The organism is Neisseria animaloris (assembly GCF_900637855.1).
GTDB classification, from domain to species: domain Bacteria; phylum Pseudomonadota; class Gammaproteobacteria; order Burkholderiales; family Neisseriaceae; genus Neisseria; species Neisseria animaloris.
Genome location: NZ_LR134440.1, coordinates 685,535 through 800,877, shown reverse-complemented (window position 1 = coordinate 800,877; position 115,343 = coordinate 685,535). Strand labels below are relative to the sequence as shown.

General features: G+C 50.2%; 85 protein-coding genes, 5 tRNA genes and 3 rRNA genes (1 of these 93 cut by a window edge). 56 read left to right on the top strand and 37 right to left on the bottom strand.

Annotation, left to right across the window (positions count from 1 at the left end):
- Positions 1 to 97 carry the 3' end of an azurin gene (gene azu, locus EL216_RS03790; protein WP_085389512.1) on the top strand. Its footprint begins 482 nt before the window's first position, so 97 of the gene's 579 nt are visible here — the last part of the coding sequence; the start codon falls outside the window, past its left edge; its stop codon occupies positions 95 to 97.
- Between the two features lie 104 nt (positions 98 to 201).
- Here the strand turns inward: azu and EL216_RS03785 are convergent, their stop codons facing one another.
- A complete protein-coding gene (locus tag EL216_RS03785) occupies positions 202 to 540 on the bottom strand; it encodes a hypothetical protein (RefSeq protein ID WP_085389513.1) in 339 nt (112 codons plus the stop codon).
- Positions 541 to 937: 397 nt separating this feature from the next.
- Here EL216_RS03785 and EL216_RS03780 point away from each other — a divergent pair, with 397 nt between their 5' ends.
- The 9 genes from EL216_RS03780 (at position 938) to EL216_RS03740 (ending at position 9,107) form a co-directional block, all read left to right on the top strand.
- A complete protein-coding gene (locus EL216_RS03780) occupies positions 938 to 1,843 on the top strand; it encodes a lysine exporter LysO family protein (protein WP_085389514.1) in 906 nt (301 codons plus the stop codon).
- A gap of 78 nt (positions 1,844 to 1,921) precedes the next feature.
- The gene (locus EL216_RS03775) at positions 1,922 to 2,704 is read left to right on the top strand and encodes a DeoR/GlpR family DNA-binding transcription regulator (protein ID WP_085389515.1); all 783 of its coding nucleotides are present in this window, start codon (positions 1,922 to 1,924) and stop codon (positions 2,702 to 2,704) included.
- A 228-nt stretch (positions 2,705 to 2,932) separates the two neighbouring features.
- The gene (locus tag EL216_RS03770) at positions 2,933 to 3,556 is read left to right on the top strand and encodes a glutathione S-transferase (protein ID WP_232005264.1); all 624 of its coding nucleotides are present in this window, start codon (positions 2,933 to 2,935) and stop codon (positions 3,554 to 3,556) included.
- A gap of 168 nt (positions 3,557 to 3,724) precedes the next feature.
- On the top strand, positions 3,725 to 5,410 hold the full coding sequence (locus EL216_RS03765) for a glutamine--tRNA ligase/YqeY domain fusion protein (RefSeq protein ID WP_085389516.1): 1,686 nt from the start codon (positions 3,725 to 3,727) through the stop codon (positions 5,408 to 5,410).
- 282 nt (positions 5,411 to 5,692) lie between these two features.
- Positions 5,693 to 6,952 carry a transcription termination factor Rho gene (gene rho, locus EL216_RS03760; protein WP_085389517.1) on the top strand — a complete coding sequence of 420 codons (1,260 nt, stop codon included), beginning with the start codon at positions 5,693 to 5,695 and terminating at the stop codon, positions 6,950 to 6,952.
- A 75-nt stretch (positions 6,953 to 7,027) separates the two neighbouring features.
- Entirely contained in the window at positions 7,028 to 7,336 is a 309-nt protein-coding gene (locus EL216_RS03755; RefSeq protein WP_126300835.1) for a hypothetical protein, read from the top strand.
- 56 nt (positions 7,337 to 7,392) lie between these two features.
- Positions 7,393 to 8,742, top strand: a complete 1,350-nt coding sequence (locus tag EL216_RS03750) for a deoxyguanosinetriphosphate triphosphohydrolase (RefSeq protein ID WP_085389601.1) — start codon at positions 7,393 to 7,395, stop codon at positions 8,740 to 8,742.
- Positions 8,743 to 8,941: 199 nt separating this feature from the next.
- Positions 8,942 to 9,018: transfer RNA gene (locus EL216_RS03745), tRNA-Arg, on the top strand.
- A gap of 14 nt (positions 9,019 to 9,032) precedes the next feature.
- Positions 9,033 to 9,107 (top strand) — tRNA-Glu (locus EL216_RS03740).
- 99 nt (positions 9,108 to 9,206) lie between these two features.
- Here the strand turns inward: EL216_RS03740 and EL216_RS03735 are convergent.
- Together EL216_RS03735 and ahr are read right to left on the bottom strand one after the other, a co-directional pair.
- Entirely contained in the window at positions 9,207 to 9,905 is a 699-nt protein-coding gene (locus EL216_RS03735) for a VIT1/CCC1 transporter family protein (protein WP_085389519.1), read from the bottom strand.
- 308 nt (positions 9,906 to 10,213) lie between these two features.
- A complete protein-coding gene (gene ahr / locus EL216_RS03730) occupies positions 10,214 to 11,233 on the bottom strand; it encodes an NADPH-dependent aldehyde reductase Ahr (protein ID WP_085389520.1) in 1,020 nt (339 codons plus the stop codon).
- Between the two features lie 607 nt (positions 11,234 to 11,840).
- Here ahr and EL216_RS03725 point away from each other — a divergent pair.
- The 3 genes from EL216_RS03725 to EL216_RS03715 all read left to right on the top strand — a co-directional run bounded on the left by EL216_RS03725 (position 11,841) and on the right by EL216_RS03715 (position 16,622).
- The gene (locus tag EL216_RS03725; protein WP_085389602.1) at positions 11,841 to 13,106 is read left to right on the top strand and encodes a TolC family protein; all 1,266 of its coding nucleotides are present in this window, start codon (positions 11,841 to 11,843) and stop codon (positions 13,104 to 13,106) included.
- 42 nt (positions 13,107 to 13,148) lie between these two features.
- Entirely contained in the window at positions 13,149 to 15,329 is a 2,181-nt protein-coding gene (locus EL216_RS03720) for a type I secretion system permease/ATPase (RefSeq protein ID WP_085389521.1), read from the top strand.
- Positions 15,330 to 15,392: 63 nt separating this feature from the next.
- A complete protein-coding gene (locus tag EL216_RS03715) occupies positions 15,393 to 16,622 on the top strand; it encodes an HlyD family type I secretion periplasmic adaptor subunit (RefSeq protein ID WP_085389522.1) in 1,230 nt (409 codons plus the stop codon).
- 132 nt (positions 16,623 to 16,754) lie between these two features.
- Here the strand turns inward: EL216_RS03715 and EL216_RS03710 are convergent, their stop codons facing one another.
- Positions 16,755 to 17,498, bottom strand: a complete 744-nt coding sequence (locus EL216_RS03710) for a pseudouridine synthase (protein ID WP_085389523.1) — start codon at positions 17,496 to 17,498, stop codon at positions 16,755 to 16,757.
- A 319-nt stretch (positions 17,499 to 17,817) separates the two neighbouring features.
- Here EL216_RS03710 and EL216_RS03705 point away from each other — a divergent pair, with 319 nt between their 5' ends.
- Positions 17,818 to 18,615, top strand: a complete 798-nt coding sequence (locus EL216_RS03705) for a phosphatidylserine decarboxylase (protein WP_085389525.1) — start codon at positions 17,818 to 17,820, stop codon at positions 18,613 to 18,615.
- Between the two features lie 94 nt (positions 18,616 to 18,709).
- On the opposite strand, the gene gloA is transcribed toward EL216_RS03705, so the two are convergent.
- Positions 18,710 to 19,117, bottom strand: a complete 408-nt coding sequence (gloA, locus tag EL216_RS03700) for a lactoylglutathione lyase (RefSeq protein ID WP_085389526.1) — start codon at positions 19,115 to 19,117, stop codon at positions 18,710 to 18,712.
- Between the two features lie 267 nt (positions 19,118 to 19,384).
- Here gloA and EL216_RS03695 point away from each other — a divergent pair, with 267 nt between their 5' ends.
- The 3 genes from EL216_RS03695 to pntB are packed head-to-tail and all read left to right on the top strand — an operon-like array spanning position 19,385 to position 22,716.
- Positions 19,385 to 20,920 (top strand): Re/Si-specific NAD(P)(+) transhydrogenase subunit alpha, encoded by a 1,536-nt coding sequence (locus EL216_RS03695; protein WP_085389527.1) that lies wholly within the window; start codon positions 19,385 to 19,387, stop codon positions 20,918 to 20,920.
- 39 nt (positions 20,921 to 20,959) lie between these two features.
- A complete protein-coding gene (locus EL216_RS03690) occupies positions 20,960 to 21,328 on the top strand; it encodes an antibiotic biosynthesis monooxygenase family protein (protein ID WP_231718071.1) in 369 nt (122 codons plus the stop codon).
- Positions 21,328 to 22,716, top strand: coding sequence for a Re/Si-specific NAD(P)(+) transhydrogenase subunit beta (gene pntB, locus EL216_RS03685; protein WP_085389528.1), 1,389 nt, complete (start codon positions 21,328 to 21,330; stop codon positions 22,714 to 22,716). Before EL216_RS03690 ends, pntB begins: the two co-directional genes overlap by 1 nt.
- A 95-nt stretch (positions 22,717 to 22,811) precedes the next feature.
- On the opposite strand, the gene EL216_RS03680 is transcribed toward pntB, so the two are convergent.
- Positions 22,812 to 24,116: an aminotransferase class I/II-fold pyridoxal phosphate-dependent enzyme gene (locus tag EL216_RS03680; RefSeq protein WP_085389529.1), complete on the bottom strand. Its 1,305-nt coding sequence runs from the start codon at positions 24,114 to 24,116 to the stop codon at positions 22,812 to 22,814.
- 153 nt (positions 24,117 to 24,269) lie between these two features.
- Here EL216_RS03680 and ccoG point away from each other — a divergent pair, with 153 nt between their 5' ends.
- Both ccoG and EL216_RS03670 read left to right on the top strand, forming a co-directional pair.
- Positions 24,270 to 25,709 carry a cytochrome c oxidase accessory protein CcoG gene (gene ccoG, locus EL216_RS03675; RefSeq protein WP_085389530.1) on the top strand — a complete coding sequence of 480 codons (1,440 nt, stop codon included), beginning with the start codon at positions 24,270 to 24,272 and terminating at the stop codon, positions 25,707 to 25,709.
- A gap of 59 nt (positions 25,710 to 25,768) precedes the next feature.
- Positions 25,769 to 26,269 carry a FixH family protein gene (locus EL216_RS03670; protein ID WP_232005277.1) on the top strand — a complete coding sequence of 167 codons (501 nt, stop codon included), beginning with the start codon at positions 25,769 to 25,771 and terminating at the stop codon, positions 26,267 to 26,269.
- An 83-nt stretch (positions 26,270 to 26,352) separates the two neighbouring features.
- On the opposite strand, the gene smc is transcribed toward EL216_RS03670, so the two are convergent.
- Positions 26,353 to 29,847: a chromosome segregation protein SMC gene (gene smc, locus EL216_RS03665; protein WP_085389531.1), complete on the bottom strand. Its 3,495-nt coding sequence runs from the start codon at positions 29,845 to 29,847 to the stop codon at positions 26,353 to 26,355.
- Positions 29,848 to 30,328: 481 nt separating this feature from the next.
- On the opposite strand from smc, the gene EL216_RS03660 reads away from it, so the two are divergent.
- The 3 genes from EL216_RS03660 (at position 30,329) to ettA (ending at position 38,481) form a co-directional block, all read left to right on the top strand.
- Complete coding sequence (locus EL216_RS03660; protein WP_085389532.1) at positions 30,329 to 31,225, top strand: OmpA family protein; 897 nt, start codon at positions 30,329 to 30,331, stop codon at positions 31,223 to 31,225.
- 28 nt (positions 31,226 to 31,253) lie between these two features.
- Positions 31,254 to 36,383: an Ig-like domain-containing protein gene (locus tag EL216_RS03655; RefSeq protein WP_085389533.1), complete on the top strand. Its 5,130-nt coding sequence runs from the start codon at positions 31,254 to 31,256 to the stop codon at positions 36,381 to 36,383.
- Positions 36,384 to 36,804: 421 nt separating this feature from the next.
- A complete protein-coding gene (ettA, locus tag EL216_RS03650; protein WP_126300833.1) occupies positions 36,805 to 38,481 on the top strand; it encodes an energy-dependent translational throttle protein EttA in 1,677 nt (558 codons plus the stop codon).
- A 73-nt stretch (positions 38,482 to 38,554) separates the two neighbouring features.
- Here ettA and EL216_RS03645 read toward each other — a convergent pair whose 3' ends face one another.
- Entirely contained in the window at positions 38,555 to 43,000 is a 4,446-nt protein-coding gene (locus tag EL216_RS03645) for an Ig-like domain-containing protein (RefSeq protein ID WP_158087721.1), read from the bottom strand.
- A 1,183-nt stretch (positions 43,001 to 44,183) separates the two neighbouring features.
- On the opposite strand from EL216_RS03645, the gene EL216_RS03640 reads away from it, so the two are divergent.
- Complete coding sequence (locus tag EL216_RS03640) at positions 44,184 to 44,810, top strand: tellurite resistance TerB family protein (protein WP_085389537.1); 627 nt, start codon at positions 44,184 to 44,186, stop codon at positions 44,808 to 44,810.
- 115 nt (positions 44,811 to 44,925) lie between these two features.
- Here the strand turns inward: EL216_RS03640 and galU are convergent, their stop codons facing one another.
- The 4 genes from galU to ampD all read right to left on the bottom strand — a co-directional run bounded on the left by galU (position 44,926) and on the right by ampD (position 50,709).
- Positions 44,926 to 45,798, bottom strand: a complete 873-nt coding sequence (galU, locus tag EL216_RS03635) for a UTP--glucose-1-phosphate uridylyltransferase GalU (RefSeq protein WP_085389538.1) — start codon at positions 45,796 to 45,798, stop codon at positions 44,926 to 44,928.
- 119 nt (positions 45,799 to 45,917) lie between these two features.
- Complete coding sequence (gene ligA / locus EL216_RS03630) at positions 45,918 to 48,371, bottom strand: NAD-dependent DNA ligase LigA (RefSeq protein WP_085389539.1); 2,454 nt, start codon at positions 48,369 to 48,371, stop codon at positions 45,918 to 45,920.
- Positions 48,372 to 48,697: 326 nt separating this feature from the next.
- Positions 48,698 to 49,984 (bottom strand): cell division protein ZipA C-terminal FtsZ-binding domain-containing protein, encoded by a 1,287-nt coding sequence (locus EL216_RS03625; protein WP_085389540.1) that lies wholly within the window; start codon positions 49,982 to 49,984, stop codon positions 48,698 to 48,700.
- A gap of 164 nt (positions 49,985 to 50,148) precedes the next feature.
- Entirely contained in the window at positions 50,149 to 50,709 is a 561-nt protein-coding gene (ampD, locus tag EL216_RS03620) for a 1,6-anhydro-N-acetylmuramyl-L-alanine amidase AmpD (RefSeq protein ID WP_085389541.1), read from the bottom strand.
- A 211-nt stretch (positions 50,710 to 50,920) separates the two neighbouring features.
- On the opposite strand from ampD, the gene mltG reads away from it, so the two are divergent.
- The 3 genes from mltG (at position 50,921) to EL216_RS03605 (ending at position 54,038) form a co-directional block, all read left to right on the top strand.
- Complete coding sequence (mltG, locus tag EL216_RS03615) at positions 50,921 to 51,916, top strand: endolytic transglycosylase MltG (protein ID WP_085389542.1); 996 nt, start codon at positions 50,921 to 50,923, stop codon at positions 51,914 to 51,916.
- Positions 51,917 to 52,124: 208 nt separating this feature from the next.
- Positions 52,125 to 52,751, top strand: a complete 627-nt coding sequence (gene tmk, locus EL216_RS03610; RefSeq protein ID WP_085389604.1) for a dTMP kinase — start codon at positions 52,125 to 52,127, stop codon at positions 52,749 to 52,751.
- Between the two features lie 39 nt (positions 52,752 to 52,790).
- A complete protein-coding gene (locus tag EL216_RS03605) occupies positions 52,791 to 54,038 on the top strand; it encodes a DUF2254 domain-containing protein (RefSeq protein WP_232005262.1) in 1,248 nt (415 codons plus the stop codon).
- A 127-nt stretch (positions 54,039 to 54,165) separates the two neighbouring features.
- Here the strand turns inward: EL216_RS03605 and EL216_RS03600 are convergent, their stop codons facing one another.
- From EL216_RS03600 to EL216_RS03585, 4 genes are all read right to left on the bottom strand, one after another.
- A complete protein-coding gene (locus EL216_RS03600) occupies positions 54,166 to 55,293 on the bottom strand; it encodes an aminotransferase class V-fold PLP-dependent enzyme (protein ID WP_085389543.1) in 1,128 nt (375 codons plus the stop codon).
- A 109-nt stretch (positions 55,294 to 55,402) separates the two neighbouring features.
- Positions 55,403 to 57,091 (bottom strand): choline/carnitine O-acyltransferase, encoded by a 1,689-nt coding sequence (locus EL216_RS03595; protein WP_085389544.1) that lies wholly within the window; start codon positions 57,089 to 57,091, stop codon positions 55,403 to 55,405.
- Positions 57,092 to 57,214: 123 nt separating this feature from the next.
- The gene (locus EL216_RS03590) at positions 57,215 to 57,811 is read right to left on the bottom strand and encodes a tyrosine-protein phosphatase (protein ID WP_085389545.1); all 597 of its coding nucleotides are present in this window, start codon (positions 57,809 to 57,811) and stop codon (positions 57,215 to 57,217) included.
- 158 nt (positions 57,812 to 57,969) lie between these two features.
- Positions 57,970 to 59,118 carry an FAD-dependent monooxygenase gene (locus tag EL216_RS03585; protein WP_126300832.1) on the bottom strand — a complete coding sequence of 383 codons (1,149 nt, stop codon included), beginning with the start codon at positions 59,116 to 59,118 and terminating at the stop codon, positions 57,970 to 57,972.
- Positions 59,119 to 59,377: 259 nt separating this feature from the next.
- On the opposite strand from EL216_RS03585, the gene surE reads away from it, so the two are divergent.
- From surE to EL216_RS03550, 7 genes are all read left to right on the top strand, one after another.
- Positions 59,378 to 60,130: a 5'/3'-nucleotidase SurE gene (gene surE, locus EL216_RS03580; RefSeq protein WP_085389547.1), complete on the top strand. Its 753-nt coding sequence runs from the start codon at positions 59,378 to 59,380 to the stop codon at positions 60,128 to 60,130.
- A complete protein-coding gene (locus EL216_RS03575; protein ID WP_054600523.1) occupies positions 60,130 to 60,789 on the top strand; it encodes a protein-L-isoaspartate(D-aspartate) O-methyltransferase in 660 nt (219 codons plus the stop codon). Before surE ends, EL216_RS03575 begins: the two co-directional genes overlap by 1 nt.
- An 84-nt stretch (positions 60,790 to 60,873) precedes the next feature.
- Entirely contained in the window at positions 60,874 to 61,809 is a 936-nt protein-coding gene (locus EL216_RS03570; RefSeq protein ID WP_085389548.1) for a peptidoglycan DD-metalloendopeptidase family protein, read from the top strand.
- A 290-nt stretch (positions 61,810 to 62,099) separates the two neighbouring features.
- Positions 62,100 to 63,875 (top strand): Na/Pi cotransporter family protein, encoded by a 1,776-nt coding sequence (locus EL216_RS03565; RefSeq protein ID WP_085389549.1) that lies wholly within the window; start codon positions 62,100 to 62,102, stop codon positions 63,873 to 63,875.
- 82 nt (positions 63,876 to 63,957) lie between these two features.
- A complete protein-coding gene (tilS, locus tag EL216_RS03560; protein ID WP_085389550.1) occupies positions 63,958 to 65,325 on the top strand; it encodes a tRNA lysidine(34) synthetase TilS in 1,368 nt (455 codons plus the stop codon).
- A 70-nt stretch (positions 65,326 to 65,395) separates the two neighbouring features.
- A complete protein-coding gene (gene rpoE / locus EL216_RS03555; RefSeq protein ID WP_085389551.1) occupies positions 65,396 to 65,995 on the top strand; it encodes an RNA polymerase sigma factor RpoE in 600 nt (199 codons plus the stop codon).
- 4 nt (positions 65,996 to 65,999) lie between these two features.
- The gene (locus EL216_RS03550; protein ID WP_085389552.1) at positions 66,000 to 66,590 is read left to right on the top strand and encodes an RseA family anti-sigma factor; all 591 of its coding nucleotides are present in this window, start codon (positions 66,000 to 66,002) and stop codon (positions 66,588 to 66,590) included.
- A 172-nt stretch (positions 66,591 to 66,762) separates the two neighbouring features.
- Here the strand turns inward: EL216_RS03550 and hemB are convergent, their stop codons facing one another.
- Entirely contained in the window at positions 66,763 to 67,767 is a 1,005-nt protein-coding gene (gene hemB / locus EL216_RS03545; protein WP_085389553.1) for a porphobilinogen synthase, read from the bottom strand.
- A 427-nt stretch (positions 67,768 to 68,194) separates the two neighbouring features.
- Here hemB and EL216_RS03540 point away from each other — a divergent pair.
- The 11 genes from EL216_RS03540 (at position 68,195) to greA (ending at position 81,510) form a co-directional block, all read left to right on the top strand.
- Positions 68,195 to 69,735, top strand: a 16S ribosomal RNA gene (locus tag EL216_RS03540).
- Between the two features lie 101 nt (positions 69,736 to 69,836).
- Positions 69,837 to 69,913: transfer RNA gene (locus tag EL216_RS03535), tRNA-Ile, on the top strand.
- An 8-nt stretch (positions 69,914 to 69,921) separates the two neighbouring features.
- Positions 69,922 to 69,997, top strand: a tRNA-Ala gene (locus EL216_RS03530).
- Positions 69,998 to 70,372: 375 nt separating this feature from the next.
- Positions 70,373 to 73,258 (top strand): 23S ribosomal RNA (locus EL216_RS03525).
- A 152-nt stretch (positions 73,259 to 73,410) separates the two neighbouring features.
- Positions 73,411 to 73,523: ribosomal RNA gene (gene rrf / locus EL216_RS03520) — 5S ribosomal RNA — on the top strand.
- The 16S, 23S and 5S rRNA genes sit together here with 2 tRNA genes alongside, the layout of an rRNA operon.
- Before the next feature lie 249 nt (positions 73,524 to 73,772).
- Positions 73,773 to 74,066 carry a ComEA family DNA-binding protein gene (locus EL216_RS03515; RefSeq protein ID WP_085390361.1) on the top strand — a complete coding sequence of 98 codons (294 nt, stop codon included), beginning with the start codon at positions 73,773 to 73,775 and terminating at the stop codon, positions 74,064 to 74,066.
- A gap of 400 nt (positions 74,067 to 74,466) precedes the next feature.
- Positions 74,467 to 77,661 (top strand): DNA translocase FtsK, encoded by a 3,195-nt coding sequence (locus EL216_RS03510; protein ID WP_126300831.1) that lies wholly within the window; start codon positions 74,467 to 74,469, stop codon positions 77,659 to 77,661.
- 133 nt (positions 77,662 to 77,794) lie between these two features.
- Entirely contained in the window at positions 77,795 to 78,424 is a 630-nt protein-coding gene (locus tag EL216_RS03505; RefSeq protein ID WP_085390363.1) for a lytic transglycosylase domain-containing protein, read from the top strand.
- Positions 78,425 to 78,748: 324 nt separating this feature from the next.
- The gene (locus EL216_RS03500; RefSeq protein ID WP_085390364.1) at positions 78,749 to 80,134 is read left to right on the top strand and encodes an MFS transporter; all 1,386 of its coding nucleotides are present in this window, start codon (positions 78,749 to 78,751) and stop codon (positions 80,132 to 80,134) included.
- A complete protein-coding gene (locus EL216_RS03495; protein WP_085390365.1) occupies positions 80,134 to 80,655 on the top strand; it encodes a single-stranded DNA-binding protein in 522 nt (173 codons plus the stop codon). The genes EL216_RS03500 and EL216_RS03495 overlap by 1 nt, the downstream gene beginning before the upstream one ends.
- A gap of 378 nt (positions 80,656 to 81,033) precedes the next feature.
- Positions 81,034 to 81,510: a transcription elongation factor GreA gene (greA, locus tag EL216_RS03490; RefSeq protein ID WP_085390518.1), complete on the top strand. Its 477-nt coding sequence runs from the start codon at positions 81,034 to 81,036 to the stop codon at positions 81,508 to 81,510.
- Positions 81,511 to 81,591: 81 nt separating this feature from the next.
- Here greA and tadA read toward each other — a convergent pair whose 3' ends face one another.
- Both tadA and nadE read right to left on the bottom strand, forming a co-directional pair.
- Positions 81,592 to 82,308, bottom strand: coding sequence for a tRNA adenosine(34) deaminase TadA (tadA, locus tag EL216_RS03485; RefSeq protein WP_085390366.1), 717 nt, complete (start codon positions 82,306 to 82,308; stop codon positions 81,592 to 81,594).
- Positions 82,309 to 82,407: 99 nt separating this feature from the next.
- A complete protein-coding gene (gene nadE, locus EL216_RS03480) occupies positions 82,408 to 83,199 on the bottom strand; it encodes an NAD(+) synthase (RefSeq protein WP_085390367.1) in 792 nt (263 codons plus the stop codon).
- Between the two features lie 374 nt (positions 83,200 to 83,573).
- Here nadE and EL216_RS03475 point away from each other — a divergent pair, with 374 nt between their 5' ends.
- The 3 genes from EL216_RS03475 to EL216_RS03465 all read left to right on the top strand — a co-directional run bounded on the left by EL216_RS03475 (position 83,574) and on the right by EL216_RS03465 (position 87,629).
- The gene (locus EL216_RS03475; protein ID WP_085390368.1) at positions 83,574 to 85,115 is read left to right on the top strand and encodes an L-lactate MFS transporter; all 1,542 of its coding nucleotides are present in this window, start codon (positions 83,574 to 83,576) and stop codon (positions 85,113 to 85,115) included.
- A 79-nt stretch (positions 85,116 to 85,194) separates the two neighbouring features.
- A complete protein-coding gene (gene recD, locus EL216_RS03470; protein ID WP_085390369.1) occupies positions 85,195 to 86,964 on the top strand; it encodes an exodeoxyribonuclease V subunit alpha in 1,770 nt (589 codons plus the stop codon).
- Between the two features lie 26 nt (positions 86,965 to 86,990).
- Positions 86,991 to 87,629 (top strand): LysE/ArgO family amino acid transporter, encoded by a 639-nt coding sequence (locus tag EL216_RS03465; RefSeq protein WP_085390370.1) that lies wholly within the window; start codon positions 86,991 to 86,993, stop codon positions 87,627 to 87,629.
- A 94-nt stretch (positions 87,630 to 87,723) separates the two neighbouring features.
- Here the strand turns inward: EL216_RS03465 and purF are convergent, their stop codons facing one another.
- The 8 genes from purF to EL216_RS03425 form a co-directional block, all read right to left on the bottom strand.
- Positions 87,724 to 89,268: an amidophosphoribosyltransferase gene (gene purF, locus EL216_RS03460; RefSeq protein ID WP_085390371.1), complete on the bottom strand. Its 1,545-nt coding sequence runs from the start codon at positions 89,266 to 89,268 to the stop codon at positions 87,724 to 87,726.
- A 20-nt stretch (positions 89,269 to 89,288) separates the two neighbouring features.
- Entirely contained in the window at positions 89,289 to 89,786 is a 498-nt protein-coding gene (locus EL216_RS03455; protein ID WP_085390372.1) for a CvpA family protein, read from the bottom strand.
- Between the two features lie 2 nt (positions 89,787 to 89,788).
- Positions 89,789 to 90,964, bottom strand: coding sequence for an SPOR domain-containing protein (locus EL216_RS03450; protein ID WP_085390373.1), 1,176 nt, complete (start codon positions 90,962 to 90,964; stop codon positions 89,789 to 89,791).
- 12 nt (positions 90,965 to 90,976) lie between these two features.
- On the bottom strand, positions 90,977 to 92,263 hold the full coding sequence (gene folC / locus EL216_RS03445; protein ID WP_085390374.1) for a bifunctional tetrahydrofolate synthase/dihydrofolate synthase: 1,287 nt from the start codon (positions 92,261 to 92,263) through the stop codon (positions 90,977 to 90,979).
- A gap of 64 nt (positions 92,264 to 92,327) precedes the next feature.
- On the bottom strand, positions 92,328 to 92,750 hold the full coding sequence (locus EL216_RS03440) for a protein YgfX (protein WP_085390375.1): 423 nt from the start codon (positions 92,748 to 92,750) through the stop codon (positions 92,328 to 92,330).
- Positions 92,751 to 92,753: 3 nt separating this feature from the next.
- A complete protein-coding gene (locus EL216_RS03435) occupies positions 92,754 to 93,113 on the bottom strand; it encodes a hypothetical protein (RefSeq protein WP_085358822.1) in 360 nt (119 codons plus the stop codon).
- Positions 93,114 to 93,217: 104 nt separating this feature from the next.
- Positions 93,218 to 94,894, bottom strand: coding sequence for a cation acetate symporter (locus tag EL216_RS03430; RefSeq protein ID WP_085390376.1), 1,677 nt, complete (start codon positions 94,892 to 94,894; stop codon positions 93,218 to 93,220).
- A 4-nt stretch (positions 94,895 to 94,898) separates the two neighbouring features.
- Positions 94,899 to 95,213 (bottom strand): DUF485 domain-containing protein, encoded by a 315-nt coding sequence (locus tag EL216_RS03425; RefSeq protein ID WP_085390377.1) that lies wholly within the window; start codon positions 95,211 to 95,213, stop codon positions 94,899 to 94,901.
- A 327-nt stretch (positions 95,214 to 95,540) separates the two neighbouring features.
- On the opposite strand from EL216_RS03425, the gene EL216_RS03420 reads away from it, so the two are divergent.
- The 3 genes from EL216_RS03420 to EL216_RS03410 all read left to right on the top strand — a co-directional run bounded on the left by EL216_RS03420 (position 95,541) and on the right by EL216_RS03410 (position 98,047).
- Entirely contained in the window at positions 95,541 to 96,425 is an 885-nt protein-coding gene (locus EL216_RS03420; protein WP_085390378.1) for a LysR family transcriptional regulator, read from the top strand.
- Complete coding sequence (locus EL216_RS03415; RefSeq protein ID WP_232005261.1) at positions 96,410 to 97,093, top strand: 4'-phosphopantetheinyl transferase family protein; 684 nt, start codon at positions 96,410 to 96,412, stop codon at positions 97,091 to 97,093. Before EL216_RS03420 ends, EL216_RS03415 begins: the two co-directional genes overlap by 16 nt.
- 180 nt (positions 97,094 to 97,273) lie before the next feature.
- The gene (locus EL216_RS03410) at positions 97,274 to 98,047 is read left to right on the top strand and encodes an FKBP-type peptidyl-prolyl cis-trans isomerase (RefSeq protein WP_085390379.1); all 774 of its coding nucleotides are present in this window, start codon (positions 97,274 to 97,276) and stop codon (positions 98,045 to 98,047) included.
- 60 nt (positions 98,048 to 98,107) lie between these two features.
- Here EL216_RS03410 and panC read toward each other — a convergent pair whose 3' ends face one another.
- The 3 genes from panC to EL216_RS03395 form a co-directional block, all read right to left on the bottom strand.
- A complete protein-coding gene (gene panC, locus EL216_RS03405) occupies positions 98,108 to 98,941 on the bottom strand; it encodes a pantoate--beta-alanine ligase (protein ID WP_085390380.1) in 834 nt (277 codons plus the stop codon).
- A 65-nt stretch (positions 98,942 to 99,006) separates the two neighbouring features.
- A complete protein-coding gene (panB, locus tag EL216_RS03400) occupies positions 99,007 to 99,795 on the bottom strand; it encodes a 3-methyl-2-oxobutanoate hydroxymethyltransferase (protein WP_085390381.1) in 789 nt (262 codons plus the stop codon).
- A 118-nt stretch (positions 99,796 to 99,913) separates the two neighbouring features.
- A tRNA-Thr gene (locus tag EL216_RS03395) sits at positions 99,914 to 99,989 on the bottom strand.
- Positions 99,990 to 100,221: 232 nt separating this feature from the next.
- Here EL216_RS03395 and EL216_RS03390 point away from each other — a divergent pair.
- A complete protein-coding gene (locus EL216_RS03390) occupies positions 100,222 to 101,250 on the top strand; it encodes a hypothetical protein (protein WP_085390382.1) in 1,029 nt (342 codons plus the stop codon).
- A 38-nt stretch (positions 101,251 to 101,288) separates the two neighbouring features.
- Here the strand turns inward: EL216_RS03390 and EL216_RS03385 are convergent, their stop codons facing one another.
- Both EL216_RS03385 and EL216_RS03380 read right to left on the bottom strand, forming a co-directional pair.
- On the bottom strand, positions 101,289 to 103,460 hold the full coding sequence (locus EL216_RS03385; protein WP_085390383.1) for a heavy metal translocating P-type ATPase: 2,172 nt from the start codon (positions 103,458 to 103,460) through the stop codon (positions 101,289 to 101,291).
- A gap of 34 nt (positions 103,461 to 103,494) precedes the next feature.
- On the bottom strand, positions 103,495 to 103,704 hold the full coding sequence (locus EL216_RS03380; protein ID WP_085390384.1) for a heavy-metal-associated domain-containing protein: 210 nt from the start codon (positions 103,702 to 103,704) through the stop codon (positions 103,495 to 103,497).
- 229 nt (positions 103,705 to 103,933) lie between these two features.
- Here EL216_RS03380 and EL216_RS03375 point away from each other — a divergent pair, with 229 nt between their 5' ends.
- From EL216_RS03375 to EL216_RS03360, 4 genes are all read left to right on the top strand, one after another.
- Complete coding sequence (locus EL216_RS03375) at positions 103,934 to 106,288, top strand: MMPL family transporter (RefSeq protein ID WP_085390385.1); 2,355 nt, start codon at positions 103,934 to 103,936, stop codon at positions 106,286 to 106,288.
- 69 nt (positions 106,289 to 106,357) lie between these two features.
- Positions 106,358 to 107,419 (top strand): lytic murein transglycosylase B, encoded by a 1,062-nt coding sequence (gene mltB / locus EL216_RS03370; protein WP_085390521.1) that lies wholly within the window; start codon positions 106,358 to 106,360, stop codon positions 107,417 to 107,419.
- Positions 107,420 to 107,632: 213 nt separating this feature from the next.
- Positions 107,633 to 109,957 carry a DNA polymerase III subunit gamma/tau gene (dnaX, locus tag EL216_RS03365; protein ID WP_085390386.1) on the top strand — a complete coding sequence of 775 codons (2,325 nt, stop codon included), beginning with the start codon at positions 107,633 to 107,635 and terminating at the stop codon, positions 109,955 to 109,957.
- Positions 109,958 to 110,175: 218 nt separating this feature from the next.
- The gene (locus EL216_RS03360; RefSeq protein ID WP_004284292.1) at positions 110,176 to 110,511 is read left to right on the top strand and encodes a YbaB/EbfC family nucleoid-associated protein; all 336 of its coding nucleotides are present in this window, start codon (positions 110,176 to 110,178) and stop codon (positions 110,509 to 110,511) included.
- A gap of 78 nt (positions 110,512 to 110,589) precedes the next feature.
- On the opposite strand, the gene metW is transcribed toward EL216_RS03360, so the two are convergent.
- Both metW and metX read right to left on the bottom strand, forming a co-directional pair.
- Positions 110,590 to 111,174, bottom strand: coding sequence for a methionine biosynthesis protein MetW (gene metW, locus EL216_RS03355; protein ID WP_085390387.1), 585 nt, complete (start codon positions 111,172 to 111,174; stop codon positions 110,590 to 110,592).
- Positions 111,167 to 112,312: a homoserine O-succinyltransferase MetX gene (gene metX / locus EL216_RS03350; RefSeq protein WP_085390388.1), complete on the bottom strand. Its 1,146-nt coding sequence runs from the start codon at positions 112,310 to 112,312 to the stop codon at positions 111,167 to 111,169. The genes metW and metX overlap by 8 nt, the downstream gene beginning before the upstream one ends.
- A gap of 150 nt (positions 112,313 to 112,462) precedes the next feature.
- Here metX and EL216_RS11045 point away from each other — a divergent pair, with 150 nt between their 5' ends.
- Positions 112,463 to 112,639 carry a protein MIGRI gene (locus tag EL216_RS11045; protein WP_164713853.1) on the top strand — a complete coding sequence of 59 codons (177 nt, stop codon included), beginning with the start codon at positions 112,463 to 112,465 and terminating at the stop codon, positions 112,637 to 112,639.
- Positions 112,640 to 112,711: 72 nt separating this feature from the next.
- On the opposite strand, the gene glyA is transcribed toward EL216_RS11045, so the two are convergent.
- The 3 genes from glyA to EL216_RS03335 all read right to left on the bottom strand — a co-directional run bounded on the left by glyA (position 112,712) and on the right by EL216_RS03335 (position 115,281).
- Positions 112,712 to 113,962, bottom strand: coding sequence for a serine hydroxymethyltransferase (gene glyA / locus EL216_RS03345; RefSeq protein ID WP_085390389.1), 1,251 nt, complete (start codon positions 113,960 to 113,962; stop codon positions 112,712 to 112,714).
- Between the two features lie 196 nt (positions 113,963 to 114,158).
- Positions 114,159 to 114,515 (bottom strand): hypothetical protein, encoded by a 357-nt coding sequence (locus EL216_RS03340; RefSeq protein ID WP_085390390.1) that lies wholly within the window; start codon positions 114,513 to 114,515, stop codon positions 114,159 to 114,161.
- A gap of 16 nt (positions 114,516 to 114,531) precedes the next feature.
- Positions 114,532 to 115,281, bottom strand: coding sequence for a nitroreductase family protein (locus EL216_RS03335; RefSeq protein ID WP_085390391.1), 750 nt, complete (start codon positions 115,279 to 115,281; stop codon positions 114,532 to 114,534).
- Positions 115,282 to 115,343: the final 62 nt, after the last annotated feature.

Below are 115,343 nucleotides of genomic sequence, written 5' to 3'. Positions count from 1 at the left end.
TGTCAGCAAATTTGCTGCGGGTAACAAATATGAATTCTTCTGCTCGTTCCCCGGCCATATCTCTTTAATGCGCGGTACTATAAATTTGGTTGAGTAAGTACCGATAAGAAAACAGCTTGTTTTCCATCGGAACAGGTTGAAATGGTAAACAGGCCGTCTGAAATTTCAGACGGCCTGTTTATTTTTAAATAAAGCAACCGATTATTTGACGACTTCAACCGGGCCGTGGTCGTCACAATGGTCGCCATGTTGATGGTGCAGGCGGCCGTTTACGATGTAGTCTACATGATCGCCATGCGGTACGGCTTCGTGGCCGCAGCCGGGACCGTGTACATGGTTTGCACAGTCGTGTAAGGGATGGCAGCCGTCAGGATTGGTTTCGTTTACTTCCAAACAGTGTTCGTCATAGTGGCCGTTATGTTCGTGATGCAGGTGGCCGTCGTGCAGATAGTCGACATGATCGCCGTGTTTGATGGCCGTATGCCCACAGTTAGGGCCGTGTACGTGATCGTGATTGGGGTGGGTGGTGCATTGGCTCATTTTTTACTCCTTGTTATCGCTTAGGAGTAAATATCATACGTCTGCTGTTGTTTGTTGTAAATAACTTATTGTTTATTTTGTGTTTTATTTTGATATAGCATAACATTTTCCAATGGTGTGCATTTTTAAAAGTAGAAAAAAAGATGGTTTTATGCTTATCTGGTTTTACTGCCAAATCAGTTATAATCTGTAATGGTTTCTTTACTTTTCCAATTATTTAAACAGTTGATAAGCTCGAATAATTTTTATGGCGGATAACTTCGACAACTGCTGAGTTTTTGCCGGCGTTGTCGCATGCTGTTGGCTGTTCGATATGATTATTCGGTTTATCGTTTATATTAAGTCTTTCAGACGGCCTTCTTGTAGGGTGAGGCCGTCTGAAAACCATTATTTTTTTATGAACAGCCTGATTACTTTACTTTCGGTATTGATTCCGCTTTTTCTCGGTTTTTTCATCCGCATCCCCAAAGCCTATTTACCTGCAGTGGATAAAATTTTGGGCTGGCTGGTGTATATCATTTTGATTTTAATCGGGGTGTCGTTGGCTAGGGTAGAAAACTTGGGCGCACAAATCGACATGATTCTCAGCGCTGCAGTATTGTTGTTCGTGTGCGTTATCGGCATGAATTTGTGGGTGTTGCTGTGGTTTGACCGCCGCCATCCATGGCAGGTCGAAGGCAGCGGTAAAAAAGCCCACATCAGCATTGCAGGCAGTGTCAGGCAGTTGGGCTGTGTGGTGTTGGGCTTTGTGCTTGGTAAAGTAATGCATGCTTATTGGCTGCCGCCCGAACATACCGGCACATACTGTTTGATGTTGATGGTGCTGTTGGTCGGCATCCAGTTGAGCAGCGGCGGGATTACTTTGCGGCAGGTTTTGATTAATAAGCGCGGGGTGCAGACTTCATTGCTGATTACATTGTCTTCGTTAGCCGGCGGGCTGCTGTTTGCGGCGATGATGCCTCAAGTGTCTTGGAGCAAGGGATTGGCGCTGGCTTCGGGATTCGGCTGGTATTCGCTTTCCGGTATTGTGATGACCGAAGCCTACGGGCCGGTATGGGGCAGTGTGGCGTTGTTGAACGATTTGTCCCGCGAGTTTTTCGCTTTGGTATTCATTCCTATTCTGATGCGCCGCCATCCGAGTGCGGCGGTGGGAGCGGGCGGTGCGACCAGTTTGGATTTCACGCTGCCGGTTATTCAGAGTTCCGGCGGTTTGCAGGTAGTGCCGCTGGCCATCAGTTTCGGTTTCATCATCAACGTGATTGCCCCGTTCCTGATGGTGGTTTTTTCTGCTTTGAATTTTTAAATACAGTAACTTGCATGAAAAATGCCAATTTGGCAAAATTCAAACGCATAACCATCGCCAACAGAAGAAGAAAATATCATGCCACGCATCCTACGACACGAAAAAATCATTGCATTGGTACGAGAACATAACTTCATGCCGATTGAGAAATTGGCACGAGAATTAGATGTTACGCCGCAAACCATCCGCCGCGATATCAACCAGCTTTGCGAAGAAAACATTTTGCGCCGTTATCATGGCGGGGCGGCACTGGGTGACAGTTCGGAAGACGACGATTTTCAAAGCCAAAAAGCTAAATTGCAAATAGAAAAAGCACATATTGCCGATTTGGTTGCTGCCAATATTCCCGATAATGCGTCGCTGTTTATGAGTATCGGCACCACCATCGAAGCCGTAGCAATGGCTTTGGTGAAAAGCCATAAAAACTTGCGCGTTATTACCAATAATATTCATGTTGCCGCCATTATGTCGGGCCGTAGCGACTGCACGGTTATCATTACCTCTGGAGTCGTGCGTCCGGTCGACGGCGGTGTTACCGGTGTGGCAACCGTTGATTTTATCAATCAGTTTAAAGTCGATTATGCCGTCTTAAGCGCATCCGGTGTCGAGCAAGACGGTTCGCTGCTGGATTTTGACTATAAAGAAGTCAGTGTGATGAGGGCCATGATGCAGAATGCCCGCTTGCGTTATTTGGCTTTCGACCACAGTAAATTCGGCCGCAATGCTTTGGTGCGGATGGGTGATATTACGGAGTTCGATTCGGTGTTTACCGACAGCGTGCCCGACGAAGCCATGTGCAACCGCCTTGAAGCGGCGGGCGTAGAATGGTTTGTAGCAGAACGCGATACCGATGATGAATAAACAATAAATGATGAATAAACAATAAAAAGGCCGTCTGAAAAATTTCAAACGGCCTTTTTATTGTTAGAAAATGCTGCATTAAACGTCTAAAGTGATAGTCAAAAAACGTAGCCGCCAAACGTTAAGTTTCATAGTCGTAATGATTGCTCCCAAAGCTGCAAACCTCAGTAATACGGTGGCAGCTACGTTTTTTGACAATAAATCAATCGGTGTAAACGGAAAGGAAATATGATGAAACTTTGGTATTCCACCACCAGCCCTTATGTACGCAAAGTCCGTGCAGTTGCCGCATATCACGGTTTGGAGGGCAAGATCGAATTGATGCAGGTAACTTCTTCGTTCGACATCAATTCCCCACATAATCAAGACAATCCCCTCGGCCGTATACCGGCTTTGCAGGCAGACGACGGAGAATGGTTCTACAACAGTAACGTTATTGCCGAATATCTCGATTCGATCGGTCAGAACGGCAGCCTGTACCCGCAAAATGAAGAGCGTTGGAAAGTATTGAACATTCATGCTCTGGCGGAAGGCATCATGGAAAACACGTTGCCGATGATTGCTGAGAAAATGCGCCGTCCCGAAAACGAATGGTGGACCGAGCGGCACCAACAGATCAAAGACCGCAATGCTAAAACTCTGGCTGTTTTAGCAGAGCAGCTGAAGCCGTTCGGCACGCAGCTCAATATCGGAACATTGAATGCGGCTTGCGTGATTGAATTTGTCTTGTTCTTAAACCACATCACCGAAGTAGCAAGCCTGCCGTGTATAGCCGGTTTGAAAGAGTGGCAGGAAGAAATGAACCGCCTGTATCCCTGCTTGTCTGAAACTAAACCCTATATTTCCAATTAAATATAGATTCTACTCTCCGAGGCCGTCTGAAAAGGGCGGCCTTTGTGTTTGAAACGCAAGCGGCAATTTAATGTACAATACGCAGCACCTTTCAAACTTTTTCAGACGGCCTTTGAGAACATTCAGGCCGTCTGAAAACAAACCACATAACGAAACGAATCTATCCCTATGATGAACAAAGACCAATTTGCCGATAACCACTTTATCCGCACCATCATCGATGAAGACCTCAAAAGCGGCAAACATAGTGCCATCCAAACCCGTTTCCCGCCCGAGCCGAACGGCTATCTGCACATCGGCCACGCCAAATCCATTTGCTTGAACTTCGGTTTGGCTTATGTTTACGACGGCCTGTGCAACCTGCGTTTCGACGACACCAACCCTGAAAAAGAAAATCAGGAATACGTTGATTCGATTAAAGAAGACGTAGAATGGCTGGGCTTCAAATGGGCGGGCGAGCCGCGTTATGCTTCCGACTATTTCGACCAACTGTTCGATTACGCCGTCGGCCTGATTAAAGACGGCAAAGCCTATGTGGACGACCTAACCGCCGAAGAAATGCGCGAATACCGCGGCACGCTTACCGAACCGGGCAAAAACAGCCCCTACCGCGACCGCAGCGTCGAAGAAAACCTCGATTTGTTCATGCGCATGAAAAACGGCGAATTCCCCGACGGCAGCAAAACCCTGCGCCTGAAAATCGACATGGCCGCGGGCAACGTAAACCTCCGCGATCCGGTAATTTACCGCATCCGCCGCGCGCATCACCACAACACCGGCGACAAGTGGTGCATTTACCCCATGTATGACTACACCCACGCCATTTCCGATGCCATCGAAAAAATCACCCATTCGCTGTGTACGCTCGAATTTGAAGCCCACCGCCCGCTGTATGACTGGGTGCTCGACAATATCCCTATCGACAACCACCCGCGCCAATACGAGTTTTCACGCTTGGAGCTGCTGTATTCCATCACATCCAAACGCAAACTGAACCAGCTCGTTTCAGACGGCCACGTTGCAGGCTGGAACGACCCGCGTATGCCCACCATCTCCGGCATGCGCCGCCGCGGTTACACGCCTGAAGGCTTGCGTCTGTTTGCCAAGCGCGTCGGCATTTCCAAATCTGAAAACGTGGTCGACATGAGCGTACTCGAAGGTGCAATTCGCGAAGAACTGGAAAATTCCGCACCGCGTTTGATGGCCGTGTTAAACCCGATTAAGGTAACGCTCACCAATTTTGAAGCCGGCAAAACCCAAAGCCGCAGCGCACCTTACCATCCGCACCACGAAGAAATGGGCGAGCGCGAAGTGCCCATCAGCCAAACCCTGTATATCGAAGCCGACGATTTCAGCGAAAATCCGCCTAAAGGCTGGCAGCGTTTGACTTTAGGCGGCGAAGTGCGCCTGCGTTACAGCTATGTGATTAAGTGCGACGAAGTGGTGAAAGACGAAAACGGCAACGTCATCGAACTCAAATGCAGTATCGACCACGATACTTTGGGTAAAAAGCCTGAAGGCCGCAAAGTAAAAGGCGTGATCCACTGGCTTTCTGCCGAACATGCCGTGCCGGTGCAAGTGCGCCTGTACGACCGCCTGTTTACCGAGCCGCGCCCCGATGCCGTTCGCGGCGGAGACGGCGAATACCTGCCGTTTACCGATTTCCTGAACCCCGAATCTATGAAAGAAATCACCGCTTACGCCGAGCCGGTGGTCAACACCCTGGATCATGAAAGCCGCTGGCAATTTGAACGCTTAGGTTACTTCGTTACCGACCGCTACGACCACAGCAAAGAAAAGCCGGTATTCAACCGCACGGTTACTTTGAAGGATACTTGGCAGGCTAAAGCGTAAGCATTTGTTATTGTGAACGTTTCAAGGCCGTCTGAAAAAACGGAAATATTTTTCAGGCGGTCTCTGTAAACAGTTAGGAGCGGTTTGACACCTTTTATCGAATACATTTGACACTATTTGTACGACTCCATACAATTCCTTTCCGACAAGCACCTTGTCGTTCAAACTGCCATCCGGCAAAACCATTTCCAATATCCGTTATCTTTTACTTTCAGGATATTTTCAGACGGCCTTTACCGCCGTGATCCAAATCAACCACCACATATCAATTTATTATCTATCATGCATGTTTCTGAACTACAAACCCAGCACATTTCCAAACTTTTGGAAATGGCAGAACAACATGGCATTGAAAATGCCAACCGTCTGCGCAAACAAGACCTAGTATTTGCCATTGTGCGCCAACTGATGAAGCAGGGCGAATCCTTCACTTGCTCCGGCACATTGGAAATTTTGCCCGACGGCTTCGGTTTCTTACGCAGTGCCGATACTTCTTATCTGGCCGGTCCTGACGATATTTATGTTTCACCCAGCCAAATCCGCCGCTTCAACCTGCACACCGGCGACACCATCGAAGGCAGCGTGCGCGTACCCAAGGACAACGAACGCTATTTTGCTCTCGTGCGTTTGGACAGCATCAACGGTGATAATCCGGAAGTTTGCAAACACAAAATCCTCTTTGAAAACCTCACTCCGCTTTTCCCCACCAAACAACTCAAACTCGAGCGCGACATCAAAGCCGAAGAAAACATCACCAGCCGCGCCATTGATTTAGTTTCCCCCATCGGCCGCGGTCAGCGCGCTTTGCTTGTCGCTCCGCCGAAAACGGGTAAAACCGTGATGCTGCAAAACATCGCTCATGCCGTTACCGCCAACTATCCCGAAGTCGAACTGATTGTTTTGCTGATTGACGAACGTCCCGAAGAAGTAACTGAAATGTCGCGCAGCGTGCGTGGTGAAGTGGTATCGTCCACATTTGACGAACCGGCCACCCGCCATGTGCAGGTTGCTGAAATGGTGTTGGAAAAAGCCAAACGCATGGTTGAGCATAAAAAAGACGTGGTGATTCTGCTCGATTCGATTACCCGTTTGGCGCGCGCTTACAATACCGTGGTGCCGGCTTCCGGCAAAATCCTGACCGGCGGTGTCGATGCCAATGCGCTGCACCGTCCGAAACGATTTTTCGGTGCTGCACGGAATGTGGAAGAGGGTGGTTCGCTTACCATTATCGCCACTGCTTTGGTAGAAACCGGCAGCCGTATGGACGATGTGATTTACGAAGAATTTAAAGGCACCGGCAATATGGAACTGCACCTCGACCGCCGCATGGCCGAAAAACGCCTGTTCCCCGCCATCAACATCAACAAATCCGGCACGCGCCGCGAAGAGTTGCTGGTGCCGAACGACCAGCTCCAACGCATGTGGCTGCTGCGTAAATTCCTGCATCCGATGGACGAAATCGAAGCCACCGAGTTTTTGGTGGGCAAGCTCAAAGATTCCAAAGACAACAACGATTTCTTTGAGTTGATGCGCGGTAAATAACAAACAGTAGAAGGCCGTCTGAAAAGTTTTCAGACGGCCTCTGGCTTAAAAACAACCATGTTGGCGAAATAAATAATGATGATGAAAAAAATGGCTTTGATATTCGCTACCTCTTCTTTTCTTGCCGCTTGCGCACAAATGTTTCTGGCGCGTTCAGAGCATTTAGGAGGAAACCGCTATCAATTGGAGTCTTCAGGAAACATATTTGCCAGTAAGCAAACATTGAAAAACTTGATCGATAAAAAAGCCAAGAAGCTATGTCCCAACGGCTATCAGTATGAAGCAGATGATGAATTAAAATATCAAAAAGAAACGTTCTATCATAACAATCAGCCATTACCTTCCGATTATTTGGTAATGAAACAAATTGTAAAATGCAATTGATTCCTCAGTATACAAATGGCTTCCGCCGAATAAAGGCATAATGGTTTATGAATAAAATGAATTGGCAGCAATTGCTTTCCACTCAACGCTTCCGCATGAAAGACGGTGGAATCGTACCGACGGTTACGCCGTCCACCCAAGAAGGCGCAGATGCCCTGCGCACCGATTTCCATATCGATTACGACCGTGTAGTATTTTCTGGCGCATTCCGCCGTTTGGGGCGTAAAACGCAGGTTCACCCGTTTGCCGAGCATGACCATACCCACAACCGCTTGACCCACAGTGTAGAAGTGGCTAGCGTAGGACGCAGCGTGGGCAACCGTGTCGGCGTGATGATGCAGGCAGGCGGTTTTCTGCCGCAAGGCAACACGCCGAGCGACATTGGTGCGGTGGTTCAGGTGGCCTGTTTGGCGCACGATTTGGGTAATCCGCCGTTCGGACACACCGGCGAAGATGCGCTGCGCGACTGGTTTCGCAATCCCGCACACAGCGTTTATTTGGAAACCTTGAGTGAAGGTGAGCGCAACGATGTGCAGACTTACGAAGGCAATGCCCACAGCCTGCGAATTCTGGCCAATCTCGAAATGTACCGCAATAAAGGCGGCATGCGTTTAACCGCCGCTACCATCGGTGCGTTGCTGAAATATCCGTGGACGACGCTTGATCCGAACGGCCGCAAAAAATTCAATATCTATCAAACCGAACTGCCGTTTATCCGCCGCATTGTCAGCGAACTGGGATTGATCGAACAAGGAACCGACCGCTGGGCGCGCCATCCTTTGTCTTATCTTATGGAAGCCGCCGACGATATTTGCTATGCCTTGCTCGATTTGGAAGACGCAGTGGAAATCGGCTTATTGGGTGATGCTGAAGTCGAAAGCATTTTGGCCGAACTCACGTTTACCGAAGCCCCCGGCGCATGGCAGGTGCAAAGCAGCCGCCAGCGCTGCGCCATGCTGCGCGGTATGGCCATCGGACGGGCGATTGAAGATGTGGCGCAAACCTTTATGACGCATCAGCAAGATTTACTCAACGGCAGCTTTCAGGGCAAAGATTTATTGGCTTTATGCAGTCCCGAGGTGCGCAATACTTTGGAAAAGGCTAAAGAGTTGGCACGAACAAGGATTTTCCGTCATCAAAGCAAACTGATTACCGAAATTGCCGCTTTTCCATGTTTGGGTTCGATATTGGATTTGTTGGTGCCGGCAGCATATTCTTTAATCGTAAACGGGCAAGTCAGCACACGGCAATCACTTGCGTTGGAGTTGCTTAATCATGACGATCCCATTACACAGGAAGACAGTCTGTATCAGGCCTATATGAAAATTCTCGATTTTGTCGGAGGGATGACGGATAATGCGGCAGCCAGAATAGCTCGGGAAGTTTCAGGCATCGGAATGGTATAAGTCAAGAATCAAACCCGAAGAAACAGATACAAACAGCATTTCAGACGGCCTTAGAAATTTCTGAAGATATGTTGAAATAAATTTTTATTAAATTCAATTGAATAAGAAATTTTATAAAAACAAAACTAGACAGCCTTGATAGATTTCTATATTATCTACATTCTTGATTCACGGCGCTAATCAAAGCGTAGTGAGAAATGCACCCGTAGCTCAGTTGGATAGAGTATCTGGCTACGAACCAGAGGGTCGGGCGTTCGAATCGCTCCGGGTGCGCCAAAAATTTTATCTCCGCGCCCATCGTCTAGCGGTTAGGACATCGCCCTTTCACGGCGGTAACCGGGGTTCGATTCCCCGTGGGCGTGCCAGTTTTTTTGAAAGCCTCTTAAGAGTTTCTTCTTAAGAGGCTTTTTTCATAAGTCATTCATTTTCCGATTACTTTGTTTCCTAAACATTCTTTTCTGAATTTAAGTTTGAACATCAAGTAAATAACCTATTAAACCGGTACTTACGAGTGCGACCGCACCCCATAGCAATACGCGTATTAATGCCGGTTTTGTGGGAGCTCCTCCTAATTTTGCAGATAAATAACCGAGTATTCCCAGTCCTGTTAGCGTGCTGGTGGCCAATATCGGCATCATGATGAAAGTAGGGCTGAGAACAGCTACCAATACCGGTAAAGCTGCTCCAATGCAAAATGCAAAGGCTGAGGCTACTGCTGCCTGTAAAGGCTTGGCTTTCATTTCTTCGATAATGCCGATTTCGTCGCGAGCATGGGCTTCTAAAGCATTGTGTGTGGTAAGTGCGTAGGCAACTTGGTAAGCGAGGGCTTTGTCCAGCCCCCGACTTTGGTAAATATCGGCTAGCTCTGCTAATTCTTTGTCGGGATTGTGGGTGAGTTCGTGGGTTTCTTTGGCAAGATCTGCTTTTTCGGTATCTGCTTGACTGGAAACGGATACATATTCTCCCGCAGCCATTGATACGGCACCTCCAACCAATGCGGCAATACCGGTAATGAGTAAAGTTGATGAATCGGGCTTGGTGGCGGCTAGCCCCATTAGCAGGCTGGCGGTGGAAATCAATCCGTCGTTAGCACCTAGTATGCTAGCCCGTAGCCAGTTATTACGTTGGCTGAAGTGTGGTTCGATATGCCAAGAACGACTCATGGTTTTGTTTCTCTGTGGATGGTAGGTTGGATAATAAGAGGCCGTCTGAAAAATACTGAATGGTAAGGAAAAGCAGTTGGCCTATAGATAATTATATTTTTGATAACAGGGCTTTGGTGTTTTTTTTATGTTGCGTTAGAGTGTGATGGTGCTGTTTAAATTCAATAAGTGTGGTTGTTGTCTAAAGGTTGATTGTTTGTTTACGAGGCCGTCTGAAACTTTTCAGACGGCCTCGTTTTTGTGTGGCGGTACATCGGTTGATACGATAATAGGCTGAAGTGTCAGATGATTACTGGAAATATTCCGAATCATGCAAAATCGTTTTTCAATACGATACGGTATCGTGCCTTGCCATCACGTAAGTGTTGTAAAGCGTCGTTAATTTTTGACATTGGAAATTCTTCTACAATTGGTTTGATATTTTTACGGGCGGCAAAATCCATCATCGTGCGTAATTGTATCGGAGAACCTGTAGAAGAGCCGGTTAAAGATCTGGCTCCGTTGATTAAGGAAAAAGCATGAATTTCAAGTGGTTCGAGTACAGCACCGACAATATGCAGCTTGCCTTCAAGTTTCAATAAATTCATGTAGGTACTCCAGTTTAACGGCACATTTACGGTGGAAACGATTAAGTCCAAACTGCCTTTTGCAGAATCAAGCGAGGCCGAATCGGTGGAATCGAGAATATGGTGTGCACCCATCGCTCTGATCTCATCGTATTTGGTAGGATTTGAGCTGAATGCGGTTACTTCGCAGCCCCAGGCATTAAAAAAAGCCAGAGCCAGATGTCCTAAACCGCCTATACCGATAACGCCGATTTTGTGTCCTGCATGGATGCCGTGTTGCAATAGCGGTTCAAACACCGTAATTCCACCGCATAGCAAAGGCCCTGCTTTGGCAATATCCATACCTTCGGGGATGGGAATGACCCATTGCCATTGGGCGCGTACTTTATCGGCAAAGCCGCCCATGTGCACTATTGTAGGCACGGCTTCATTACAATAGCCTGCATTGCCTCCGATACAGGGATTGCAATGTTGGCATGAAGCCGCCGTCCAACCCACCCCTACTGTTTGGCCTATATACAGTCCTTTGGTATTGCTGCCGAGGCGTGCGATTTTACCGATAATTTCATGGCCGGCTACCAGTGGATAGCTGCTGTAGCCCCATGCGTTATCAATCATTGAAATATCGGAATGACAAATGCCGCAGTAATGCACTTTGATTTCAACTTCATCGGCTTTTAAGTCGCCTGCGTCATAATCGTAGCGCGTTAGAGCAGAGTGAGGTGAGGTTGCTGCGTAGGCACGAATGATATTTTCTGACATGGGATATCCTTTCGTTAGATTCCGATAGGAGGCCGTCTGAAATACTTTAATTGCGTCGAGACCAGTCTTTCAGACGGCCTGTATATTTACATTGGTTAACCGTTTAAGGATTTAGGTCGTAAGTTTGATGACTTGGAACGTTTTTGTGTTCTGATTAAGATTATAGACATTTTTGAGGATGGTAAGTTGGATAGGATGATACTTCTTTAATTTCTGAATATTAAAGTATAGATTGCCGCTCAATAGTGGCAGACTGGAGCTGCGGAGGGCTTATAATAAAAAGTAAGAAAAACAACACTTGGAAAAATTTATGGGAGTGAATTTGTGTGAAGTGAATATAGTAAATATAATTTAACAATCGTAATATTAGAACAGTAAGTAAAAAATAATGTGAGCAAGATAATAAATTAGGTAGTAGTATCCTTGTTTAATTACTTTGAGTAGTCAATATTTACCTTTTATCTGAGAATAATCCAGAACTCTCAAAGAAAATGTTATGCTGATGCACCTTGCATATGGCAGTATAATTAATTTAGTAAAGCAGGCCGGATTGCCATTACTTTTAGATACATTACGAAATTACCGATCATACAAAAGCTATAAAAACATGCAAAATCTTACGCCCACGTCCCCTATCAAAGGTTGGCTGAAATATTCAGCGGCTTCCCTCCTTCTCGTTTTCAGTGTTCAACCTGCTTATGCACAGGAACTGAAAGATATCCTGCGTAGAGCATTAGTCTCTGACCCCATACTTCAAGAAGCGAAAGCCAATGAAAATGCAGCGAAGAGCATAACCAAGGCAGCTCAGGCGAGGCATTACCCTGTGCTTGCTCTAACCGGAACCCAAGTTGTTAAGCAAAAAAACAAATATACGAGCAATAACAGAGATAGTGGGTTGGGTGTTCGTGGTAGTTTGAACCTATATTCGTGGGGTGCAATTAATGCAGCTGTCAAAAGGGAAAAAAATAAAGAAATTTACCACCACTATAAATATTTCGAAACACAAGAACAGTTGGGTAGTGAGATTGGAAAGTTATATTTAACAGCTCTTCGCGCAAAAGAGTCGTTGGCCGTCAGCCAACAAAGTTTGAATAGACACAATAATCTGCTAAAAGATCTAGACATTATCGTTAAATATGATGCGGGTCGCCGTTCCGAACTGGTTGAAGCTCAAGCACGACGGTTGCAAGTGGAAACTACAATATCTCAATTAAATAGAACAATGGAATTGGCTTTAAGCCGTTTATCAAAATATACTGCCTCCCCTATATCCGCTCAAGATTTGAAAGACCCATTCCGAAATTACACAGCGTCTTTGTTGATTAAGCAATATAAAAGCAACGATAAAGGCCTTAATCCTTCTTATTTGGCACAACAAGCCGAACGGGAAAGTGTCAATGCTGATTTAGCCGTTTCTAAGGCAGAACGGTTGCCCGCTCTCAATTTGGAAGGTAGTGCAACGCAAGATAACAAAGAATTATATTTAAATTTGTCTTGGAATGTCTTGGACATGGCAGCGCGCCATAATGTAGAGAAAAATGCTCAGGCCCTTATTGCTGCCGATTCTAAGTCAGAGCAGATTTTACGTGAAGTAACAGAAAAAGCACGCACTACTGAAATTGATATGGTGCAAAGTGAACAACGCACAGAGGTTACCGCACAGCATATTGTTGCGCAAAAAGAAGTGGTTAAATCATATGAGCTGCAATTCAAAATTGCCCGCCGTACCTTAACGGATGTTTTGGGTTCATATAATGAGCTTGCTGGCATTGAGCAGGAGAATATCAATGCCCGTAACGACTTCAGAGATGCCGCACTTGAGTATTTGGTGGCCCAGTCTCAGATTGCTAACTGGTCAGGTATCAACCGCTAATATTAAAAAGAATTTATACATTATTTACGTGAAAACATTACCATGAAATCAATTATTGAACATATTGCTTTAGCAACCCGTTTGTTGGGTGCTCCGGTTTCTGAGGCGGCTCTTTCAGCAGAAGTTGTGCGGGATAAAAAGCTGAATGTTAATTTTCATTCTCTTGCTGAAGTATTGAGAAGCCACGGTTTTGAAAACACACTTTCTAAGCGGAATTTGGAAGATATCCCTTCATTAGCTGTGCCTGTCGTTATTATCTTGCATAATGAAGAAGCGGCGGTAATTACTAAGATCGAAGGTTCGGGACGAGAGCGCAAATATCATGTGCGCCAGGCGGACGGATTGGCACAAGAGTTGGGTCAAGAGCAATTATCCATCTTGTATTTAGGCTACTGTTGGTTTATCAAACCTAAAATGGTTTCTGATACACGGTCCGAGTTGCCTGAGTATCATTTGCCGAAATCATGGTTTTGGAAAGTTATCTGGCGTTTCCGCAGCTATTATTACCAAGTTATTTTGGCAACCTTTATTATCAATTTTTTGGCTTTGGTCAGCTCATTGTATGTTATGAACGTATATGACCGAGTTATTCCTAACCAAGCTTATGAAACATTATGGGTGCTAAGTATAGGGGTAATTTTAGCTATTACGTTTGAATTTGCGGCCAAAATGATACGGGGCCATTTAACCGACATCGCTGGAAAAAAAGCGGATTTGATTATCAGCTCGGCATTGTTCAGACGAGTGATGGCTTTGCGTTTGGCAGATAGACCAGCCTCATCAGGTTCTTATGCCAATAACCTGCGCGAGTTCGAAGCTGTGCGTGAATTTATGACTAGTGCCAGTTTGTTAACTTTGGTGGATTTGCCTTTCCTACTCTTGTTTATTACCGTTATCGGTATTGTGGGTGGTAAATTGGCATTGGTGCCTTTAACAATTATCCCTCTTGTTGTGATTGTCGGTTTATTGGTGCAGCGACCGTTATCACGCCACATCAACGAATCGATGAAAGAATCTTCACAGCGTTCCGGTTTGGCAGTTGAAGCAATAGAAGGTATTGAAACTTTAAAAACCAACAATGCTACAACTTGGGCTCAACAACGTTGGGATGAGTATACCGCTAAGACATCTGCTTCATCTATCAAAGTAAAAGATACCAGTAACTTTATGGTAAATTTTGCCGTCAGCATGCAGCAGTTGAATACAGTATTTTTGGTATTGTTAGGTACTTATCTGATTCATGCTGATAATCCTACTGACCGAATTACTATGGGTGCTTTGATTGCTTCTGTAATTCTTTCCGGACGTGCTTTGGCTCCATTGGCTCAGATTGCAGGTTTGGCAACCCGGTTCCAACAAGCTAAGTTAGCTTTGGAAGGGGTAAATAACATTGTAGAACGCCCGATTGAGCGGAACCCTGAACGTAAATATATTACGCTTGACCATATACAGGGCAATATTACATTTGAAAATGTATCATTCAAATACAAACAAGAAGGAAGCGCCGCAGTTAGTGATTTGCGCTTAAATATTCGTCCTGGTGAGAAAGTGGGTATTCTGGGACGGATTGGCAGCGGCAAAAGTACCATGCTCAAATTGGCAAGCGGATTGTATGATGCAGAATCAGGCAACGTTATGTTAGATGGAGTTGATATGCGTCAGCTTGATCCGAACTTTCTCCGTAATCAGGTAATGCTGTTGAGCCAATCCCCCCGTTTATTCTTGGGTACATTGCGGGAAAATTTAGACTTGGCGAGGGTTGACGGTTATTCCAGTGATCAAGATTTGTTAATTGCCTTGAAACGTTTCGGTCTTGACCGAATCATCCGCAGCCATCCACGCGGATTGGATATGCCTTTAGGTGAAGATGGCTTAGGCTTGTCCGGCGGCCAAAAACAAATTATTGCTTTAGCCCGTATGACCTTGCGTAATCCCAAAGTTGTGTTACTCGATGAGCCGACGACAGGTTTGGATCAAGCAACTGAGCGTATGGCGCTGAATGCTGTGGCTCAGTGGAGTAAAGATCGTACACTAGTTGTGGTTACCCATCGTCCGCAAGTATTACAAATCGTTAATCGCATTATCGTGATGGATAACGGCAAGGTTGTGATGGATGGTCCTCGTGATTTGGTTTTGCAGAAACTGATGCAAAATGAAAGCAACAAAGAAGAAAAACAACTTCAAGCGACCAAACAACGCGAAGCTGTAGCTGCAGTTAACTAATATCAAAATATAATAAAAAGCCTTTCAGACGGCCTATAACTATACTGAGAAAGTATCATCATTATGAGTAGTGAAAACAACATCAAATCCAAAGACTTAAATCTAGTCAATGACTTAAATGCTGCGTTGCAAAAGGAAAAGCATAGCGGTCAGTTTTGGGTCATTATCTTATTTTTCGTTTTCTTGGTCGTATTTGTTATTTGGGCATACAACAGCTCTATTGAGGAAGTTACGCGCGGGCAAGGTAATGTCATTCCTAGTAGCCGAGAACAAGTTGTACAAAGCCTTGATCCCGGAATCATTACCGAAATGTTGGTAAAAGAGGGTGATGTTGTGGAAAAAGGTCAAATTTTACTGAGACTTGATGATACACGCAGTTCAGCTATTTTGCGCGAGAGTGAAGCAAAAGTACAAAACCTTGAAGCCATGGTTGCTCGCTTGAAAGCAGAAGCTCATGGTACCGACATTCAATTTCCGGAAGGTATCAGTAATGACTTAAAACAGCGTGAACAGGCGGCATTTGTTGCCCGTCGTCGAGCAGTTACTGATGCGATTCAGAATTTGAAAATGAGCAAAGCAACTTTAGATAAAGAAATCAGTATTACGGCACCTATGGTAAAGCACGGAGTGGTATCGGAGGTGGAGCTTCTGCGTATGCAACGTGAGTCGAGTGAGCTTGCATTGCAAATTTCTGAGCGCCAAAACCGTTATATGGCTGATGCAAATAATGAGCTGGTGCAGGCAGAGTCTGAGTTGGCTCAAGCAAAAGAAAATATGGCTATGCGCGCCGATCCAGTTGAGCGTTCGCAAATCCGTTCACCGATGCGCGGTATTGTAAAAAATATTCAGATTAATACTGTTGGCGGCGTGGTAAACGTAGGTCAGGATATTTTGCAAATCGTACCGTTGGATGACAAATTATTGGTTGAAGCTTATATTCGTCCTCAAGATGTTGCCTTCATGCGCCCGGGGTTGCCTGCAGTAGTGAAAGTAAGTGCTTATGATTACGCCATTTATGGCGGATTAGATGGAAAAGTTACCTTAATCAGCCCTGATACTGTAAGCAATACTAATCAAGCACGTGCAAATGATTTGAAACTTGATCCCAACCAAGTATATTACCGGATTTTGGTACAAACAGACAGCAACAGTTTGAAAGATAAAAACGGTAAAGATATGCCGATTATTCCGGGTATGGTGGCAACAGTAGATGTGAAAACCGGCGAAAAAACAGTTTTCCAATACTTAATCAAACCGATTACCCGTATGAAACAGGCTTTGCGTGAAAGATAATTTTATTTCGCCGCATTAACGTTACCCCTTGATTTGTTATTTAAATTTATATTTAAATAACAAATCAAGGGGTTGTTATTTTCTCATGTTGTAATAACGTCAGATTTTTATCTTCTATATCTCCAAGACATTTCAAAATTTTTCGTCAGAGCGTAGGTAACGCCATTTTCCGGGGGGTAAGTGTCCCAGTTTTACCTTACCTATGCGGATGCGTTTAAGGCCGACAACGCGCAGACCAACCAATTCGCACATGCGGCGGATTTGGCGTTTTTTTCCTTGTTTCAGAATAAAACGCAGTTGATCTTCGTTTTGCCATTCTACTTTGGCAGGCTTGAGTTTTTCTCCATCCAAGCTGAGACCATGGTTAAGCAAACGCAGCCCCTCTTCATTGAGCGCGCCTTTCACACGTACAAGGTATTCTTTTTCGCTGTTGCTGTTTTCGCCGATAAGTTGTTTGGCAATGCGTCCGTCTTGCGTGAGTACCAGCAAGCCTACTGAGTCGATATCCAAGCGCCCGGCAGGAGCCAAGCCGAATCTGTGTTTTTCGCTAAATTCGATACGGCTGGTGTCGCCTTCCCAGTGGTTTTCGGGCGTAATCAGTTCGGCAGCCGATTTGTAGCCTTTTTCGGCTTGTGCACTCACATAGCCTACCGGCTTGTTGAGCAAAATCGTTACCCGTTGTGCCTGTTTTTCATGTGCCTGTTTATTCAAGTCTATGCGGTCGGCAAGCAAAACTTTTTGGCCTAGGACGGCTGTTCGACCGTTCACTTTTACCCAGCCTTGTTCGATATAACTGTCGGCTTCCCGGCGGGAGCATAAGCCCAGTTGTGCCATGCGTTTGGAAAGGCGCATGGGCTCGTTGGATTGATCTTGCATGATGAAAAGCCTTTCAGACGGCCTGAGAAGTTTAACAAAAGCATCATTTGCAGGGCATTGTCGAGGTTTACGTCGTTATGCCTTACAATACATCTTTCTATTCGGCACTTCTGGAAAAATTTCGGCCAGTATTGGAAATAGGAGGATTATATACGTTTCAGCAGAATGCAGGCCGTCTGAAAATAAGCTGATGGGCGGCGTGAAGTTTTTCAGACGGCCTCTATGTTGCAGCGACATGCTTGCAGCCGTCCACCTTTTTACGATGTTATCGGCTATAATCAGTCGATTCATTTTTACCAAATCTAGTAAGGACAGCAATATGCCTCGTTTTTATCCTCATCCGGTCATCGCCCGCGAAGGTTGGCCGTTTATTATTGCCGGATTGGTTCTAAGCATTATTGTTACAATTTGTGCGGATTGGTGGTCGCTGCCGTTTTGGGCGTTTACCATATTTGCCTTGCAGTTTTTCCGTGATCCGTCACGCTCGATTCCGCAAGACGCTGATGCTGTGCTATGCCCGGCAGATGGCCGCATCGTTGTGGTAGAGCGTGCGCTTGATCCTTACCGCGAAATAGAGGCTCTGAAAATCAGCGTATTTATGAATGTATTTAATGTGCATTCGCAACGTTCTCCTATCGACGGTACCGTTACTGCTGTTGAATACAATGCAGGTAAATTCGTAAATGCAGCACTGGATAAAGCCAGTACCGAAAACGAACGTAATGCCGTATTAGTAACCACGCGTAGCGGCCGTGAAATTACTTTTGTGCAAGTTGCCGGTTTGGTGGCGCGACGTATTCTGTGCTATGCCAAAGTGGGTGATCCGCTGGTGCGTGGCGAACGTTACGGCTTTATCCGTTTTGGTTCCCGTGTTGATGTTTACTTACCTATAGATGCGCAAGCGCAGGTATCCATTGGTGATAAGGTTAGCGCTTCCAGCACTATTCTGGCGCGTTTACCACTGACTGCACCTGAAAAAGCATCGGAAACGGCAACGGTTGAAGCGACGGAAGCTATTGATGCTGCACCTGTTCGAGACATGGCGCAAACGGAAATCGAAGCATCTGCGGAAAAGGTACGCCAAGCAGTAGAAAAGGAACTCAATAAAGATTCCTAATAACTCCGTAATGATATTGAGAGGCCGTCTGAAAAGTTTCAGACGGCCTTTTGATTTCAAGTCGGACAGAGATTAAGAGAAAGTGAAAAGCCGCTTAATATTTTACCGAGTCACTACCTGTATTTTTCTGAATGAACTCGATTTTATAGCCGTCGGGGTCTTCGACGAAAGCAATAACCGTAGTGCCGTGCTTCATTGGGCCGGCTTCGCGAACAACTTTTCCGCCTTTGGCACGTACCGCATTGCAAGCGGCATAAGCATCGTCCACTTCGATGGCAATGTGGCCGTAAGCATTGCCCAAATCGTAGCTTTCCGTATCCCAGTTGTGGGTGAGTTCAAGCACGGTGGTATCGGATTCTTCGCCGTAGCCCACAAAGGCCAAGGTAAACTTACCGTCGGGATAGTCTTTTTTTCGTAAGAGTTTCATGCCTAAAACGTCTTGATAAAATGCTAACGATTTATCGAGGTTGCCGACGCGGAGCATGGTATGTAGCATTCTCATGGTGGTTCCTTGGTATAGATGTAAACCGCAGATGCGGTGGGGTTGTTCATTTTAGCATAATCCCGTTTTCTCCAATCGGCGGCAACGGTTTGATATGTATTGAAATACTGTTTTTTCAGGCGGCCTTACAAATAAAGATGTGTTGTTGTCATAGAAATTGTTGACATTCTTTGGTTGTATTTACGCTTGAAATTCGTTATAAAGCGACTGTTAATTTATATTTAATCGTATTTTTAATGTGACTAACGTGTTTATGAGGAAAATGAGATGAGGATTGGTATTCCGAAGGAATCTCTGCCCGGTGAAACCCGTGTGGCGTGTACCCCTTCAACCGTAACCCAGTTGCAGAAACTGGGTTTCGAAGTTGTGGTGGAGCGCGGCGCAGGTTTGGCGGCAAGTTTGGATGATGCAGCATACGAAGCCGCAGGTGCGGTTGTGGCCGATGCGGCGGAAGTGTGGGCATGCCCGCTGATTTATAAAGTCAACGCACCTTCTGAAAGCGAAGCAGGCCGTCTGAACGCAGGCCAAACGCTGGTGAGCTTCTTATGGCCGGCACAAAATCCCGAGTTGGTGCAAAAGCTTACCGATAAAAAAGTGAACGTGCTGGCGATGGACATGGTGCCGCGTATTTCGCGCGCGCAGGCATTGGATGCGCTGTCGTCTATGGCCAACATCAGCGGCTACCGTGCCGTAATTGAAGCGGCGAATGCGTTCGGCCGTTTCTTTACCGGCCAGATTACCGCTGCGGGTAAAGTGCCGCCGGCGCAAGTGCTGGTGATTGGCGCGGGCGTGGCCGGTTTGGCGGCGATTGGTACGGCAAACTCGTTGGGCGCGGTGGTTAAAGCGTTCGACACCCGTTTGGAAGTGGCCGAACAAATCGAATCAATGGGCGGCCAATTCCTCAAGCTCGATTTCCCGCAAGAAGCGGGCGGCAGCGGCGACGGTTACGCCAAAGTGATGAGCGAAGAGTTTATCGCGGCGGAAATGAAACTGTTTGCCGAGCAAGCCCGACAAGTGGACATCATCATCACGACTGCGGCCATTCCGGGCAAACCTGCGCCCAAGCTGATTACCAAAGAAATGGTGGAAAGCATGAAGCCGGGTTCGGTGATTGTCGATTTGGCGGCGGCTACCGGCGGCAACTGCGAATTGACCAAACCGGGCGAGCTGTTCGTTACCGATAACGGCGTGAAAATCATCGGCTACACCGATATGGCCAACCGTTTGGCCGGCCAGTCTTCACAGCTTTACGCCACCAACCTCGTGAACTTGAGCAAGCTGTTAAGCCCGAATAAAGACGGCGAAATTGCGCTTGATTTCGAAGATGTGATTATCCGCAACATGACCGTTACACGCGACGGCGAAATCACTTTCCCGCCGCCTGCGATTCAAGTGTCCGCCGCGCCGCAACAGCAAGCGCAAGCCGCACCTGTGGCAAAACCCGAGCCGAAACCCGTTCCGACATGGAAAAAACTGGCTCCGGCGGTAATCGGTGCGGTTTTGGTATTGTGGATGGGTGCCGTAGCTCCGGCCGAATTCTTAAACCACTTTATCGTGTTCGTGCTGGCCTGCGTGATCGGCTATTATGTGGTGTGGAACGTGAGCCACTCGCTGCACACGCCGCTGATGTCGGTAACCAATGCCATTTCCGGCATTATCGTAGTGGGTGCGCTGCTGCAAATCGGGCAGGGCAATGGCGTGGTGTCGTTCCTCGCCTTTATTGCCGTGCTGATTGCCAGCATCAATATTTTCGGCGGTTTCTACGTTACCCGCCGTATGTTGAATATGTTTAGAAAAGGATAGGTTTAAAGCCTGTCTGAAAAATATTCAAGGAATTCAGGAATGATGTTTGCGCAAACACCTAATCCACCTTATTACGCTGTTGTTTTCACATCACAGCGCACCGACGGCGATAGAGGCTACGACCAAACTGCCGTGCGAATGCTTGAATTGGCGCGGCAACAGGCAGGTTTTCTTGGCGCAGAAAGCGTGCGTTCGGAAGGTTTTGGTATCACGGTTTCATATTGGGAGAGTGAAGCGTCTATTGCCGAGTGGAAAAGGCATACAGAACACAGAGCCGCTCGAGAAACCGGCAAAGCAATATGGTATGCCGATTTTGTTGTCCGCGTGTGCAAGGTGGAACGTGCTTACGGCACAATTTTCAGACAATCCGAACTGTATCAGGACCCCAAAAATTTGGAGAATTTATAATGTCTTCAGGACTTGTAACTGCGGCATATATCGTCGCCGCAATCTTATTTATTTTTTCATTGGCCGGCCTGTCGAAACAGGAAACCGCCAAAAACGGCTGCTATTACGGCATTGCCGGTATGGTAATTGCTTTATTTGCCACCGTGTTCAGCGAACAAACCGCAGGCTTGGGTTGGATTATTATCGCTATGGCCATCGGTGCGGCCATCGGTATTTACAAAGCCCAAAAAGTGGAAATGACCGAAATGCCCGAGCTGATTGCCTTGCTGCACAGCTTCGTGGGTTTGGCTGCCGTGTTGGTGGGCTTCAACAGCTTTATCGAAGCGGACAAGGTATCTTCCGATATGCACACCATTCATTTGGTGGAAGTGTTCCTCGGCATTTTCATCGGTGCCGTAACCTTTACCGGCTCGATTGTGGCGTTCGGCAAACTGAACGGCAAACTTAGCAGCGCACCTTTGCAACTGCCGCACAAGCATAAGCTGAATCTGGTTGCTTTGTTGGTGTCGTTTATCTTGCTGCTGGTGTTTGTATCGGCTGACGACGGCAGCTGGTTCGCCCTGATTCTGATGACCGCCATCGCACTCGCGTTCGGCTGGCACTTGGTGGCCTCTATCGGCGGTGCTGATATGCCGGTGGTGGTTTCCATGCTGAACTCGTATTCAGGCTGGGCGGCAGCTGCGGCGGGCTTTATGCTTGCCAACGACTTGCTGATTGTTACCGGTGCGTTGGTGGGCTCAAGCGGTGCGATTCTGTCTTACATCATGTGTAAAGCTATGAACCGCTCGTTCATTTCCGTGATTGCAGGCGGCTTCGGCACCGACGGTTCTTCCGCTGCCGCAGGCGGTGAAGAAATGGGCGAATACCGCGAAGTGAAACCTGCCGAAGTGGCCGAAATGCTCAAAGGCGCAAACTCAGTCATCATCACGCCCGGATACGGTATGGCTGTTGCCCAAGCGCAATACCCCGTTGCCGAAATTACCGATTTGCTGCGCAAACAAGGCGTGGAAGTGCGCTTCGGTATCCACCCCGTAGCAGGCCGTCTGCCCGGACACATGAACGTATTGCTGGCCGAAGCCAAAGTGCCTTACGACATCGTGTTGGAAATGGATGAAATCAACGACGATTTCCCCGAAACCGATGTGGTGCTGGTGATCGGCGCGAACGACACCGTGAACCCCGCTGCCCAAACCGACCCAAACAGCCCGATTGCCGGTATGCCGGTATTGGAAGTGTGGAAAGCCAAAGAAGTGGTGGTGTTCAAACGCTCGATGAACACGGGCTATGCCGGTGTACAAAACCCGCTGTTCTTCAATGAAAACAGCGTGATGTGCTTCGGCGATGCGAAAGCGACTGTGGATGAGATTCTGGCGGAATTGAAGAAATAAGGCCTTCTGAAAAATATAGTATTTGTTTAAGCGTTTAAACAAAGGCCGTCTGAAAATTTTCAGACGGCCTTTTACTATTTATTAATAAACATAAATCAGTAAATCGCTTTGCCGTTTACGGCCAGAGTTTCTGCAATATCGTCGGCCAAAGTTTTGCAATCTGTCATCGTCAAGTTGCCGATAGTGATACGTACGGCCGGTTGTTTGCTGAGGTTGAAGGGAGCACCGCTTTGCACGGCCCAGCCTTTGGCTGCAAGAAATTGGATGATTTGTGCCTCGTTGGGCACAGGCAGCCAGATGTGTTGGCCTTCGCCTGTGCTGCCGGGGACATGGATGCCGTGTTGTTTGAGATTCGTAATCAAACAGTCGCGCCGGGCTTGGTAGCTTTCGGCTATGGCTTTTAGGCCGTCTGAACCGAGTTGTTGCCACAGTTTGAGTGTGATGTGTTGGAGAAGTTTACTTATCCAGCGCGGGCCGAGTGAGAAGCGTTTCTTCATGGCACGCAGTGTGGAACCGTTACTGGCTGCAATGGCGATGCGGGCATCGGTACCGAGAAATTTACTGGTGGAAGTGCTGTAAATCCATTCATTAGTGAAGCCTTCCATGCCGTGGAAGGGGTGCGAACTAAGTGCCGCCCAATGGTCATCGATAATCAGGAGGGCATCATGGCGGCTGAGAAGTTGTTGCCATTGACTCCAGCGTTTTTTGCTGTAGCAGATACCGGTAGGGCTATGGGCGCGGGCGGTAAGAATGACGGCGGAAATGTTGTCGAATGATATGTTTGGCGGGATAACGGCACCTTCTTCGTCCATTACTGCGGGCACGGCTTCAAGGCGCAAGTGTGAAAGCAGGGCCAACAGGGGCAGCCAGCAGGGAGATTCCACCAATACTTTGGCACCGGGCATGCAGCGTTGGACGAGGGCGCGTTCGATGATGTCAAGGCTGCCGGAAAGCAGCATGGTTTCTGCATGTATGCCGGTGTTTCGGCTGAGCCAGTTTCGGATGAACGACATTAATTCCGGGCTGTCGCCGTGGCTGCCTACATCGGTGGATAACCGGTAGCTTTCTAAAATGTCGGGGTTAAATTCGGGTAGTAACCGGCGGTCGATATTGCCGGAGGCTAAATCGACAAGATTCGGTGGGATGGCAGTTTCCGTATGTAGGATTTCGGTTTTTTGCGGTACAAAGCTGCCACGCCTGCCGTCGGTTTCGATAATGCCGGCATCGCGTAATTGCTTGTAGGCGGCGGAAACGGTATTGGGGTTGACATTTAAGTCTTCGGCAAGAATACGCACAGTGGGCAGACGATAGCCCGCAGGCCAGGTTTTGTTGCGGATAAGTTGCTCGATGGAACGGGCGATATTGACAGCAGTATTACCTTTGGGTTTTAATTTGTTCATACAAAATCCATTTTGTACTAATACATAAAATTTAAATGGATTTTGCGCATTTGGCAAGTGTTTTCAGACGGCCTGTTGAGGTTTATCAGGCCGTCTGAAAGATTTATAATGTTCAGATAAAAAAGTTTATGAATAAATATAAGGAACACCATCATGTCAGCTGAACTACGGGAACAGTCGCCCGCTGAACCTAAAGAGCAAGTAATTCATCTGTATCAGGGCAGCAAGCGTATTCATCCGAAGTTGGCAAAAGGGCGTTTTGCTAATTTGCGTGTGTTGGCAATTTTCGCTACGCAGTTTGTGTTTTATGTGCTGCCGTGGTTTAACTGGTCAGGGCGGCAGGCGGTTTTGTTTGATATTCCTGAGCGGCATTTTTATATTTTCAGTTTGTCGCTGGGAACGGGCGATTTGATTTATCTGGCCGGTTTGCTGATGATTTCGGCATTCGGCCTGTTTTGGTGGACGACTATCGCAGGCCGCCTGTGGTGCGGTTACGCTTGCCCGCAAACGATTTATACCGAAATTATGCTGTGGATCGATCATTTGGTAGAAGGCGACCGCAATAAAAGGTTGAAGTTGGAAAAAGAGCCGTGGAATTTCCGCAAAATCCGCATTAAGGCGCTTAAATACTTATTGATTTTTGCAGTCAGTGCCTGGACGGGTATTACGTTTGCAGGATGGTTTACGCCGATTCGCGAATTGGTGCCGGGTATTTTCAACTTTACCGTTGGCGGCGGTACGCTGTTCGCTGCAGTGTTTTACGGCTTTATGACCTGGCTGATGGGCCACATGATGCGCGAGCAGGTGTGCAAATACATGTGCCCGTACGCGCGTTTCCAAAGTGCGATGTTTGATCGCGATACTTTGATTATTTCTTACGATGAAGAGCGCGGCGAACCGCGAGGTGCCCGTAAGAAAAAAGTAAGCAGAGAAGAAAGCACACTCGGCGACTGCATCAACTGTACGATGTGCGTACAAGTGTGTCCGGTAGGTATCGACATCCGCAACGGGTTGCAATACGAATGTATCGGTTGTGCGGCCTGTATTGATGCCTGCGATGAAATCATGGATAAGATGAATTATCCCCGCGGTTTGATCCGTTACACTACCGAAGCCGCGCTGGAGCATCAATACCCTGAAAATACCATTAAAAAACGCCTGCTCCGTCCGCGTGTATTGGGTTACGGCGTTGTGTTACTGTTGGTGGTTACGGCATGGATTACCGGTATTGCAACACGCGAGACGTTGGAAGTGGATATTATTAAAGACCGCGGTGTGATGGTGCGCGAAAATTCTCAGGGCTGGTTGGAAAATGCTTATAATCTGCGTGTGATTAATGCCAATGAGCGGGAGCAGATTCTCACGGCTAAGGTGAGCGGCTTTGAAGAAATCGCACTTACCGGCCTGCCTGCCGAAGGCTTGAAAGTGCCGGGCGGCGAAACCATTACTATTCCGGTGCAGGTTTCGACGATTCCCGAATATGCCGGCAAAGGCAGCCATCCGATTGAGTTTGAATTCAACTATCGCGAAGTGGACGATCCTGTCGCCGAAACACGTACCATCAGTAGTAAAGCATCATTTATTGGAGAGTAATATTGGCAATTCCGCAAAGGTCTAAAGTTTGGTACAAAGAGCCGTGGCCGTGGATTTTGATGGCCGGCCCGGCCATTGTGGTTGTGGCGGCATTCGTTACGTTCTATCTGGCGCAGAAAAACGCAGCCGATTTAGTGTCGGACGATTATTATAAGGACGGCAAACATATCGACATCCAACTGCATCGCGATGAAGAGGCTTTAAAGCGTAATATTCATGCCCAAGTGTTAATCAGTCCCGACCACAATGCGGCCAAAGTGTTCGTAAGCGGGGATTTTGACCCGAAAGAAGCGGTTAATCTGGTGTTGCTGCATCCGGCTAAAAAAGCCGGTGATCAAACAGTGAAATTACAGGTGGCACAAGGCGGGGTTACCTCGGGCGGAAAATCGGAATACAACGCCGTGTTCAAACCGCTGCCCGATACAAACCACTGGTATATCCGTGTAGAAGATGCGGCCGGCAAGTGGCGTGTGGAAGATAGATGGATTGTGAGTCAGGGTAATGCAGTTAACCTGAAGCCGATGGAAAAATTGCTTGCTCCGGCAAGTGCGGCACAATAATAAGAGTTTCGGTTGGAGAGGCCGTCTGAAAAGTTTCAGACGGCCTCTTTTTTTCTTGTCTTTAAGAAAGGTTGAGAAAGGGTTTAAGCTGGTTCGGCCATGCTTAAAGCCTGTTGGATATCCACCGCTACAATCCGCGATACGCCTTTTTCCTGCATGGTAACGCCGATAAGCTGTTCGGCCATTTCCATGGTAAGGCGGTTGTGCGAGATGTAGAGAAACTGGGTTTGCGCCGACATTTCTTTCACCAGATTGCAAAAGCGGCCGGTATTGGCATCGTCGAGCGGTGCGTCCACTTCGTCGAGCAGGCAGAAGGGGGCGGGGTTGAGGCTGAACAGGGCAAACACCAAACTCATGGCGGTAAGGGCTTTTTCTCCCCCGCTTAAAAGGTGGATGGTGCTGTTTTTCTTGCCGGGCGGACGGGCCATGATGGATACGCCGGAGGTGAGCAGGTCGTCGCCGATCATGTGCAGCTTGGCTTCGCCGCCGCCGAACAGGGTGGGGAAGAAGGTTTGGACTTTTTCGTTAACGGCATCGAAGGTTTCTTTAAACCGCGATTTGGTTTTGTTGTCGATTTGTTCGATGGCCTCTTCGAGCAGGTTGATGGCGGCCTGCACGTCTTCGCTTTGCCCGCGGTAGTAGCCATCGCGTTCGCGGGCTTCTTCCAACTCTTGCAGGGCGGCAAGGTTGACGGCACCGAGGGCTTCGATTTGTTGGGCAAGGCTGCCGATGTCGTTGCTGAGGGTTTTCAGGCTGCCGGACGCTGCGGCCAGCGATTCGAGTGCGTCGAGATCGGCTTGCCGTTCGCTGAGGTTTTGGTGGAAGCGTTTGGCGTTCAGCAGAGCTTCTTGTTGTTGCAGCAGCGCGGTTTGGGTCGCGGCTTGAAGTTGCGGCAGTTTGGCCGACAGGGTTTGCTGGCGGGCATATTGTTCGCGGCCTTTTGCTTGGGTGGCGGCGAGTTGTTCCTGCATGGCAGCGTATTGCTCGTCGAGAGTTTGTACGGATTCGGTCAGTTCGCTGAGTTTGGCATGCTGTTCGTCGTTTTGGGTTCCGGTTTCGTAGGCGAGTGCCAGTTCGGATTGGCGTTCCTGCCAATCTAAGGTTTGCTGTTCAAGCTGGGCAAGCTGCTGCTGGAAGTGCTGTTTTTGCTGTTGCAGTTTGTGTACGGCCACTTCTGCCAAACCGTATTGGCGGTTGGCTTCGAGCAGTGCAAGCTGGGCTTGTTTCAGACGGCCTTGTTGTTCTTGGCGGCTGCCGCCTGTATTTTGCTGCTGGTGTTCGAGTTCGGCTGCGGCTTCGGTAAGCGTGGCGATGTCGTCTTCGAGGCCGTCTGAAGTTTGTTCGAGAATGATTTGTTCTTCTTCGAGTTGAGCCAGTTCGCGTTCGATATGCTCGCGGCGGATTTGGCCCTGATTGGTGCGGGCGAGCAGTTCGGCGGCGCGGTTTTGTGCCGCTTGGTATTGCTGGCTGTGCTGTTTTTGCTGCTGTTGCAGGTTTTTGTAGTGCTGTTCGGCGGCATTTAAAGAGGTTTGGATTTGGGCAGATTGCTGTTCCGCTGCGGCCAGTTTGGGCGTGATTTGTTCCAGTTCGGCGGTTAATTCGTCCAAACGGGCTTTGCGCGCCATCAGGTTTTCTTGTGCGGCTTGGGCATACAGCACCACGCTGACGCGGTCGATTTGATGGCCTTCGGGGGTTAGCCAGATTTGGTTGTTTTGCAAGTCGGCTTGGTGCCGGATGGCGTAATCCAAATCGGGCGCGCATAAAACGCCGTCCAGCCAATGGTGTAAGGCCGTCTGAAAAGGAGCTTTGGCTTGGATTTGATTCAGCAGCGCCTGAGCGGGCAGGGTTTTCTTGAGGCCGCCTGAAAGGTTGTCGTGAAGCCATGCGGCACGGCCTTCGGGCAGCGGCGAAGGCAGGCTGAACGAAGGCGCTACGGCGCGGGCGTACAACCGTTCGGCCAAAATAACGCTTAAGGCGTGTTGCCAATCGGTAGGCGCGGTGATGTGTTGCCAAAGCTGGGGCGCGTCCGCCGCCGTGGTTTGCTGCCAGAAATCGGTTTGGGCGGCATCGTCTTGGGCGAGCAGATGAGCCAGCGCCTGCTGTTGTGCTTGCAGGGTGATGTGTTGCTGTTTCAGGCTTTGTTGGTGTTGTGAGGCCGTCTGAAACTGTTCGCGCAGATGATTGAGCTGTTCTTCGGCAGCGAGAATCTGTTCTTCGTAATGTTCTTGTTGGCTTTGCAGCAAGGCGGCCTGCTCTTGTGCGGCGGCGGTTTCGCTGTCATCGGGCAGGTTGAGTGCTTGGCTTTCCTGTTTCAGACGGCCTCTGCGTGCTTCATGCTGTTGCAGGGTTTGCTGCGAATGGGCGAGTTGCTGCTGTTTCAAGGCCAGCTCGCGTTTGATGCGGTTGTGTTCGTCTTGCTGGTTTTGATAGGCGGTGTTGAGTGCCGACTGTGCTTCTTCGAGTTCGGGCAGGCGTTCTTCGTATTCGGCAACCTGCATGGCCAGTTCGGCCAGTTCGGCTTGTTTGTCTTCTATATGGATGTCGGCTTCTTCAAGCTGTATACGGATTTCCTGCTGTTCTTGATGGATGCGCGAAAGCTGCACTTGTGCGGCGGCTTTGTCGCGCTCGATACGTTGGTGCAGGGTTTGCTGGTGGCGGATTTGTTCTTCCAAGCGGGCAATCTGTTCGCGCAATACGCCGCGCTGATTGCTGATGTCGTGCACGCTCTGTTGCTGCGCCTGCTCGGTGGCTTGCAGGGCGTGGATTTCTTCTGTTAGGGCCTGAACTTGTGCGGCGGTTTCGTCTTGTTGCTGCTGGAAGGTTTGATGTTGCGCGGTGGCTTTGTCGGCGGTGGCCAGCGATTGCTGCCATTGCACGTAGTCGAGCAAATCTTGCTGCTGCGAAAGCTGGCGGGTGAGCGTTTGGTAGCGCTCGGCAGTTTCGGCCTGTTTTTCCAGTTTTTCCACTTGGCGGGCGAGTTCGCTTTGCAGGTCGGTAAGGCGTTGCAGGTGCTCGCGGGTATCTTTCAGACGGCCTTCCGTTTCTTTGCGGCGTTCTTTGTATTTGGATACGCCTGCCGCTTCTTCTATATAAGCACGCAATTCTTCCGGCCGCGCTTCGATGATGCGAGAAATCATGCCTTGTTCAATCACGGCATAACCTCGCGCTCCTACGCCTGTTCCTAAAAATAAATCGGTGATGTCGCGGCGGCGCACCACTTGGTTGTTAATAAAGTAAGTGGATTCGCCTTGCCGCGTAAGCTGCCGCTTGATGCTTACCTCGGCATATTGCCCCCATGCGCCCTGCAAGCTGTGATCGCTGTTGTCGAACACCAATTCCACCGAAGCGCGCGGAGCGGGTCGGCGGGTGGCCGCGCCGTTGAAAATCACGTCCTGCATGCTCTCGCCGCGAAGCTGTTTGGCAGAAGCTTCGCCCAATACCCAGCGCACGGCATCAATCACGTTTGATTTGCCGCAGCCGTTCGGCCCGATAACGGCAACGAGCTGTCCGGGTACATGAATGGTGGTGGGGTCGGTAAACGATTTGAAGCCGGCAAGTTTGATATGGGTAAGGCGCATAGGGAAAGGGAGGAAAAGCAAAAATAAAGTATTTTAGCTTAAATCAAGAAAGAGTATCGTGTTGCTTCGGAAAACCAAGCAAATGAAGAAAATAAGCCAAGTGAATATTGTTTTGTTGTAAAAATGATAATGGGAAATAATTTAGGTATTTTTATATTATTTCAGTAACATAATGTTTTTTGAAATACTGTTTATTTACAATTATATAGATATTTTATTGTAAAAAGAGATTAATCCAAAGATAATTGTGAAGAATTGTAAAAAATATACCTGTCATCTGTTAAAAATACCGTTGGTATTGTCATGCGAAAGGCATTTGCGGATGCGTTTATCATTTAAATATCTCTATGTATTAAGCAATCAGAAGAATCTGTGTTGCCGGAAGAACAGCGTATCAAATCAATGTATTCAACCTTTAAAACAGGCCGTTCCGGATTAGTTTGTAAAGCGAGCGGCACCATTAAGTCAGGAGCTATAAATCATGTTTCAGTATCGTAAATTATTATGGGTGTTGCTTCCATTAACAGCAGTGGGATGTGCGCATCATCCTAAAGAAAGCTGGGTGGATACCAAGCAGGCTGCATACAGTACTTCTGTTCCGGATAATCGCTCCTCGGTAGTGTTTTATCGTCAGGCCAATGCTGTAGATGGGCCTACCGTGAATATTTACGTTAACGGCCAATACTCCGGTTCATTGCAACCGAACGCTTATCGTCAGGAAATCGTTTGTGCGCAAAATCAACGGTTTCATGCTGAATTTACAAAACGTGATGCAGGTTATCTCAATAAGGCCAATGCAGGCGATTACTACAATCTGCCAGATTCCGCAGTGTCGTTCTTCAAAATCATAGACGATGGTGCGGGAAACCCCACTTTGCAGGCTGTTTCTCCGGAACAGGCCGAAGTCGAGATGAAAGGTGTTAAACGCCAAAATCATACTCTGTCGCGCGTGGTAAGCAAAGAACAATGTGCCGTTATCTTGAAAAAATACAGCTTGCAAGCTTCTGCACTATTTGAATTTAACCGTTCCGATTTTGATAGCGTATTGCCCAAAGGTAAGCAGGAGTTGGCAGTAATTTCAGAAGATATCAAACAAAATCCGGATCACATCAGTGGTATTGCAGTAGTAGGTCATGCTGATCCAGAAGGCTCTTCTGAATATAACCGGAAATTGTCAATTGAACGTGCGGCTACCGTGAAAACAGCTCTTTCTGACAGTGGTTTAGACCGAAAATTGATTAGTGCAGAAGGACGTGGAGAACGAGAGTTGGTTATTAAAAACTGCCGCAAAAAATACCCGAATAACGCCAAGGCACGCCAAGAGTGTGACCAACCTAACCGTCGTGTAGAAGTGATTTTGCACGGTGAGAAAAAATAAATAAGGCTAACAGTATAAGGTGAATGAAATGTCTAAAAATATTACTTTAAATATCAATAATACAAAAGAAACTTTAGAAACCGTTAAATTTCAGACGGCATCTGGTCAGCCTTTGCGTATTCCGGCACAAGCTGAGGTTAATTATCAATTAGTTGATGAAGAAACGAATTTTGCTCCTGAAAATATTATGACCAAGCGCGTGGGCGATAACTTGGAAATTGCCTTTGAAGGTTCGGATATCAATAATCCTGATCTGATTTTGGAAGGTTATTATTCCAACGAAACCGGCGCGTCCAAAACCAGTTTGCTGATTGGTCAGCACGAAAACGGCAATGTATATCCCTACGTTCCGGAAAGCACGGAGCCTTCTGAAGCCGTAACCATGTTGGCTTCGGAAGTGGTAGCCGGCCAAGCTTTGGGTGGTGAAATTATTAGTACTTTATGGGTGCCGAACCCTCTTTGGTTGCTCGCACTGGCTCCATTGGCAGGTCTTGCCGGTTTGGGAGGTAAAGGTAAAGATGGAGATTCAGAGAAGCCTATAACCATTACTGTAGATGCACCAGATCAAACTAATGACAATACACCTGAAATTCGTGGTGTAGTGAGCAATGCTGAGCCGGGTAGCGTGGTTACGGTAGTTGTAGTTGATAGTAAAGGTGTAAGCCAAACTGTAACTGCAACAATCGGTAAAGATGGTGTTTATGTTGTAGAAGTGCCCTCTCCTATGGCAGATGGTAACTATACTGCAACCGCTACAGTTAAAACACCTTCTAATAAAACTGCAACCGCTACAGATCCGGGCAGCATCGATACAACGGCTAAAATTACGGTCGATGCCCCTGATTTAAGCAATGACAATACGCCAATCATCACCGGTAAAACTACCGATGTAGAAGAAGGTCAAACGGTTACTGTGGTGATTACCGGTTCGGACGGCCAAACGCAAACCGTTACCACTACTGTTAAAGCCGACGGCAGTTACAGTGTTGAGGTGCCGAAAGCCTTACCTGATGGCAAATATGATGTAACCGTTACTGTTAAAGATAAATTAGGTAATGAAGGCAAGGCAACTGATCCGGGATTGATTGACACTAAAGCAACCATTACTGTAGATGCGCCTGATAATAGCACGGACAATACTCCAACTATCGTTGGTAAAACTATCGATGTAGAAGAAGGTCAGATCGTTACTGTGGTGATTACCGGTTCAGACGGCCAAACGCAAACTGTAACCACTACTGTTAAAGCCGACGGCAGTTACAGCGTTGAGGTGCCGAAAGCACTGCCGGAAGGTAACTACAGTGTTACCGCAACCGTTACCGACAAAGCCGGCAATACTGCGACCGCTACCGACAAAGAAGGTAATGTGATTGATACCACCTGCCCGAGCATCAGCGTTGATGCACCGGACAACAGCAACGACAACACGCCGATCATTACCGGTAAAACCGATGCGCCGGCTGGTTCGACCGTAACCATCGTGATTACCGCCGCAGACGGTAGCAAACAAACCGTAACCGCAACCGTTCAAAACAACGGCAGCTACAGCGTTGAAGTGCCAAAAGCACTACCGGACGGCGGCTACACCGCCGAAGCCAGCGTCAAAGATAAAGCGGGTAACGAAGCGACGGCGAAAGATAACGGTTCGATCGATACCAAAGCAACCATTACTGTAGACGCACCGGCATTGACCAACGACGATACGCCGACAATCGTGGGCACCACCAAAGATGTTGAGCCGGGTCAAACCGTTACCGTGGTAATTACTGGTTCGGACGGACGAACCCAAACCGTTACCACTACCGTTAAAGCGGATGGCAGTTACAGCGTTGAGGTGCCGAAAGCGCTGCCGGATGGTAATTACAGTGTAGAAGCGACTGTTACCGACAAAGCCGGCAATACTGCGACCGCTACCGACAAAGAAGGTAATGTGATTGATACCACTTGCCCGGACATTACCGTTGATGCGCCGGACAACAGCAGCGACAACACGCCGACCATTACCGGAGATACCGATGCACCGGCCGGTTCGATCGTAACCATCGTGATTACGGCATCGGACGGCAGCAAGCAAACGGTTACCACTACTGTCAAAGCCGACGGCAGTTACAGTGTTGACGTGCCGAAAGCGTTACCGGAAGGCCGGTATACTGCGGAGGCTTCGGTGAAAGATCCGGCTGGTAACGAAGGTACGGATAAAGATGACGGTTCGATTGATACTGCTGCACCGTCAATTAGTGTTGACGCACCGGACAACAGCAGCGATAACACGCCGATCATTACCGGTAAAACCGATGCGCCGGCTGGTTCGACCGTAACCATCGTGATTACCGCCGCAGACGGTAGCAAACAAACCGTAACCGCAACCGTTCAAAACAACGGCAGCTACAGCGTTGAAGTGCCAAAAGCACTACCGGACGGCGGCTACACCGCCGAAGCCAGCGTCAAAGATAAAGCGGGTAACGAAGCGACGGCGAAAGATAACGGTTCGATCGATACCAAAGCAACCATTACTGTAGACGCACCGGCATTGACCAACGACGATACGCCGACAATCGTGGGCACCACCAAAGATGTTGAGCCGGGTCAAACCGTTACCGTGGTAATTACTGGTTCGGACGGACGAACCCAAACCGTTACCACTACCGTTAAAGCGGATGGCAGTTACAGCGTTGAGGTGCCGAAAGCGCTGCCGGATGGTAATTACAGTGTAGAAGCGACTGTTACCGACAAAGCCGGCAATACTGCGACCGCTACAGACAAAGAAGGTAATGTGATTGATACCACTTGCCCGGACATTACCGTTGATGCGCCGGACAACAGCAGCGACAACACGCCGACCATTACCGGAGATACCGATGCACCGGCCGGTTCGATCGTAACCATCGTGATTACGGCATCGGACGGCAGCAAGCAAACGGTTACCACTACTGTCAAAGCCGACGGCAGTTACAGTGTTGACGTGCCGAAAGCGTTACCGGAAGGCCGGTATACTGCGGAGGCTTCGGTGAAAGATCCGGCTGGTAACGAAGGTACGGATAAAGATGACGGTTCGATCGACATTTGTGCACCGATTGTAGAAGCTCAGGACCAACAGGTTGAAGAAGCCAGCAGCTCTCAAGTAAATGGTGTAATCAAAGTAAGTGATACATCTGGTTTGGTTGCTATTAATGTGGCAGGTAAAAATGTGATGTCTGCAACTTCTTCTAATCCGGTTGTAATCCATACTGATAAGGGCAAATTGATTATTACAGGTTATCATGCTGCTAAAGGGGAGGTTTCTTATACTTATATTGAGAATGGTGAAGAAAAAGATCACAGTAAAGGTGATAATTCTGTAACTGACAGCTTTATTGTTACGGTGAAGGACAAAGCAGGCCATACTTCTATGGATAGCTTGGATATTAAGATTACCGATACAGAGCCATCCACTGTAAATGATACTGATAGTATTGGAGAGAAAGATACTTCGGTAAGCGGTAATGTATTGGTAAATGATGAAATCGGCGCTGATTCTGTAACAGTGAAAGAAGGTGATCATAGTGGTCATTATGGTAGATTGATTATCGACCAAGACGGTAATTATACTTATCAATTGAATAATAATAATCCTGCCGTGAAAGCTTTAAAGAGCGGTCAGACACTTACAGATACATTTACTTATGAAGTAAAAGATGCTGATGGCGATGTTTCGAAAGCCGAAATAAAAATTACTATTAACGGCACTGATAACGACAGTATTAAGATTGGCACGAATGATCCTGACCCGGACCTGAAGGGAGGAGCGGGCAATGATGTGTTAATTGGTGATACAGGTGGTACTCAGACGATTATTACTAAAGGAGCCAATTACAATATTGCAATTTTGTTAGATACCTCTAACAGTATGTCTAATTTCAGAACAGAAAGTGGCTATTCTTATCTTCAGATGGCTAAAGCATCGTTGTTGAAATTAGCACATGATCTTGCAGACCACGATGGGAAAGTAAATGTTGCTTTCATGGCATTTAATAATGAGGCTCATAAAGTAATCGATATTAGAGATTTGAATGAATCGAATGTAGACAGGTTGCTGGATAGTATTTCTGCACAGAGAAGCAAAGGGGCAACAAACTACGAAGATGCATTCAAAGATGCTACCTCATGGTTTAAGGGTGTTTCAGGTAATGGCTACAATAATGTAACCTATTTCTTGACAGATGGAGAACCAACTACTTATGGCCGTCATGGAGAAAAACAGCATGGTGCATATGTAACTCAATCATCGGTAGATGCCAGCTTGAAGAGCTTCAAAGCATTGAGTGATGTATCCGATGTACATGCAATTGGCTTTGCACAAGGTGTTCAGCAAAAAACATTGAAATACTTTGATACTACCTCTAGTGAGCCTTTGTCATATACCGAAGACGTAGTTAAACACCATAACGGACATAAAACCACCAAAGTAATTTACCATGGGGAATCTGGCGAAGCATCTATCGTCAATACTCCTGATGAGCTGGATGCTGCTTTGGAAAAAGGTTCCGTTACTAAAGTTTTACACAAAGTATCTGACGATGCTCTCTTTGGTGGCGAAGGCAATGACATTCTGTTTGGTGATTCCATCAAAACCGATCATCTGGAATGGACAAATGGCCATACAGGTAAAGTTTTCAAAGCAGGAAATCATGACGGTATGGGTTCCGAGGCCTTGAACGAGTTTATCAAATGGAGTGAAAACGGCGGTGTGGCCGCAACTCAGCAGCAAAAAGTTGATTATGTTCAAAAACATTGGGATGAGTTGCTGGATAACCGTGTTGACGGTGGCAATGACCAACTGTATGGCGGTAAAGGTGACGATATTCTGTTCGGTGGTGCAGGAAATGATGTATTGTCCGGCGGAGAAGGTGCCGACAAGTTTGTATTCTTGGCCAATAGCAACAGCGGCCATGACAAGATCGTGGATTTCCAAGCCGGTACCGATAAAGTGGTGTTTGCTGATTTGGTAAGCCCTGCCCAGCTGAAAGGTGCAGTATGGAATGATCATACCCATACCTTGAGCTTTACCGGTGTAGGTCAAGACGGTGCCACTTATAAAAACAGCATCACGTTTACCAATATGTCGGCAGGTGAAACCTTAGACAGTATTTTGGAAAAACATGTTGAGTTTCTTGGTTAAGTAAACGGCTGATTGAAAAGGCTCTGCTGAAAGGCAGGGTCTTTTTGTTTTCAGACGGCCTAAACCATTAGATTGCTATATGATTTTCCTGTGGTTCGGTTAAAATAGGGAAAAATCGATGGGAAATTTAAGTTGAATCATCCGGCAGTATTTTCAGCTTTATCGTACATCAGCCTTATTTCAGATTCGTATTTTGCAGTCGGTAATCATCATTTGGTTGATCTATTGAATTAGTTTATGGTTATACGGCTTGTTGTTTCATCAGATAATCTTTTATCGAATTGAACATCAAAATCAAATGGCTATGCACATTTGATATTATTTGGGTTTACGGTATTAAAAATAAAGTCAGGATTGTTTTTCAGACGGCCTTAAAGATCATATAGGCCGTCTGAAAATATTATTTATCGTTAAAGAGAAAATTATGAGCCAATACGTTTATTCCATGCTCCGCGTCAGCAAAGTGGTGCCGCCGCAAAAGACTATTATCAAAGATATTTCCCTGTCGTTTTTCCCCGGTGCGAAAATCGGCCTGCTCGGTTTGAACGGCGCGGGCAAATCCACCGTGTTGCGCATTATGGCGGGCGTGGACAAAGAGTTTGAAGGCGAAGCCGTGCCGATGAGCGGCATCAAAATCGGCTATCTGCCGCAAGAGCCGGGACTCGACCCCGAAAAAACCGTGCGCGAAGAAGTGGAAAGCGGTTTGGGCGAAGTGGCTGCCGCACAAAAGCGTTTGGAAGAAGTGTACGCCGCCTATGCCGATCCCGATGCCGACTTTGATGCTTTGGCCGAAGAACAAGGCCGCTTGGAAGCGATTATCGCCGCAGGTTCTTCAAGCGGCGGCGGTATGGAGCATGAATTGGAAATTGCTGCCGATGCGCTGCGCTTGCCCGAATGGGATGCCAAAATTGGCAATCTTTCCGGTGGTGAAAAACGCCGCGTGGCCTTGTGCAAGCTGTTGTTGAGCAAGCCGGATATGCTGCTTTTGGACGAGCCGACCAACCACTTGGATGCCGAATCGGTGGAGTGGCTGGAGCAGTTTTTGGTGCGCTTCCCCGGCACCGTAGTGGCCGTTACCCACGACCGTTATTTCTTGGATAACGCCGCTGAATGGATTCTCGAGCTTGACCGCGGCCACGGCATTCCGTGGAAAGGCAATTACTCTTCTTGGCTGGAGCAGAAAGAAAAACGCTTGGAAAACGAAGCCAAAACCGAAGCCGCCCGCCTGAAAGCCATGAAGCAGGAGCTGGAATGGGTGCGCCAAAACGCCAAAGGCCGCCAAGCCAAATCCAAAGCGCGTTTGGCCCGCTTTGAAGAAATGTCCAACTACGAATATCAAAAACGCAATGAAACACAGGAAATCTTTATTCCCGTGGCCGAGCGTTTGGGTAACGAAGTGATCGAGTTTGTAAACGTGAGCAAATCGTTCGGCGACAAACTCTTAATCGACGATTTGAGCTTCAAAGTGCCGCCCGGTGCGATTGTCGGCATTATCGGCCCCAACGGTGCGGGTAAATCGACTCTGTTTAAAATGATTGCCGGTAAAGAGCAGCCGGACAGCGGTGAAGTGAAAATCGGCCAAACCGTGAAAATGTCGCTGATCGATCAAAGCCGCGAAGGTTTGCAAAACGACAAAACTGTGTTCGACAACATCGCCGAAGGCCGCGATATTTTACAAGTCGGCCAGTTTGAAATCCCCGCCCGCGCTTACTTGGGCCGTTTCAACTTCAAAGGCAGCGATCAAAGCAAGATTGCCGGCAACCTTTCCGGCGGCGAACGCGGCCGCCTGCATTTGGCGAAAACTTTGCTGTCGGGCGGCAATGTGCTGCTGCTGGACGAACCGTCGAACGACTTAGATGTGGAAACCCTGCGTGCACTGGAAGATGCTTTGCTGGAATTCGCCGGCAGCGTGATGGTAATTTCGCACGACCGCTGGTTCCTCGACCGTATCGCCACACATATTTTGGCAGCGGAAGGCGATTCGAAATGGGTATTCTTCGACGGAAACTATCAGGAATACGAAGCCGATAAAAAACGCCGCTTGGGCGAAGAAGGCGCGAAACCGAAACGGATTCGCTATAAACCGGTAACTCGTTGATTAAGAGCTTGAAAAGGCCGTCTGAAAAATTTCAGACGGCCTTTTTTAATAGCACGGATATTTTCAGACGGCCTTATCCGATGATAAAGCTGTTTTGGTTCAGCTCCAGATTTTTATCTAAAGTGGCAAAATGAATGGCATCTGCACCGCCGACACCGTCGCTATCGTAGCTCAGATGGCCTGTTTCGGCATTATAGGTAATGTAATTCATGAAATCGGTCATGGTTGTGTTTACATTGCCGAAAATGGCCGACGATAGTTCGATGGTATCTGTACCAACCAAAAAGTCGGTAATGGTATCAACGCTGCCATCCAACGGGGAATCGAATACAAAGGTGTCTTTTCCTCCGCCGCCGGTTAGGATGTCGCTACCGCCGCCGCCGATAATTCGGTCGTTGCCCGCCATGCCGTTTAGGATGTTGTCGGCATTGTTGCCGTGCAAGGTATTATCCAGAGCGTTGCCCGTGCCTTTGATGGTGGTGGATCCGAGCAAGGTCAGGTGTTCGACATTATCGGTTAAGGTGTAATCAATGTGGCTGTGTACATGATCGGTGCCTTCGTTTGCTTGTTCGATTACCTTGTCGTCTTGATGGTCGACAACATAAGTATCGTTACCGCTGCCGCCTTCCATGGTATCGGCTCCGGCTCCGCCGTCGATGTAATCGTTACCGGCTGCGCCTTTGATTTGGTCGTTGCCGCTGCCGCCATAGATAGCGTTATCGGCATTGTTACCGTGCAATGTATCGTTATGGGCAGAGCCTATCAGATTTTCAATTTGGGTGTCGTATCCGATAAAGGCTTGTTTATCGGTAAAGTCATTATATGTAATATTGTCGATATCACCTTGAACTTTTGCAGTTTTATCCAAACCGAAATAGCTGTATTTATCCCAGATGGTTTTGCCTTTTACTGCAAAGTGCTCGATACCGTCTTTATTTGTGGATTTTTCTCCAACATAAATCCATGAACCGGGCATCAGATTAACATTGACTGCTTTTGTTTCATTGGAGGCATCAAATGTATCTACGCCTGCACCATCCCAAATATAGATGTCTGCATCGGCAGTTTTAGAGTTAAATGCTTTGAAGGTATATATATCGTTACCGGCACGGGCATTAGGGTTGACACCGTAGCGGTAATGTAAAAAGGCCAAATCATAGAGGCGTAAATCTTTTGTACCGGCAAAATCGTTATACATTTCGTATGACATATTGGATACACCTAAGCTATCTTCATCGCGGCTCAGTACTACATTTCCTTCATGAGTGTGTTTTGCCCCTAAGGAATGCATAATTTCATGCACGGAAATGTAATAGCGGAATTTGTCTCCTGTATTTTGAAAATAATATTTGTTCCAATAAACATCTCCGCCGACGAAAGCGAAAGCCGAGTTATTAGTAAGGTGTGGAGGCATGTCACCCATGTAGAAATTGATATTTGTTTTATTATTGGTATCTACTTCGGTAAAGGTAATATCTGCATATTTACTGATGGTATCCAAAGCATTTTTTACTATGGAACGAGCATGGTCGGAGTAGGTAATCTGGTTAGTTACATTTGAACGTGTGGGAGAAGCCTGTATCTCCTCTTCCGTTGCGAAATGATAGGTAAGAGATACTCCTCCATTTCCAACAGGGTTTTTATGCATGTGCCCCCAATTTTCTTTTATGTCCAGCGCATTGATAAAATAAGGCAGCTCGTTGCTGGCGATTTTGCCGTGTTGGCTTGCGAATTCACCAGTTATTGTGTGTGCGACTGTATAAATTGAGCTGTCGGTAACAGTAATTTTATTGCCGGCATTGTCGTGTGTGATAAGCGTGGCAGTTACAGTATGGTTTGCATCTGAAGCTAACGCAGCCATCGGTATGGCTTTGCTGAATGTTTTGTCTGCTTCAACAGTAGCTTCATAGCTTTCTTTTCCGACATTAATTTGTACTTTGTCGCCTGCTTGTGCACTGCCACTTGCTATGCCTTTGATTAAAACGGTAGGTATAGTTTCGGTTTGGCCTACTGTGTAAGTACCATTGTCATTTTTAATCAAATTGCCGCCGGTTAGTTCAACATTTTCTTCTTTTAGTTCAGGCACTCTGATTTTGCTGATACGGTAAGCAGGGTTGTCATTCGAACCAGTTGTTTCTTTGAGTACGTAAATGTTTCTTTCAGTATGGAAACCGTAACTGATATTTTTGCCGTTCAAAGCCGCTAATTCTTCAGCAGAGAGGTTAAGTTCGAAAGTTTGATCGTCTTCATTTATCGGCGCATAGTAGTTTTTCTCACCGATTTTTAATGTAATGGCGTTTAAACGTTCGGGGTTGCGCCCTTGAGCGAAGTCTCCGGATAAATTGACTTTACCGCTGATACGGGTAAGTGGCTGGCTTTGGTTATAAATGAAAGTATGGCCGTTTTCGATGGCTGTAATTTTTACAGATGCTGCCGCTTCGGCATCTACTTTATACACATGGGAAGCTTCGGCATTCAGTCGATTACCTGCTTGATCTTTTCCATTTAAGGCCATCTGAACGGTATATTTGGAGTCTGCGGTTAAGTCACTACCGGCTACTTGGGCATTGAAGCTTTTATCGGCATTAATCATTGCCGTGTATTTTTTATCGTTGACAGTCAGGTTCACGGTTTGCCCAATTACCGAATCATCGCCCAAAGCGCGGCCTGAAAGAGTAATGTGTTTTTGAGCCTCACTAACATTGATCAAATTATCGTTAGTAATTTTATCTAATTGAATTTTAATATTATTTTCAGTTTTTACATTGTATGTTGTACTAACTTGGGCTTCGCCTCTATTGCCTGCTACATCATGTGCATCGACTTTGGCATGTATCGTTTGTGATTTGGTTTGAGCCAACAGCGCTCCCGAAACAGTAGTATTGAATTTGCCTTCTGCATCAACGGTAGTATGGTGCGTTTGATTGTCAACAGTCAGTGTTACGTTGTCGCCTTTTCGGAAATCACCGCTTACTTTGCCGGAAATTGTGATATCGTTTGCTGTCTCTTCTATGTTGATGAGGTTGTCTGTAGTAATGTTGTCTAAATGAATAGATGTTTCGGGCGGCGTTAAATCACTGGCGTAATCCTTGTTGGTTTTCGCTGTTGCTTGATTGCCGGCATCATCGGTAGCAGTGATTTGTGCATTAACCGTAGTAAATTCCGTTAAATCATTGCCGTTAAATTCAATGTTGAATGTGCCGTTTATTACTTTGGTATAAACTTCAATCCACATCGGATTTCCTGCACAATTGGTGCAGGAACAGGTAACCAATACTTCTTGGCCGTCTTGTACATTTTCAGCTTGGCCTGTAATGGTGATTTTTCCCTTGGATTCTTCGATATTGACGATGTTGTCTTCGGTAATATTGTTGATGGTCAAAACAGGTGTCGGTATTTCTGTGTCAACACGATAACTGTGCTTGCTGGTGCTACGGGCAATATTGCCTGCGGCATCACGTACACTGATATCAGCGGTAATAATGTTGCTTGAAGCAAGTATGCTGCCGCTGATATCGGCACGGAATGAACCGTTGCTGACCAAAGCGTTGATACTGTTACTGCCGGCGGTAAGAGTAATCAAACTGCCGTCAGGAGCGTTACTTACTTTTCCGGACAGGGTGATTAAACTTTCTGATTCGGTTTTATTGATGATATTGTCTGCAGTGACCGGATCAAATGTAATCACGGGTTCGGCTATTTGAGTATTAACTTGATAATGATGCGAACCTTTACTTACCGTAACACTGCCGGAATTGAGTGTGGCGTTGATTTCTCGATGAACGGCTAAGGTTTTACCGTCTACTTCGATAGAAAACGAACCATTTTGAACAGTACCGGGGTATTTGGCATTTCCGATGTTCAAGACGATAGTTTCTCCATCCTGTGCATTGGATACTGTACCGGAAACAGTGATGGCACGTTTGGATTCACTAAGGTTAACTACGTTGTCGGCGGTAATCGGGTTAAATGCGATGACGGGAGTAGGTTTTTGTTGGGAATTTTCGGAGTGGTTTCCGTCTTGGTTCCCTCCTTTCATGCTGTTACCGCTGCTGCCGCTGTTTTGCTCCCCTCCGTTGCTGCTTCCTCCGCTGGCAGCCAAGCCGAGTGCAGTTGCGCCCAGAAGCGCAGCTCCTATACCGATTTGAGTGCTGCTTAATGAGCTACCTATGGTGATCTCTTGTGCTTTTATTGTTTCTGTTTCGGGGAATACAATATCATTGGCAGCTGTTGCGAATGTGCTGTTCAAATGGCTCAAATATTTACTGTTCTGCACGGGAAAATTTGATTGGTAGTTTTGCAGGATCAAGTGGGGAGTTTCATCAGGATGATTGTCAAGAAATACCCATAAATCCTGATTTACCAGTGTTGTATCCGGTTTTGCAACAATGTTGCCTTGCTCGTCCACCAATTGGTATTGGGTATTGGTTTGAGTTGCCAGAGTGATGGTTTTACCGTCTTCCAAGACGATAATTTCGGTTTGTCCATTACGGATGATATTGAGAGTATAAGAAGCCATTATTTTTCCCATAAGGTAAAGTTATGTAGTTTTATGTTTTAAATATTTAGTAATTATAAAGCAAAGTTTTTATTTTGTGATATTCGGTATTTTATAAAAGATAAACGGAGCTGTAGAGAAGGTGAATGTTCCCAAGTATTGCAAAAAATCTTTTTCGCTGCCGATACTTTGAAATGGCCTTATGATTATGCAGGCTGTCTGAAAAAAGTAGTATGAATGAAAGAAAAACAGAAATAACTAAAGGGTGAAATTAAAGATAAAAATTTTCAAGCCATTGAAAAATATAATTTTTTTTCGATATAAGGCTTTTAAAAATAAAAAGCGGAGTTGATTCCGCCGTAAAAACCGCAGTAATACTAAACCGGATTTTTTGGGTACTGCTCCAAAATCTGGTTTTTTATTGAATATCCGAAAATATCTTTGGAATTGTTGTATTTTTTGCTATTTGAATTATTTATTTGGACTGCCGCAGGTGTTTATATAATGTTTGCTGCCGCAAACACAGCTATGGTATGTGCAGTAAATGTGTTTGAAACTTTAATCTGACAGTATACGGTAAGGCTGCATGCTCAACAGTATTATCTGCTCTAGCGTTTTCCTGAAAGTGGCTTTTATATTGTTTCACAGCCTTTTTACGCTCGACGTGTGCCGGAGGTCAAAAAAAGTGTGAATTTACAATGCTGGGGTGGTGGATAAGAGAATTGGAAATATATGTGCAGAAACAGACGGCACATTCGCATATATAGTACGATTGGGCGATGACCACCCCTCTCGATTTACGGTTTGGAAGGGATATCCATAGAAAAGGCTGTAAATTAGAAGGTTTTTTAGACGGCCTGATGAGGGAAGATGCGGAAACAATGCAGTTAAACGTTAACTTCCAGAAACATTTTCTTACTATACGGCGGCTTGGCTTTTTGAAGAAGCAGCCCATTTATATCAATTGAAAACTGTTGCAAACAGGATAGCAGAATAAACTTAACTATTTGCTTCCGCTTAGAAAGAATGGTTTTTTAATCCGCTGAAGCGGCAACGGTATCGGTTCCGTATTCTTGTATTATTTGCGGTTTGCTACCCCGTATCAAAAATAAGCTTATTTACTATAGGTTGGAAAATCCGTGGCAATCGTTTGATTCATCGATGAATATTCCAATAAACTCTCTTCCAATATGAAAGGAAAGGTATGAATTTCAACAATCTTTTAAATCAAGTATTAGGTACCGTGCAACAGAAAACAGGCGGAGGCAGTAACAACAAAGATACTTTGATGAAGATCGGAGGCGGTGCGGCAGCGGCAGGTTTGATATCCATGTTTTTGAAAAAGAAAAATACCAAAAAAATGGTGTCGGCAGGATCTATGGCCGCTTTGGGAGCCTTAGCCTACCATGCTTATCAAAGCTGGCAGCGCAATAACGGCAACTCTCAGGCCGTTTTGAATCAGGCTGCGTTTGAGCCCGTGGGCCATGATGCGGAAAATGCAGGGCGAATTATTCTGCGCACGATGATTGCCGCTGCTTCCGCCGACGGTTTGATTGACGAGCAAGAACAACAGTTGATTCAAAATGAAAGCGGCGGCGATCCGTCGACCCGCCAATGGCTGCTTGCCGAAACCGCCCGTCCCGCGACACCGGCCGACATCGCCCGCGAAATCGGCAACAACCCTGCTTTGGCCAGTGAAGCGTATCTGGCTGCGCGTATGGTTTGCGGCGATTTGGCACGCAAAGAAATCGTGTTTTTATCCCAGCTTTCACAAGCCTTGAATCTTGATGAAAAACTGGTGGAAACGTTGGAAAAGCAGGCCGGATTCTAAAAGCTCCGGTAAGCGGTTTGGCCGTGTGAAATGCCGGATAAGGCTAAAGGCCGTCTGAAAAGTTTTCAGACGGCCTTTGTTTTATTGACGGCAGATAATGCTGATACGGTTTGCTTTACGCTTTTTCGGCGTACTGTTTCAGCAATTCGCGGAAAGCGTCGCCGGTTTCGGGGTGCTTCAAACCGTAGGCGAGGGTGGCTTCCAGATAACCGATTTTGCTGCCGCAGTCGTAGCGGGTGCCTTCAAAAGCATGTGCCAGCACAAACTCGTGATCCAGCAGGCGGGCGATGCCGTCGGTAAGTTGGATTTCGTTACCCGCACCGCGCGGCAGGTTGGTGAGCAGGTCGAAAATGCGCGGGGTGAGAATGTAGCGTCCGACCACGGCCAGATTAGAAGGTGCTTCTTCGGGCTTGGGTTTTTCAACGATATTGGTGATGCGTTTGTAGTTTTTGAGGTTTTCGATTTCAACGATACCGTATGAGCCGGTTTGCGAGGGGTCGACAGTTTCTACGCCTAAAACGCTGTTGCCGGTTTGGTTGTAGATATCCACCATCTGCTTCAATGCGCCTTGCGGTGCGTCGATCAAGTCGTCGGCCAAAATCACGGCAAACGGGTTGTCGCCGACGGCGGCTTTGGCACACAGTACTGCGTGTCCCAACCCCAATGCTTCGGCTTGGCGGATATACAGGCAGGTAATTTCGGGCGGCAGAATGTCGCGCACATGTGCGAGCAGTTTTTCTTTGTTGCGGTGTTCCAGCTCGGTTTCCAATTCGTAGGCTTTGTCGAAGTGGTCTTCGATGCTGCGTTTGTTGCGGCCGGTAACGAACACCATTTCGGTACAACCAGCGGCTACGGCTTCTTCTACGGCATATTGGATCAGCGGTTTGTCGACAATCGGCAGCATTTCTTTCGGGCTGGCTTTGGTGGCCGGCAGAAAGCGGGTGCCCATACCGGCAACGGGGAATACGGCTTTTTTAATCGGTTTCATCATGTCTCCTTAAATGTGCTTGGCAATATGACAAGTTTCGAATAATAAAGTTTGCGATAGATTCAGGCTAACCGCTAAATTGTACTGGAAGTTTCCGAATAAAAAAACTTGAGCGGGGGCTACGGATTCAATAAAGCCGTCAACTGCGCTTCATCCAATACCGCCACTCCTAGCGCATTGGCTTTTTCCAGTTTGCTGCCCGCCGCTTCGCCTGCGACCACATAATCGGTTTTTTTCGATACGCTGCCGGAAACTTTTCCGCCAGCGGCTTCAATCATGGCTTGTGCTTCGTCGCGTTTCAGCGTCGGCAAAGTGCCGGTAAGCACGAAGGTTTTGCCGGCTACGGCTCGGTTGAGGCCGTCTGAAACGGATGCTTCGTTTTCAGACGGCATCTGTTCCAGAAACTGCCGCATAGACAGTAAAAGGGCTGCATTTTCGGGTTGGTTGCGCCATTGCTGCCAGTCGGCATTCAACGCGTTGTCGTTCAACAGGCCGTCTGTATTTTTGCCGGCCAAATCCCACAAGGCGGCGGCTTTGGTTTCGCTGATTTTGAAACCGGGCAGGCGGCTGAGCCATTTGGCCGGAGTAACATATTGGGAAAGGGGCAGGGTAACGGTTTGGTCTTGCGGAACAACGCCTACGGCAAGCAGTTCGTCTATCATGGCCTGCTGCTCCGGTTGGGCGAAAAAATGGGCGATGGAACGGGCGACGACGGTACCGATGTCGGGCAGGCAGGCCAGCACGGGTTCGGGGGCGCGGCGCACGTTTTCCAGCGTGCCGAACGCTTGAGCCAGCGATTTGGCCGTGCGCTCGCCGACGTGGCGGATGCCGAGGGCGAACAGAAAACGGGCGAGTTCGGGCTGCTTGCTGGCTTCGATACCGGCGAGGATGTTTTCCGCCCACTTGGTCGGCGACTGTTTTTTAGCCGTTGTTTTGAGGCCGTCTGAAACCGTTTCGCCGGCATCGGCAGCCTGTTCCTTATCGGCGTTTTCTTTCATCAGCTGCAAGGTCGGTACGTCCAAACGGTAAAGGTCGGCGAAATGCTGCACCAGATTTTGGACGACCAACTGCTCAATTTGCCGCTGGCCTAAGCCGTCGATATCCATCGCTTTGCGCGAAGCAAAATGAATCAGCCCTTGCGCGCGCTGGGCTTGGCACAACATGCCGCCGCTGCAACGGGCCACGGCTTCGCCTTCTTCGCGTTCGATTTCGCTGGCGCAGATCGGGCAGCGTTCGGGCAGGCGGTATTGGGGGTAAAGCGGTATTTGTTCGTTTTGTACGTTTTCAGACGGCTTAACCGGTTCGGCAAACAAATCGTTTTGCAGGCCGTCTGAAACGGTTTCGGCAATGGTTTGCATCGGGCGGCGTTCAAATACTACGCGCACCACTTCGGGAATCACGTCTCCCGCGCGGCGCACTACCACGGTATCGCCGATGCGCACGTCTTTGCGTTGCGTTTCGCCTTCGTTGTGCAGCGTGGCGTTGGTTACGGTAACACCGCCGACAAACACCGGCTGCAAGCGGGCGACGGGGGTAACGGCACCGGTGCGGCCGACCTGAACGTCAATCGCTTCGACCACGGTTAAGGCTTCTTCGGCGGGGAATTTGTGCGCGATGGCCCAGCGCGGCGCGCGGGAAACGAAACCCAGAGTTTCCTGCTGCGCCAAACTGTTTACTTTTACCACCATGCCGTCGATTTCATACGGCAGTTCGGGGCGTTTTTGCGACATTTGTTCGTAAAATGCCAGTATTTCGGCGATATTCGGGAAAGCGCCGAATTGTCCGTGCGGCAGGCTGAAACCGAGTTCGGACAAATAAGCCAGCTCCTGAATATGCTCTTCCAAACGTGCGCCGCCTTCGATGCGGGCGATGCCGTAAGCGAAAAAATGCAGACGGCGTTTGGCGGTGATGCGCGAATCGAGTTGGCGCAGGCTGCCCGCTGCGGCATTGCGCGGGTTGGCAAACAGTTTTTGATTGTCGGCAGCCTGTTTCTCGTTTAAGGCGGCAAAATCGGCTTTGAGCATCAGCACTTCGCCGCGCACTTCAAGCAGCGATGGCAGGTTGTCGCCGCGCAGTTTCAACGGGATATTGGCAATGGTTTTGATATTTTGGGTAACGTCTTCGCCGGTGGTGCCATCGCCGCGCGTGGCCGCCTGAACCAGCACGCCGTTGCGGTAGAGCAGGCTGATGGCGAGGCCGTCGAATTTGGGTTCGATAACGTATTCGGGTTGAATGCCGGATAATCCGCCGCGCACGCGCTCGTCAAACGCCAGCATTTCGGCGTGATCGAATGCGCCGTTTTCGTTTTGCGGCGAAAAAGCATTGTTCAGCGACAGCATCGGTACGGTATGGCGCACGCTTTCAAAGCCGTCCAAAGGCATGCCGCCGACGCGCTGTGTGGGGCTTTCGGGCAGACGCAAATCGGGGTGTGCGGCTTCGAGGGCTTCGAGTTCGCGGAAAAGCCTGTCGTACTCGGCATCGGGCACGGTGGGCGCGTCGAGGGTATAGTATTCGTAAGCGTAGCGGTTGAGCTGTTCGGTAAGTTCTTGAATGCGGCGGGCGGTGTTGTTCATGGATGAGGCCGTCTGAAAAAGGTAAGCGGTTTTTCAGACGGCCTCTGGTTTTAGCGAATAGATGCTGAAGGCCGTCTGAAACAGATATAGCAAATAAAATTATTTCTGATACAAGGCAGCAAGCCGCAGATAGTACGAGTGGTACAGCAAGATGCAGCAACGCCGTAGCAGAAATAAAGTTTATTTGCGATAGGCCGTATTGTATAAAAAAAGGGGCTTTCTGCCATGCTCCTTCTGCGTGCCGAAATGGTTCGGAGAATAAAAACAGGCCGTCTGAAAAGTTTTCAGACAGCCTTTGATGATGGTTTGCAGTGTCGCTGTGCAGATTAAGAAAAGAGACGTTGCGCCAATTGTCCGCCGGGTTCGATGCCGACTTTTTTCATTTCGTCCTGACGCGCCAGCACATAGCTGCGGACATCTTTCAGCCATTGGGTGGAAAGTTCTTCCAGTTTGTCGTTAACCAAATCCAAGCCCAAGGTGCTGGAAAGTTTTACGGCCAAATCCATAAAGCGGTTGAACTGTTTTTCGCCGGCGGGCACGTGGGTGATGTCGAACAGCATGCTGAAGCCACGGTAGGCTTGGCTGGAAAGCAGGCTGGAGGTAAACGGTGCGTTGTCGAGCGTAACGATGCTGAACAGCGGTTCGCCGTTTTCGTCGGGCAGGTGGAACGCGCCGTCTACGCCGAGCTCGAAGCCCAAACTTTCTACGGCCGAGCGCAGTTCGATGCCGCTTACGGTGCCGCGGGAAACCAGATGCATGGCGATGGTTTGGTCGACGCGGGCGCACAGTTCGTCGAGCGGGCGGGCGATGTTCAGGAAGGTTTCCACATCGGTAAGCAGCAGGCCGCCGTTCATTTTTTCGGCAAAGCTGTTGACCTGCGCGCCGAAATGCTCGATTTCCTGAGTGGTGGCCAAACCGCTGCGGCTGATGGCTTGCAGGCCGATGATGAAGCCTTGGTAGTAAACGCTGGGAATCGGTTCGGCGATTTGGAAGCGGTCGTCCATGGTGCAGCCGGCGATTTGGAAGCGGTGGCGGCCGGCCAGACGCGGAATGGCGTGCAGTTCTTGCGGTTCGCTCAGGGAAATGTAAGCCATATAGTCGAAGCGGTGGTCAAACCACGGCAGTTCGAGTTTGGTTAAATCCTGCAAATCCAGCAGCAGCTTGCGCTTGCCGTAAAGTTTGGTTTGCGAAAACACGGGAGCGGGCATTTGTTTGAAATCGAAAGCGGCTTCAGCGGGTTTCAGCTCAGGCTTGATAACGGTTTCGGTGAAATCGTCTTCAAATTCGATTTCGATGTCGGGCTTGCTGGCGGCCGCGGCGGATACTCGGGCGGCGAATAAGTCGTCTTTCGGCTGCACCATTGCAGGTGTGTCGTCTTGGGGTTCCGAAATGTCTTTTTGGCGCAGTGGGCGGATGGGAACGCCGGTTTGCTCTTGCGATTTGCCGTCGCGCACGAAGTCGGTTTTGCTGCCCATCAGCGCATCTTTATCGGAATGGCCGAATTGTTCGCGCACCTGCTGGCGGTATTTGTTTTCTTGATACATGTTGTAGGCGATGATGCCGAGGATGATGGCCAAGCCTAAAACGAGAATAATCAGCGTTGTTTCACTCATAATAATCTGTGAACCCGTGTTTGAATGGTTGGTCGGTGCAATTGCGGAGATTATAGCGAAATTTGGGTTTGCTGGCAGCTTGCAGGCGGGAAAAACCGCATTTTATTTGTTCTTAACGGCGGCCGGATTTTAAGGTTTGCAAAGGCCGTCTGAATGCGGCGCGGTCAGTTTTCGCCGAGCACAACCGTAATACCGGGCCGCCGTATTTTTTCCCAATCGAAAAAGTGGCCGGGGTCGCTTTTGCGGCCGGGGGCGATATCTTGGTGGCCGGTTACCGCCTCGATCGGGTAATGCTCTGCAATCGCAGGTAAAAGGGTGTTTAAACATTGATATTGGGCGGGGGTAAAAGGTTCAAAATCGCAGCCCTCGATTTCGATACCGATTGAAAACGCATTACATTTTTCTCTGCCGCGGAAAGACGAAACCCCTGCGTGGTAGGCGGTGTCGTCGCACGATACGAACTGGATGGCTTCTCCCTGCCGCGTAATCAGAAAATGGCTGGATACGCGCAGTTCGGTAAGGATGCTGAAAAACGGGTGTTCTTCGGGGTCGATGCGGTTGGTAAATAGTTTTTCCACGGCACCGTTGCCGTATTCGAACGGCGGCAGGGAAATATTGTGCAGCACTACCAATGAAACGGTTTCGTTTTCCGCTCTGGGAGAAAAATTGGGCGAATCTACGCGCCGCGCTCCTTGCCACCAGCCTTGTTGCCAGTTGTTTTCCATAGGGTTTTCTTCGGTTTTCAGACGGCCTCGTCGAAGTGGTCGGGGCCGTCTGAAAAGATAGGGGTTGTGGGATAAAGAAACGGTTTGTTTGTTCAGACGGCCTTTTATCGTAAAAAAGCATGTAAATCCTGCCGTCAAGCAATAATAATGCCACTATAAGCGGTTTTTACGTTTTATACTGTGCCCGAATTTTGACAGAACGAATCCTACCATGTTGAAAAAATTGTTTAAATGGCTTGCGGGCCTTTTTATTTTGTTTATCGCCGTGTGGTCGGCATTGCTGTTTATACCGAAAACCAACGATAAAGCCTACCGTGTAAAAGTAGAAAAAAACCAAGGTATTGCTTCGGTAAGCCGCAAGCTGGCCGACGACGGGGTGATTTACAGCCGCCCTGTATTGTTGGGAACGGCTTATCTGCTCGGCGTACACAACCGGCTGCACACCGGTGCATACCGCCTGCCCAAAAAAGTGTCTGCATGGCAGGTTTTGCAACGTTTGCGCGGCGGCCGGCCTGATTCGGTAACCGTGCGCATTGTCGAAGGAATGCGTTTTTCTCAGATGCGCGACATTATTAACGGCACTGAAGATATTGCACACGAAACGCGCGGTTGGAGCAATGAAAAACTGCTGCAAACGATTGATCCGAACGCATTAAGCGGCCATCCCGAAGGGCTGTTTTTCCCCGACAGCTACGAAATCGATGCGGGCAGCAGCGATCTTCAGATTTATAAAACCGCCTACCGCACGATGCAGCGGCATTTGCAGGCGGCTTGGGATGAGCGTCAGAGCGGGTTGCCGTATAAAAATCCGTACGAGCTGTTGATTATGGCGAGCCTGATTGAAAAAGAAACCGCCCACGAAGCCGACCGCCGCCATGTTGCCGCCGTGTTCGTTAACCGTTTGGCCATCGGTATGCGCCTGCAAACCGACCCGACCGTGATTTACGGTATGGGCAACGCATATAAAGGCCGCATCCGCAAAGCCGACTTGCGACGCGACACGCCCTACAACACTTACACCCGAGCCGGTTTAACGCCCACGCCGATTGCTTTGCCGGGCAAAGCCGCGCTTGAGGCCGCCGCCCATCCGTCGTCGGCCAAATACCTGTATTTTGTTTCGAAAATGGATGATACGGGCTTGAGCCAGTTCAGCCATACTTTGGAAGAGCATAACGCAGCAGTGCGCAAATACATATTGAAGCGTTAATGTGCGAAATGTCTAAAGAAAAAGGCCGTCTGAAACAGCGTTCAGACGGCCTTGCGTTATAATGGCGCGTTTTCATGTTTCAAAAACGAATATCCGTTACGGCATCGGCCTGTTTTACCGCTTTGCGCGGCAGGTTGGTAACGGTAGTTTTCAGACGGCCTTAACCGAGTGTTTACAGAGGCCGTCTGAAATGATTGGAAAGCTTTTTATGCAAGCACAATTCATCACACTCGACGGCATCGACGGTGCCGGCAAATCCACCAATCTGGCGGTGATTAAAGACTGGTTCGAAGCCCGTAATCTGCCTGTGCTGTTTACTCGCGAGCCGGGCGGTACGCCGGTGGGCGAAGCCTTGCGCGAGATTCTGCTCGATCCGGCCACCAAAGCCGGCCTGCATACCGAAACGCTGTTGATGTTCGCCGCCCGCCGCCAGCATATCGAAGATGTGATTTTGCCTGCGCTTGAACGCGGCGTGAATGTCGTTTCAGACCGCTTTACTGATGCCACTTTCGCCTATCAAGGCGGTGGCCGCGGGGTGCCGTTGGAAGAAATCGCCGTACTCGAAAACTGGGTACAGGGCGGTTTCCGACCGGATTTGACGATTTTGTTGGACGTGCCTTTGGAAGTTTCGATGCAGCGTATCGGCAAAAACCGCGAAAAAGACCGTTTCGAACAGGAAGAGGCTGGTTTTTTCACCCGTGTGCGTGAAGTTTATCTGAACCGCGCCGCCGCCTCGCCCGAGCGTTATGCAGTTATCGACAGCAACCGCGATATCGGCGAGGTGAGAAAGTCGATTAATGCGGTTTTGGACGGGCACTTTAACCGATATTCGTAAGATTGGGTTTTCAGACGGCCTTTTGATACAGGGAGCAGAATGATGATGTACCGTTGGTTGTTGGCATTGAAAAAACCGGGTAACCGCTTGTGGGTAACGCCTGCGGGTTGGGCGGTGTTGGCGGTATGTTTCGCCTTTGCGGCACGTTTGGCGGGCGTGTGGCTGCCGCCCGACGTATTGCCGGAAATACAGTTGTCGACGCTGGAAGGTTTATTGGACGTGATTGCTTCGAGTATGCTGGCGGTGAGTACGTTTTCTTTGTCTATCATGGTGTCGGCATTTTCGTCGGCAGCCAACGGTGCCACACCGCGCGCTACCGAGCTGGTGATGGGGGATGACAATACCCGTACGGCGATTGCCAGTTTTATTTCCGCCTTTATTTATGCCATTATTGCCAAAACCGCGCTGGGCACGGGTTTTTACGGGCAAAACGGGCGGTTTGTATTGTTTGTCAGCACGGTTGTCGTACTGGTGTATCTGATTGTTACCCTGATACGTTGGGTGTATACGCTTTCGCAGCTCGGCCGCATGGACAACACGCTGAATAAAATCCAAACGGCGGCGCACCAGGCTTTGGTCGAATTCCGCGCCAACCCGCAGATGGGAACGGCATGGCGCGGCACGTGCGGCAGTTCGGCGCGTTTGGTAAAGGCGGGATACAGCGGGTATCTAACCCATATCGATATGGCTTCGCTGCAAAACCGTGCCGAAAAATCAGAGGCATATGTGCATATACTGGTGCGCCCGGGCGAGTTGTTGATGCACGATACGCCTTTGATGCTGATAGAGGGCGGCAACGGGCAGGGAGATGGCTTTACCGATTGTTTCGTGTTCGGACAGACAAGAAGTTACGACCAAGACCCGAACTGGGGCTTTATCGTGATGAGCGAAGTGGCGCAAAGGGCTTTGTCGCCGGCGGTAAACGACCCCGGTACGGCCATCAGCGTTATGACGGGCATGATGCGTTTGCTGACTGAGAGGCCGTCTGAAAACAACGGAAGTACCGTAACGCAATATGACCGTTTGTCGATAAAGCCTTTGGATTGCGGAGAATGGGTGCGCGACGGATTCGCTCCGATTGCACGCGACGGTGCGGGCATATTGGAAGTGGATTTGGTGATGCAGAAGGTGCTGGCCGGTATTTGGCGCAACGCTCCCGAGGCTTCGGTGTCGGAAGCTGCGGCGGAAATGGCGGAAAAGGCTTTGCAACGGGCATTGCAGGAATTATCGTTTGAGCATGATGCGCAACAATTGAAACGTAAGCACGAGGCTTTATTCGGCAATTGAATAATTGAAGCGGCTCGGACTTTGGGAAACATGACCGGAACCGTCCGAACCGTTTGCGGTGCGGTTATGTGCGTATATATGAGAGGCCGTCTGAAAAGTTTTTTCAGACGGCCTCAAGTTTATCTGCTTAAACTTTATTCAAAGCATCTTCAAAATGGGCAACCGTGCGATCGATGTTTTGCAGTTTGTCCAAGCCGAACAAGCCCAAGCGGAAAGTTTGGAAATCGTTGCGTTCGCCGCATTGCAACGGCACGCCCGAAGCAATCTGCAAGCCGTGGGCGAGAAAGGCTTTGCCGCTTTGGATGCCGGCATCGGTGGTGTAGCTGACCACCACGCCCGGCGCTTCGAAGCCTTCGGCGGCAACGCTGGGATAGCCTTTTGCCGCCAGCAGCGAACGGATTTTGCCGCCCAATTCGGTTTGGGCGGCTTGCAAACGTTCGAAGCCGACAGCCTCCGCTTCTTTCATGACATCGTGCAGTTTCAGCAGCGCATCAGTGGGCGGCGTGGCATGGTAAGCATGGCCGCCGTTTTCAAAGGTTTCCATGATTTGCAGCCATTTTTTCAGGTCGAGCGAGAAACTGTCGGATTCGGTGGTCTGCACTTTGGCATAAGCAGCTTTGTTCAGCATCACCAAACCGCAGCAGGGCGAGCCGCTCCAGCCTTTTTGCGGGGCGGAAATCAACACGTCGATGCCGAGTTTTTCCATGTCGAGCCAGATACATCCCGAAGCGATAGAGTCGATAACCAGCAAACCGCCTGCGGCATGGGTGGCTTCGGCCAGCTTCTGAATATAATTGTCGGGCAGCATGATGCCCGAAGCCGTTTCTACATGCGGTGCGAACACAACCGCGGGTTTGTAAGCAGCAATTTCTGCACATACCGCTTCAATTGGAGCAGGCGCAAATGGTGCATGAGCTTCATCGATAGGCTGTTTGGCGGTCAACACCTTTGTATCGGCAGCGATGCGGCCTTTTTCGAGAATCTGTGTCCAGCGGAAGCTGAAGAAGCCGTTGCGCACAATCAGACATTTTTCGTCGCGGGCAAGCTGGCGGGCAACCGCTTCCATGCCTGACGAGCCGCTGCCGGGAATCATGGCGACATGTTCGGCGTTGTAGACTTTTTTCAACGTGGCGGAAATATAGCGTAAGGCCGTCTGAAATTTTTGCGACATATGGTTTAAGGCGCGGTCGGTGTAAACGACCGAATATTCGAGCAGGCCGTTTCCGTCGACCTCGGGGCGGGGCAGAGTAGTCATTTTTCTTCCTTTGTATTTATATGGTGTATGGGCATGTTAGCACTATCATTGTGAGGTGTAAAAACAGGCCGTCCGAAAAGTGATTCAGACGGCCTGTTTCATGATGTTTTTACTCTTTTATTTTAGAATTGAGAAAAGTCAGTAAGCGCTCGCCGCCTTGTTTGACCGATTCGAGAAAGATGCCGGCTTCCTGCTTCTGGCTGGATAGATGGCTGACGGTAAACAGCCATCCTTCGCACGTTACCGTGTAATTGATGCCCAAGCCGCCCGCTAACGTGGGGGCGAAGGCAAAATTGAGAGTGTTGGTATCGTCGCCGAGGGTGGAGGTGGACAGAAAATCGGTGGTGAAGATTTTGTATCCTTCGTTGCGGAAGAATGTCGGCACGCGGCTGCAAACTTCAGGCACCATCAGTTGTAGTCCGAGCAGGTGCCGGTTGGCTCCGAGCCCTTGTTTAGCGGTTTTGATGCGGGCTTTGTGTTCGGCAAGCGCGGCACTCAATGCTTCCTTATTGGGTTGTTCACGCAGCAGGCCGGTTACGAAAGCTAGCGATTCATCGGAGATAGGGCGCACGCACTCCGTACGACCGCTTTGAAAATGGCTGACATCGACAGCTTCGTAAGTGTTGCGGACATCGCCGTAAGTGGAAAGCTGCGCATATTGCAGCAAAAACTGCATCAAAGCATCTTGGCTGATGCCTTCGGGGATTTTGTAACCGTTAAACGGAACGGTGATGCTGAGCACGCTCATTTTGGCGGCGCGGGCGGCATAGTTTTTCTGCCATTGCGCCCAGTTCTGTTGAAGGGTTTCGTCCAACTGCCATTGGTAACGGTTGACCGCCGGTTGTATGGTTTGGCCGGCGGGTTTGTTTAGATGCTCCGCAGCACGCACGACGATGCCTTTGAGTGCGCCGCCATCTTCCCAAGCGTGTTCGCAATGTAGGAATAAACGTCGGGTAACGGTGTTGTAACAATAAGTTGTGGGTTTGTAACACCACACGTTTTGTTGCGGCACGAAGGTGGCGAGGGTGAGGTCGGCATCGGCATCGAGGTCTTCTTGGTTGATGCTGATGTGGAACAGGTCGTTTTCGATATACTTGACCAGCTCGGCGTTATCGGCCTCTAAACGCAGGGCTTCGTATACGGTTGCGGTTCCGTCCCCGCCCAAATAGCAGGGAACGGCGACGGGGAAAGGATTGTTGTCGGAATCGGCCAGAATCTGCCCGAAAGCCTGTTTGAACGTATCGGGATGATAGGCTTCGAATTGCTCGTCGAGCGCGGTAATGCGGTAGTAAAAGCCGTTGTGCAATATCCCGATATGGCGGCCGCCTTGCGGGGCGAAATGATAGCGGTCGGTTCCCTGACGGGGAACGCGGCAGGCTCCTTGCAGAATTTTCCATTGCTCCATGCAGACGGGCGTGCCTTGCGGCGTTTTCGGTGTCGGAATGCGGTTGTGATGGTAGTCGGCGCATACGGAAGCCAGTGCGGCAGTCCATTCCGCCAGTCCTTTGTCGAACGTTTGAACGGTAAACCCCACATTGCTGGTTAGCGGAAGGGGGGTACGGATTTTTAAATAGCTTTCCAGCCATACATCAATCAGCCAGCTTTTTTCGGCTTTGTTATCAAATTTTTGAAGGGTCGCTTGCAGTTCGGGGCCTTTGCCGCGGGCGGATTTGAAATAGCGGGTGGCGGCTACGGTTTTTTTGTATTCTTCGTCGGTCAGCAGCGGCCGTACTTGCTTCAGATAACGTTCGCAGGTTTCGTTGAGATCGGGAATGGGCAAACGGGGGAGCGGGGGCATGTTTTCTCCTTTCAGACGGCCTGTCTTCGGTTAATGGAAAACCGCATGGTGAAGGCGGCGGGTTGCAGTTTGTCGGTCAATATCTGTCAGGCAGGGCGGCAGGCAAGCCGGTTGTGTTCTCCGTTAATTATTTTTTGATTGTTCCCGTAATGCTTTCAGATGGATTTTTACTTGTTCTACAGTGTCGTGGCTGAACAGGCTTTCGATGTTTTTCCAAATGCTGTGGAAACCGTAGGGGCCTTGCAGCATTTCGGCTTTGGCTTGGTCAACCGTCCAGCCGTGGTAAACGATGCGGTACATTCCCGAAATCAAGCCCGTGCGGTCCGCCCCATGGTAACAGTGTACCAACACAGGGCCTTTTTTCTGTTGCTGCTCGATTAGAAACAGCGTTTGGGCAATATCTTGCGGGCGGATACGCCATGTCAGCAGGGGGCTGTTGATTAAGGCGATATTGCGGTTTGCCAAAAGGGTGTCGTTGTTGTTGCGGTCGAAAAAGCGCAGGTTTACTACGCTTTTGATACCCAGTTTTTCAATGGTGGCCACATCGTCGTTTACCGGTTGTTCGCTGCGGAACAGCAAATGGTCGACGCGGTAGAGGTTGGCATCGCGTTTAACAACGGTGGCCCAGCCCAAAGGTTTGGTATTTGTACCGGCGGGCAGTTGTTCCGCCCGAGCGAAACAGCTTAAGGTCAATACTAAGATGCTGAGTGTGATGCGCATATAAAATTTCCGTTTCCCGTTTAAGCCGGATAACAGTTTAAGCGGTTGTTGCAATAATATTCTATTTCCAATTAAAAATGGGCTGCCGTTTGAAAATTCAAGATAAGGCCGTCTGAATGGTGTACCGGGTTTTCAGACGGCCTCCGAGGGCTTGGTGTTTATAGCCCCATCGCATGTTTAATCAAGCGGTTTTTGACGGCGGGGGTGGCGTTGACCAGATTCAGGCCGGTGTTGCGCAGCCAGGGCAGGGCGGGGAGGTGTTGTTCGTTGAACAGATGAAACAGGCCGTCGCAGCCGAGCTGCATGGTGCGGACGGGTTCCAGGCGGTTGCGGGCGTATTGTTTCAACAGCTGGTGTGCACCGACATCGGGTGCGTTGCGACTGAGGCGTGTGAATTCAATCACGTCGCCGAAGCCGAGGTTCACGCCTTGTCCGGCGAGCGGGTGGATGGTATGCGCTGCATCGCCCATCAGTAAAATGCGTTGGGCTACGGTGGATTCGGGGCGGCGCAGGATTAAATCGAAGGCGAAGGCGGGGGAGAGGGGTGAGAGTTGGCCGAGTACGTTTTCGCCTTGCGCGGTAACGGCGGCGGCCAGGTCTTCGGGGTTGAGGCCGGTAAGTTTTTCAGGCTCACGGGTGCTCCATACGATGGAAATTTTTTTGTCGGGCAGCGGCAGGTAGGCAAGCACGTCGCCGTTTTTGAACCATTGGAAGGCGGTGCCGTGGTGGTCTTGCTCGGTGCGGAAGTTGGCGACTACGCCGTGCTGGCGGTAGGGGTCTTCTTTAACGGAGATGCCTGCTTGGCTGCGCACCCATGAGTTGGCACCGTCTGCGCCGATAATCAGTTTGGCTTGCAGCGTTTCACCGTTTTTAAGGGATAGCGAGGCCGTCTGAACGTTGGTTTCGAGTTTTTCGGCGGCTTCGGTAATTACGGGTATTTCTAATGCGCGGATTTGCTGCCACAGGCCGGCGAGCAGCCAGCGGTTTTCGGCGATGCAGGTGAGGCGGGGTGCGTCAATGTCGGCGGCTGTGAACTCGATGCGGCCGCCGTTGTCGCCGCGCACGTCCATGCGTGAAACGGGTTGGATACGGCTTTCAGACGGCCATGCGCCTAAGGATTGGAGCAGGCTTTGATTGGTTGGGCTGATGGCGTAAATCCGTGCGTCCCAACCGGTTTCGAGTTTGGTGAAATCGGTTTCGGGAGGGCGGATTTCCAGCAGGGCAACATCCCGCCCTTGCTGTTTGAGGGCGACTGCGGCGGCGGCACCGACCAACCCGCCGCCGATAATCAGGATTTCGTGGTTCATCTTTAAGCAGTTCTGTTAGGGATTGGCGGGATTATACCTGTTTCAGACGGCCTTTTATATTTGAGGCCGTCTGAAAACTTATTGCACAGGGCTTGGTCTATATGCAGCCGGAAAGACAGCCGGATTTGGCGAACGGCATATACATTTTGGGTTATGATTCACGCAGGTTGCATCAAACTGCTTTTTACTCCGGCGGGACTAAATAGACACCGATAACCACAGTCGGTAGAATTGATGCCGTCTGAAAATAAGGGAAACCATGAATATTCTGATTTGTAATGACGACGGCTATCTTTCCCCGGGCATCGCTATTCTTGCACGGGTGGCCGCAGAATTTGCCAACGTGCGCGTGGTTGCGCCCGAACGCGACCGCAGCGGGGTCAGCAATTCTCTTACGCTCGACCTCCCCTTGCGTATCCGAGAGGCCGACAACGGCTTTTATTATGTGAGCGGCACGCCGACCGACTGCATTCATCTGGCTTTGCATGCTTTGCCTGAGTTTCAGCCCGATTTGGTGCTTTCCGGCATCAACAACGGTGCCAACATGGGCGACGACACGTTATATTCCGGCACGGTGGCCGCAGCAACCGAGGCTTATTTGTTGGGTATTCCTGCTGTCGCGTTTTCTTTAAACGATTTCAGCGGACGCTATTGGGAAACCGCCGAAAGAGCCGCTTGGATTATGTTGGAACACTTGCTGAAAAATCCGCCCGAACAGCCGATTTTATGGAATGTGAACATTCCCGCCGTTGCACCCGAAGATATTCAGGGTTGTAAAATTACCCGTTTGGGCAAGCGGCATCATGTGCAAAGCATCGTGCCGGCACGCAACCCGCGCGGAGAATCGGTTTACTGGATCGGCCCGATAGGCGACATTTCCGACCGCAACGGCGGCACCGATTTTGCCGAAAGCGAAGCCGGCTACATCACCGTTACGCCGTTGCAGATTGATTTGACCGATTACGAAAAAATGGACCAAGTGGCAGATTTCTGGCAGGGAGTGATGCCGTAATGCAGGGAAACTGGACAGGCTTTGAAAACCGCCGCCGCCGTATGATAGAGCGTTTGGCGAGAATGGGCATAGGCACGCGGGTTTTACAGGCCATGGATCGTGTGCCGCGCCATCTTTTTGTTGAAGAAGCCCTGCAAACCCGCGCTTACGATGAAATGTCGCTGCCCTTAGGCTTGGGGCAGACCATCTCCCAGCCTTACACCGTGGCCAAGATGACGGAGCTGCTGTTGGGCGGTTCATCGCAAAATATGCGGCGCGTACTCGAAATCGGCACGGGGTGCGGCTATCAGACGGCTGTTTTGCTGGCGTTAGACCTGCCGGAAATCTATTCGGTGGAGCGCCTCCGCCCCCTGCACGAGCGTGCCAAGCAGCATTTGCGCGCGGCCGGGTTGTTGGCCAAAGCCCGTACGGTGTGCGGCGACGGTTACTTGGGTTTGCCCGAAGTCGCCCCGTTCGACGGCATATTGGTTACGGCCGCTCCCGCAGAAATCCCGCTGGCGCTTTTGCAGCAGCTTGCTGTTGGCGGGCGTATGGTATTGCCGCTCGACGAAGGCGGCGTGCAGTATTTGTGGCTGATTGAAAAAACACCGCAGGGATACCGTGAAACCTGCGTACAGGAAGCCAACTTTGTACCGCTGGTCAGCGGTATGGATACTTAAATCGTAAAGACTTGAGAGCAGGGCATAATTTGTTTTATGATATGCCGCGATTCCAAATTCAAACCAAACAGAAGGTAAGAAAATATGTTGAAAAAAACCGCATTTCGCGCCGGTTCGGCTGCCCTGGTTTTAATGTTGGGGGCATGTTCTTGGCTTCAACAGCCCGCAGCTCCCGTTACGTCAGGTACATCAAGTTCGGCATCTTCGCAGGCCGGTCAAAGCAATCCGTATGGCGCAACGCCCTATGAGCCGAATGCGGCAGGTGCAAGTGCTGCAGCGCCTGAGCCTTATACTCCGCCCACTGCCGGCGGTGCTCCGGCCAGTAGTGGCGGTGCTTACATACCTTCTAATGCGCCGGTCGACACCAATGCCGCCACCCATACCGTTGTACGTGGCGACACGGTTTACAACATCGCTAAACGCTACAACATTACCCAAGACAATTTGCGCGAATGGAATAATCTGGCTGACAACACCATCAGCGTAGGTCAAACTCTGCGTGTGAAACCCGCAGGTTATGTTGCGCCTGCCGATGCGCCTTCTGCTTCTACGCCTGCATCTAAACCTGCTCCGGTTGCAACGCAGCCCAAACCTGCCCCCTCTACTACTGAGCCGGCAAAGACTCCGACCGTATCGACAGGCAGTACGCGCACTGTTTCCGGCATCACTTGGCAGCGCCCTACCGCAGGTAATATCATCACTCAATTCGGCGGTGGCAGCAAAGGTGTCGATATTGCAGGCACTGCGGGTCAAGCTGTGGTTTCGGCTGCCGACGGTAAGGTGGTTTATGCCGGCTCCGGCCTGCGCGGTTACGGTAATCTGGTTATCGTTCAGCACAATACTATGTTCCTAACTGCTTACGGTCATAACCAAAATCTGTTGGTAAAAGAAGGCCAGACTGTGAAACGCGGCCAAACCATCGCGCGTATGGGAAATACCGATGCCGACCGTGTCAAACTTCATTTTGAAGTGCGTCAAAGTGGCAAACCCGTGAATCCTACGCAGTTTGTTGCATTTTAATTAAGTAACTTTTCTAGGAAGGCCGTCTGAAAACACGAATTTGGGTTTTCAGACGGCCTTTTCTTAAAATAAGAAAAGAATGCTATGAGGCCGTCTGAAACGAGTTTTCAGACGGCCTCATATATCGGTTTTAAGAATGTCAGCAAACCGTTGCTCGTTGAACCTTTGGCTATTGCCTACGCGTTGCCGTTTTGGAAAATAAATTAACTTTAACGGCTATTTAAGAGTAACAAAATAGTTGGCTATAATTGCCCCATTTTTATAACTGTCTAATAACTTTAGGGAAATACATGAGAAAAAACGTCTGGAAGCCATTGTTAGTTGCCTTATTGCTCACCGTGTTGGCTTATAGTTTTTGGTATAGCGCGCCTTGGCTGAAGCTCTGCTACGGTTTGGCCTTATTTTTGTTCGGTATGCAGTGTATTGAAGAAGGTTTGCATAATGCGGCCGGCGGTACATTGGAGCGGTTGATGGCGAAAAGCACCGCAACGCCGGGCAAAGGTTTGTTTTTCGGTATCGGTGCCACTTTTATTTTGCAATCAAGTACTTTGGTGTCTTTGCTGACGATTGCCTTTTTAAGTACCGGTTTGATTACGTTGGCCGGCGGCATCGCCGTGATTTTAGGTACGAACTTGGGGGCGACCAGCGGCATTTGGCTGTTGGCCATAGCAGGGCAGAGCATCAGCTTGAGCCCTATTGCCATACCCATGCTGGTGTTCGGCATTCTGGCGGGCTTCTTTAATAACAAAGCCAAAGCCGTCGGAAGAGTGTTGGTAGGTATTTCACTGATTTTTATCGGAATTGATGCCATTAAAAACGGCTTCCGAGATTTGGGCGGGCAGGTCGATTTTGCTTCTATTCAGGTAAGCGGTGTGGCAGAAATTGCCATTTTCAGTGGTATAGGTTTGCTGTTGACGATTGTTTTGCAATCTTCACATGCCACATTGATTCTTACTTTAGCGGCTTTGGCCGGCGGACAAATCAGCTTGGTGCAAGGTTTTGCCATTGCGGTCGGTTCTAACGTGGGCAGTAGCATTTCAACCGCTTTTGTCGGCATGCTCGGCAGTGAACGGAGCAGCCAGCGTTTGGTATTGGCACATCTGCTATTTAATGTGGTTACCGCGGTGTTGTCATTGTTGCTGTGGTTGCCGCTAACCAAATTCGTTACTTTGCTTGCTGCATGGACAGGAATGGGCGTGCTATTGCAACTGGCTTTATTTCACACGTTATTCAACGGCTTGGGACTCGCGGTATTTTGGAAGTTGCAAAATCAACTTGCGGAAAAACTTCTGAGATGGTTGCCGGAAAGAGCAGAAGCCGAATTGTTACCGGAAGACAGCAAGCCCGTCCGTGCCCGTTATTTGAACGACAATATGCTGCGTGCAGGAGATACGGCTTTGCGGGCAGTGTTTAAGGAAATTAACCACCTGAGCGCGTTGAGCTTGGAAGTTATCTGCCATGTGCTGTTTATATCGGTGGAGCGGTTATATCAGAGTAATGTCGATCCGGATGAAGAATTGCCTCCCCCCGAGCCGCCGCTACATTTGGATGTTCAGGCGTATTATGAAAGCCAAGTGAAGCCTCTATACAGTGATGTGTTGGACTTTACCAGCAAAATCGATATTGACGGTGCAGAACAGCAGCAACGGCTCACTACGGCACATATGGCAGCGTTTCAAATGGTGGAAATTGTTAAAGAAAGCAAGCATTTGCAGAAGAATATGCAGATTTATTTGCAGCAGCCCGGTTCGCCGGCATTTAACGACTATATGCGTTTGCGCCGCCATTTGTTTAAAACGTTAATCTTATTCCGCCGTGTTACGGCATTGCCCATCAATACCCCGGAATGGGAGGAAGAAGTGGATAAATTTTCCAAACATATTGATTCTTTGGAAAATCTCCGCGCCCGTATATTGGTAAAACTGCGTAATAAGCGAATTAGCGGCTGGCAAACTTCTTCGTTGATGAATGATATCAACTATGCACGCCGTATCGGTTGGGGAATGCAGGAAATTATCCATACGGCCGATTTGGATTTCTCATCGAAAGAGCAGCTTGCAGCATGAAAGCAGGCCGTCTGAAAAACATCTTTCAGACGGCCTCCACGATATAATACCGGCTTAACACCCAAACCATTGTTTCCGATTCATGAACAACTCCCAAACAAAGTGTAAACATCCCCATGCAAATAACCTGTTGGAACAGGTGGCCGACGCATGGCCGCAGCATTTGCCGCCTCAGACGGTGATTGAAGTCGGATTGAGCGGCGGTTTGGATTCCGTTGTGTTGCTGCATTTATTGTCATGTATGCGCAAACGGTTCAGATTTGTTTTGAAGGCAGTGCATGTCCACCACGGGTTGAATGAAAAAGCAGACGAATGGGCTGCTTTTTGCAACACCTTATGCGATCGGTTGGATATTCCGCTTCGGCTGGAAAAAGTGTGCGTTGAGAAAAACGGCTTGGGCATAGAAGCCGCAGCGCGAAAAGAACGCTATCGTATTTTTTCAGACGGCCGGAGCGATATCGTGGCATTGGCCCATCATCGCGGCGATCAAGTGGAAACATTTATGTTGGCAGCCATGCGCGGCGGAGGATTGCGTGCGTTGTCGGCCATGCCAGAGTGGAGGGCGTTGAATGAACGCACGCAAATATGGCGGCCGCTTCTGGGGTTCACACGTGAACAACTGGCCGACTATGCCGACATGCACGATTTGATTTATGTTGAAGATTCCAGCAACCAAGACTCGGGCTTTCTACGCAATTGGTTACGTAACGATGCTTTGCCCGTTTGGCGCTCCCGCCTACCGCATCTCGACAACCATATAATCGGCAGTATCGCGTCATTGCAGAATGAGCTTGCCTTGTTGGATGAAATTGTGCAGCAAGATCATCAATATATCTGCGCCACAGGAACATTTGATTTGCAACGTTGGCGCAGTTTGAGTGAAGTGCGTCGTCGGCAACAATTATGGTATTTTGCCAAGATTCACGAATTGGGTGTGCCGACAGCAGAAAGTATCGCCGATTTTTCACGTGTACTAAATAGTATTCAGACAGCCTCTGCGGAATGGCAACTGCCGGACGGGCGGATTTATGCCTATCAAAACCGTTTGTTTGTTCAAAAAAACGGCTGGGAAAAAGAATGCGCATGGATTGGAAACGAGCAGATTTTGGCAGGCCGTCTGAAAAAAATATTGCCGGAAAACGGTTTTACCTTGAGGCGTAATTTGTTTGGAATTTGTGAAGAATTGTTAGATGGTCAAGGGTGCATTAGAGCGGCAAATGCCGATGATGTCATTGCATTGACCGTTGGTCATAAAAGTGTTCGGAAAATTTTACAAGAATGCAAGATTCCATCCTTTGTGAGGAAATATTGGCCGATTGTAACGGATAGCCAAAATAAATGTTTGGCTATTGCCAATATTTGGGTAAGCGTTCATTATGGCTGTCAAAATGGGGTACTGCCTGTTTTCGACAAATTTAATTGCTTTGTTTTGGAACCAAAGCAGAGGTAAAGTGTCTTATGTTCAACAATGTGTGCTTTACCTTTTCTATGTTTGTAATCTCGTAAAATAAAGGTCTGACATGAATGATCGTAAAATCGATCAAGCATTGGTAGAGCGTGCGCAAAAAGGCGAACATAAAGCGTTTGAATTACTGGTATCAAAATACCAGCGTCGTCTTACCCGTTTATTGTCTCGTTTTATTAAGGACGAGCACGAAGTAAACGACGTGGCACAAGAAGCCTTGATAAAAGCGTATAGAGCCTTGCCTAATTTTCGAGGTGAAAGTGCTTTTTATACATGGCTTTATCGTATTGGTATCAATACGGCTAAAAACTTTTTGGTTACTTCCGGCAAACGGCCTTTTGTAAGCGCCGATGTCGCAAATGACGAAGGGGATGTTCTCGATTTAGCCGATCAGCTTGCCGATCATCACACACCGGAAGCTGAGATGATGAATCGGGAGATTTTAGAAACGGTAGAGGCAGCCATTGCCAAATTGCCGGATGATTTACGGAAAGCCATCTCTTTGCGAGAGATGGAAGGTTTGTCTTACGAGGAAATTGCTCAGATAATGGACTGTCCTATCGGTACCGTACGCTCGCGAATTTTTAGAGCACGCGAGGTAATCGCTAAAGATTTAAGGCCGTTGTTGGATACGTCTGAAGACCAAAGGTGGTAAAATAATGAACCAAAACAAAGATTTCGAATTTGTATCTGCCGCCATGGATGATGACAACTTATCAGAAGAAGCACTTGATAAATTGCTATCTGATAGTGATGCTCAGCAAAAATGGTATGAATATCATTTGATTCGCGATTATATGCAACATGCTAAATCGGCTGTAGGTAAAGATATTGAATTGACAAATGAAAAAATTCTTTTAACACAATCTGCTACGGCAGAAGGCAAACAGGTTTTTGTTGCACGCCCTGTCGCTTCTGCGTCTAATCATGCTTTCCGCGGTTTTGCTGTGGCTGCCAGTATATTGGCTGTAGCCGTTGGTGTATGGCAGTTCTGGCCGCAAATGAATGCTGAAAGTGAGGCTAATGTTGTTGAGCAGTCTACTCCTGCAAAACCGACTCAAACGGAAATTGTTTCAGTGGGCGGAAATGCAGCGGCAAAAAATAATGCAGTAGCTAATGCTGAGGCGCAAGGCACCGTAGTTCCCAATGCTGCAAAGGCTGCTCAAGCAACGGAAACAGTTGAAAAGCAGACTGCTGTGAGAGTAGAAAAATTGTCGGCAGGAAATAGTACTGCCAGTGCCGCACATTAATCAGTTTATGGAAAGTTGCTATTGATTCTCTAAAAGCCGTCTAAAATTTAGGCGGCTTATTTTTACTCTTCCTTAATATTATAAGAAATAAAGATTAATTTAGCCGTCGGAACAATATTTCAGACGGCTTAAATAATTAAATAATATCTTCCAAATTTCAAGAAAAATGCAGTTATATTTTATGTAATTGTTTCGCTGCTTCAATGGCGTAGTACGTTAAAATACCATCCGCACCTGCTCGTTTAAACGCTAATAAACTTTCCAAAATCACTTTGCTGCCATCAAGCCAACCATTTTGAATGGCAGCTTGTAACATAGCATATTCTCCCGATACCTGATAAGCATAAGTTGGTACGCCAAATTCATCTTTTACCCTGCGTATTATGTCCAAATAAGGCAGACCCGGTTTTACCATTACCATATCAGCTCCTTCTTGTATATCCAAGGCAACTTCTTGCAAGGCTTCATTGGTGTTTGCAGGATCCATTTGGTAGGTGTATTTATCGGCTTTGCCTAAATTGGCAGAGCTGCCTACCGCATCGCGGAATGGCCCGTAAAAAGCAGAAGCATATTTGGCTGAATAAGCCATTATACGCGTGTGAATATGTCCTGCATCTTCTAATGCTTCACGAATGAAGCCAATACGTCCATCCATCATATCGGAAGGCGCAACAACCTGTGCTCCTGCGGCAGCATGGCATAAAGCTTGTTTAATCAAAACATCAATTGTTTCATCATTTAAAACATAGCCAGTATTGTCAATCAATCCGTCTTGCCCGTGAATGGTATAGGGATCTAGGGCAATGTCGGTCATGATACCCAATTCAGGAAAGGTTTCGCGTAATTTTCTTACTGTGGTAGGAACTAATCCATCTGGATTGTAAGCTTCTTCAGCAGTTTCGGTTTTGTTTCGTGTGATTACTGGGAATAAGGCTAACATAGGAATACCTAATTCAACAGCCTTTTCTGCAGTATATAAAAGTTTATCAAGACTTTGCCTCTTAATTCCAGGCATGGATGCAACTGCTTCTTCTTGGTTTTGTCCTTCTAAAATAAAAACAGGATAAATCAAATCATTAACTGTTAGAGTGTGTTCGCGCATCAGACGTCGAGAAAAATCGTCTTTACGCATACGTCGCATGCGAGTCGAGGTGAAGAGGCGGAAAGGAAAATTCATGTATGTTCCTTTAATAATAAAGAAGTTAGCAAATTAAAAATTATTTTGTAAAAGGTAAAAGTAAGTGGTTTAGTTTTTTAAAGAGTAAAAAATCAATTGTATAAAATCTATGCTAAATAAAATTTCTTGATAAAACAGTGGTCTGTTTGTTTTTCGGTCGGATTTTTCTGCTGTGGGGTTGACGTTATTGGGGGAGGGCGGGTATAGTTCGGTTCTTCGCTGCTTCGGCGGTGTTTGAAAGCGAATATTCATTATAACAGATTTTGCGTTAGGCAGTATTGGTTGTGATGATGTTCGGGACGCTCTTTAACAGAACAGATTACCGATAAGTGTGAGTGCGATTGGGCCTCACACTGCGACAAAAACAGACAAGATAAATATCTTTGTCGGTTTCTTTGAAGCAGACCAGAAGTTAAAGTTAGAGATTGAACATAAGAGTTTGATCCTGGCTCAGATTGAACGCTGGCGGCATGCTTTACACATGCAAGTCGAACGGCAGCACGGAAGAGCTTGCTCTTTTGGTGGCGAGTGGCGAACGGGTGAGTAATACATCGGAACGTACCGAGTAGTGGGGGATAACTGTCCGAAAGGATGGCTAATACCGCATATTCTCTGAGGAGGAAAGCAGGGGACCTTCGGGCCTTGCGCTATTTGAGCGGCCGATGTCTGATTAGCTAGTTGGTGGGGTAAAGGCCTACCAAGGCGACGATCAGTAGCGGGTCTGAGAGGATGATCCGCCACACTGGGACTGAGACACGGCCCAGACTCCTACGGGAGGCAGCAGTGGGGAATTTTGGACAATGGGGGGAACCCTGATCCAGCCATGCCGCGTGTCTGAAGAAGGCCTTCGGGTTGTAAAGGACTTTTGTCAGGGAAGAAAAGCTTGAGGTTAATACCCTTGGGTGATGACGGTACCTGAAGAATAAGCACCGGCTAACTACGTGCCAGCAGCCGCGGTAATACGTAGGGTGCGAGCGTTAATCGGAATTACTGGGCGTAAAGCGGGCGCAGACGGTTACTTAAGTCAGATGTGAAATCCCCGGGCTCAACCTGGGAACTGCGTTTGAAACTGGGTGACTAGAGTATGTCAGAGGGGGGTAGAATTCCACGTGTAGCAGTGAAATGCGTAGAGATGTGGAGGAATACCGATGGCGAAGGCAGCCCCCTGGGATAATACTGACGTTCATGCCCGAAAGCGTGGGTAGCAAACAGGATTAGATACCCTGGTAGTCCACGCCCTAAACGATGTCAATTAGCTGTTGGGGTACTTGATGCCTTAGTAGCGTAGCTAACGCGTGAAATTGACCGCCTGGGGAGTACGGTCGCAAGATTAAAACTCAAAGGAATTGACGGGGACCCGCACAAGCGGTGGATGATGTGGATTAATTCGATGCAACGCGAAGAACCTTACCTGGTCTTGACATGTACGGAATCCTCCAGAGACGGAGGAGTGCCTTCGGGAGCCGTAACACAGGTGCTGCATGGCTGTCGTCAGCTCGTGTCGTGAGATGTTGGGTTAAGTCCCGCAACGAGCGCAACCCTTGTCATTAGTTGCCATCATTAAGTTGGGCACTCTAATGAGACTGCCGGTGACAAGCCGGAGGAAGGTGGGGATGACGTCAAGTCCTCATGGCCCTTATGACCAGGGCTTCACACGTCATACAATGGTCGGTACAGAGGGTAGCCAAGCCGCGAGGTGGAGCCAATCCCAGAAAACCGATCGTAGTCCGGATTGCACTCTGCAACTCGAGTGCATGAAGTCGGAATCGCTAGTAATCGCAGGTCAGCATACTGCGGTGAATACGTTCCCGGGTCTTGTACACACCGCCCGTCACACCATGGGAGTGGGGGATACCAGAAGTAGGTAGGGTAACCGTAAGGAGCCCGCTTACCACGGTATGCTTCATGACTGGGGTGAAGTCGTAACAAGGTAGCCGTAGGGGAACCTGCGGCTGGATCACCTCCTTTCTAGAGAAAAAAGAGGTTTGGTCGCATTCACACTTATCGGTAAACTGTGTATTAAAGATGCAAGACTGGTTGGGAGAATCCCGACGAAGTTGGAGTAATCTGGGTTTGTAGCTCAGCTGGTTAGAGCACACGCTTGATAAGCGTGGGGTCGGAGGTTCAAGTCCTCCCAGACCCACCAAGAGATTGGGGGGCATAGCTCAGTTGGTAGAGCACCTGCTTTGCAAGCAGGGGGTCATCGGTTCGATCCCGTTTGCCTCCACCAAATACTTTGCAAATCAAAGTATTTTTGTTTGTCTTTAGTCTTTAGATGTTTGGCATCTGAATAGATAAAGATGAAGTAAAGAATATTTTAATTTGTGTAGGTTAGAGAAGGAAAAGTTTACTTATTCCTTTTTTTAAGAAGCGCATCGATCTTTAACAAATTGGAAAGCCGAAATCAACAAACAAAGACAATGTCGGCTTGCCGTAACAGGTAAGCCGCAGTATTTGGGTGATGATTGTATCGACCGGGCTGTGAAAGACAAAAGGCACAGTTCGGTACACAACAAGCAGTAAGTTTTATCAAAGTAGAGGCCTTTAAGTTGCGAAGGTAGTCAACGCTGTAGCAACGAAGTCAAAAAGGTACTTCAAATGATAGAGTCAAGTGAATAAGTGCATCAGGTGGATGCCTTGGCGATGATAGGCGACGAAGGACGTGTAAGCCTGCGAAAAGCATCGGGGAGCTGGCAATAAAGCTATGATCCGGTGATGTCCGAATGGGGAAACCCACCGTATTTTGTACGGTATCCTTATCTGAATACATAGGATAAGCGAAGCGAACCCGGAGAACTGAACCATCTAAGTATCCGGAGGAAAAGAAATCAACCGAGATTCCGCAAGTAGTGGCGAGCGAACGTGGAGGAGCCTGTATATGATAGCTGTTGAGATAGGAGAACAAGCTGGGAAGCTTGGCCATAGTGGGTGATAGCCCCGTATTCGAAATTTCATCAGTGGTACTAGGTATACGACAAGTAGGGCGGGACACGTGGAATCCTGTCTGAATATGGGGGGACCATCCTCCAAGGCTAAATACTCATCATCGACCGATAGTGAACCAGTACCGTGAGGGAAAGGCGAAAAGAACCCCGGGAGGGGAGTGAAATAGAACCTGAAACCTGATGCATACAAACAGTGGGAGCCTATTAATTAGGTGACTGCGTACCTTTTGTATAATGGGTCAACGACTTACATTCAGTAGCGAGCTTAACCGGATAGGGGAGGCGTAGGGAAACCGAGTCTTAATAGGGCGATGAGTTGCTGGGTGTAGACCCGAAACCGAGTGATCTATCCATGGCCAGGATGAAGGTGCCGTAACAGGTACTGGAGGTCCGAACCCACGCATGTTGCAAAATGCGGGGATGAGCTGTGGATAGGGGTGAAAGGCTAAACAAACTCGGAGATAGCTGGTTCTCCCCGAAAACTATTTAGGTAGTGCCTCATGTATCACTTCCGGGGGTAAAGCACTGTTATGGCTAGGGGGTCATTGCGACTTACCAACCCATGGCAAACTAAGAATACCGGAAAGTGCAATCATGGGAGACAGACAGCGGGTGCTAACGTCCGTTGTCGAAAGGGAAACAACCCAGACCGCCAGCTAAGGTCCCAAATGATAGATTAAGTGGTAAACGAAGTGGGAAGGCCCAGACAGCCAGGATGTTGGCTTAGAAGCAGCCATCATTTAAAGAAAGCGTAATAGCTCACTGGTCGAGTCGTCCTGCGCGGAAGATGTAACGGGGCTCAAATCTATAACCGAAGCTGCGGATGCACCTAGTGCATGGTAGGGGAGCGTTCTGTAGGCCGATGAAGGTGACTTGAGAAGGTTGCTGGAGGTATCAGAAGTGCGAATGTTGACATGAGTAGCGATAAAGCGGGTGAAAAGCCCGCTCGCCGAAAGCCCAAGGTTTCCTACGCAACGTTCATCGGCGTAGGGTGAGTCGGCCCCTAAGGCGAGGCAGAAATGCGTAGTCGATGGGAAACGGGTTAATATTCCCGTACTTTGATTTAGTGCGATGTGGGGACGGAGAAGGTTATGTCAGCGGCCTGTTGGAATAGGTCGTTCAAGCCGGTAGGTGGAACATTTAGGCAAATCCGGATGTTTATACACCGAGAAGTGATAACGATTGTCTACGGACAAGAAGTGACAGATACCACGCTTCCAGGAAAAGCCACTAAGCTTCAGCTAAATCAGAACCGTACCGCAAACCGACACAGGTGGGCAGGATGAGAATTCTAAGGCGCTTGAGAGAACTCGGGAGAAGGAACTCGGCAAATTGATACCGTAACTTCGGGAGAAGGTATGCCCTTCGATGTGAAAGACTTGCTCTGTAAGCATTGGAGGGTCGCAGAGAATCGGTGGCTGCGACTGTTTATTAAAAACACAGCACTCTGCTAACACGAAAGTGGACGTATAGGGTGTGACGCCTGCCCGGTGCTGGAAGGTTAATTGAAGATGTGAGAGCATTGGATCGAAGCCCCAGTAAACGGCGGCCGTAACTATAACGGTCCTAAGGTAGCGAAATTCCTTGTCGGGTAAGTTCCGACCCGCACGAATGGCGTAACGATGGCCACACTGTCTCCTCCCGAGACTCAGCGAAGTTGAAATGGTTGTGAAGATGCAATCTCCCCGCTGCTAGACGGAAAGACCCCGTGAACCTTTACTGTAGCTTTGCATTGGACTTTGAAGTCACTTGTGTAGGATAGGTGGGAGGCTTAGAAGCAGAGACGCCAGTTTCTGTGGAGCCGTCCTTGAAATACCACCCTGGTGGCTTTGAGGTTCTAACCCAGGTCCGTGATCCGGATCGGGGACCGTGCATGGTAGGCAGTTTGACTGGGGCGGTCTCCTCCCAAAGAGTAACGGAGGAGTTCGAAGGTTACCTAGGTCCGGTCGGAAATCGGACTGATAGTGCAATGGCAAAAGGTAGCTTAACTGCGAGACCGACAAGTCGAGCAGGTGCGAAAGCAGGACATAGTGATCCGGTGGTTCTGTATGGAAGGGCCATCGCTCAACGGATAAAAGGTACTCCGGGGATAACAGGCTGATTCCGCCCAAGAGTTCATATCGACGGCGGAGTTTGGCACCTCGATGTCGGCTCATCACATCCTGGGGCTGTAGTCGGTCCCAAGGGTATGGCTGTTCGCCATTTAAAGTGGTACGTGAGCTGGGTTTAAAACGTCGTGAGACAGTTTGGTCCCTATCTGCAGTGGGCGTTGGAAGTTTGACGGGGGCTGCTCCTAGTACGAGAGGACCGGAGTGGACGAACCTCTGGTGTACCGGTTGTGACGCCAGTCGCATCGCCGGGTAGCTAAGTTCGGAAGAGATAAGCGCTGAAAGCATCTAAGCGCGAAACTCGCCTGAAGATGAGACTTCCCTTGCGGTTTAACCGCACTAAAGAGTCGTTCGAGACCAGGACGTTGATAGGTCGGGTGTGGAAGCGCAGCAATGCGTGAAGCTAACCGATACTAATTGCTCGTGAGGCTTGACTCTATCATTTGAAGGACTTTTGCACCGTAGTGGGTGTTGAGGCTTCGAAAATAAAGCTTATATCAGTCTTGAAGACGATACCCATCACCGTTGATTGAAGAATAAAGAGAAGGGATGCATTTCCCTGACGGCTTTCCCGATTTGTACAGTTTACGTCTGGCGGCCATAGCGAGTTGGTCCCACGCCTTCCCATCCCGAACAGGACCGTGAAACGACTCAGCGCCGATGATAGTGTGGATACCCATGTGAAAGTAGGTCACTGCCAGACACTCATTGCTAACCCCTGATACTGAGAAGTATCGGGGGTTTTTACTTGGAGGGGAGGGACGTGGGTGTTGTCGCGGGAGGGCGACAGTGGGGGAGTGGGTCGGCAGCGTTGCGCTGAAAATGTTTGAGCGGGAGGGGAAATATGCTTATGATAGCGCAGCTGTTTCTGCGATATGGAAGTATGTTTCCGGATTCGTGCGGTTATTGACAGCAATAAGATTATTTGAATTCATATTATGAAAGGGAAAACATGAAACGGTATGTATTGGCTCTGGTGGGTCTGCTGGTATCGGCGTGGTCGTTGGCGGCGGTGAACATCAATACGGCGACGGCGGAAGAATTGAAGGCACTGCCGGGAATCGGGCCGTCGAAGGCGGCGGCGATAGTGGAATACCGGACGCAGAACGGCAAGTTCAAGAGTGTGGACGAGTTGAAGAATGTAAAGGGAATCGGTGAGGGGATATTGTCGAAGCTGAAAGTGGAGGCGGTGGTATCCGGTCATGGATCGGCGAAAGGGAAGGCGCAGCCGGTGCTGAAGAAGTAAGGAAGCCTGGAAGGATGTTGGGGCTGTGGGGGTGACTCCGCAGCCTTTGGCGTTTGTGGGAGAGGCCGATGTGGCAGGAAAGAGGGTGATAATGGAGGTTGGGAGGGATAATGTCGTGGGTGTTGATGAAGTCCTGTCATGAAAGCGGGCTCAACACCCGACCTGACCGTATGGACGAAGCATGCAATATAGAGGGTATGAAATTTATCTGGCATGATTAATTTTCATGCCGGATATTTTATGTATTTAGGAAAAGTGTTATGGGATTATTTAAGTCTGATTGCCATATTTTTCTACACTATGCACCAATAGTAATTTGAATAAAAACAATTTCTTCAAGTGAAGGCTGAAACAAGTTAAAATAACAACTTTGCCGAAACCAATCAAGGCCATTGTGTTTATGTTGTGGACATTTTTACTGATTTTGCTGTTATGTGCTATTGCCGGTATGCTGTGGATCCGTCGTCGCCAAGAACAAGAGTGGCTACTGGAACTTACTTATCTTAGCCGTCATGAAGAAACAGATAACGGTGTTGAATCTGATACCTCGGATGGAAAACAACTGAAAGCATTGCGAGGTGTTGATCCAAATCTGAAAAACACACGCCAAATTTATAAGGCGGCGGAAGAGGCTAAGGCGGTGTACGATAAAACCGTAGAGAAATTTCGGGCTTTGTCTCCGAAGCACAGCCGTAAGTTGGATGCTACGTCAGGAATGGTTCGTGATGGAAATAAAGATGATGGTTTGAATGAATTGCCTATCTTTGCCTCTGCGTCTGAGGTAAAACATGTTGTAGAAATAACAGAAGATAGTCAACATGAATTTGCGGATGTGAATGAGGTTGAAAAAATACAAGTTTTCTCATTAAACGAGGCAATTCAGTCTGATTCGGATGATGAAGAAGGAAATAATATTCCAATGTTTGGTGCAGTGTTGCCGGAAGTGCCCATTTCTTCAGAGCAGAAACCATTGCGTGCAACGGGAAAATCAATTGCTCCCGCACCTTATTTGGATTTTGAAGATGGGGAATATCTCCCTGCCAAGATGACAGATTCTTCCTTGCCGGTTATTACCTTGGAAGAGGCTACCCGTGCATTGCGGGAAACACCGCTGATAGATATCGAACCGCAGGAAACGAAACTGCAACCGTCTATTTCCAAACCTACGTCTGACATGGAAGTGGTTGAGATTAATTGGCAGTTCAGACCCGCATTGGAAGAAATCGAGCCACCTAAACCTGTGGTTGAATTAAAAACAATTGGTTTGGATGATCCTGCGTTAAAACGGACGCGTGAACGTGTGTTGTCAGAAGTACGACAAATTTCTTCGCATACGATACCTCGTACTGAAATAATACAATCGGTCGAACAGGCATTAAATTCTCCCGAAACCATTGGGGTGGAAGATATCCGTGCCAATTTGCTGCGTCAACGTTTAGCCCGTCGCCGTCAAGTTGCGGCTCAAACTCCAGTGCAAGTGCTTCAGCCGAAAGTGATTCCGGAAGGTGAAGTGTTTGCTAATTTGGCAAAAACCGATTCACCTGTTAATCGTCAACGTATCCGCCGCATTAATATGGCAATGCGTGAAAGCGTGATTCCTGATGCAGCGCGTGTCGAACAAAGTCATGTGGCCAAACTCCAGCCGCCGAAAATAGCCGGAACATCTCCCATATCTACCCGTTTTACGCCTTATGCTGCTGCGCCCGATTCAATGACAACCGTTGTGGAACCTCCTTTCATGCCTGAAGTGGAACGACAAGTGATTGATATTCCCGAGCCACCGGTATTTCATAACACTGCTGCTGTTTCTTCTCCGCGAGTGATGTTATATGAAGAAGCAGAAGTGTCTGCGGTCAATGCTCACATCAGTGATGCTCCGCACTGGACGATTACAGACCGTTTGATCAGTGAATCCGCTCCGATAGTTACAGATAAAGAAGGTTTTCAGACGGCCTCGGATGAAACAGACAAAGCGACTGCTGCAGTTTTTGAGCATGCCTCGAAGCAATCGGCAGAAGATTTGGTGAGGCCGTCTGAAACGACAACAGTTACAGCAGCCTCTGTAAGGCCGATTCCGCGTGTCGTTACCGTTTCAAAAGGCGAATCTCATTTGCCCGCAGTCGACTTGCTGCAACCGCCGCAATTTGATCCGACAGCAACGCAAACGGAAGAAGCATTGTTGGAAAACAGCATTACCATTGAAGAAAAGTTGGCTGAGTTTAAAGTAAAAGTGAAGGTGATGGATGCTTATTCTGGCCCTGTTATCACCCGCTATGAAATTGAGCCGGATGTCGGCGTACGTGGGAATGCTGTATTGAATCTTGAAAAAGATTTGGCACGCTCCTTAGGAGTAGCTTCTATCCGTGTGGTTGAAACCATACCGGGCAAAACCTGCATGGGCTTGGAGTTACCAAACCCCAAGCGGCAGATGATACGTTTGAGTGAAATTTTCAATTCGCCTGCTTTTCAGGAATCCAAATCCAAACTGACGCTTGCTTTGGGGCAAGACATTACCGGTGAACCGGTGGTAACCGATTTGGCCAAAGCACCGCATCTATTGGTGGCGGGTACGACCGGATCGGGTAAATCGGTTGGCGTGAATTCGATGATTTTATCAATGTTGTTTAAAGCAACGCCTGATGAAGTCCGCATGATTATGATAGACCCGAAAATGCTGGAGCTGAGTATTTACGAGGGAATCCCCCATCTGCTTGCACCGGTGGTTACCGATATGAAGCTAGCCGCCAATGCGCTGACATGGTGTGTGAACGAGATGGAAAAGCGTTACCGTTTGATGAGCCATGTCGGTGTGCGTAATTTGGCGGGCTTTAATCAAAAAGTGGCCGAAGCGGCGGCTCGCGGTGAAATCATGGCTAATCCGTTCAGCTTAACGCCTTCCGAACCCGAACCGTTGGAAAAACTGCCGTTTATCGTAGTGGTGGTGGATGAGTTTGCCGACTTGATGATGACGGCAGGCAAGAAAATCGAAGAGTTGATTGCACGTTTGGCGCAGAAAGCCCGCGCAGCGGGTATCCACTTGATTTTGGCTACCCAGCGCCCGAGTGTGGATGTGATTACCGGTTTGATTAAAGCCAATATTCCGACGCGCATTGCATTTCAGGTTTCCAGCAAAGTCGACAGCCGCACGATTCTTGACCAGATGGGGGCTGAAAATCTATTGGGGCAAGGTGATATGCTGTTTCTGCCGCCGGGCACCGGTTACCCGAAGCGTGTGCACGGTGCCTTTGTTGCGGATGATGAAGTTCATCGTGTTGTCGAATATCTCAAACAGTTCGGAGAGCCGAATTATATCGACGATATTCTGACTGCCGGAGTGGGCGGTGATGATCTGTTCAGCAATGCCAACAGCGGACGAAGCAGTGATGAAGAACAAGATCCGATGTATGACGATGCCGTTGCCTGTGTGATTAAAACCCGTAAAGCAACCATTTCATCGGTGCAGCGTTATTTGCGCATCGGCTACAACCGTGCCGCCCGTTTGATCGACCAAATGGAAGCCGACGGTATCGTTTCGGCTCCGGAGGCCAACGGCAACCGTACCGTATTGGCGCAAAGTAGCGAACACCTTGATTAATGGTTTCAGACGGCCTCTTGGAAGAAGGCCGTCTGAAATATATCGGAATGCTTTTGTATTGAATAAAAAATGAACCGTACAGGCCGTCTGAAACTTTTCAGACGGCCTGTACCAACCGTAAACCTGACACATTATGAATGGCAAAACCTCTATTCTTTTTCCCGAATCCGTAGACCGCCGCCGCTTACTGATTGCCGGCGGTGCATGTTTATTGAGTCCGAAATTGCTGCTGGCCGGAGCGCAGCGTGAAGAAACCTTGTCTGACGACGTGGCTTCGGTGATGCGCAGTTCCATCAACAATGTAAATCCGCCGCGCTTGGTTTTTACCCGTGCCGAAGACGGAGAGCGTTGGTTGAAAGATATGTCGTCCCGTTTGGCGCGCTATGTGCCTGATGAAGGGGAACGCCGGCGTTTGCTTATCAACATACAATATGAATCAAGCCGTGCCGGTTTGGATACACAGGTTGTATTGGGTCTGATTGAAGTAGAAAGCGCGTTTCGCCAATACGCCATCAGTAACGTCGGTGCACGCGGATTGATGCAGGTAATGCCGTTTTGGAAGAACTATATCGGCAAGCCTTCGCATAATCTTTTCGATATCCGCACCAACCTGCGTTACGGCTGTACTATTTTGCGCCATTACAATAATGTCGAGCGAGGCAATTTGGTACGGGCACTAGCTCGTTTTAACGGCAGTTTGGGCAGCAACAAATATCCGAACGCAGTCTTGGGCGCATGGCGCAACCGTTGGCAGTGGGGATAATGTTGTAAGTATTTTCAAGAGAAGCCGTCTGAAAGAAAAGCAGTTTTTCAGACGGCTTTATAATCCGTGAAACACAAATAATCATGACAAGTATGGGACTGCAAGCGGCGGACATACCGATTCCGCTACCGTGCCGCGGTTTATAAAACCGCCTGTTTAAGGCTGTGGCGGACGGCTCTGCAAGGCCATCGGATTTCGCAGCAACGATAAAAGTTTATCTGTTTAATCTTCAGGCCGTCTGAAACAGAAACAGACAATCGTTGTATAATCGCCCCATTAACCAACCTGTTCATTTTCAGACGGCCTCAACAATACAATATCATTATGTCAAAACAAAACCGCACACAGATGCTCCCTCTCGAATGGCGTGCCAGCAGCTCTCTGGCGGGCGTATATGCATTGCGTATGCTCGGCATGTTTTTAGTACTGCCGGTGCTTGCCCTCTATGCCGCCACTTTGCCGGGAGCCGAAAATAACAAAACCTTGGTTGGTCTGGCGATGGGCATGTACGGCTTGACGCAAGCCGCTTTGCAGCTGCCCTTGGGGATAGCTTCGGATAAGTTCGGGCGCAAAAGGGTAATTTACGTCGGGTTGATTGTGTTTGCAGCAGGCAGTTTTTTGGCTGCCGCCGCCAATACTTTGGAAATGCTCGTAGTGGCGCGGGCTTTGCAGGGAGCGGGTGCCATCAGTGCGGCGGTTACTGCGCTTCTGGCCGACTTAACCCGCGATGAAGTACGCACCCGCGGTATGGCCATGATAGGGTTGAGTATAGGCTTAACATTCTCAGCCAGCTTGGTGTTGGCTCCCGCATTATCAGGGATTATCGGTGTACCTGGTCTATTTATGCTGACAGGCGTACTGACGGTAATAAGCATTGCGGTCGTCGCATGGGTTACACCCGATCCGGTTAAATCAAAGTTGCATGAAGACACCCAAGCACAGCCTTCCCGAATCGGCGAAGTATTAAAAAACACCCAGTTGCTGAGTTTGGATTTCGGTATCTTCGCCCTTCATGCCTCACAAATGGCTCTGTTTATTTCGTTGCCTTTCGCTTTGGAACATTTAGGGCTGGATAAAATCCAACATTGGAAAATCTATCTGCCCGCAACCATTATCGGGCTGATTTTGATGGTGCCGTTGATTATCATCGGTGAAACGCGCAATAAGTTAAAGCAAGTGTTTTTGGGCGGTATCGGCTGTATTGCCGCCGCGCAAATGGGATTGCTGTATGGTTTGGAATCAATATGGATGATTGCCGTATATCTGACTATCTACTTCATCGGATTTAATGTATTGGAAGCAAGCTTGCCTTCGATAGTATCGAAAATCGCCCCAGCGGATTTAAAAGGCACGGCAATGGGTGTTTACAATACTATGCAGTCAGTAGGTCTGTTTGCAGGCGGGGCATTGGGCGGTTGGATTTTCCAGCATTACGGTTTCGGCGGGGTGTTTGCATTTTGTACATCGTTGATGCTGTTGTGGATGTTGATAGCAATGTTCGCGCCTGCTCCCAAGCCTGTTAAGAATATCGCATTTACCGTGCCGACAGAGTGGCAAGGGCGTACAGCAGATTTGCATGCCGCACTCGCCACCTTGCAGGGCACGGAAGCCGTGAGCTTCAGCGTGGACGAACAAACCGTTTATATCAAGGCGTTGCAGAAAGGATTCGACCAGACAGCCGCCGAAAAAATTATCTCAGGAGTAAAGTAATGTCATCATTAAATAAAGTGATTCTTATCGGCAATCTGGGGCGCGATCCCGAAGTGCGGTATATGCCGAACGGCGAAGCCGTGTGTAATTTCAGCATTGCAACCAGCGAAGTTTGGAATGACCGTAACAGCGGCCAACGTCAAGAACGCACGGAATGGCACAACATCACACTTTACCGCCGTTTGGCAGAAGTGGCAGGCCAATACTTGCGTAAAGGCAGTTCCGTGTATATCGAAGGCCGTATCCAAAGCCGAAAATATGTAGGCAAAGACGGAATCGAGCGCACGGCTTACGATATTATCGGCAGCGAAATGAAAATGCTGGGCGCGCGCAGCGGCGGCTCGGCTGAATACGACGGCGGGCAAGGTGGTTATCAGCAATCTGCTTCGCAGCAGCCTTATCAAAGTGCTCCTGCTTACCAGCAGGAAGCGCCAAGCGCACCGCCTGCCGCGCCACGCCGTCAAGCTCCGGTTGCGCCGGCAGCTCCTGTGGATGATATTGACGACGATATTCCGTTCTAGAATTTTCTTCAGCATAAAATATAGAAGGATACCGCAAAAAGAGAAACCGGAACGGCATAAAGTTTCTCTTTTTACTATAGGTAGTTATCAACCTGACAGGGTTGATTGTCTGAAAACTGTATAGATAAGCCCACAGGTTTTTTCAGACGGCCTCTTAAAGCGGGTAACGATGTTGCTTTTTCTGCCTTCTTTGGTACAATGCCGTTTAACAAAAGTCAAACAAGCCGCCGGATTCGGGCGGCTTGTATTTTTATTTACAGAACCGGATTGATTACGGCGTATATCGGGGAAGGTTGCAGATTGATTGTAGAGCATTTTGCTTTGCATGATGGTTGTGCTTTCTTATTCGGGTATGAAGCCGTTTTTTTGGAGAGAAACATGCAGAAAATTCCTTTAACCGTGCGTGGTGCCGAATTATTGAAAGAAGAATTGCAACATCTGAAAAGTGTGGCGCGTCCAGCTGTTATCGAGGCGATTGCAGAAGCGCGATCGCATGGTGATTTGTCGGAGAATGCCGAATATGAGGCTGCTAAGGAGCGTCAGGGTTTCATTGAGGGCCGTATTGCCGATGTGGAGCATAAACTTGCCCGCGCTCATATCATCAATCCTGCCGAGATTCATGCCGAAGGTAAGGTGGTGTTCGGCGCAACCGTTACTTTGGAAGATTTGAATACTGAAGAGCAGGTACGTTACCAAATCGTGGGTGAGGATGAAGCCGATATCAAACTTAATAAAATTTATGTCGGTTCGCCTATCGCCCGCGCTTTAATCGGTAAAGAAGAAGGCGATGTGGCCGAGGTGCAGGCTCCGAGCGGTTTGCGCGAGTATGATATTGTGGCTGTGGAATATATTTGATTGGTTTGAATCGAATCGATCGGGAGAGGCCGTCTGAAAAGTTTTCAGACGGCCTCTTTCATATGGCGGGTAAGAACCGGGTTAGCGGCGGTTTTGAAAGAATGTTTGCAGTAATGCGCCGCATTCTTCGGCCAATATGCCGCCTTTTACGGTGGTGTGTCGGTTGAGCCGTGTGTCGGCAAACAGGTTGATGATACTGCCGGCGGCTCCGGTTTTCGGTTCGGCCGCACCGTAAATCACACGCCGCACGCGGGCTTGGATGAGGGCGCTGGCGCACATGCTGCACGGTTCGAGCGTAACGTAGACATCGCAGCCGTCGAGACGGTAGTTTTGCAAAACTTCTCCCGCAGCGGCAAGGGCGCGTATTTCGGCGTGATGGCTGATGTTGCGGCTGTGAATGCAGGTGTTGTGTGCGGCGGCGATTAGTGTGCCGTTTTTTACGACGACGGCACCGACCGGTATTTCGCCCAAGGCGGCGGATTGCCCTGCTTGTTGCAGGGCCGTTTGCATAAAGTGTTCCATTTCAGACGGCATCGGGAAGATGTCGACGGGCGGGTGTCGGCGGACGGCTTCGAGCAGGTCGTTTTTTTCTGCAAGGCTTAAATCTTGGGGGCGGGTTTCGTTCGAAAGGGCGGCAAGCTGCCATAAGGTGCTGCGGGTAACGGTTAGCCCTGCTGCTTTGAGCAACAGGAAAGTTTGTACCGCTCCGTGCTTGTGCAAATCTTCAAGTGTGCGGATATCGAGTGTACGGAGGGTTTGCAGGGTTTTGGGGGCAAGGGGCGGAGTGGTGAGCTGCATGGCGGGAGTGTTGTTTGAAGTGGTTTGAGGCCGTCTGAAAAAGATGGGTTGGCGGATATGTTTTCAGACGGCCTGAGGGCTGTTTCGATGTTTGATGGGTCAGGCCAGCAGCTCGGGCGGAATCGGGCAAATGGGAATGGGGTTGACTTTATGCTGCATGGCGCGGTGCAGGCGGGTGTAGATTTTCAGCACTTCGCGTTGGCGGCCTTCAAATTCTTCGGGGCCGTATTTGCCGTAAACCGTCATCGCCCATTCAAGCTCGGAGTAGCTTGCGCCCATTTGCTGTTCGTCGGTGCGTTCGGTATCCCACAAACCGTCGGTAGGCACGGCGGTTTGGATGGATTCGATAACGTTCAGTGCGGCAGCCAGCGTGTAGATTTGCGTTTTCAGCAGGTCGGCAATCGGGCTGATGTCCACGCCGCCATCGCCGTATTTGGTAAAGAAGCCCACGCCGAAATCTTCCACTTTATTACCGGTGCCGGTAACGAGCAGGCCGTTGATTTGGCCGTAGTAATAAAGTGTAACCATACGCAGGCGGGAACGGGCGTTGGCAAGGGCGAGCTGTTTGGCCGGATAGTCGGTTTCGTCCACGTCCACGGTTTGGGCGAAAGTATCAAAGGTGGGGGTGAGGTCGATGCGTTCGCCGCGCACGTTGGGAAAACGGCGTTTCAAATCGTCGATATGCGCTTGGGCGCGGTCGACTTGGTCGGTTTTTTGGCGGATGGGCATTTCCAAAAGCAGCGTAGGCAGGCCGGTGCGGGCGGCGAGAATGGATACCACGGCAGAATCGATGCCGCCTGAAACACCGACGATAAAGCCTTTGGCGCGGGCTGCGGCGGCATAATCTTTCAACCAACCGGTGATGTGGTCGATAACGGCTTGGGTTTGCATGGTGTTCCTTTCGGGCGGTAAGCGGTAAAAGTGTAAATATAACGTGATTCGAGGCCGTCTGAAAAGGCGGCGGGTTTTCAGACGGCCTCTATGAGAGAGGCAGCTTGAAAATAACATACGCCATCTTCGGGGCAAGCCCGGCATAATAGACCATGATAAAAGTTTGTTGACGATTATAACGACAGCCTCCGTGTGAACGGTGTGGCTGTTACGGTTGCTCGATTTAGTTTTTCACGGCCGAATATGAATTTTCTGCGCGTTGGAAGTGCAAATAAATCAAGCCCGCTTTTGTGCGGAGGCTAGTCGGTTTTTGGTAAAATTTCTGCCGTTTCGCAAAGCCTTTTGTTTACACACACATTTTTACAAGGAAAATCATGTCTTTTTTAGACAGGGAAAATACCGTTGCCAAAGGGGATTTCAACCGTTGGCTGGTTCCGCCCGCGGCATTGGCGGTTCATTTATCCATCGGGCAGATTTATGCCTATTCCGTGTTCAATGCACCGTTAACCAAAATCATCGGTATCACCGAACCGGCTTCCGGTGATTGGAAGCTGGCTACTGTGGGATGGATTTTCAGTATTGCGCTGGCGGTGTTGGGTGCGTCGGCTGCGTTGTTCGGCACTTGGATGGAGCGTGTAGGTCCGCGTAAAGCAATGTTTGTGGCTGCATGTTGTTTCGGCTCGGGTTTTTTGGTTGCCGCTTTGGGCGTGCACACGCATAATCTTTGGCTGCTGTATTTGGGTAACGGTGTGCTCGGCGGCGTGGGTTTGGGGTTGGGCTATATCGGGCCGGTGTCGACCTTAATGAAATGGTTTCCCGACAAACCCGGCATGGCAACCGGCTTGGCCATTATGGGCTTCGGCGGCGGCGCGATGCTGGCTTCGCCGCTTTCTGTGGCGTTGATGAATTTCTTTGGCAGCCCGGTTTCCACCGGCGTGGCCGAAACATTTGTGGTGCTGGGGGTTTTTTATTTTGTTTTTATGATGTTCGGCGTGTTTACCATCCGCGTGCCTGCCGAAAACTGGCGGCCTAAAGGTTTTGTGCCGCCGGTAAAGAGCAAAAAATTGGTCAGTAAAAACCATGTGAATGCAGCCCAAGCGGTAAAAACCCCACAGTTTTGGCTGCTGTTTTGGATTTTATGCCTGAACGTAACTGCCGGTATCGGTGTGTTGGGGCAGGCTTCGGTGATGATTCAGGAATTGTTTTCCGAAACATCGGTCGGCAAAAGTGCGGCGGTTAGTGCGGCAGCGGCGGCGGGTTTTGTAGGTTTGCTCAGTCTGTTCAATATGGGCGGCCGCTTTTTCTGGTCGAGTATTTCCGACAAAATCGGCCGTAAAAATACTTATACGGTGTTTTTCGTGCTGGGTTCGCTGTTGTATTTCGCCGTGCCTTCTTTGGGCGAGAGCGGAAACAAAACGCTGTTCGTTATCGGTTTCTGCGTGATTATGTCGATGTATGGCGGCGGGTTTGCGGCGATTCCGGCTTATCTGAAAGATTTGTTCGGCACGTTGCAGGTAGGTGCGATTCACGGCCGTTTATTGCTGGCATGGTCTGCCGCCGCCGTGCTCGGTCCCGTGCTGGTGAACTATATCCGCCAAAGCCAGATTGACAGCGGCGTACCTGCGGCACAGGCTTACAGCATTACCATGTATATTATGGCGGCTTTGTTGGTTGCCGGGTTGCTGTGCAATTTGTGGGTAAAACCCGTGCATGAAAAACACCACGATAAAAGCGTGAAAGAAGCGGCGGAAAGCCATAATCCTTCCGATGAAACCACGCTTTCCGATGCTTATCTGGCGGTAGACAGGGTATCGCACGGCGGCATGAAAGTATGGTCGCGCTGGGCGTTGGCTGCCGTGCCGCTCAGCTATGGCGTAGTGATGGTGTTTGCGAAAGTGATGGATTTGTTCCGCTAACTTTTACCTTGCCTTCTTCAGCTATAATTCAGGCCGTCTGAAACTTTTCAGACGGCCTTTTGTATTCAGAGATAAAGAAATGACTACTGCTTTGCCATCCGATTCCGACCAAGCCGCCGCCGAAGCTGCCGTTGCTTTTCTCGAACGCCATGCTCCCGCCGATACCGCCGTTGCCGCTCCTTATATTCCGCGCCTGTTTGCCGCCTTGCAGGACGGACATTCCTTTATTTGGTTGGACAACCGCGAAGCGGCGGAGTTGGCAGCGGCCTCAAATGTGGTCGGCAAGGGAGAGGGCATGCCGCTGGTGTTGGAAGGAAAACGGCTTTTTCTCGGCAGAATGTGGCAGCTCGAACGCGATTTGGCGGCGGAAATCGTGCGGTTGGCGGTAGCGGAAGTTGAAGCGGTAGACTGGTTGCAGGCAGGGCGGAACTTGGCGGAATGGTTCGGTGAAAAAGGCAGCGAAGGCCAACGCGATGCAGCGGCTTTGGCGTTATTACAGCCGTTTATGCTGATCAGTGGTGGCCCCGGCACGGGTAAAACCACTACGGTGGCTAAGCTGCTCGGCCTTTTGTGCGGTAGCAATACGCAACTGCCCCGAATCGCACTGGCGGCACCCACGGGTAAAGCTGCCGCGCACATGGCACGGGCGTTGCATAAAGCGTTAAACCGATTTGAACTGCCCGAAAAAGCTAAGCGGCATTTGCTGCAACTCGAAGGCCAAACCGTTCACCGCCTGCTCAAGTTAAGGCCGCCGCAGATGCAGCCGCTGTTTAATGGTGAACAACCGTTACCGCTGGATATTCTGGTGGTAGATGAAGCCTCGATGTTGGATGTGTCGCTGCTATTGCATTTGCTGCGTGCCGTGCCTCAGGGGTGTCGTGTGATTTTGCTGGGCGATGAAAACCAGTTACCTTCGGTGGGTGCGGGTGCGGTGCTGGCGGAATTGGCACAAGAAACGGTGCTGGATTCGGATACGGCGCAAGAGCTTGCCGCCATGTTGCCGCAGCACGGATTTACCGTTGCCGATCATCCGCCGCCGTTGTCGCAGAACGTAGGCCGTCTGAAAACCAGCCACCGTTTTGGTGAAAACAGCGGTATCGGCTGTTTGGCTCGGGCGGTAGTGGAGGGTGATGCTGAAACCGCATGGGCGCAGTTTGCCCGTTTCCCTGACGAGTTGGAAGTATGCACGGGCAGCAGCAGGCAGCAGGCGGAATGGCTGTGCGACAAGCACGCCGATTATTGGCAGGCTGTCGACGCGGGCGATGTGAAAAAGGCGTTTGAACATCAAACCGACGCAGTAGTGTTGGCGGCATGGCGCGATGATGCGGCGGCCTTTAACGAGGAATACCGCCGCTGCCTGCAACGCTACGGGCGTGCCGGTGCCGATGTGCCGTGGTTTGCGGGGCAGGCGGTGATGATTACGCGTAATGATTACGCACTGGACTTGTTTAATGGCGATGTCGGTTTGGTAATGCCTGATGATACCGCTCCTGACATGTTGGCAGCTTATTTTCCAAGTGTGGAAGGCTACCGCAAAATCGCCCTCAGCCGTCTGCCTGAACACGAAACCGCATTTGCGCTTACCGTGCATAAAAGCCAAGGTTCGGAGTATCGCGAAGTGTGGCTGTTGCCGCCTTCGGTAGAAAATCGCGGCAGTGCAGAAGGTTTTTCCAGAGCCTTGCTTTATACCGCCGTTACCCGTGCCCGCGGGCGGTTTGTGTTTTGGGGCACTCAGGACGGTTTTCAGACGGCCTGCCGGGAAAGCTGCAACAGGCGGAGTGCTTTGCGTGAAATGATAGCCGAACGCTTTGCAGATTATGCGGAAAACGGCGAGAGAGCCGGACGGTAAAACAGGTTAGAAGGAAAACTTTTAAGATGACGGCTTTTTTAAACGGATTCATGATTTCGGCAGGTTTGATCGTTGCCATCGGCGCACAAAATGCGTTTGTATTGCGAAAAGGGCTGCTGAAACAAAATGTAGGCGTGGTGGTTTCCTTGTGCTGGTTGTGCGATTTGGCACTTATCGGTTTGGGGGTATTCGGTATTTCCGCGCTGCTTTCCGATAACGTATATGCAACTGCCGCCTTATCGCTGGCCGGAGGATTGTTTTTGCTGGGTTATGGCGCACTCAGCTTCAGACGTGCTTACAAAGGTGGCGGGCATCTTTCGATAGCGGGCGAGGCGGATACGGCTACTCCGTCGGCGCTGCAGGCGGCAGCCGCCACGCTTGCGTTGACTTTGCTTAACCCGCATGTTTACTTGGATACCGTGATATTGATTGGCGGCAGTGCGGCCGGTTTGTCCGCAGCGGATAAATTGAAATTCCTTATTGGCGCGGTAACGGCTTCAGGGGTGTGGTTCGCAGGACTGGGCTACGGAGCACGCCTATTACAACCTTTGTTCCGCCGCGAGCGGATTTGGCGGATACTCGACAGCCTGATTGCCATAATGATGTTTTATCTGGCTTATGGTTTGTTGCGGCAAGTGTTCAGTCTGTTTCCGAAAGGAAGTTGACGAAATTTAATATTAAAAAGCCAGTATGCGGATGCAACTGGCGTTTTGTCAGGCAAAAGGTCGGGATTGGTAAACGGGGCGCCGGATACGGCATTTATTCGTCGTCATCAATTTCATTGCTGATCTGGATGCCGGATTCAACTTTTCCCGTGGGCTGATGGGTAACAACAGCCGACAATCTGCCTGCCGACAATCGTTGCAGGTAGTTTTCATCGATGTTGCCGGTTAAGTAACAGCCGCTGAAGCATGATGCATCGAAACCGTCAATATCGGGGTTGAGCTGCCGGATTACTTGTTCCAACTCATCCAAATTTTGAAACACACAGCCGTCTGCACTGATTTCACGTGCTATTTCGCTGACACTGCGGCCGTTGGCAATCAATTCTTCACGGGTAGGCATATCGATGCCGTAAACGTTGGGAAAGCGCACTTCAGGAGCGGCGGAAGCAAAATAAACTTTGCGTGCACCGGATGAGCGCACCATTTCTACGATTTCACGGCTGGTGGTACCGCGGACAATGGAATCGTCGACCAGTAAAACACTTTTGCCCTTGAATTCGCATTCCATCGGGCTGAGTTTTTGGCGTACCGATTTTTTGCGGGTGGCTTGGCCGGGCATGATAAAGGTACGGCCGATGTAACGGTTTTTAATCAGCCCTTCGCGGTAAGGCTTACCCAAATGGTGGGCGAGCTCCATTGCACTGGGACGGCTGGTGTCGGGCACGGGCATAACGACATCAATGTCATCGATAGGCAGCTCTTGCTTTACTTTTTCGGCAAGTGTAACGCCCATATTCAAGCGCGCCTGATATACAGATACGCCGTCGATAACCGAATCGGGGCGGGCAAAGTAAACATATTCAAACAAACAAGGGCTGAGTTTGGGATTTTCAGCACATTGGCGTGAGAAAAATTCTCCTTCGAAAGTGACGAACACGGCTTCTCCGGGGGCAATGTCGCGTTCCAAGTCGAAAGCCAGGCTGTTGAATGCTACCGATTCGGACGCAACAGCATAAGATATTTTGCCGTTTTCGTCGGTTTGCGTACCTAAAGTGAGCGGACGGATACCGTAAGGATCGCGGAAGGCTACCATGCCGTAGCCTGCAATCAAGGCCACCACACCGTATGCGCCGCGTACCCGTTTGTGCAATTCGGACACTGCATTAAAAATATTATCCACACTCAATATGTTGCCGGCCGACCCGCTGACCTCGCGGCGTAATTCGTGGGCAAATACGTTGAGCAGTACTTCGGAATCGGAGCGGGTATTGATATGGCGCAGATGTTTGTTGCAGACGTTTTCATACAGCTCGTCGGTGTTGGTGAGGTTGCCGTTGTGTGCCAGCACGATGCCGAAAGGCGAGCTGACGTAAAACGGCTGCGATTCTGCGCTGCTGCCCGCATTGCCCGCAGTAGGGTAGCGGACGTGGGCAATGCCTGCATTGCCGGTTAATTCGCGCATATTGCGGGTGCGGAAGACATCGCGCACCATGCCTTTACCTTTGTGCATGTGGAAAATATTGCCTTCGGCAGTAACGATGCCTGCCGCATCCTGGCCGCGGTGTTGCAGCATTTGCAAGCCGTCATACAGGCTTTGGTTTACGGGTTGATGTCCTACCAGACCTAATACGCCACACATTTTTTAAGGTTCTCCAAAGGTTAAAGCGTCGGATACTGAATTTTATCGGCCACCGCCGGCGGCAGATAAGGCACGGCGAGCTGCGCCAAGGCTTCGAAATATACTGCGCTGAACGATTGCTGCCAGTCGGATGTTTGCGGCAAATCGGTGAACGAGCAGATTAAGACGGCCAAAGTAACCAGCAAAACGCCTTTGGCCGCGCCGAAAACCCCGCCGAGCATGCGGTTGATGCTACCCAAACCCATTGCCGATACCGCAGAAGTGAGCAGCGAGCGTAAAAAATGCTGCACAAGCCATGCAGCAAAAAACAATAATACAAAAGATAAGGCTACAGCCAACCCGTGCGGGCTTACCGAACTGAAGGCGATGTCGGCAAAAGGCGCGGCAAACATTTTAGCGATGATGAAAGCCGCAATCCATGTGAGCAGCGAGGCTATTTCGGTAATTACGCCGCGCACCATGGAAACGATGATGCTGGCGGCGATCACACCCAAAGCGAGAATATCGAATATTGCCATTTTTATTGACCAATCACGATGCCGTCCAACCCTTTTTGGCGGAGTTTGCTCAGGGCACGGTTTGCCGCATCCCGATCGGGGTAGCTGCCCGTGCGTACGCGGTAGATTTTACCTTTGCTGGTTTGGGCTTCGCTGACATATGCGCTTACACCGGCATCGGCGAGTTTTTGCTGTATGTGTTTGGCCTGATCGCGGTTGCTGTATGCTCCGGCCTGAATGATGGCTTTGCCGCTTGAAGCCTGTTTGCCTTCCAAAATGGTTTTGGGATCGCTTTTTTCAGACGGCCCGGATTTGTTGTTTAAAGCGTCTTCTGCGTTTTTCCGGCTTTCCGCCTGCTGTTTTTTCTTGGCGGCTTCCGCTGCACGTTTGTCGGCTTCTGCTTTCGCTTTCAGGCGGTTTGCTTCGCGTTCGGCCTGTTTTTTGCGCTCCGCTTCTTTGGTTGCCTGTTCCCGGGCTTTTTGCTGTTTGGCTTCTTCGGCTTTTTTCTGGCCGTTTGATTTTTGTTGCGCGGCTGCCGCCTGTTTCTGTTCGGCTTGTTTTCTGGCTGCGGCGCGTTCGGCGGCTTTTTTTGCTTCGGCGGCTTTGTGTTCCGCCTGTGCTTTTGAGTCCGGCTCTACACGGTTATTGATAACGACTACCGGCGGAGGCGCGTTGTCTTCCTCGGCTTCGGCAGGTTTAGGCTCAACGGGTTTCGGTTTGGGCGGTTTGACCGGTTCGGCTTGCTCGGCGGTTTCCGGTGGTACGGTTGGTTTGGAGGGAACCGTTTTTTCCGGAACGGTATCAGGCATAGGTTCCGACACCGGTTCGGGTGCGGGCTGTGCCGTTTCATGCTGCTCAAGCAAAGGGTTGTTCAATTCGGTTTGTTTGGTGTTGCCGGCAGGAGCGGGCTCCAGCACGACGGCAGGTGATAAATCGGAAGCGTCGTCTTCGGCGGCAGGCCGGTTATCAATGGAGATTTTCGGCACATCTTCTGAGGCCGTCTGAACAGATGAGGCGGGTTTTTCAATGCTGATGTTTCGGGCGGCTTCATCCTGCTCACTGTCTTGGTTCAAAACTTTTGCCAGCAGGATACCTGCCAGCACAACCAATACCGAAGCACCGACCAAGCGGCGGCGGTTTTTGCGTTTCAGCTGTTCGTATTCGCTCAAAGAGCTTAAGCGGTTGCGGTGGTTTGCCATATCTGAACCCTGTTACAACGTTGCCATAACCTCGGCAACGGTGTGGAATGAACCGAAAACGGTAATTCTATCATTTTCCGAAGAAGCCGCCAAAGCTGCTTGGAAGGCCGTCTGAATATTGTTGAAACAGGTTATGTTTTCGATGTTGTGTTCGGCCAGTTTCCGGCTTAATGAATCTATATCCATGCCGCGCGGCAGGTGCAGCGGGGCGATGTACCATTCGTCGAACTGATCTTTAACGATGTCGAGCACTTGGTCGATGTCTTTGTCGGCCAAGATGCTGAACACGGCGGTGCGTTTTTGGGCGAACGGCAACGCCATCAGCCCTTGCCGCAAGGCGCGGGCGGCATGCGGGTTGTGGCCTACGTCGAGAATCACCAGCGGGCGGCCGGGCAGCACTTGGAAGCGGCCGGGGTTACTCACCAGCAGCAGGCCGCGTTTGATAGAGCCGATGTCGATGGGCAGTTTGTCGTTTAAGCATTCGATAACGGACAGCGCGCAGGCGGCGTTGTTCAATTGGTATGCGCCGCGCAGGGCGGGAATCGGCAGGGCGTTGCGGTTGCGTTTGAGGCCGTCTGAAAACACTTGGCCGGATTGCGGGTGGAAATGGAACGACCATTGCTGCTGTTCGAGTTTGCTGAAATCGAAATCGCGCTTGATCAGCAGCAGTTCCGCGCCGATGTTTTCGGCATGTCGGCGTAGGGATTCGGGCGGCGGGTTTTGGCCGCAGATGGCGGGTTTGCCGCTGCGGAACACGCCTGCTTTTTCGTAGCCGACTTGTTCGACGGTGTCGCCCAAGAAGGATTGGTGGTCTAAATCGATGCTGGTAACGACGGCGCAGTCGGCATCGAAGATGTTGACGGCATCCAAGCGGCCGCCCAAGCCGACTTCGAGCACCATCACGTCGACTTGTTCGCGCATGAAAATATCGACGGCGGCTAAGGTGTTGAACTCGAAATAAGTCAGCGAAATATCGCCGCGAGCGGCTTCGATGCGCTCGAACGATGCGACGATGGTTTCGTCGCTCACCGGCTCGGCGTTGACGGCGATGCGTTCGTTGAATGTGAGCAGGTGCGGGCTGGTGAGGGTGCCTACTTTGAAGCCCGCCTGTTTGTAGATTTGCGTGAGAAAGGCGCAAACCGAACCTTTGCCGTTGGTGCCTGCCACAACAATCACGGGGCATTGCGGGTTGAGGTTCATGGCGGTTTTGACTTCGCCCACGCGCGACAAACCCATGTCGATCAAGCCTGCGCTGTGTGCGGTTTCGAGATGTGATAACCAGTCGTTGAGTGTTTTCATGATGGTGTTGCGTTGGTGTGTGAGGCCGTCTGAAAACACGCAGAGCGGGTTTCAGACGGCCTGTTTATGTTTTCGGTTGCCCCCAGCGCGCCCATACGAGCAGGCGGCGGTAGCTTTCGCGGTCGGTCATGTCGGGCAGAATGAACTGCCGAATCTGCCGGTCGCCCAAGTCCCATTTTAAAAACAGGGCGTAGCGGGAAATCAGGCTGCCTGCGCACAGGCCGGCGGTAAAGGCGGTTTGTTCGCTGCCGACGAAAACGGCGGCTTTTCCCTGCCTGCTGACGGCGATTTTGTGTACGGCATCGTGTCGGCGCAGTTTTTGCGTCTGCCAAGCCCATGCGAATGCGGCGGATAAAAGCAGTAGGCCGACGATGCGGAACGCGCCGTAAAAGGCAAACAAACAGGCGGCGGCCGCCCAGATGTGCAGTAAAACGGTGAGCACGAGGCCGGTTTTCGAGGGCTTGAGGGCCGTCTGAAAAGCCTGCATGGTTTACATCATGTTGTCGAACACGGGGCTGATGGTCATGTCGGCATCTTCCATGTCCAGCACCATATCGTGGATTTCCACTTCGAAATATTCCCAAAATGCTTTCAGGCTCATGTCTTCGGGCCATTTGTTTTTGGGGATGTCCCAACCGGCGATTTCGGCTTCAAAGATCTGCTGGTAACGCTCGTCGAAATAGGAAACCACGGCTTCGGGTTCGTCAAATTGCGGCACGAGAAATACCGAGCAGTTGCTGCGGATTTGTTCGATGGTTAAATCGGGCATGTTGTCGTCGGCCTGTTTGAGCCATGCCAGAAAGTGTGCGGTGGGTTTCAGCACCACGGCGGTGCGGTCTACAAAATACATGAAGTTTCCTTACGGGCGTTTGTTTCAGACGGCATTGTACTCAATATTGAGGCCGTCTGAAATATCGTTTTCAGACGGCCTGTTATGCTATGGAAAGATGTTTATTAGTGGTCGCTGGCTTCCGCCGCGCCGATACCGGTCATCGAGCGTACATATTGAGCTTCGAAGCCTGCTTTATCCAATTCGGCCTGTTTCGATTTGTCGGTAATCGAGAAGAACCAAGCTGCGATAAAGGCCAGAGGAATCGAGAACAGGGCAGGGTTGCTGTACGGGAAGATGGCTTCTTTATTGTGCAACACTTTCACCCAAACGGTCGGGCCTAAAATAATCAGCACGAAAGCAACCAACAAGCCTAAGAAACCGCCGATAACCGCGCCGCGTGTGGTCAGGCCTTTCCAGAACATCGACAAAGCCAAGATCGGGAAGTTGGCCGAAGCCGCCAGTGCGAACGCCAAGCCCACCATGAACGCTACGTTTTGGTTTTCAAACGCAATGCCCAAGATAATCGCCAAAATACCCAAGCCCAAAGTGGCCAAGCGGGATACGCGCATTTCTTCTTCTTGAGTGGCTTTGCCTTGACGGATAACCGAAGAATACAGGTCATGGCTGACGGCAGAGGCACCGGAGAGGGTCAAACCGGCAACCACCGCCAAAATGGTAGCGAACGCAACGGCCGAAATAAAACCCAAGAACAGGTTGCCGCCCAATGCGCCGGACAAATGCACCGCCGCCATATTGGTGCCGCCGATCATTTCCACAACGGATTTGCCGTCTTGAATCATGGTGGTAAAGAATTGCGGGTTGTCTTTGGTAACGAAAATAATCGCACCGAAACCGATAACAAAGGTCAGCAGGTAGAAGTAGCCGATAAAGCCGGTGGCCACGAACACCGATTTACGCGCTTCTTTGGCATCGGGTACGGTAAAGAAACGCATCAGAATGTGCGGCAGACCGGCCGTACCGAACATCAAGGCCAAGCCCAACGAGAGCGCATCAATCGGGTTGGACACCAAGCCGCCCGGCGCCATAATCGCCGTGCCTTTTTCATGGATTTCGGTGGCTTTCAGGAACATACCTTCCAAGCTGAAACCGCTGGCTTTCAGAATCATGAATGCCATGAAAGTCGCACCGGAAAGCAGCAGCACGGCTTTGATGATTTGCACCCAAGTGGTGGCCAACATACCGCCGAACAATACATACGCCACCATCAGCGCGCCCACGATAATCACCGCGGAAGTGTAGCTCATGCCGAACAGCAACTGAATCAGTTTGCCCGCACCCACCACTTGCGCGATCAGATACAGAATCACCACCAGCAGCGAGCCGCTGGCCGCAAACACGCGCACGGGTTTTTGTTTCAGGCGGTAGGCAACTACGTCGGAAAAGGTAAATTTGCCCAAGTTACGCAAACGTTCGGCCACGAGGAACAATACAATCGGCCAGCCCACCAAGAAGCCGGTGGAGTAGATCAGGCCGTCGTAACCGGTAGTGTACACCATGGCGGAAATACCCAAAAACGATGCGGCAGACATGTAGTCGCCGGCAATCGCCAAGCCGTTTTGAAAGCCGGAAATACCGCCGCCGGCGGTGTAGAAGTCTTTGGTGGATTTGTTTTGTTTGGCCGCCCATTTGGTAATGAACAGGGTGGCACCCACGAAAATCAGGAACATCACGATGGCCGCGATGTTTAAAGGTTGTTTTTCCACTTCGCCGCTGAAGGCATCGGCCCATACGCTGCCCGAAACCAGCAGACCGGATAAGGTGATTAATAATTTGTTCATGCGTTTATTCTCCCTCAACTTCCCGCACAACTTCTTTAGTCATGTCTTCAAATTTGCCGTTGGCAATGCTCACATAAATTCCTGTGGTGATGAACGAAAAGATAATCACAAACAAACCGGCGTAAATGCCCCAAGTGGTGATGCTGCCTTCGGATACGGGGCGGGCAAATGTTTCCGGCGATTCGCCGATCATCCAAATGTAAAGAACGTACATAAAAAAAACGATTGCTGAAAAACCCCATCCGATCAGAGCCTTTTGGTGTGCCATGCGGCGGAATTTAGGGTGTTGGAGCACCCTTTCGGCTGTTTGCTTATCCATTTTTCTTCTCCTTGTAAAAACCCTTTGCTATTCTTTGAAATTGTTGGAATAACAGCTGCAAAGATATGCATTCGGGCAATCAAACGTAGGGCCATTAAAAATGAAAAATAAAACGGCTGGCTAATTTTATTTTTTGATAGATTCAATCCGTTTTGCTGATAGCAAACAGTAAGTAATTTGATTTGAAAAGAAAATTTACCCTATAAAAGCTTTCAGACGGCCTCGAAATATGTTAAAAAGCGCAAAGAACAAAACATGCGGAACACCGCAGGCATTACAAAGTCATTATCAAATCAGTAGATAATAAAGAAATCTGATAGAGGAACTATGGACTACACACAACTGAAAACCTTTACTGTTGTCGCCCACATCGGCAACCTCACACAGGCGGCCGACCGCCTGCATCTTTCGCAACCGGCGGTATCGGCCCAAATCAAAGCGCTCGAAAAAAAACTGGACGTTACCCTGTTTAAACGCACCACCAACGGCATGGCTCTCACCCTTGCCGGCGAAGTGTTCCTGCCCGAAGCCGAATCTCTGCTGCAACATCACCATAAGCTCGATTGTTTTGCCAAAACCCTTTCGGAACATTATGTCGAGCATGCCGAATTAGGCTTGATCCATCCCGCCTCACCCGTAAAAATCACCCGCCTCACCCGGCAGATTCTGAAACGCGAACCCGATATCCAACTGCATATCCAATACGGTATGAGCGGAGAAATCGAACAGCGCGTGCTCGACAAACAACTGCACGGCGGCTTTTTTCTCGGCCCCGTTATCCACCGCAGCCTGCGCAGCATTTTTCTTGAAGACATCCACTATTCGTTGATTTGTCCGGCGGAAAAGGCAAAAGAAGTGTGCGCCGACTTGCCTGCCAGCTTGGAAAAATGCGCATGGATTGAAATGTCGGGCGTGTCCGGCAGCCGCAAACACATGAAGCAGTTTTGGCGCGAACATAAAATTTCGCCCAAACATCAGATTATTTGCGATTACCCGCAAACCATCATCGACCTCGTATGCGAAGGCACGGGTGTGGCCATGGTACCGGAGCACAAAGCCGAATCCGCCCGCAAGAGCGGCAGGCCTATAAAAATCATTGAAGAATACCGCCAAGCACTGCCGTTGCACTTTATTTATTTGGACGAATACGATGAAGACCCGGTATTGAACCTGCTGAAAAACTGTGTGGAGAGCGTGTGGCAGTTGACATAGCGTTTTCAGACGGCCTCGACAACCGTCCGCACGAACCGCCCGTTACCGTTTTCCTGATGTTGGCGGACGAATCATGTGCCGCCCGTTATTGCACCGCACGGCTCAATGAAAGCGATGCCGCCCGTGTCGGCAGGCAGCCCGCATTGGAGAATCGGGCGGATTGGCGGGTAAGCCGTTTTTTGAAGCAGCAGGCCGAAGCGCCGGTACGGTCGTTATCACACAGCAAAGGTGCGGCATTGCTGGCGGCATCGCAGGAAAATATAAAAATCGGTGTGGACATTGAAAAAATCCGTATACGCGATTTTCCCGCTTTGGCTGCTTGGGTGTGCAACGACGGGGAGCGGCAATGGTTGGCACAGCGCGGATGGCGGGCCGTTGATTTTTACCGTTTGTGGACGTTGAAAGAAGCGTTGGTGAAAGCCGCCGGCTTGGATTTCCCCGCCGATTTGCCGCAAGCGGGCATGGCTTGGCTGCCGGACGGAACGGTTTGCCTGCAAACGCCTCACGGAAATTGGCATGGCGTTTCCTGTGTGTGTGCCGATTGGGTAGCCGCATGCGTTTGGCAAATGGAAAATATGCAGGTTCAGTGGCAATATTTCGGTGGTTTCAGACGGCAGGGGCAGCAGCCCGTTGATATTCAAGTGTTTGAAAAGCCATCTAAAATTTAGAGTAAATGCATATCCGTGCCGGCTTTTGGGAACGGCGGCCATCCGCCCGATTGTTTGAAAAATAACCGTTTTGTAAAAGCCGTCTGAAAAAACACAGTTTCAGACGGCCTTAATTTTAATTAACAGAAACTCCGCTATAATTACCATTTCATCTTTTCATTTACTCAGAAAGCGAACAGCATGAATAAAACTTTTAAATTGGGTATGGTGGCGCTGGCTGCCGTATTTGCATTGTCAGCATGTAATAAAGACGGAAACAAACCGACCGGCGGTGAGGCGGCTTCGGGAGACAAAACTGCGGTGGCATCCGAATTCAGCTCGTCTATCCAGCAAACCAGCTATGCAATGGGTATGGACATCGGCCGTTCGTTGAAACAGGTGAAAGATGCCGGCACGGAAGTGGATCTCAAAGCGTTCAACGAAGCTCTGCAAACCATGCTCGACGGCAAAGAGCCGAAATTGACCGAACAAAAAGCTCAGGAAGTGATGATGGCTTTCCTTGCCGAGCAACAGCAGAAAGTACAGGCTAAAATAATTGCGGATGCCAAAGCCAATTTGGAAAAAGGTCAGGCCTTCCTGAAAGAAAACGGCACTAAAGAAGGCGTGAAAACCACAGCTTCGGGTTTGCAGTATAAAGTTAAAACCGAAGGCACCGGTGTACAGCCGAAAGCCGCCGATTTGGTTACTGTTGAATATGAAGGCCGCCTGATCGACGGCACGGTGTTCGACAGCAGCAAACAGCACGGCCAACCGGCCACTTTCCCTCTGAACCAAGTAATCAGAGGTTGGACCGAAGGTATGCAGTTGATGAAAGAAGGCAGTGAATATACATTCTTCATCCCTTCCGAGCTGGCTTACGGAGAGAATGCCGTCAGCGAAAAAATCGGCCCGAATTCGACCTTGGTTTTTGATGTGAAACTGTTGAAAGTAGAAAAAGCATCTGCGGGCAAATAAGCTCGGCACCAATAACAAAAGGCCGTCTGAATAAGATTTCAGACAGCCTTTTTTGTTGGTTTACAGATGTATTTCGATATTGTCGATCAAGCGTGTAGAACCTAAGCGCGCGGCGGCCAAAACCACTAGATTTTTATCGCCGGCATGAGCGATTTCAAGACTGCCGGCATGGCGGACTTCAACATAGTCGACCGACCAGCCCGTATCGGTTAAATGCTGTATGGCCGCGTTTTCCAATTCGGCGTAGGCCAGATTGCCGTTGCGTATTGCTTCGGCAATGGTGCGAAGCTCGCGGTAGAGGCGAGGAGCTTCGGCGCGTTCTTGCTCGCTTAAATATTGGTTGCGGCTGGAGAGGGCGAGGCCGTCTGAAGCGCGGCCGGTATCGACGGGCACGATTTCCACGTTGATGTTTAAGTCTTCAACCAGCCCTTTGATGATGGCAAGCTGCTGGTAGTCTTTTTTGCCGAAACAGGCCGTATCGGGTTCGACGATATTGAAAAGCTTGCTCACCACGGTAGCTACGCCGCGGAAATGGCCGGGGCGGAATTTGCCGCATAATTCGTTTTGCAGATGAGGCGGCTCAACGTTGTAACGTTGTTCTACGTTCGGATACAGTTCTTTTTCATCGGGAGCAAAAACCACGCTCACACCTTCGGCAGACAGCTTGTCGGCGTCTTGCTGCAAAGTGCGCGGATATTTGTCGAAGTCTTCGCCTTGGCCGAATTGCAGGCGGTTGACGAAGATGCTGACCACCACATGATCGGCGCGTTGACGGGCTTCGCGTACCAAAGCCAGATGGCCCTCATGCAGGTTGCCCATGGTAGGCACAAACGCCACACGGCCTGCGGTTTTGCGCCATTCGCGTAATTCTTTGATGGTATGGATGATTTTCATGGAGGATTTATCCTTCAACTGAATAAGGCCGTCTGAAAAGTAAGGTTTCAGACGGCCTGTTCACATTATGAAAAAGTATGTTCGGCGGCAGGGAAGGTTTTGTTTTTGACTGCGGCAACATAAGCGGCTACGGCAGCCTGTATGCTGGTTTGGCCTTCCATAAAGTTTTTGACGAATTTGGCGGTTTTGCCGGGGAATACGCCCAGCATGTCGTGCATCACCAATACTTGCCCGTCGCAATCCACGCCCGCGCCGATGCCGATGGTGGGGCTGCTCACGGTTTCGGTAACTTGTTTGCCGAGGGCAGCGGGCACGCATTCCATCAAGATAATGGCGGCACCGGCTTCGTCGTGCGCTTTGGCATCATTCAGCAACGCTTGCGCTTTGTCGCCTTTGCCTTGCACTTTATAGCCGCCGAAAGCATGTACCGATTGCGGCGTGAGGCCGATATGGGCGCAAACGGGAATGCCGCGTAGTTGCAGAAATTCGGTGGTTTCCGCCATCCATACGCCGCCTTCCAGCTTGACCATGTGCGCGCCGGCGGCCATCAGTTCGGCAGCGGCGGCAAACGCCTGCTCTTTGCTTTGCTGGTATGCGCCGAAGGGCAGATCGCTCACGATCATGGCGTTTTTCGTGCCGCGGGCGACGGCTGCGGTGTGGTAGCACATATCGCGCAGGGAAACGGGCAGGGTGGAGGCTTGCCCCTGTACGGTCATGCCGAGCGAATCGCCTACCAGTAAAACATCCACGCCGGCATTGTCCATCAAGGCGGCAAAGCTGGCTTCGTAGGCGGTGAGCATGGCGATTTTTTCGCCTTCTGCTTTCATTTTTTGCAGTGTGTTGACAGTAATCATCATGAGGCTCCGTTTCAGACGGCGTTTAATTTAAACGGGATTAATTATGGAGATTCCCGGCAAAATTTCAAGCAAAGCAAAACAGCCTGACCGCTGGGATCAGGCTGTTTTTGTTTTATGGTGCCGGCACCAAGAGTCGAACTCGGGACCTTCTGATTACAAGTCAGCTGCTCTACCAACTGAGCTATACCGGCTGAAGAAGTGCGCATTATGCCTATCTTGTTTGGTTTTGGCAAGCTGTTTTGGCGGAAATTTTAAAAACTTTTTGAAGGTATTGTTTTGTCGGTGAATTATTTTTCAGACGGCCTGTCGGAGTGATGTCGGTGCAGTGAAAAGGCTTATAGCAGATAACGGTAGCGGTATGCCGTAAGATAACCAATCATTTTGTTATGATGTTTTGTTCGGATAATAAGGCCGTCTGAAAAAATGATGAAACATGCTTTTATTCTCAGCGATTGCGAACCGCCCGAAAGCGAGGAGAAGCCGTATGCGCTGCTGACGGCCAATCCCACCAAAGGCCACCATTTCATTGCACAAACCGAGCAGCGGCAGCATGCGTTCAATTCCCATGTCAACCCGCAAAACCAAAACGTTTACCGCTGGCCGTTGTCGTTATTCAGCGAACGTTGCCGCGGCAGGGCGGACAGCGTCAACATCGAAAACAATCTGGAAGTAAACAATCTTTATACGCTGGCTTTCGTCGAAGGCTCAGGCGGCATTCAATATAATCTGGAAGACTGGTTCAGCCGCCACGAAGGCGGTTATGAAGAAGCCTGTTGCTATTTGCGCCATCTCGAACAGGGCAGGCAGAAAGTGCCGAAAACCTTATGGCGCGTGTTGCAGCTCAAATTGCTCGGCATTCTGCGTAATCCTTACAATCACAATAATCTGTTTGTGCACAGGCTGCATCAGGCCATTCTTGCGCAATTGCCGCACATCAGCACCGAATTTGTTACGCTGATTGCACAGAGGCCGCAACCGCGTTTGAGGAAGATTTTGAAAAAATTTGCCTTTACGCCCGACGGTTACACGCGCTGGTTGGCCAATCTCTACGGCATGCTCAGCGAGGGCGTATTGCAGCCGTCGCTGTTTGAACGTTTGTTTGCCGCGCTGTTTGCCCAACCCGAAGCGGTAAAAATCGAGCTATACCGTTATCCCGATCAATCGGGCTACTGTTTTTTTGCCGACAGCAGCTATTGTTTGCAGTATTCGGAAAAAACGCTCAGCGTGGGCGTGAGTGTTGCCGCCGATATGTTTGCGATTGTGCATCTGCAAAGCTTGCATTGGCGCAACATTGAAGAAAATTTTGCCGAACGGCTTCGTCCGCGTGCCGATATACCGGTTACGGTGGTCGATAACAACCATACCCAGCGTATTGTTTACAACCGCTTGTGTATCCGACGGGCGCATGAAGCGGTGTTCGGCAAGAGCAACCGTAAAGATGCTTATTTTTAACCGGCGGCGTTTGAGGCACGAAAACATCGTTCGATGCGTTATCGGATTTTCACCTGCTTTAATCTCAAGGCATTCCCCAGTACAGATATTGAACTCATCGCCATTGCCGCGCCTGCGATAATCGGATTCAAAAAGCCGAGTGCGGCCAACGGTATGCCCAAAGTATTGTAGACAAAGGCGAAAAACAGGTTTTGTTTGATGTTTTTCAAAGTGGCGCGGGAGATCAGCAGGGCATCGACCATTTGGTTGACGGAATGCTGCATCAGTGTGGCGGAGGCAGTGTGTTCGGCGACATCGGCGCCGTCTTTCATGGCAAAGCTCACGTTGGCGGCGGCGAGCGCGGGGGCATCGTTGATGCCGTCGCCGACCATGGCAACCACCTTGCCGGCGTTTTTCAATTTTTGCACTTCGGCGGCTTTGTCGCGCGGGCTCATGTTGCCGTAGGCGTGGGCGATGCCGAGCTGTCCGGCGATGTAGCCGACCACGTTTTGGTTATCGCCGCTCATGATGTAAACGTCGATGCCGTGGTTTTTCAGACGGCCTATGGCTTCCTGTGTGTCGGTTTTGAGCGCGTCGGCAAGGGCGAACGCGCCGACGGGCCGGTCGTTGACCGACACGGCCACGATGGTAGCAATGCGCCATACGGAATCAAGGTTGTCGGGCAGTACGAGATTGCAGTAATCGGGTTTGCCCACTTTCACTAAGCCCGCGCCGTCAATTTCGGCGGAAATGCCTGCGCCGACGGCGGTTTGTGCGTTTCGGGCTTCGGGAATGTCGATGCCGCGCGATAAGGCCGTCTGAACAATCGCTGCGGCCAGCGGATGGGTGGCGTTTTGTTCGACTGCCGCAGCAAGGCGGTAGAGTTCGTTTTCGTCTATCGCGGCGTTTTTTTCAGACGGCCTCAACCACACCGCCGCCACTTGCGGTTTGCCTTGCGTGAGCGTACCGGTTTTATCCAGCACCACCGCGTTCACATGGGCTGCTTCTTCCATAGCTGCGGCATCTTTAAACCAAATGCCGTGCTTCACCGCTTTGCCCATACCGACCATCATTGCGGCGGGCGTGGCCAAGCCGAGCGCGCACGGGCAGGCGATGACCAGTACGGCCACGGCGTTTATCAACGCAGTCACCCAATCTGCTTTCACATACCATGTAATCAAAAAAGTTAACACGGCAATTCCTACCACCACGGGCACAAACACGCCCGCCACTTTGTCGGCAATGCGCGCAATCGGCGCTTTGCTACCCTGCGCTTCGGACAAAGCCGCCATCATGTCGCCGAGCAGGGTTTGGCTGCCGAGCTGTTCGGCGCGGTAAACCACGCTGCCGTCGGTCATCACCGCACCTGCCAGCACTTTGCTGCCCACGGTTTTGGCTTCGGGGTTGGATTCGCCGGTGAGATGGCTTTCGTCTGCCCAGCCGTTGCCGCTTTCCACCGTGCCGTCCGCCGCAATGCGTTCGCCGTGGTTGGCACGGATTAAATCGCCTATCTGCACTTGGTCGAGCGGTGTTTCCTGCCATTGCCCGCCGCGCTGCACGCTGACCCGCTGCGGCGTGAGTCTCAACAACAATCCCAAACTGTTGAGGCTGTTTTTCTTGGCGCGGTGTTCGAGAAATTTGCCCAAGCTCACAAAGCCCACCACCATCACGCCCGCTTCAAAATACACATGCGCCATGTCGCCGTGATGCGCGTGCGGGTGGAAAAACAGCATAAATACCGAGTAGAGGTAAATCGCCGCCGTGCCGACCGTTACCAGCACGTCCATATTCGCCAGCCCGCCCCTGATGCTCGCCCACGCACTTTTATAGAAAGGAATGGCCAGCCAAAGCTGCACGATGCTCGCCAGCACAAACTGCCACACCGGCGGCATCATCCAATCGTGCCGCCCGATCATCATGCCCGCCATGCCGAACAAAAACGGCACGTTAATCGCCAGCAACAACCACAGCCGCCAGCCGATATGCGTTTCTGCTTCGATTCGCGGCAGAGCGTCGGTTTTCAGCATAGCGTTAAAGCCTGCTTTTTCAATGATATGAATCAGCGCATCGGCATCGGTGCGGCTGTCGTCGAACACGACCTGCGCTTCTTCGCCGGCAAAATTCACCGAGGCCGTCTGAACAAAATCTTTTTTGTTTAACACTTTTTCGATACGGCTGGCACAGGCTTGGCAGGTCATGCCGTCGATTTGGAAACGGGCTTTTTGTTGCATGGCGGAAACTCTTTATCGATATGTTCAGGCGGCCTTATAAAGCCGCGTCAAATCCTGCATCTTCAATGGTTTCGATTAAAGCAGCAGTTTGCACTTTTGCCGGATCAAACGTGACTTGTGCAGAGGAAGATGCCAAATCCACTTCGGCTTTTGTTACGCCGTTCAATGCTTCCAGCACTTTGGTAACACTTTTCACACAGCCGCCGCAGGTCATACCGCCGATTTTGATGTTGATGGTTTCCATAGAAATTCTCCTGATAAATATCGTTGAGTGATTCTGAAGAACTATAAACCTTAATATAGGGGCGGGGTCAAGAAGTTTACAAGCGAAGTAAAGAGTTCGGGCCGTTTGAAGGGTTTATTTAAGCCGGGTGCGGCAACGCCGTGGCAAAATTTAAGTTTCTTTGCTATATAATTTTGTTGTTTTCCTTTCCAAGCCTTGAGGCCGTCTGAAAAGGCGGCCTTTGCCCAATATGAAATTCCGCTATCTTTACACGCTTGCCATTCTGCTGCTTGCCGCTTTTCTCGCTTATACCTTTGCTACCCGCACATGGCTGCAAACCGATTTGACCGCCTTGCTGCCGGCGGAGCAAACGCCGGACGTGCTGCTGGAAACGGCCGACAAATTTATCGAAAAGCAGTTGAACGGCCAAGTGGTATTGCTTGCAGGCAGTGATGATGCGGAAAAGGCTTTTCAGACGGCCTCCGACATTGCCGAAGCATGGCGCAAAAGCGGGGTATTTGCAGAGGTGGACAGCAGCGCTTCGCCCGACTTGGCGCAAATCCGCCAAGATGTTCGGCGGTTGGGGCTGGCGGTGCTGCCGCCCGAACAGCGGAAATTGCTTGCGGATAACCCGCAGCAGTATTTCCAAGCGCGTGCCGAGGCGGTGGTGAATCCGTTTTCCGCTGTGTCGCCGCTGCCCTTGGAACAGGATTGGCTGGGTTTCGGGCGGTTTGTGATGGAACGTGCCGCACCGCAGAGCCGTTTGCAGTGGAACGCCGACAACGGCATGTTGTTCAGCGAAGAAAACGGCAAAACATGGGTATGGTTGCGCGGCAGGCTGCCAGAAAGCAACCACATCGCCAACGGCAGTGCAGGCCTGTTGTCGCTGTTGGAACGCAGCCGTGAAATGGCGGCGCAGCGTGGAGTGGAAACGCTGAGTGCGGGCGGGGCGGTGTTTGCGGCAGCGGCCAAAGCGGGAGCGGAACGTGAAAGCCGCCTGATGGCGGTGGCGGGGCTGCTGCTGACGTTTACGCTGTTACTGTGGGTGTTCCGCAGCGCACGTGTGTTTTGGCTTACCCTGCCTTTAGCGGCAGGGTTGCTCACGGGGCTGGCGGCGGCTTTGCTGGTGTTCGGCGAAGTGCATATTTTAACGATTGTGATCGGCACGAGCTTAGTGGGTATGCTGGCGGATTTTCCGTTGCATTGGCTGACTCCGTCGGTGTTTGCCGGAAGGCCGTCTGAAAGCGGTTGGCGGCCGGTGCCTGCCATGCGCCATGTGCTGCCGACTTTTGCTGTGAGCCTGCTGATTACCGTGCTAGGCTATGCTTTGCTGTGGTTTACGCCGCTGCCGGTGTTACGCCAGACTGCCGTGTTTTCGGGCTTTGCGCTGGTGGGCGCGTTCGGGGCGACAGTGCTGTGGCTGCCGGTGCTGTTTAAGCATTACCGCAGCAAAGAAGTGCCGTTTACGGCAATGATGTACGGCCTCGATCGAACGGTAGGCCGTCTGAAAAACATGGTGTTCAAACCGCTGCCGCTGGCAGTGTTGCTGGTGTTGGCTGCGTTCGGGTTGTGGCGCAGCGATTGGCGCGACGACATCCGCCAATGGACGGCTTTGTCGCCTGAAATGCTTGCGGAGGCACGCAGAATCGGCGAGTTGAGCGGCACGGAATTCGGCGGCCAATATGTGCTGGTCGAGGCCGGAAACCAAGATGCGCTGCTGCAACGCAATGCCGAAGTGCACAGCCGTTTGCAGCCGCTGATGGCGCAACGGAAACTCGCCGGTATCCAATCGCTCGACCAATGGATAATGCCGGTGTCGGAGCAGAAATCGCTGCAAAACCGTTTGCGCGGCTTGTCTGAACGGTCGGAAACATGGGCGGTCATGCGTGAAATCGGCGTGCCCGACGAAGCCATGAGTGCAGCCTTGCAGGAAGCTGCCGAAATGCCCGCGCAAACGCTTTCAGACGGCCTGCAAACGCAGATTTCCGAAGGCTGGCAGCTGCTGTATCTAGGAGAAGTTTCACCGAACCGCTTTGCCTCTATCGTGCGTCTGAACGGTATTCGGGACGCGACTTCCGTTCAGGCCGTCTTAAAAAATATGGAAGGGGTACATTGGGCGGATAAACGCGCCCATTTGAACGAACTGTTTCTGCACACCCGCAATCAGGCTGTGTGGCTGAAGCTGGCTTCTTATGCGCTGGCGTGGTTTTTGCTGTGGCGCATGTTCGGCACCAAGCGCAGCATACAGATTTTGGCCGTGCCGCTGGCCGCCGCCGGCTGCACCGTTGCCGTGCTCGGCTGGCTGGGCATTCCGATCAGCCTGTTCGCCATGTTCGGCCTGCTGCTGGTTTCCGCCATCGGGGTGGATTATGCCGTTTACGCCGTAGCCGCCAAGCATTCCGCTCCCGCCCGCCTCGGCGGGATGATGTTGGCGGCCATGACCACGGGCATTTCGTTTGCCTTGCTCGGTATGAGCGGCACGCCTGCCGTGGCCGCATTCGGCATCAGCGTGGCGGCAGGGGTGGCGTTCAATCTGATTTTTGCGGGCTGGCTGTTGAAAGAGCATAAAATTTCAAAAGAAACGGCAATAAAATCTTTGCTTTAACGGGCTTTGCAAATTTGATAAACTCCGCATTCACACCATCTGATAATGAAAACGGATTCCTCGATGAAAATGAAAAAAAATGCAGTTCTGCTGGCCGCCGCTTTGATATTGGCATCATGTACTGCCACGCAAACGACACCGGAAACACCAGTCAAACCCGTTCCCAAACGCCCGTCTTTAGACCGAGCGGCCGACTCGGTGGCCATCAGCGGTTTCAACGGTAACGCCGACGTGCAGCGTTTTATCGCGCATGAAGTGGCAAGCGGCAAGTTTACCGAAAGCGAATTGCAGAGCTTTTTCGACGGCGTGATTTACAGAGGCAACATTATCAACATCATGAACCGCCCGGGTACGTCGCGCCCGTGGTATGAATTCCGCACGGGCAACTCCGGCGAAGCCAAAATCAATAACGGCAAGCGCTTCTACCAACAGCACAAAACCACCATCGATGCCGTGGCGCGCAGCTACGGCGTACCGGCCGAGCTGATTGTGGCCATCATCGGCATCGAAACCAACTACGGCAACAATATGGGCAGCTTCCGTTTGGCGGATTCTTTGAGTACGCTGGCATTCGACTATCCTCGCCGTGCCGAGTTTTTCCAAAAAGAACTGCATGAATTTCTGCTGATGGCGAAAGAAGAGAAGCGCGACGTATTCAGTTTTAAAGGCAGCTATGCCGGCGCAATGGGCATGCCGCAGTTTATACCTTCGAGCTTTCGTAAATATGCGGTCGATTACGACGGCGACGGCTTGCGCGATATTTGGAACAACGTCGGCGACGTGGCAGCTTCGGTGGCGAACTACATGAAAGCACACGGCTGGCAAACCAACGGCAAAATGGTGGTGCCGGTTACGCTCACCATCACGCAAGAACTGCAAAACATCATCGACGAAAAAACCGCGCTCACCCGTACAGTGGGTGAACTCAAACGTTTGGGCGTGATGCCGCAGGAAGTGGTGGCCGACAATGAAAAAGCCGTGCTCTACCGACTTGAAACCGCGCCGGGCGTGTATGAATACTATATCGGCCTGAATAACTTCTACACCGTATGGCAATACAACCACAGCCGCATGTATGTAACCGCCGTGCGCGATATTGCCAACGGCGTAGGCGGCAACTACCGTTTGTAACGGTTCGATATTGCCGCCGTGCATAAAAAAACCGCTGCCCGTGCGATAACGGCGGCGGTTTTCATGTGTTTGGCGGCAGGTAAAAAATGTTAGAATACCGAATCTTCAAGGCATGAAACCGACGGCCCGATTATAAAAACAGCGCGTGCATCCTTGCCTGCCGTGCGGCCGCATACCTGCCTTCCTTCAGCGAATTCAAACAAAAGATAATCTATGGCTTACCAAGTTCTCGCCCGTAAGTGGCGGCCTAAAACCTTTGCCGATTTGGTCGGACAGGAACACGTTGTCAAAGCCCTGCGCAATGCGCTCGACGAAGGCCGCCTGCACCATGCCTATCTGCTTACCGGCACGCGCGGGGTGGGCAAAACCACCATCGCCCGCATTCTGGCAAAAAGTCTCAACTGCGAAAACGCCAACCACGGCGAGCCTTGCGGCGTGTGCCAAAGCTGCACCCAAATCGACGCGGGGCGTTACGTCGACTTGCTCGAAATCGACGCGGCTTCCAACACCGGCATCGACAACATCCGCGAAGTGCTCGAAAACGCCCAATACGCGCCCACCGCCGGCAAATACAAAGTCTATATCATCGACGAAGTGCACATGCTTTCCAAAAGCGCGTTCAATGCCATGCTGAAAACGCTGGAAGAGCCGCCCGAGCATGTAAAATTCATTCTCGCCACCACCGACCCGCACAAAGTGCCGATTACCGTATTGAGCCGCTGCCTGCAATTCGTGCTGCGCAACATGACCACGCAGCAAGTGGCCGACCATTTGGCGCATGTGCTGACGGAGGAGCAGATTCCGTTCGAGCCGCCCGCGCTGCAACTGCTCGGCCGCGCCGCCATGGGTTCGATGCGCGATGCCTTGAGCCTGCTCGACCAAGCGATTGCGATGGGTTCGGGCAGCGTTACCGAACATGATGTCCGCCAGATGATTGGCGCAGTCGACAAACGCTATCTTTACGAACTGCTGCAAGGCATCGTGAACCAAGACGGCGAAGAACTGCTGCGCAAAGCACAGGAAATGGCCGCCCGCGCCATCGGTTTCGACAACGCCCTGAGCGAGTTGGCTATGCTGCTGCAACGGTTGGCCTTGGCGAAAACCGTTCCTGCCGCCATTGCCGACGACCCCGAACACGAAACGCTGCTGCGCTTATCGCAATATTTAAGCGGCGAACAAATCCAGCTTTACTACCAGTGCGCCATCCATGGCAAACAGGATTTGAGCCTTGCGCCCGACGAATACGCCGGTTTCGTGATGACGCTGTTGCGTATGCTCGCGTTCGCCCCGATTGCCGCGAAAGCGCACGACCCCGACGGCGTGATTGAAGGCACGCAACTGCACAACCCCGAAGCGGCGGAACCTGCCGCAAAAAAGCCGCTGATTCTGCCTGAAACACAAACTACACCGCCTGCCGCCCAAAAACCGCCCGCACCCGCTGTGAGGCCGTCTGAAAAGCCTGATGCGGTTGTTCAGGCAGAAGACACCCCGCCGTGGGAAGATGCACCGCAAACACCTGAAACGGCAGAGAACGGCTTTCAGACGGCTTCCGAAGAGATCAGGCCGTCTGAAAAAATTGAAACGCAAACAGCGGCTCAGGCAGAAGAAGCACCTTTGCACAATCACGCGCAGGAAACACCTGCCGTGGCAACAGAGCATTTTCAGACGGCCTCAATGCCGACAGTAAAGCCGTCTGAAACGGCAGGCGAACAAATTGCCGCACAAGAACCAACCGCACCTGAAACGCCTCAAACCGGCCAACCCGAAGCCGCCATGCCGTCTGAAAGCATGGAAAGCCTTGAGGCCGAAGCGGCAACACCGGCAGCAAGCACGGCCCATATTCAGACGGCCTCTCCGTTAAGCGAAGTGCACAGCCCGCAAACCATGCCGTCTGAAACCGCCGAAACCGCTTTTCAGACGGCCTCGGATTATCCGCCCGAATATGCCGATGTGCCGCCTTATCCCGATGCAGACGAGCCGCCGTATTTTCCCGAAGAATACGGCTATCCCGAATACGATGCGCCGGTGATGCCGTCTGAACACCACGAAAAAACGGATAATGCACAAACAGAGCAGGACGAAACGCCGCCCGACGATGAAGACGAAGCAGGCTTCACCCCGCTGCCCGAGTTCGCCCCCGAAAACTGGGCGGCCATCGCCAAACGCTTTGCCGCCAAACTCGGCGCGGCGCAAATGCTGACCCAACACGCCGCCTGGACCGGCTACGATGCCGAAAAAGGCTTGATGCTGTTGTCACTATCGGGCGAGGCTCGCGCCGTTACCAATAAAGAGCGTCTCGACAAAATCCAAAACACCCTTGCCGATGCCTACGGTTTGCAACTGAAGCTGCAAACCGAGCCGTGGCGCGACGATGCCGGTTGGGAAACCCCTGCCATGCGCAGCAAACGCCTGCAACTCGAAGGCCGCCAAAAAGCGCAAGACCTGCTTGAGGCCGACCAAACCGCACGGCAGATTCTCGACCTTTTTGAAGCCGAGTGGCTGCCCGACACACTCAAACTGGCCGAGTCGCAGGAATAAAGCATCGAGGCCGTCTGAAAACAGCATTTAAAAGTTTTAGCGAAGTGCGCAAAGCTCACTTTCAGACGGCCTGAAACGTTCATATTCTGTTTGATATTACTGTTGGTTTGCCGGCTGCCGTGTGCAGGCTTATATAAACCCTTCTGAAAAGCCGCGCCGTATTGCCGTCTTCCCATTCAAAAGGTATCATCAAACCCTTTTTAACCAGGAGTAAAACCATGTTCGGAAAAGCCGGATTAGGCGGCCTGATGAAGCAGGCTCAACAAATGCAGGAAAACATGAAAAAAGCGCAAGCCAAGCTGGCTGAAACCGAAGTGAACGGCGAAGCAGGCAACGGCTTGGTTAAAGTAACCATGACCTGCAACCACGTTGTCCGCAAAATCGACATCAGCGAAGATTTGATTAAAGAAGCGGCCGACGATAAAGAAATGCTCGAAGATTTGGTGCTGGCCGCCATCAACGACGCAGGCAATAAAGCCGAAGAAACCACCAACAAAACCATGGGCGCGTTCACCCAAGGACTGCCTGCCGGAATGGGCGACTTTTTCCGTTAACGGTTTTGCCGTACCGGCACTAACATATTGAAAGAGGCCGTCTGAAAGTATTTTCAGACGGCCTCTCGACTATGCAAACTATCCCACCCGGTAAAAGGCCAAGCTGCCGAGCAGGTTGGGCAGCATGTTGATGCGTTTGCCGCCCGTCATCACGGTGCGTTCCAGCACGCGGATGTGGTTTTTGGCACACAGGCGGTCGAAATCTTGCAGGGTGCACCAATGGATGTTCGGCGTGTTGTACCACTGGTAGGGCATGCGTTCGGATACGGGCATGTGTCCGAGCAGGCCGATTTGCAGGCGGTTGCGCCAGTAGCCGAAATTGGGGAAAGACACAATCGCCTGTTTCGCCACGCGGGTAAGGTCGCGCAGGATGGTTTCGGTGTTCTGCATGGCCTGTATGGTTTGGCTGAGCACCAGAATGTCGAAGCTGTTGTCGTCGAAATCCTGCAAACCTTGTTCCAAGTCGGCCTGAATCACGTTTACCCCGCGCTCCATCGAAGCGATGATGCCGTCGGTGTCGATTTCTACGCCGTAGCCGCTGCAATTTTTATGTTTGATCAGCGCGGAAAGCAATTCGCCGTTGCCACAACCCAAATCGAGCACGCGGCTGCCGGCGGGAATCCAGTCGTAAATCAGTTGTAAATCGTCGCGTAATTCAGTCATGGGCGCATTCCTCGGCTACGTTGTTCATATAGGCCTGTACGGCGCGGATGTAGGGTTCGTCGGTCATCAGAAAGGCATCGTGGCCGTGGGCGGATTCGACTTCGATGTATTGAACGTCTTTGCCGGCTTTCACCAAATGCTTCACCAGCGCGCGCGAGCGGGAGGGGGAGAAACGCCAGTCGGTGCTGAAACTGGCGACAAAAAATTTGGCCTGCACGGTTTTTAAGGCGGCGGTCAAGTCGTTACCGAAGTCGGCGGCGGGAGCGAAGTAGTCTAAGGCTTTGGTCATGCGCAAGTAGGTGTTGGCATCGAAGCGTTCGGCAAATTTGTCGCCTTGGTAGCGCAGGTAGGATTCCACTTCGAATTCGACACCGTAGCCGTATTGGTAGCCGTCGCTGTGCATGTTGCGGCCGAACTTTCTGCCCAAGCCTTGTTCGGCGAGATAGGTGATGTGCCCCATCATGCGGGCGATGCGCAGACCGCGGCGCGGTACGGTGTTGTGGCGGCGGTAGTGGCCGTCGTGGAAGTCGGGGTCGGTGATGATGGCTTGGCGGGCCACGTCGTTAAACGCGATGTTTTGGGCGGATAAACGGGTGGAAGAGGCGATGACCAATGCGTTTTTCACCCGTTCGGGGAAGTCTATCGTCCATTGCAATGCCTGCATGCCGCCCAAGCTGCCGCCGACAACCGCCGCCCATCGGCGGATGCCGAAATAATCGGCTAACAGGGCTTGGCTTTTTATCCAGTCTTTCACGGTGATCACGGGAAAATCGGCACCGTATTCTTCGCCGCTTTCGGGGTTGATGCTCAACGGGCCGGTGCTGCCGTGGCAGCCGCCGAGGTTGTTCAGACCGACGACGAAAAAGCGTTCGGTATCGATAGGTTTGCCCGGGCCGACCATGCTGTCCCACCAGCCGGGGTGTTTGTCGTCGGGATGATGCCGTCCGGCAACGTGGTGGTGGCCGGAAAGGGCGTGGCAGATTAAGACGGCATTCGATTTTTGCTCGTTTAAGGTGCCGTAGGTTTCCACCATCAAATCGAAACGGGGCAGCACTTGGCCGTTTTGCAATGCCAACGGGGTTTCAAACGGTATTTTCTGCGGGGTAACAATCCATGGATCGTCGGGGAGTATGGTCATGGCAGTCGGGCGGAAAAGACGGAAAGCGGTTATTATATAGTGAAGAAACCGGATAATTCCACCGCGCCGCCCAACGGCGGCGGTTTTGGTTTATGCCGGACAGCCGCAATTGCCGGCCGTTGTTTTCAGACGGCCTGTGGGAAAAGATAGATGATAGGCCGTATTTTACGCATTGTTTTTTTTATCGCATTAATCGGATTGGTGGTGAACCGTTTGTTCAGCCGCAAACAGAAACGTGCGCTGCGCGAAGTGGTGCAGATTAGCGCGTGGGTGTTTTTGGTGGCGGCGGTGTTGGCATTGGGCTGGTATTTGTTTAGTATTTATTGATGCTTTATATAAAGAGGCCGTCTGAAAACATGTTTTCAGACGGCCTCTTTCACATTATCCGCTTCAATCGAATCAAGCGCCGTAAACCGGATTTTTTTCACACAGGGCGGTGGCGGCTTTGGCTACACGCTCCAGCGTGGCTTGGTCTTCGGGATTTTCCAGCACGTCGGCAACCAAGTTGGCCAGCTCGCGGGCATCGGCTTCGCTGAAACCGCGGGTGGTAATCGCGGCGGTGCCGACACGGATGCCGGAAGTGACAAACGGTTTTTCGGGGTCGTTCGGAATGGCGTTTTTATTGATGGTGATGTGCGCCTTGCCCAAGGCTTCTTCGGCGGCTTTGCCGGTAATGTTTTTCGAGCGCAAATCTACCAAGAAAACGTGGCTTTCGGTGCGGCCCGAAATGATGCGCAAACCGCGTTTCACCAACTCTTCCGCCATGGCTGCGGCATTGATTTTCACTTGTTTGGCGTATTCTTTGAATTCAGGCTCCAACGCTTCTTTAAAGGCCACAGCTTTGGCGGCAATCACATGCATCAGCGGGCCGCCTTGCAGGCTCGGAAAAATAGCGGAATTGAGGGCCTTTTCGTGCGTGTTGTCGCGGCACAAAATCACGCCGCCGCGCGGGCCGCGCAGGGTTTTATGGGTGGTGGTGGTAACGAAGTCGGCATAAGGCACGGGGTTGGGATATTCGCCGCCGGCTATCAAACCTGCGTAGTGCGCCATGTCTACAAACAAGTATGCGCCTACTTTGTCGGCGATTTCGCGGAACTTGGCCCAGTCGATTTGCAGAGCGTAGGCGGAAGCGCCGGCCACAATCATTTTCGGTTTGTGTTCCAAAGCCAAGCGTTCTACTTCGGCGTAATCCAGCACTTCGTTTTCATCCAAACCGTAAGTAATCGCGTTATACAGTTTGCCGGAAATGTTGACCGATGCGCCGTGGGTCAAGTGGCCGCCATGTGCCAAGCTCATGCCGAGGATGGTGTCGCCGGGTTTCAGTACCGAAGCGTACACGGCTTGGTTGGCTTGCGAGCCGGAATGCGGCTGTACGTTGGCGTATTCGGCACCGAAGAGTTTTTTCACGCGGTCGATGGCCAGTTGTTCGGCGATGTCCACGTATTCGCAGCCGCCGTAATAGCGTTTGGCGGGGTAGCCTTCGGCGTATTTGTTGGTAAGCTGGCTGCCTTGCGCTTCCATCACGGCGCAGCTGACGTAGTTTTCCGAAGCAATCAGCTCAACGTGATCTTGCTGGCGTTGCACTTCTTTGGCAATCGCGGCGGCGAGTTCGGGGTCGTATTTCTCAATGGTTACGCTTTTTGAAAACATGTTGGTTCCTTTGGGATGGCGGGGTGGGGAACATTTCAGACGGCCTCGATCCGGCTCGCAGAGGCCATCTGAAAACTGATTAAACGGAAAGACTGCATTGTAGCCGAGTTTTGTGTTTTATGCTTATGAAAACGGCGATATTGTCAACAAAATCCATTCATGCCGGCAGAGGTCGTCTGAAAACGGGAAAATCGAATTATTTAAATAAATCATCTTGTTTAAGATAGTATTCTATCGATTCTATCAATTTTTCCAGCTCGTATTCCGCCTGCGCCGCACTCAGATTTTTGGCAATTTCGGCTAAGGCGGCGGCTTCCAGTTTTTTGCGTTCGATGGCATCGGCTTCTTTGGAAAAAGTCAGCACGTTGTCGGGCAGCTTCAAGGGCGGCATGTCGCCTTCGAGTGCGTAGAGGTTTTCGCCCGTCAAGCCGAATGCGGTGCTCGCGGCATGGTCGGGGTGGTATTCGGCATCATTGACTTGCAGCCAGTAAGGGCGGTTTTCGAGTTTGACAAACTGCCCGTTCAGGCCGTAGACGTGTTTGAATTTTCTCAAGGTTCAGACGGCCTTTTCAGTTGTCGGATACGGTTTTGGTAAGCCAGCCCTGTTGTTGCAGCAACGGAATGTTTTTCGGTGCGTAAGTGCTGCTGTAATAACGGGCGAATTTTTCGCGGAAAGGAAATTTTTCGCGCGCTTCGCCGAATGCGGTCATGGTGCGTTCGTATTGTTCGAGGCCGTCTGAAAGCGTTTGGTCGCACGGGTATTCGTTTTCGGCGTAAACGGCGCTTTCGGGCAGGCGCGGTTTGATGCGCATGTCGGTGTCGGGGATGCCGATGCAGAGGCCGACAATCGGAAAGGTGTTTTTAGGCAGTTTGAGCAGTTCGATTAATTCGGCGGCGATATTGCGGATACCGCCGGTGTAGCAGGTGGCGTAGCCGAGGCTTTCGGCGGCAATCACGGCGTTTTGGGCGGCCAGCGCGGTATCGGTTACGGCGGTAATCAGGCTGTCGGGTTCGCCGGCCGCGCTGAAGGTGCCGCTGTAGGCGCGGCTGGATAAGTCGGCGCGGTGCAGGTCGGCCACGAAAACCAGATAGGTGCTGCATGTACCGATTTGCGGGTTGGCCGGTTGCAGGGCGGTGATTTTTGCACGCAGTTCGGGCGAGGTGATGTTGATGATGGTGTAGTGCTGGCCGTTCATCCACGAAGGGGCTTGGCGGGCGCAGTCGATAATGGTTTGCAGATGTTCTTCCGGCAGGGCGGAGCCGCTTTTGAAATGCCGGTAGGTGCGGTGGTTTTTGATGGTTTCGACGGCGTTTTTCATGGAAGTTTCCTTTGCAGATGATGCCTGCGATTGTATGCGCGGCAGGGGGAAACGTCCAGTTG

What these genes read in the sequence shown, in the direction of transcription:
- EL216_RS03785 (WP_085389513.1), bottom strand. Translation starts at nt 540, where the DNA reads ATGAGCCAATGCACCACCCACCCCAATCACGATCACGTACACGGCCCT.
- EL216_RS03780 (WP_085389514.1), top strand. Translation starts at nt 938, where the DNA reads ATGAACAGCCTGATTACTTTACTTTCGGTATTGATTCCGCTTTTTCTC.
- EL216_RS03775 (WP_085389515.1), top strand. Translation starts at nt 1,922, where the DNA reads ATGCCACGCATCCTACGACACGAAAAAATCATTGCATTGGTACGAGAA.
- EL216_RS03770 (WP_232005264.1), top strand. Translation starts at nt 2,933, where the DNA reads ATGATGAAACTTTGGTATTCCACCACCAGCCCTTATGTACGCAAAGTC.
- EL216_RS03765 (WP_085389516.1), top strand. Translation starts at nt 3,725, where the DNA reads ATGATGAACAAAGACCAATTTGCCGATAACCACTTTATCCGCACCATC.
- rho (WP_085389517.1), top strand. Translation starts at nt 5,693, where the DNA reads ATGCATGTTTCTGAACTACAAACCCAGCACATTTCCAAACTTTTGGAA.
- EL216_RS03755 (WP_126300835.1), top strand. Translation starts at nt 7,028, where the DNA reads ATGATGATGAAAAAAATGGCTTTGATATTCGCTACCTCTTCTTTTCTT.
- EL216_RS03750 (WP_085389601.1), top strand. Translation starts at nt 7,393, where the DNA reads ATGAATTGGCAGCAATTGCTTTCCACTCAACGCTTCCGCATGAAAGAC.
- EL216_RS03735 (WP_085389519.1), bottom strand. Translation starts at nt 9,905, where the DNA reads ATGAGTCGTTCTTGGCATATCGAACCACACTTCAGCCAACGTAATAAC.
- ahr (WP_085389520.1), bottom strand. Translation starts at nt 11,233, where the DNA reads ATGTCAGAAAATATCATTCGTGCCTACGCAGCAACCTCACCTCACTCT.
- EL216_RS03725 (WP_085389602.1), top strand. Translation starts at nt 11,841, where the DNA reads ATGCAAAATCTTACGCCCACGTCCCCTATCAAAGGTTGGCTGAAATAT.
- EL216_RS03720 (WP_085389521.1), top strand. Translation starts at nt 13,149, where the DNA reads ATGAAATCAATTATTGAACATATTGCTTTAGCAACCCGTTTGTTGGGT.
- EL216_RS03715 (WP_085389522.1), top strand. Translation starts at nt 15,393, where the DNA reads ATGAGTAGTGAAAACAACATCAAATCCAAAGACTTAAATCTAGTCAAT.
- EL216_RS03710 (WP_085389523.1), bottom strand. Translation starts at nt 17,498, where the DNA reads ATGCAAGATCAATCCAACGAGCCCATGCGCCTTTCCAAACGCATGGCA.
- EL216_RS03705 (WP_085389525.1), top strand. Translation starts at nt 17,818, where the DNA reads ATGCCTCGTTTTTATCCTCATCCGGTCATCGCCCGCGAAGGTTGGCCG.
- gloA (WP_085389526.1), bottom strand. Translation starts at nt 19,117, where the DNA reads ATGAGAATGCTACATACCATGCTCCGCGTCGGCAACCTCGATAAATCG.
- EL216_RS03695 (WP_085389527.1), top strand. Translation starts at nt 19,385, where the DNA reads ATGAGGATTGGTATTCCGAAGGAATCTCTGCCCGGTGAAACCCGTGTG.
- EL216_RS03690 (WP_231718071.1), top strand. Translation starts at nt 20,960, where the DNA reads ATGATGTTTGCGCAAACACCTAATCCACCTTATTACGCTGTTGTTTTC.
- pntB (WP_085389528.1), top strand. Translation starts at nt 21,328, where the DNA reads ATGTCTTCAGGACTTGTAACTGCGGCATATATCGTCGCCGCAATCTTA.
- EL216_RS03680 (WP_085389529.1), bottom strand. Translation starts at nt 24,116, where the DNA reads ATGAACAAATTAAAACCCAAAGGTAATACTGCTGTCAATATCGCCCGT.
- ccoG (WP_085389530.1), top strand. Translation starts at nt 24,270, where the DNA reads ATGTCAGCTGAACTACGGGAACAGTCGCCCGCTGAACCTAAAGAGCAA.
- EL216_RS03670 (WP_232005277.1), top strand. Translation starts at nt 25,769, where the DNA reads ATGGCCGGCCCGGCCATTGTGGTTGTGGCGGCATTCGTTACGTTCTAT.
- smc (WP_085389531.1), bottom strand. Translation starts at nt 29,847, where the DNA reads ATGCGCCTTACCCATATCAAACTTGCCGGCTTCAAATCGTTTACCGAC.
- EL216_RS03660 (WP_085389532.1), top strand. Translation starts at nt 30,329, where the DNA reads ATGTTTCAGTATCGTAAATTATTATGGGTGTTGCTTCCATTAACAGCA.
- EL216_RS03655 (WP_085389533.1), top strand. Translation starts at nt 31,254, where the DNA reads ATGTCTAAAAATATTACTTTAAATATCAATAATACAAAAGAAACTTTA.
- EL216_RS03645 (WP_158087721.1), bottom strand. Translation starts at nt 43,000, where the DNA reads ATGGCTTCTTATACTCTCAATATCATCCGTAATGGACAAACCGAAATT.
- EL216_RS03640 (WP_085389537.1), top strand. Translation starts at nt 44,184, where the DNA reads ATGAATTTCAACAATCTTTTAAATCAAGTATTAGGTACCGTGCAACAG.
- galU (WP_085389538.1), bottom strand. Translation starts at nt 45,798, where the DNA reads ATGAAACCGATTAAAAAAGCCGTATTCCCCGTTGCCGGTATGGGCACC.
- ligA (WP_085389539.1), bottom strand. Translation starts at nt 48,371, where the DNA reads ATGAACAACACCGCCCGCCGCATTCAAGAACTTACCGAACAGCTCAAC.
- EL216_RS03625 (WP_085389540.1), bottom strand. Translation starts at nt 49,984, where the DNA reads ATGAGTGAAACAACGCTGATTATTCTCGTTTTAGGCTTGGCCATCATC.
- ampD (WP_085389541.1), bottom strand. Translation starts at nt 50,709, where the DNA reads ATGGAAAACAACTGGCAACAAGGCTGGTGGCAAGGAGCGCGGCGCGTA.
- mltG (WP_085389542.1), top strand. Translation starts at nt 50,921, where the DNA reads ATGTTGAAAAAATTGTTTAAATGGCTTGCGGGCCTTTTTATTTTGTTT.
- tmk (WP_085389604.1), top strand. Translation starts at nt 52,125, where the DNA reads ATGCAAGCACAATTCATCACACTCGACGGCATCGACGGTGCCGGCAAA.
- EL216_RS03605 (WP_232005262.1), top strand. Translation starts at nt 52,791, where the DNA reads ATGATGATGTACCGTTGGTTGTTGGCATTGAAAAAACCGGGTAACCGC.
- EL216_RS03600 (WP_085389543.1), bottom strand. Translation starts at nt 55,293, where the DNA reads ATGACTACTCTGCCCCGCCCCGAGGTCGACGGAAACGGCCTGCTCGAA.
- EL216_RS03595 (WP_085389544.1), bottom strand. Translation starts at nt 57,091, where the DNA reads ATGCCCCCGCTCCCCCGTTTGCCCATTCCCGATCTCAACGAAACCTGC.
- EL216_RS03590 (WP_085389545.1), bottom strand. Translation starts at nt 57,811, where the DNA reads ATGCGCATCACACTCAGCATCTTAGTATTGACCTTAAGCTGTTTCGCT.
- EL216_RS03585 (WP_126300832.1), bottom strand. Translation starts at nt 59,118, where the DNA reads ATGAACCACGAAATCCTGATTATCGGCGGCGGGTTGGTCGGTGCCGCC.
- surE (WP_085389547.1), top strand. Translation starts at nt 59,378, where the DNA reads ATGAATATTCTGATTTGTAATGACGACGGCTATCTTTCCCCGGGCATC.
- EL216_RS03575 (WP_054600523.1), top strand. Translation starts at nt 60,130, where the DNA reads ATGCAGGGAAACTGGACAGGCTTTGAAAACCGCCGCCGCCGTATGATA.
- EL216_RS03570 (WP_085389548.1), top strand. Translation starts at nt 60,874, where the DNA reads ATGTTGAAAAAAACCGCATTTCGCGCCGGTTCGGCTGCCCTGGTTTTA.
- EL216_RS03565 (WP_085389549.1), top strand. Translation starts at nt 62,100, where the DNA reads ATGAGAAAAAACGTCTGGAAGCCATTGTTAGTTGCCTTATTGCTCACC.
- tilS (WP_085389550.1), top strand. Translation starts at nt 63,958, where the DNA reads ATGAACAACTCCCAAACAAAGTGTAAACATCCCCATGCAAATAACCTG.
- rpoE (WP_085389551.1), top strand. Translation starts at nt 65,396, where the DNA reads ATGAATGATCGTAAAATCGATCAAGCATTGGTAGAGCGTGCGCAAAAA.
- EL216_RS03550 (WP_085389552.1), top strand. Translation starts at nt 66,000, where the DNA reads ATGAACCAAAACAAAGATTTCGAATTTGTATCTGCCGCCATGGATGAT.
- hemB (WP_085389553.1), bottom strand. Translation starts at nt 67,767, where the DNA reads ATGAATTTTCCTTTCCGCCTCTTCACCTCGACTCGCATGCGACGTATG.
- EL216_RS03515 (WP_085390361.1), top strand. Translation starts at nt 73,773, where the DNA reads ATGAAACGGTATGTATTGGCTCTGGTGGGTCTGCTGGTATCGGCGTGG.
- EL216_RS03510 (WP_126300831.1), top strand. Translation starts at nt 74,467, where the DNA reads ATGTTGTGGACATTTTTACTGATTTTGCTGTTATGTGCTATTGCCGGT.
- EL216_RS03505 (WP_085390363.1), top strand. Translation starts at nt 77,795, where the DNA reads ATGAATGGCAAAACCTCTATTCTTTTTCCCGAATCCGTAGACCGCCGC.
- EL216_RS03500 (WP_085390364.1), top strand. Translation starts at nt 78,749, where the DNA reads ATGTCAAAACAAAACCGCACACAGATGCTCCCTCTCGAATGGCGTGCC.
- EL216_RS03495 (WP_085390365.1), top strand. Translation starts at nt 80,134, where the DNA reads ATGTCATCATTAAATAAAGTGATTCTTATCGGCAATCTGGGGCGCGAT.
- greA (WP_085390518.1), top strand. Translation starts at nt 81,034, where the DNA reads ATGCAGAAAATTCCTTTAACCGTGCGTGGTGCCGAATTATTGAAAGAA.
- tadA (WP_085390366.1), bottom strand. Translation starts at nt 82,308, where the DNA reads ATGCAGCTCACCACTCCGCCCCTTGCCCCCAAAACCCTGCAAACCCTC.
- nadE (WP_085390367.1), bottom strand. Translation starts at nt 83,199, where the DNA reads ATGCAAACCCAAGCCGTTATCGACCACATCACCGGTTGGTTGAAAGAT.
- EL216_RS03475 (WP_085390368.1), top strand. Translation starts at nt 83,574, where the DNA reads ATGTCTTTTTTAGACAGGGAAAATACCGTTGCCAAAGGGGATTTCAAC.
- recD (WP_085390369.1), top strand. Translation starts at nt 85,195, where the DNA reads ATGACTACTGCTTTGCCATCCGATTCCGACCAAGCCGCCGCCGAAGCT.
- EL216_RS03465 (WP_085390370.1), top strand. Translation starts at nt 86,991, where the DNA reads ATGACGGCTTTTTTAAACGGATTCATGATTTCGGCAGGTTTGATCGTT.
- purF (WP_085390371.1), bottom strand. Translation starts at nt 89,268, where the DNA reads ATGTGTGGCGTATTAGGTCTGGTAGGACATCAACCCGTAAACCAAAGC.
- EL216_RS03455 (WP_085390372.1), bottom strand. Translation starts at nt 89,786, where the DNA reads ATGGCAATATTCGATATTCTCGCTTTGGGTGTGATCGCCGCCAGCATC.
- EL216_RS03450 (WP_085390373.1), bottom strand. Translation starts at nt 90,964, where the DNA reads ATGGCAAACCACCGCAACCGCTTAAGCTCTTTGAGCGAATACGAACAG.
- folC (WP_085390374.1), bottom strand. Translation starts at nt 92,263, where the DNA reads ATGAAAACACTCAACGACTGGTTATCACATCTCGAAACCGCACACAGC.
- EL216_RS03440 (WP_085390375.1), bottom strand. Translation starts at nt 92,750, where the DNA reads ATGCAGGCTTTTCAGACGGCCCTCAAGCCCTCGAAAACCGGCCTCGTG.
- EL216_RS03435 (WP_085358822.1), bottom strand. Translation starts at nt 93,113, where the DNA reads ATGTATTTTGTAGACCGCACCGCCGTGGTGCTGAAACCCACCGCACAC.
- EL216_RS03430 (WP_085390376.1), bottom strand. Translation starts at nt 94,894, where the DNA reads ATGAACAAATTATTAATCACCTTATCCGGTCTGCTGGTTTCGGGCAGC.
- EL216_RS03425 (WP_085390377.1), bottom strand. Translation starts at nt 95,213, where the DNA reads ATGGATAAGCAAACAGCCGAAAGGGTGCTCCAACACCCTAAATTCCGC.
- EL216_RS03420 (WP_085390378.1), top strand. Translation starts at nt 95,541, where the DNA reads ATGGACTACACACAACTGAAAACCTTTACTGTTGTCGCCCACATCGGC.
- EL216_RS03410 (WP_085390379.1), top strand. Translation starts at nt 97,274, where the DNA reads ATGAATAAAACTTTTAAATTGGGTATGGTGGCGCTGGCTGCCGTATTT.
- panC (WP_085390380.1), bottom strand. Translation starts at nt 98,941, where the DNA reads ATGAAAATCATCCATACCATCAAAGAATTACGCGAATGGCGCAAAACC.
- panB (WP_085390381.1), bottom strand. Translation starts at nt 99,795, where the DNA reads ATGATTACTGTCAACACACTGCAAAAAATGAAAGCAGAAGGCGAAAAA.
- EL216_RS03390 (WP_085390382.1), top strand. Translation starts at nt 100,222, where the DNA reads ATGATGAAACATGCTTTTATTCTCAGCGATTGCGAACCGCCCGAAAGC.
- EL216_RS03385 (WP_085390383.1), bottom strand. Translation starts at nt 103,460, where the DNA reads ATGCAACAAAAAGCCCGTTTCCAAATCGACGGCATGACCTGCCAAGCC.
- EL216_RS03380 (WP_085390384.1), bottom strand. Translation starts at nt 103,704, where the DNA reads ATGGAAACCATCAACATCAAAATCGGCGGTATGACCTGCGGCGGCTGT.
- EL216_RS03375 (WP_085390385.1), top strand. Translation starts at nt 103,934, where the DNA reads ATGAAATTCCGCTATCTTTACACGCTTGCCATTCTGCTGCTTGCCGCT.
- mltB (WP_085390521.1), top strand. Translation starts at nt 106,358, where the DNA reads ATGAAAAAAAATGCAGTTCTGCTGGCCGCCGCTTTGATATTGGCATCA.
- dnaX (WP_085390386.1), top strand. Translation starts at nt 107,633, where the DNA reads ATGGCTTACCAAGTTCTCGCCCGTAAGTGGCGGCCTAAAACCTTTGCC.
- EL216_RS03360 (WP_004284292.1), top strand. Translation starts at nt 110,176, where the DNA reads ATGTTCGGAAAAGCCGGATTAGGCGGCCTGATGAAGCAGGCTCAACAA.
- metW (WP_085390387.1), bottom strand. Translation starts at nt 111,174, where the DNA reads ATGACTGAATTACGCGACGATTTACAACTGATTTACGACTGGATTCCC.
- metX (WP_085390388.1), bottom strand. Translation starts at nt 112,312, where the DNA reads ATGACCATACTCCCCGACGATCCATGGATTGTTACCCCGCAGAAAATA.
- EL216_RS11045 (WP_164713853.1), top strand. Translation starts at nt 112,463, where the DNA reads ATGATAGGCCGTATTTTACGCATTGTTTTTTTTATCGCATTAATCGGA.
- glyA (WP_085390389.1), bottom strand. Translation starts at nt 113,962, where the DNA reads ATGTTTTCAAAAAGCGTAACCATTGAGAAATACGACCCCGAACTCGCC.
- EL216_RS03335 (WP_085390391.1), bottom strand. Translation starts at nt 115,281, where the DNA reads ATGAAAAACGCCGTCGAAACCATCAAAAACCACCGCACCTACCGGCAT.